This window comes from Nitrospira sp. BLG_1 (assembly GCF_047338595.1).
Lineage (GTDB): Bacteria > Nitrospirota > Nitrospiria > Nitrospirales > Nitrospiraceae > Nitrospira_D.
The window spans coordinates 344,941-441,665 of record NZ_JBLFBO010000001.1; the positions used below are offsets into that span (position 1 = coordinate 344,941).

86 protein-coding genes and 3 tRNA genes (1 of these 89 running past the window's edge) are annotated in these 96,725 nt (G+C 53.5%); 52 read left to right on the forward strand and 37 right to left on the reverse strand.

Annotated elements, in window-relative coordinates:
• From ACMTNU_RS01710 to ACMTNU_RS01730, 5 genes are all read left to right on the forward strand, one after another.
• Positions 1-1,343, forward strand: the 3' portion of a protein-coding gene (locus tag ACMTNU_RS01710; RefSeq protein ID WP_413933466.1) for a PAS domain S-box protein. It extends 1,315 nt beyond the left edge of the window; only the last 1,343 of its 2,658 coding nucleotides appear in the window; its start codon lies off the left edge, out of view; the stop codon is at positions 1,341-1,343.
• A 310-nt stretch (positions 1,344-1,653) separates the two neighbouring features.
• On the forward strand, positions 1,654-7,947 hold the full coding sequence (locus ACMTNU_RS01715; RefSeq protein ID WP_413933467.1) for a PAS domain S-box protein: 6,294 nt from the start codon (positions 1,654-1,656) through the stop codon (positions 7,945-7,947).
• Positions 7,934-8,590, forward strand: coding sequence for a response regulator (locus tag ACMTNU_RS01720; protein ID WP_413933468.1), 657 nt, complete (start codon positions 7,934-7,936; stop codon positions 8,588-8,590). Before ACMTNU_RS01715 ends, ACMTNU_RS01720 begins: the two co-directional genes overlap by 14 nt.
• A gap of 273 nt (positions 8,591-8,863) precedes the next feature.
• The gene (locus ACMTNU_RS01725; RefSeq protein ID WP_413933469.1) at positions 8,864-11,161 is read left to right on the forward strand and encodes a PAS domain S-box protein; all 2,298 of its coding nucleotides are present in this window, start codon (positions 8,864-8,866) and stop codon (positions 11,159-11,161) included.
• Positions 11,162-11,597: 436 nt separating this feature from the next.
• On the forward strand, positions 11,598-12,008 hold the full coding sequence (locus ACMTNU_RS01730; RefSeq protein ID WP_413933470.1) for a hypothetical protein: 411 nt from the start codon (positions 11,598-11,600) through the stop codon (positions 12,006-12,008).
• 11 nt (positions 12,009-12,019) lie between these two features.
• Here the strand turns inward: ACMTNU_RS01730 and priA are convergent, their stop codons facing one another.
• The gene (gene priA, locus ACMTNU_RS01735) at positions 12,020-14,266 is read right to left on the reverse strand and encodes a primosomal protein N' (protein WP_413933471.1); all 2,247 of its coding nucleotides are present in this window, start codon (positions 14,264-14,266) and stop codon (positions 12,020-12,022) included.
• A 124-nt stretch (positions 14,267-14,390) separates the two neighbouring features.
• On the reverse strand, positions 14,391-15,959 hold the full coding sequence (locus tag ACMTNU_RS01740) for an OmpA family protein (protein WP_413933472.1): 1,569 nt from the start codon (positions 15,957-15,959) through the stop codon (positions 14,391-14,393).
• 580 nt (positions 15,960-16,539) lie between these two features.
• Between ACMTNU_RS01740 and ACMTNU_RS01745 the strand changes: the two genes are divergently transcribed.
• From ACMTNU_RS01745 to ACMTNU_RS01825, 17 genes are all read left to right on the forward strand, one after another.
• On the forward strand, positions 16,540-16,923 hold the full coding sequence (locus ACMTNU_RS01745; protein WP_413933473.1) for an NADH-quinone oxidoreductase subunit A: 384 nt from the start codon (positions 16,540-16,542) through the stop codon (positions 16,921-16,923).
• A 7-nt stretch (positions 16,924-16,930) separates the two neighbouring features.
• Positions 16,931-17,458 carry an NADH-quinone oxidoreductase subunit B gene (locus ACMTNU_RS01750; RefSeq protein WP_413933474.1) on the forward strand — a complete coding sequence of 176 codons (528 nt, stop codon included), beginning with the start codon at positions 16,931-16,933 and terminating at the stop codon, positions 17,456-17,458.
• 9 nt (positions 17,459-17,467) lie between these two features.
• Positions 17,468-17,965: an NADH-quinone oxidoreductase subunit C gene (locus ACMTNU_RS01755; protein ID WP_413933475.1), complete on the forward strand. Its 498-nt coding sequence runs from the start codon at positions 17,468-17,470 to the stop codon at positions 17,963-17,965.
• A gap of 116 nt (positions 17,966-18,081) precedes the next feature.
• The gene (gene nuoD / locus ACMTNU_RS01760) at positions 18,082-19,224 is read left to right on the forward strand and encodes an NADH dehydrogenase (quinone) subunit D (protein WP_413933551.1); all 1,143 of its coding nucleotides are present in this window, start codon (positions 18,082-18,084) and stop codon (positions 19,222-19,224) included.
• Positions 19,225-19,301: 77 nt separating this feature from the next.
• On the forward strand, positions 19,302-21,995 hold the full coding sequence (locus ACMTNU_RS01765; RefSeq protein ID WP_413933476.1) for a molybdopterin-dependent oxidoreductase: 2,694 nt from the start codon (positions 19,302-19,304) through the stop codon (positions 21,993-21,995).
• 39 nt (positions 21,996-22,034) lie between these two features.
• Positions 22,035-22,625 (forward strand): NuoI/complex I 23 kDa subunit family protein, encoded by a 591-nt coding sequence (locus ACMTNU_RS01770; protein ID WP_413933477.1) that lies wholly within the window; start codon positions 22,035-22,037, stop codon positions 22,623-22,625.
• 9 nt (positions 22,626-22,634) lie between these two features.
• Positions 22,635-23,162, forward strand: a complete 528-nt coding sequence (locus ACMTNU_RS01775; protein WP_413933478.1) for an NADH-quinone oxidoreductase subunit J — start codon at positions 22,635-22,637, stop codon at positions 23,160-23,162.
• Positions 23,159-23,461 (forward strand): NADH-quinone oxidoreductase subunit NuoK, encoded by a 303-nt coding sequence (gene nuoK / locus ACMTNU_RS01780; RefSeq protein ID WP_090744441.1) that lies wholly within the window; start codon positions 23,159-23,161, stop codon positions 23,459-23,461. Before ACMTNU_RS01775 ends, nuoK begins: the two co-directional genes overlap by 4 nt.
• Before the next feature lie 135 nt (positions 23,462-23,596).
• Complete coding sequence (nuoL, locus tag ACMTNU_RS01785; protein WP_413933479.1) at positions 23,597-25,573, forward strand: NADH-quinone oxidoreductase subunit L; 1,977 nt, start codon at positions 23,597-23,599, stop codon at positions 25,571-25,573.
• Positions 25,574-25,598: 25 nt separating this feature from the next.
• Positions 25,599-27,155, forward strand: coding sequence for a complex I subunit 4 family protein (locus ACMTNU_RS01790; protein WP_413933480.1), 1,557 nt, complete (start codon positions 25,599-25,601; stop codon positions 27,153-27,155).
• Between the two features lie 11 nt (positions 27,156-27,166).
• Positions 27,167-28,876, forward strand: coding sequence for a complex I subunit 4 family protein (locus tag ACMTNU_RS01795; protein ID WP_413933481.1), 1,710 nt, complete (start codon positions 27,167-27,169; stop codon positions 28,874-28,876).
• Entirely contained in the window at positions 28,873-30,369 is a 1,497-nt protein-coding gene (locus tag ACMTNU_RS01800; protein WP_413933482.1) for an NADH-quinone oxidoreductase subunit N, read from the forward strand. Before ACMTNU_RS01795 ends, ACMTNU_RS01800 begins: the two co-directional genes overlap by 4 nt.
• 169 nt (positions 30,370-30,538) lie before the next feature.
• Positions 30,539-31,978, forward strand: a complete 1,440-nt coding sequence (locus tag ACMTNU_RS01805) for a sensor histidine kinase (protein WP_413933483.1) — start codon at positions 30,539-30,541, stop codon at positions 31,976-31,978.
• Positions 31,975-32,430 (forward strand): response regulator, encoded by a 456-nt coding sequence (locus ACMTNU_RS01810; RefSeq protein WP_413933484.1) that lies wholly within the window; start codon positions 31,975-31,977, stop codon positions 32,428-32,430. Before ACMTNU_RS01805 ends, ACMTNU_RS01810 begins: the two co-directional genes overlap by 4 nt.
• A 7-nt stretch (positions 32,431-32,437) precedes the next feature.
• Positions 32,438-34,069, forward strand: a complete 1,632-nt coding sequence (locus tag ACMTNU_RS01815) for a response regulator (RefSeq protein WP_413933485.1) — start codon at positions 32,438-32,440, stop codon at positions 34,067-34,069.
• A gap of 51 nt (positions 34,070-34,120) precedes the next feature.
• A complete protein-coding gene (locus ACMTNU_RS01820) occupies positions 34,121-34,972 on the forward strand; it encodes a phosphodiester glycosidase family protein (RefSeq protein WP_413933486.1) in 852 nt (283 codons plus the stop codon).
• On the forward strand, positions 34,969-35,286 hold the full coding sequence (locus ACMTNU_RS01825) for a hypothetical protein (protein WP_413933487.1): 318 nt from the start codon (positions 34,969-34,971) through the stop codon (positions 35,284-35,286). The genes ACMTNU_RS01820 and ACMTNU_RS01825 overlap by 4 nt, the downstream gene beginning before the upstream one ends.
• A 27-nt stretch (positions 35,287-35,313) precedes the next feature.
• Here the strand turns inward: ACMTNU_RS01825 and pyrE are convergent, their stop codons facing one another.
• Both pyrE and ACMTNU_RS01835 read right to left on the reverse strand, forming a co-directional pair.
• On the reverse strand, positions 35,314-35,892 hold the full coding sequence (gene pyrE, locus ACMTNU_RS01830; RefSeq protein ID WP_413933488.1) for an orotate phosphoribosyltransferase: 579 nt from the start codon (positions 35,890-35,892) through the stop codon (positions 35,314-35,316).
• Positions 35,893-36,054: 162 nt separating this feature from the next.
• Positions 36,055-36,654, reverse strand: coding sequence for a DUF1566 domain-containing protein (locus ACMTNU_RS01835; protein ID WP_413933489.1), 600 nt, complete (start codon positions 36,652-36,654; stop codon positions 36,055-36,057).
• 402 nt (positions 36,655-37,056) lie between these two features.
• Between ACMTNU_RS01835 and amoC the strand changes: the two genes are divergently transcribed.
• Both amoC and ACMTNU_RS01845 read left to right on the forward strand, forming a co-directional pair.
• Entirely contained in the window at positions 37,057-37,869 is an 813-nt protein-coding gene (amoC, locus tag ACMTNU_RS01840) for a bacterial ammonia monooxygenase, subunit AmoC (RefSeq protein WP_413933490.1), read from the forward strand.
• Positions 37,870-38,066: 197 nt separating this feature from the next.
• Positions 38,067-38,450: a hypothetical protein gene (locus ACMTNU_RS01845; RefSeq protein ID WP_413933491.1), complete on the forward strand. Its 384-nt coding sequence runs from the start codon at positions 38,067-38,069 to the stop codon at positions 38,448-38,450.
• Positions 38,451-38,678: 228 nt separating this feature from the next.
• Here ACMTNU_RS01845 and ACMTNU_RS01850 read toward each other — a convergent pair whose 3' ends face one another.
• Complete coding sequence (locus ACMTNU_RS01850; protein WP_413933553.1) at positions 38,679-38,903, reverse strand: hypothetical protein; 225 nt, start codon at positions 38,901-38,903, stop codon at positions 38,679-38,681.
• Positions 38,848-39,159, reverse strand: coding sequence for an RNA recognition motif domain-containing protein (locus ACMTNU_RS01855; protein WP_413933492.1), 312 nt, complete (start codon positions 39,157-39,159; stop codon positions 38,848-38,850). Before ACMTNU_RS01855 ends, ACMTNU_RS01850 begins: the two co-directional genes overlap by 56 nt.
• A 979-nt stretch (positions 39,160-40,138) precedes the next feature.
• On the opposite strand from ACMTNU_RS01855, the gene ACMTNU_RS01860 reads away from it, so the two are divergent.
• From ACMTNU_RS01860 to ACMTNU_RS01870, 3 genes are all read left to right on the forward strand, one after another.
• Positions 40,139-41,989 (forward strand): VRR-NUC domain-containing protein, encoded by a 1,851-nt coding sequence (locus ACMTNU_RS01860; protein ID WP_413933493.1) that lies wholly within the window; start codon positions 40,139-40,141, stop codon positions 41,987-41,989.
• An 877-nt stretch (positions 41,990-42,866) separates the two neighbouring features.
• The gene (locus tag ACMTNU_RS01865) at positions 42,867-43,628 is read left to right on the forward strand and encodes a recombinase family protein (protein ID WP_413933494.1); all 762 of its coding nucleotides are present in this window, start codon (positions 42,867-42,869) and stop codon (positions 43,626-43,628) included.
• Between the two features lie 17 nt (positions 43,629-43,645).
• On the forward strand, positions 43,646-44,398 hold the full coding sequence (locus ACMTNU_RS01870; protein ID WP_413933552.1) for a zinc ribbon domain-containing protein: 753 nt from the start codon (positions 43,646-43,648) through the stop codon (positions 44,396-44,398).
• Here ACMTNU_RS01870 and ACMTNU_RS01875 read toward each other — a convergent pair.
• From ACMTNU_RS01875 to ACMTNU_RS01885, 3 genes are all read right to left on the reverse strand, one after another.
• Positions 44,358-44,435: transfer RNA gene (locus tag ACMTNU_RS01875), tRNA-Glu, on the reverse strand. The genes ACMTNU_RS01870 and ACMTNU_RS01875 overlap by 41 nt on opposite strands.
• Positions 44,436-44,587: 152 nt before the next feature.
• On the reverse strand, positions 44,588-45,148 hold the full coding sequence (gene rfbC / locus ACMTNU_RS01880) for a dTDP-4-dehydrorhamnose 3,5-epimerase (RefSeq protein ID WP_413933495.1): 561 nt from the start codon (positions 45,146-45,148) through the stop codon (positions 44,588-44,590).
• Positions 45,149-45,156: 8 nt separating this feature from the next.
• Positions 45,157-45,585: a hypothetical protein gene (locus ACMTNU_RS01885; protein ID WP_413933496.1), complete on the reverse strand. Its 429-nt coding sequence runs from the start codon at positions 45,583-45,585 to the stop codon at positions 45,157-45,159.
• A 91-nt stretch (positions 45,586-45,676) separates the two neighbouring features.
• Between ACMTNU_RS01885 and ACMTNU_RS01890 the strand changes: the two genes are divergently transcribed.
• Complete coding sequence (locus ACMTNU_RS01890) at positions 45,677-45,952, forward strand: MoaD/ThiS family protein (RefSeq protein ID WP_086425782.1); 276 nt, start codon at positions 45,677-45,679, stop codon at positions 45,950-45,952.
• Between the two features lie 137 nt (positions 45,953-46,089).
• Here ACMTNU_RS01890 and ACMTNU_RS01895 read toward each other — a convergent pair whose 3' ends face one another.
• A complete protein-coding gene (locus ACMTNU_RS01895; protein ID WP_090744510.1) occupies positions 46,090-46,377 on the reverse strand; it encodes an HU family DNA-binding protein in 288 nt (95 codons plus the stop codon).
• Between the two features lie 291 nt (positions 46,378-46,668).
• Here ACMTNU_RS01895 and ACMTNU_RS01900 point away from each other — a divergent pair, with 291 nt between their 5' ends.
• From ACMTNU_RS01900 to ACMTNU_RS01915, 4 genes are all read left to right on the forward strand, one after another.
• Positions 46,669-47,229, forward strand: coding sequence for a hypothetical protein (locus tag ACMTNU_RS01900; protein ID WP_413933497.1), 561 nt, complete (start codon positions 46,669-46,671; stop codon positions 47,227-47,229).
• Between the two features lies 1 nt (position 47,230).
• Positions 47,231-47,866 (forward strand): YkgJ family cysteine cluster protein, encoded by a 636-nt coding sequence (locus ACMTNU_RS01905; protein WP_413933498.1) that lies wholly within the window; start codon positions 47,231-47,233, stop codon positions 47,864-47,866.
• 47 nt (positions 47,867-47,913) lie between these two features.
• Positions 47,914-47,990: transfer RNA gene (locus ACMTNU_RS01910), tRNA-Arg, on the forward strand.
• 42 nt (positions 47,991-48,032) lie between these two features.
• Positions 48,033-48,108, forward strand: a tRNA-Lys gene (locus ACMTNU_RS01915).
• A 141-nt stretch (positions 48,109-48,249) separates the two neighbouring features.
• Here ACMTNU_RS01915 and ACMTNU_RS01920 read toward each other — a convergent pair.
• Both ACMTNU_RS01920 and ACMTNU_RS01925 read right to left on the reverse strand, forming a co-directional pair.
• On the reverse strand, positions 48,250-49,365 hold the full coding sequence (locus tag ACMTNU_RS01920; protein ID WP_413933499.1) for a hypothetical protein: 1,116 nt from the start codon (positions 49,363-49,365) through the stop codon (positions 48,250-48,252).
• A gap of 219 nt (positions 49,366-49,584) precedes the next feature.
• Positions 49,585-50,958 carry a cytochrome P450 gene (locus ACMTNU_RS01925; protein ID WP_413933500.1) on the reverse strand — a complete coding sequence of 458 codons (1,374 nt, stop codon included), beginning with the start codon at positions 50,956-50,958 and terminating at the stop codon, positions 49,585-49,587.
• Between the two features lie 586 nt (positions 50,959-51,544).
• Between ACMTNU_RS01925 and ACMTNU_RS01930 the strand changes: the two genes are divergently transcribed.
• On the forward strand, positions 51,545-52,015 hold the full coding sequence (locus ACMTNU_RS01930; protein ID WP_413933501.1) for a hypothetical protein: 471 nt from the start codon (positions 51,545-51,547) through the stop codon (positions 52,013-52,015).
• A gap of 428 nt (positions 52,016-52,443) precedes the next feature.
• Positions 52,444-53,784: a YihY/virulence factor BrkB family protein gene (locus ACMTNU_RS01935; protein ID WP_413933502.1), complete on the forward strand. Its 1,341-nt coding sequence runs from the start codon at positions 52,444-52,446 to the stop codon at positions 53,782-53,784.
• A gap of 92 nt (positions 53,785-53,876) precedes the next feature.
• On the opposite strand, the gene ACMTNU_RS01940 is transcribed toward ACMTNU_RS01935, so the two are convergent.
• From ACMTNU_RS01940 to ACMTNU_RS01950, 3 genes are all read right to left on the reverse strand, one after another.
• On the reverse strand, positions 53,877-54,353 hold the full coding sequence (locus tag ACMTNU_RS01940; RefSeq protein ID WP_413933503.1) for a c-type cytochrome: 477 nt from the start codon (positions 54,351-54,353) through the stop codon (positions 53,877-53,879).
• 101 nt (positions 54,354-54,454) lie between these two features.
• Entirely contained in the window at positions 54,455-54,973 is a 519-nt protein-coding gene (locus tag ACMTNU_RS01945; protein WP_413933504.1) for a DUF1264 domain-containing protein, read from the reverse strand.
• Positions 54,974-55,133: 160 nt separating this feature from the next.
• Complete coding sequence (locus ACMTNU_RS01950; protein ID WP_413933505.1) at positions 55,134-55,898, reverse strand: stage 0 sporulation family protein; 765 nt, start codon at positions 55,896-55,898, stop codon at positions 55,134-55,136.
• A gap of 188 nt (positions 55,899-56,086) precedes the next feature.
• On the opposite strand from ACMTNU_RS01950, the gene ACMTNU_RS01955 reads away from it, so the two are divergent.
• Positions 56,087-56,365, forward strand: a complete 279-nt coding sequence (locus ACMTNU_RS01955) for an ImmA/IrrE family metallo-endopeptidase (protein ID WP_413933506.1) — start codon at positions 56,087-56,089, stop codon at positions 56,363-56,365.
• 12 nt (positions 56,366-56,377) lie between these two features.
• Here ACMTNU_RS01955 and ACMTNU_RS01960 read toward each other — a convergent pair whose 3' ends face one another.
• Both ACMTNU_RS01960 and ACMTNU_RS01965 read right to left on the reverse strand, forming a co-directional pair.
• Positions 56,378-56,824, reverse strand: coding sequence for an EVE domain-containing protein (locus ACMTNU_RS01960; RefSeq protein WP_413933507.1), 447 nt, complete (start codon positions 56,822-56,824; stop codon positions 56,378-56,380).
• A gap of 119 nt (positions 56,825-56,943) precedes the next feature.
• Positions 56,944-57,330 (reverse strand): hypothetical protein, encoded by a 387-nt coding sequence (locus ACMTNU_RS01965; RefSeq protein WP_413933508.1) that lies wholly within the window; start codon positions 57,328-57,330, stop codon positions 56,944-56,946.
• Between the two features lie 584 nt (positions 57,331-57,914).
• On the opposite strand from ACMTNU_RS01965, the gene ACMTNU_RS01970 reads away from it, so the two are divergent.
• Both ACMTNU_RS01970 and thrH read left to right on the forward strand, forming a co-directional pair.
• Positions 57,915-58,598, forward strand: coding sequence for a YkgJ family cysteine cluster protein (locus tag ACMTNU_RS01970; RefSeq protein WP_413933509.1), 684 nt, complete (start codon positions 57,915-57,917; stop codon positions 58,596-58,598).
• A gap of 41 nt (positions 58,599-58,639) precedes the next feature.
• Complete coding sequence (thrH, locus tag ACMTNU_RS01975) at positions 58,640-59,260, forward strand: bifunctional phosphoserine phosphatase/homoserine phosphotransferase ThrH (RefSeq protein ID WP_413933510.1); 621 nt, start codon at positions 58,640-58,642, stop codon at positions 59,258-59,260.
• Positions 59,261-59,408: 148 nt separating this feature from the next.
• On the opposite strand, the gene ACMTNU_RS01980 is transcribed toward thrH, so the two are convergent.
• The 15 genes from ACMTNU_RS01980 to rpmH all read right to left on the reverse strand — a co-directional run bounded on the left by ACMTNU_RS01980 (position 59,409) and on the right by rpmH (position 73,078).
• Positions 59,409-61,136 (reverse strand): alginate export family protein, encoded by a 1,728-nt coding sequence (locus tag ACMTNU_RS01980; RefSeq protein WP_413933511.1) that lies wholly within the window; start codon positions 61,134-61,136, stop codon positions 59,409-59,411.
• Between the two features lie 233 nt (positions 61,137-61,369).
• Positions 61,370-61,669: a twin-arginine translocase TatA/TatE family subunit gene (tatA, locus tag ACMTNU_RS01985; RefSeq protein ID WP_413933512.1), complete on the reverse strand. Its 300-nt coding sequence runs from the start codon at positions 61,667-61,669 to the stop codon at positions 61,370-61,372.
• 66 nt (positions 61,670-61,735) lie between these two features.
• A complete protein-coding gene (gene tatA, locus ACMTNU_RS01990; RefSeq protein WP_413933513.1) occupies positions 61,736-62,020 on the reverse strand; it encodes a twin-arginine translocase TatA/TatE family subunit in 285 nt (94 codons plus the stop codon).
• A gap of 124 nt (positions 62,021-62,144) precedes the next feature.
• Positions 62,145-63,233, reverse strand: a complete 1,089-nt coding sequence (gene mnmA, locus ACMTNU_RS01995; protein WP_413933514.1) for a tRNA 2-thiouridine(34) synthase MnmA — start codon at positions 63,231-63,233, stop codon at positions 62,145-62,147.
• 270 nt (positions 63,234-63,503) lie between these two features.
• The gene (locus ACMTNU_RS02000; protein ID WP_413933515.1) at positions 63,504-63,947 is read right to left on the reverse strand and encodes a bactofilin family protein; all 444 of its coding nucleotides are present in this window, start codon (positions 63,945-63,947) and stop codon (positions 63,504-63,506) included.
• Positions 63,948-64,068: 121 nt separating this feature from the next.
• Positions 64,069-64,560, reverse strand: coding sequence for a bactofilin family protein (locus ACMTNU_RS02005; protein WP_413933516.1), 492 nt, complete (start codon positions 64,558-64,560; stop codon positions 64,069-64,071).
• 161 nt (positions 64,561-64,721) lie between these two features.
• Positions 64,722-65,570 carry a ParB/RepB/Spo0J family partition protein gene (locus tag ACMTNU_RS02010; protein WP_413933517.1) on the reverse strand — a complete coding sequence of 283 codons (849 nt, stop codon included), beginning with the start codon at positions 65,568-65,570 and terminating at the stop codon, positions 64,722-64,724.
• Positions 65,548-66,324, reverse strand: a complete 777-nt coding sequence (locus ACMTNU_RS02015) for a ParA family protein (protein ID WP_413933518.1) — start codon at positions 66,322-66,324, stop codon at positions 65,548-65,550. Before ACMTNU_RS02015 ends, ACMTNU_RS02010 begins: the two co-directional genes overlap by 23 nt.
• Positions 66,325-66,344: 20 nt before the next feature.
• Positions 66,345-67,028 carry a 16S rRNA (guanine(527)-N(7))-methyltransferase RsmG gene (gene rsmG / locus ACMTNU_RS02020; RefSeq protein WP_413933519.1) on the reverse strand — a complete coding sequence of 228 codons (684 nt, stop codon included), beginning with the start codon at positions 67,026-67,028 and terminating at the stop codon, positions 66,345-66,347.
• A 47-nt stretch (positions 67,029-67,075) separates the two neighbouring features.
• Positions 67,076-68,974, reverse strand: coding sequence for a tRNA uridine-5-carboxymethylaminomethyl(34) synthesis enzyme MnmG (mnmG, locus tag ACMTNU_RS02025; RefSeq protein WP_413933520.1), 1,899 nt, complete (start codon positions 68,972-68,974; stop codon positions 67,076-67,078).
• Between the two features lie 9 nt (positions 68,975-68,983).
• Positions 68,984-70,429 carry a tRNA uridine-5-carboxymethylaminomethyl(34) synthesis GTPase MnmE gene (mnmE, locus tag ACMTNU_RS02030; protein ID WP_413933521.1) on the reverse strand — a complete coding sequence of 482 codons (1,446 nt, stop codon included), beginning with the start codon at positions 70,427-70,429 and terminating at the stop codon, positions 68,984-68,986.
• Between the two features lie 50 nt (positions 70,430-70,479).
• Entirely contained in the window at positions 70,480-72,177 is a 1,698-nt protein-coding gene (yidC, locus tag ACMTNU_RS02035; protein ID WP_413933522.1) for a membrane protein insertase YidC, read from the reverse strand.
• Positions 72,178-72,218: 41 nt separating this feature from the next.
• Positions 72,219-72,428, reverse strand: a complete 210-nt coding sequence (yidD, locus tag ACMTNU_RS02040) for a membrane protein insertion efficiency factor YidD (RefSeq protein ID WP_413933523.1) — start codon at positions 72,426-72,428, stop codon at positions 72,219-72,221.
• 7 nt (positions 72,429-72,435) lie between these two features.
• Positions 72,436-72,828 (reverse strand): ribonuclease P protein component, encoded by a 393-nt coding sequence (rnpA, locus tag ACMTNU_RS02045; RefSeq protein WP_413933524.1) that lies wholly within the window; start codon positions 72,826-72,828, stop codon positions 72,436-72,438.
• Positions 72,829-72,940: 112 nt separating this feature from the next.
• Complete coding sequence (gene rpmH, locus ACMTNU_RS02050; protein WP_080886085.1) at positions 72,941-73,078, reverse strand: 50S ribosomal protein L34; 138 nt, start codon at positions 73,076-73,078, stop codon at positions 72,941-72,943.
• Positions 73,079-73,497: 419 nt separating this feature from the next.
• Between rpmH and ACMTNU_RS02055 the strand changes: the two genes are divergently transcribed.
• From ACMTNU_RS02055 to ACMTNU_RS02100, 10 genes are all read left to right on the forward strand, one after another.
• Positions 73,498-74,109: a hypothetical protein gene (locus ACMTNU_RS02055; RefSeq protein ID WP_413933525.1), complete on the forward strand. Its 612-nt coding sequence runs from the start codon at positions 73,498-73,500 to the stop codon at positions 74,107-74,109.
• Positions 74,110-74,116: 7 nt separating this feature from the next.
• A complete protein-coding gene (locus ACMTNU_RS02060) occupies positions 74,117-75,250 on the forward strand; it encodes a L,D-transpeptidase family protein (protein ID WP_413933526.1) in 1,134 nt (377 codons plus the stop codon).
• A gap of 10 nt (positions 75,251-75,260) precedes the next feature.
• Entirely contained in the window at positions 75,261-75,899 is a 639-nt protein-coding gene (locus tag ACMTNU_RS02065; protein ID WP_413933527.1) for a L,D-transpeptidase family protein, read from the forward strand.
• A 26-nt stretch (positions 75,900-75,925) separates the two neighbouring features.
• Positions 75,926-76,564 carry a hypothetical protein gene (locus ACMTNU_RS02070; RefSeq protein ID WP_413933528.1) on the forward strand — a complete coding sequence of 213 codons (639 nt, stop codon included), beginning with the start codon at positions 75,926-75,928 and terminating at the stop codon, positions 76,562-76,564.
• A gap of 104 nt (positions 76,565-76,668) precedes the next feature.
• The gene (locus ACMTNU_RS02075; protein ID WP_413933529.1) at positions 76,669-78,366 is read left to right on the forward strand and encodes a glucose-6-phosphate isomerase; all 1,698 of its coding nucleotides are present in this window, start codon (positions 76,669-76,671) and stop codon (positions 78,364-78,366) included.
• 1 nt (position 78,367) lies between these two features.
• A complete protein-coding gene (gene pgl, locus ACMTNU_RS02080) occupies positions 78,368-79,132 on the forward strand; it encodes a 6-phosphogluconolactonase (RefSeq protein WP_413933530.1) in 765 nt (254 codons plus the stop codon).
• A gap of 8 nt (positions 79,133-79,140) precedes the next feature.
• Positions 79,141-80,202, forward strand: coding sequence for a glucokinase (gene glk, locus ACMTNU_RS02085; RefSeq protein WP_413933531.1), 1,062 nt, complete (start codon positions 79,141-79,143; stop codon positions 80,200-80,202).
• Positions 80,199-80,897 (forward strand): ribose-5-phosphate isomerase RpiA, encoded by a 699-nt coding sequence (rpiA, locus tag ACMTNU_RS02090; protein ID WP_413933532.1) that lies wholly within the window; start codon positions 80,199-80,201, stop codon positions 80,895-80,897. Before glk ends, rpiA begins: the two co-directional genes overlap by 4 nt.
• A 142-nt stretch (positions 80,898-81,039) precedes the next feature.
• Positions 81,040-83,625, forward strand: a complete 2,586-nt coding sequence (locus ACMTNU_RS02095) for a M1 family metallopeptidase (protein ID WP_413933533.1) — start codon at positions 81,040-81,042, stop codon at positions 83,623-83,625.
• Positions 83,622-83,891 carry a VOC family protein gene (locus tag ACMTNU_RS02100; RefSeq protein ID WP_413933534.1) on the forward strand — a complete coding sequence of 90 codons (270 nt, stop codon included), beginning with the start codon at positions 83,622-83,624 and terminating at the stop codon, positions 83,889-83,891. The genes ACMTNU_RS02095 and ACMTNU_RS02100 overlap by 4 nt, the downstream gene beginning before the upstream one ends.
• 181 nt (positions 83,892-84,072) lie before the next feature.
• Here the strand turns inward: ACMTNU_RS02100 and ACMTNU_RS02105 are convergent, their stop codons facing one another.
• Both ACMTNU_RS02105 and ACMTNU_RS02110 read right to left on the reverse strand, forming a co-directional pair.
• On the reverse strand, positions 84,073-86,742 hold the full coding sequence (locus ACMTNU_RS02105) for an ABC transporter permease (protein WP_413933535.1): 2,670 nt from the start codon (positions 86,740-86,742) through the stop codon (positions 84,073-84,075).
• On the reverse strand, positions 86,739-87,515 hold the full coding sequence (locus tag ACMTNU_RS02110) for an ABC transporter ATP-binding protein (RefSeq protein WP_413933536.1): 777 nt from the start codon (positions 87,513-87,515) through the stop codon (positions 86,739-86,741). The genes ACMTNU_RS02105 and ACMTNU_RS02110 overlap by 4 nt, the downstream gene beginning before the upstream one ends.
• A gap of 85 nt (positions 87,516-87,600) precedes the next feature.
• Between ACMTNU_RS02110 and ACMTNU_RS02115 the strand changes: the two genes are divergently transcribed.
• Positions 87,601-88,263, forward strand: a complete 663-nt coding sequence (locus ACMTNU_RS02115; RefSeq protein ID WP_413933537.1) for an arylesterase — start codon at positions 87,601-87,603, stop codon at positions 88,261-88,263.
• A gap of 87 nt (positions 88,264-88,350) precedes the next feature.
• On the opposite strand, the gene ACMTNU_RS02120 is transcribed toward ACMTNU_RS02115, so the two are convergent.
• From ACMTNU_RS02120 to ACMTNU_RS02130, 3 genes are all read right to left on the reverse strand, one after another.
• Positions 88,351-88,533 (reverse strand): hypothetical protein, encoded by a 183-nt coding sequence (locus tag ACMTNU_RS02120; RefSeq protein ID WP_413933538.1) that lies wholly within the window; start codon positions 88,531-88,533, stop codon positions 88,351-88,353.
• 121 nt (positions 88,534-88,654) lie between these two features.
• Entirely contained in the window at positions 88,655-89,557 is a 903-nt protein-coding gene (locus tag ACMTNU_RS02125; protein WP_413933539.1) for a hypothetical protein, read from the reverse strand.
• A gap of 132 nt (positions 89,558-89,689) precedes the next feature.
• Positions 89,690-90,694, reverse strand: a complete 1,005-nt coding sequence (locus ACMTNU_RS02130; RefSeq protein WP_413933540.1) for a ChaN family lipoprotein — start codon at positions 90,692-90,694, stop codon at positions 89,690-89,692.
• 127 nt (positions 90,695-90,821) lie between these two features.
• On the opposite strand from ACMTNU_RS02130, the gene ACMTNU_RS02135 reads away from it, so the two are divergent.
• The 4 genes from ACMTNU_RS02135 to ACMTNU_RS02150 all read left to right on the forward strand — a co-directional run bounded on the left by ACMTNU_RS02135 (position 90,822) and on the right by ACMTNU_RS02150 (position 96,561).
• Complete coding sequence (locus tag ACMTNU_RS02135; protein WP_413933541.1) at positions 90,822-92,132, forward strand: hypothetical protein; 1,311 nt, start codon at positions 90,822-90,824, stop codon at positions 92,130-92,132.
• 138 nt (positions 92,133-92,270) lie between these two features.
• Positions 92,271-93,212, forward strand: a complete 942-nt coding sequence (locus ACMTNU_RS02140) for an AAA family ATPase (RefSeq protein ID WP_413933542.1) — start codon at positions 92,271-92,273, stop codon at positions 93,210-93,212.
• 42 nt (positions 93,213-93,254) lie between these two features.
• A complete protein-coding gene (locus ACMTNU_RS02145) occupies positions 93,255-94,373 on the forward strand; it encodes a DUF58 domain-containing protein (RefSeq protein WP_413933543.1) in 1,119 nt (372 codons plus the stop codon).
• Positions 94,363-96,561, forward strand: coding sequence for a DUF3488 and DUF4129 domain-containing transglutaminase family protein (locus tag ACMTNU_RS02150; RefSeq protein ID WP_413933544.1), 2,199 nt, complete (start codon positions 94,363-94,365; stop codon positions 96,559-96,561). The genes ACMTNU_RS02145 and ACMTNU_RS02150 overlap by 11 nt, the downstream gene beginning before the upstream one ends.
• Positions 96,562-96,725 lie beyond the last annotated feature (164 nt).

The window sequence follows — 96,725 nt, forward strand, 5'->3', positions numbered from 1 at the left end:
TGGTAGAGGTCAATGATGCAGCCAGCCAGCTGTTGGGTCATCGCACGGAGGAAAGTGAAGGCCAGATTCTTTCAGAACTCCAGGTTTGGGGGTCGGCTGAGGAGCAAGTCCGGTTTCGCGAGAGATTGAAACAGGTTGGTCCGGTCCGCGATCTGGAAGTGAACCTTCGGGCCAGGAACGGCGATGTACGCCGCTTCCTCCTGTCGTCGGAACTCATTGAGTTGAACGGGAGGCCTTGCCGGGTGACGGTCGCGGATGATGTCACCGATCGGAAGCGGGCCGAGGATGAGTTGCGCCGATCACATGCCTTGTTGCGGCAGGTCATCGACGGCTCGCCGAATTTCATCTTTGCCAAGGATCGCGAAGGACGTTTTACGATGGCTAATAAAGCGATCGCCGATTGTTATGGCACAACGGTAGACGATCTGATCGGACAGACAGACGCTGATTTTAATCCCCATTGGGATGAAGTGGAGTTTTCTCGCGAGAAGGATCTCCAAGTCATGACATCTCTTCAGGAATGCTTCATTGCTGAGGAAAAGTTCACGGATTGGTCTGGAAAGACGCGCTGGTTGCAGACCATCAAGCGGCCGATCGTTGATGACCAGGGGCGGTTTCATATGGTGCTTGGAGCGGCGACAGACATCACCGAGCGGAAGCGGATGGAAGAGATGCTGCTGCAACACGAACAAGATCTGAATGCCGCGCTTCAAGAGCGGGAACGGATCAGCCAGGACCTGCACGACGATGTGCTTCAATCAGTCTACGCGGCTGGGCTTGGGTTAGAAGCCTGTAAGTCGATGATGAAGCGGCAGCCGGAGTTGACCGCAGATCATCTCATGGCGACATTGGAACAGGCCATTAGGCAACTCAATCAGGTCATCGAGAAGATCAGAAATTTCATCTCAGGGCTGGAGTCTTGCGCTATACAAGGCGTTGATTTTATAGCGGACTTACGAGCCATGATCCAGGCGATGTGCGAGGCATCGTCCATTCAATGCAGGGTGCGGATCGATGACAGGGTCGGGCAGTATTTCTCACCGGAACTGGCACTCGACCTCATCAATATTGTGCGGGAAGCGTTGAGTAATGCCCTCCGTCATAGCCATGCGACACATATTACCGTGTCACTGCGTCAGCTGCTTGGATCGGTCCGGCTGACGGTGACGGACAATGGTATCGGATTCAATCCAAAGTCGGTTCAGGCTGGTGGTCATGGCTTAGAAAATATGGCGACACGAGCGCACAAGGCCGGCGGGGTATTTGCCGTACGGTCGGAGTCTCGCCGCGGAACCAGGGTTCTCCTTGATCTTCCAATAGATTCAACGGACTATTCCAAATAATCCAATCAGTTAGAGCATCATGTCACAGTGGCCACATGGGTTGGAGTCCAGATCTGGTTCCATGCGATCCGCATGGTTCCTGCCCGGGTTCCTTCAAAAGCTTCAGGCCATTTGGATCTAGACTTTCACCCGTGGCCGTAGGAGACTAGCTCCCGCTTGGTTCCTGGTGATTAGGAACCAATAGCCTTGGGCTGAGAGCCGTCGGTTTTTCCGGTACATGCGCCATTGTGCCCCAGTATTGCGCCGTGAAGTAGTTGCCGGAACAAGTCGAACGGGACTTGCGAAAGAGTGCTGAGGGAGGAGTCCCATCATGAATTCGACCAGTCACCTGGCTGAATTGGATTTGCTGCGCAGGCAAGTTGCCGACCTTTCACGGGAGCTGACGGAGCGGGATCAGGCCCTCCAGGATTTCACACGACAGCGAGACGACGAATTACAAGATTTGCGCGAGCGCTCGGACATGCTGCGCGCGATCGTTGCCGGAACGGCTGCGGAGACCGGAGAAGACTTCTTCTCAACCCTCGTCTGTCATCTGAGTTCAGTATTGGGTGTGCAGTACGCCGTCGTTGGGGAGATCCAACACGGTCCGGTCAAGAAAATCCGTACCCTTGCCGTCTCAGCCGACGGCAATCTCGTCGACAACTTCGAATATCCACTGGTGAATACTCCTTGCGAGATAGCGCTTGGTGAGTCCTTTGCCTGTTTTGAACGGGACGTCAGGACGGTGTTCCCACTCTTTGGGCGTTTGGCCCAGTTGGGCGTTGACGGATACTGTGGAGTCCCACTCAGGGCAAAAGGCGGAGCGGTGATGGGGCTCCTCGTTCTGATGGATACCAAGCCGTTGCGCAACACCGATCGACTGCGATCGCTGATGGCGGTGTTTGCCTCGCGGGCAGGCGCTGAGCTCCAACGGCGGTACGCCGAAACAAAAATCCAGCAACAGCAGCGTCAGCTCTTGGAAGCTCAAGCACGTGCGCACCTGGGTAGCTGGGACTGGGATTTCGATAGTGGAACGGTGCGCTGGTCGGAGGAGCAATTTCTGATCTTTGGCTATGAGCCCGACCACATGGTTGTCAGCTATGACACATTTGTGGCTTCCCTTCACCACCTGGATCGGGCGCGTGTGCAGAGCGCAATCGATGCTGCACTGAAGGGCGGCACAACCTACGACGTCGAATGCCGCATCGTCCGTCCTGACCGTACGATTCGTGCAATCCATTGCCGTGGAGAAGTCTGTCGGGATGGCGATGGCCGTCCTGTCTCCATGTCGAACAGCGTGTTGGATATCACGGATCATCGACATATTGAGGAGGAACTCCGGCTTTCCCGAGAACGACTCCACCAAGCTCTTCGGGCATCTGGCACCGGGTTATGGAACTGGAACACTGAAACGAATGCAGTGATCTTTTCCGAGGAGTGGAAGCGACTGGTAGGTTATAGCGGGATAGAACTTCCGGATGCATGGGAGACGTGGACGAGCCTGTTGCATCCTGACGATCGTGAGAGTGCCGTCGCCTATGCTATGCAGTATCGAGCCAGACCCGACGGAGACTATCGACAGGAGTTTCGCCTGCGGCACAAGGATGGCACGTATCGATGGATTGAGGCGCGTGCCTCCTTTGTGACAGAGGCCAATGGTCGGAGGATCCATCTCCTCGGATCCCATATCGACATAACCGATCGCAAACGGATGGAGGAGTCCGTACGGGAGAGCGAGGAACGGTACCGGATGTTGATCGAGCTTTCCCCATCCGGTGTCTTTGTGTTTTGTGACGGGCGAATAGTCTACCTGAATCGAACCGGTGCTCTCCTCATGGGTGCGCAGGATCCACAGGACATTCTTGACCGGCCGACGTTTGAGTTCATCCACCCAGATTATCATCAAGAGGTTCGTGACAGTGTTACACGATTGCTCGGAGGAGGTGTATCCGTCCATAGCGCCGAGCGAATGTATGTGCGGTTGGATGGCACGACGATCCCGGTTCAAGTCGAAGCTGGGCGGATCATGTGGAACGGTAAGCAGGCGATTCTTGGAATGTTCTCCGATATCACGGAACGGAAGCACGCAGAAGAAGCGCTGGCTAATCTTAATGCAACTTTAGAACGCCAGGTGAACGATCGGACAGAGGCGCTGCGCCGGAGCGAAGAACGTTTCCGGCAATTTTTCGATCATGCGCCGAATGTGACCTGCCTGAAAAGTCATGATGGGCGGTATTTGTATACCAACCGGCAGTTCGATGAGGTATTCGGGTTTGCGTCCGGTATGGCCTTGGGGAGAACCGATGATGAATTGTTTTCTTCGGAACAAGCTGCTCAGTTTCAAACACATGATCGAGAGGTGTTGGCCAGCGGCCGGGGACAGGAGTTCGAGGAGGTTACACAACAGCGGGATGGACTGCGTACCAGCATTGTTGCGAAATTCCCAGTGATCGATGTTTCAGGGCAGCTCTCGGCCATCGGTGTCATCGCCACGGATATCACCGAGCGAAAACGAATCCAAGAGCAACTGAGACTCTACAAAGAGATCTTTGCCCATTCGATCGATGGCATTGCAGTTATTGATCTTCAAGGGCGGTATCTACAACAAAACAGTACACACGAACGGATTCTTGGTTATTCCACAGACGACCTGGAAGGGAAGACTCCCGCTATTCATTTAGGTGAAGACTCGTTTGCATCCATCGGGCGAGCCCTTGCTGTTACTGGGAGCTATCGCGGGGAAGTGAAAAGCCGAACACGGGAGGGCACGTCGCTCACGCTGGATCTCACGGCATTTACCGTGAAGGACACTTTGGGTCAACCGGTTTGCTATGTCGGAATCAAACGCGATGTGACCGAGCGCAATCATGCACAAGAAGCCTTGAGGGAAAGTGAGGCTCGGTGGCAGCAGTTTGCTGAGTCGGTGGGGGCAGCATTCTGGATCGCGGACGTGACGCCGGATGAGCGGCAGGTGGTGTACGTCAATGCGGCGTTTACTTTTATCTGGGGCATCGAGCGCGAAGAACTCTATCAAGACTGGTCGCTGTGGCTCGATTCAATCCACCCAGATGACCGTCTGCGGGTAAAAACAAGCCATGACCGATTTATCGGTGGCGGGATGACCGCAGTGTTCCACTGTGAGTACCGGATCGTGGGGCGAGATGGTCATATCCGGTGGATTTCCGATCGCCGCGTTCGAATGGCTGGGAAGGAAAATCGCGTTGCGGGGATTGCAGAAGATATCACCCACCACAAGCAGCAGTTGGCGTTGATGGCCCAAACAGAGGCGATCGGGAAAATCGGGGGGTGGCAGTTTGATTTTCTCACAGGCCGGTTGTGGTGGAGCGATGAGACGTACCGACTACACGAAACCACGTCAGAGTTATTCAGCCCGACGGTTGAAACGGCGTTGAATTTCTACACGCCCGACAGCCGTCCCATCATGGCCGAGGCATGGAGAAAAGGGGTGGAACAGGGGCTGTCCTGGGATCTCGAGCTGGAACTCATTTCGGTGAAGGGACGACGAATTGCAGTGCGGGCAACCGGCCAGGTGGATGCCCTGGAAGGACGGGCAGTTCGAGCCTACGGTACATTCCAAGACATCACAGAGCACAAACTGGCGGAAGAAGCACTTCGGCGAGCACATGATGACTTAGAACGTAAAGTCGTCGAGCGCACTGAGGAATTGCAGGCGAGTCAAGAGCGCTATGCACGCGCCACCGCGATCGGCAAGGTGGGGGTGTGGGAATTGGATGTCCTCAACGGGCAGTACCATGCAGATACCAATCTGAAGGAGCTGTTTGGCTATGGCGCCAACGAACTCTCCACGGATCCCTTTGCCTGGTTGAGGCTGGTCCATCCTGAGGACCAGCCGATCGCGATGAGGAACTGGGAATTGGTCCAGAGCGGAGCTGTTGAGGCCTCTCATTACGAGTTACGCCACATCAGGAAAGACGGCTCGATCGTCTGGGGTGACATCCGAGCGCGTGCCGTCCGAGATCCGAAGGGACGATTGACACACTTGATCGGGGCCACCGTCGATATTACTGAACGCAAGCATGCGGAACAAACATTGTCCGAAAGCGAGACACGGTTCCGCACGCTGGTTGCGAATATTCCAGGAGCGATCTATCGCTGCGCCGTGGACAGGGAGTGGACGATGTCCTATCTCAGTGATGCGATTGAGAGCATCGTTGGGTATCCGGCCTCGGAGTTCATCGCCAACCACACCCGCTCCTACGCCAGTGTGATTCACCCAGATGATCGCCAGCTAGTGGAGGAGGTGACCTGGAGGAGCTTGCAGGAGCACCGTCCCTATGTCATCGAGTACCGTCTCATCCATGCGAATGGCACTGTTCGGTGGGTGTATGAAAAAGGGCAAGGGGTGTTCAGCTCGAATGGCGAGGTGCGTTGCCTCGATGGCGCGATCTTCGATGTCACGGAGCGGAAGCAAGCGGAACAAGCGTTACGTGAAAGCGAAGAACGATTTTCCAAAGCCTTCCGTACGAGCCCTCATCCAATAGGGATTACGGAGGTCGTAACGGGTCGTTGCGTCGAGGTGAACGATGCTTGTCTGGAGGCGTTCGGTTTTCGTCGGGAGGAGGTGATCGGAAATACCACATTCCTGTTAGGTATCTGGCCAAAGCTCGAGGATAGAGCGCGGGTCATCGAGCGGTTAAAAGCTGGACAGCCGATGCGCAACATGGAGTTTGCGTTAAAGACCAAATCGGGTGCGTTGCGCTATTTTCTGGCCTCCGCTGATCTCGCGGAGCTGAACGGAGTGCTCTGCGTGGTGACTGTCGCGAACGACATCACGGACCGCAGGTTAGCCGAGGAAGCACTGCGCCTCAGCGAAGAACGTTTTGCCAAGGCGTTCCAAGCCAGCCCTCATCCGGTCGTTATCAGCGAGCTGGATTCTGGTCTGGTTGTAGACGCGAATGAAGCTGCGTGGCAGCTCTTCGGATATCGGAAAGATGAAGTTGTGGGACTGACGACGTTGCAGATCGGGCTCTGGCCTTCCGCCGAGGAACGGGCTCGTTATCTCGACTTGTTGAAGCGCCAAGGATGCATCCGAAATATGGAAGTGCAACTCCGGAGCAAGAGCGGCGATGTCCATCAGTGTCTCTTGTCGTCGGAGCTGATCGAGTTGAACGGCAAGCAATGTAGTGTGACCGTTGGTGACGATATTACAGAGAGTCGACGCTTGGAAAAGGCGCTGCGGTTGACTCAGTTCTCTGTGGATCAGGCCGTAGAGGCCATTCTGTGGTTAGACCCGCAGGCTCAAATGTTCAATGTGAATGAGACGGCATGCCGAATGCTGCAGTATTCGCGAGAGGAACTGCTGGGTATGACGGTCCACGACATTGACCCCAATTTCCCCGTGGAACGGTGGACGAATCATTGGAGCTACTTAAAGGAACGGAGATCGCTGACCTTCGAGGCAAGGTTTTGGTCTAGAAGCGGAGCCGTCCTGGAGACGGATGTGAGTGTCAATTATTTGCTACACGAAGGCAAGGAATACGCCTGCATGATCTTGCGGGATATTGGGGAGCGTAAGCGGGCAGAGGCTGAACTCCGCCGCTCTCATATGTTTCTTCGACAGGTTATTGATACCGATCCGAACTTCATCTTTGCCAAGGACCATGCCGGATATTACACGATGGCGAACAAAGCGGTCGCTGACTGTTATGGCACCACGGTGGAGAGCCTGATCGGCAAATCGGATGCTGATTTCAATAGGAACGTGGAGGAGGTGGAGTTCTTTCGCGAGAAGGATCTTGAAGTATTGGATTCTCTGGAGGAGCGTTTTATTCCGGAAGAAAAAATCACGGATGCGGCGGGAAACACACGTTGGTTACAGACTGTCAAGCGGCCGATTTTCGATGACGAGGGGCAGGTCCATATGGTGCTGGGAGCGGCAACCGATATCACGGAGCGCAAGCGGATGGAGGAGATGCTGCTCCAACGAGAACGAGATCTGCACGCAGCGCTTCAAGAGCGGGAACGGATCAGCCAGGATCTACACGATGGTATTCTCCAGTCATTGTATGCGGTAGGGCTTGGGTTAGAGGCGTGCAAACCGATGATTCGGCAACAGCCTGATCAGAATGCGGGCAAACTCACGTCGATGCTCAACCAGGGGATCGGCCAGCTCAACCACGTGATGGGAGAGGTCAGAAACTTCATTGCGGGATTGGAGTCTCACGTCATCCAAGGTGGAGATTTTCCGACGGCTCTTCGAAACATGATCCGAACCATGTGCAGTTCAGCAGCGGCCAAGTGTGTGGTTCGAATCGAAGGCATGGCCGCCCGACAACTGTCCACGGAACAGGCGCTCCATATCATCAACATCGTCCGCGAAGGATTGAGTAATACGCTGCGTCACAGCGGCGCCAGCCAGATCACGGTGTCGCTCTATTCGCTCCGTCGTTGTGTGCGGCTTGCTATTCAGGATGATGGGGTCGGATTTGACGCCAGCTTGATACAGGGAGTCGGTCATGGATTGGGCAATATGGCTGCACGGGCTAGGAAGGTCCGCGGCCAGTTTGCCCTTCACTCGAAGCCAAACGAAGGTACGAGAATTGTTCTCGATTTGCCAAAGGACACGACCTATGCTCATGACTAAGACACAAACCATCCGAGTGTTGCTCGTCGACGATCACGAAGTGATTCGTGTAGGGCTCAGGACGGTACTGGGCCAGAACCAAGGCGTCAGCGTTATCGGAGAAGCCGGTACCATGGGAGACGCGATTCTGCAGTCCCAGAAGTTGAAGCCCGACATCATTTTGATGGATGTCCGCCTTCCCGACGGGTCCGGTGTCGATGCTTGTCGTGAAATTCTTGGGATGCTTCCCAGCACCAGAGTCATTTTCCTGACCTCGTACGCTGACGATGATTCTGTACTGGCAGCCGTCCTTGCTGGCGCACAGGGCTATGTGCTCAAGGAAATCGATTCAGGGGCTTTGCTCGAGGCCATCCGGTCGGTTGCAAGAGGTCAATCAATCCTGGATTCGACGGTCACCGAGCGGGCGCTACGATGGCTGAGAGGGCTGCACGACCTCCCGGCCACGCCGGGTACGGATCAACTGTCATCTCAAGAAGAACGAGTGGTGGCGCTGGTCGCCGAAGGCAAGACCAATAAGGAAATTGCCGTGGCCCTCGGACTCAGCGACAAAACGGTGAAGAACTATCTGGCGAACGTCTTTCAGAAACTTCGTATCACGCGACGTGCGCAGGCTGCGGCCTTTTTTGTGAAACGGCAAGGATAGACTCCTCACATTCGGCTCTAGCTCAGTAGAGGCAAAATTTGTCTCCCGCAACCCCATCGTCCTTTAGTGTTCATCAGTCAATTTCTGTACGATTACCCTGCTGTATTCGGATTCATAACTAAAAAGGGGCGTCGAGACTCCAGTGTATGTTGGGGAAGGGGTCTCATCGCCGTTTCTTGTTGTGGTCCCCAGTTCTTTCCGAGTGTGCGGACGGCAATAGCGGCTTGCTAGACACTGCTGTGTTGTTCTGGCCTACCGGGAGGTGGTCTTCTGATGGCAGCCGGTCTTTTCCTGGGAATCTTGCTTCTCCTGAGTCTCTCCCTCTGGCGTGTTCTTCGACTCCAGCGTGAGAATCGCCTGAAAGCCCAGGTCATTGAGGCGACGACGTGTGGTGTCCTCGTAACCGATGCCACGCTCCCGCATCATCCTATCCGCCAGGTGAATGGAGCCTTCCTTGCATTGACCGGCTATGCGGAACATGAAGTCCTGGGTCAAACCACTACGATTCTAAGTGGACCCGATACCGATCGTGCATCCATGGAAAAGCTCGAGTTGGCCCTTCAGGATGGGTGGGCTTGCCGAGCCTGTGTCCGCCATCATCGAAAGGACGGCACGTCATTTTGGAATGAGGTGACGCTTTCTCCGATCAAGGACCGGGCTGGGCGACTGATCACGGTCATTTGGATCATGCGAGATATCTCACATGTTCGAGCGTTGGAAACCGATCGTAGCGGGAGACCGTCACCCACCGTGTTGTGCGAGTCTGTCTCGGAAGGAATGGTGGTGACGACGGACGGAGATGTTGTGTACGTGAACATGGCTGGGTTAAGAATCCTCGGAGCGAGTTCCGAATATCAAGTGCTCGGCCATACATTCTTGGACTTCGTTCATCGGGATTTCCAAGAACGTGTTCGAGAACAGCTCACCCAAACATCACCTGATTCAGAGCATCGATGGGAAACCAGAGTCCTGCATCGAGATGGACGTACCGTTGCTATCGAAGTATCGACGACTCCGATCGTGTGGGAGGCGCAGGAATCGCTTCTGATCTGTTTTTCAGACCGGTTGTATGCGAATCGCACGGGAGACAATATCGCCCAAGGTTTCCATGATCTCCGCCCTTCAGAGCCCATGATGGATATGAACAGTTGGGCCTGGGACGTCTCGCACGATACAGAACTATGGTCGGCCGAACAGTACCGGATTTTGGGATACGAGCCAGGGTCAGTGCCGCCCACCTATGAGACCTTCAAAAAAGCGGTTCATCCGGGGGATCGTGATCGCGTTCTCACCTTGTTCGAAGAGACGTTTACCTCCGACCGGCCATACGATATCGACTGTCGGATCATTCAACCGTCCGGCGTGGTACGGTTTGTCCGTTGCCGGGGCGTCCTCATGCGTGGACTCCAGGATCAGCCGATTCGGATGTCAGGAACCATCGAAGACATTACCGATTACAAGCTCATGGCGACGTTGGCGGAGGAACGAGTGCTTCAGCTCAAGGTGGTTTTGGATGCCTCTACCATTGGGATGGTCCTGGTGAGTCGGGAAGGAACGATCTCTCTTGCCAATGGGAAGATTGAACAGATGTTCGGGTATGTGTACGGGGAACTGGTCGGCCGTCCTGTTGATTCCCTATTTCAGATCCCCGATCGTGCACAGTATGCTTGTGAATCTCGGGATATCTTGTCGACTTCGGCAGACGGCCTTTCACGAACCGATGTGGAATTGTCTAGTTTGAGGAAGGATGGTTCTGTATTCCCCTCCAAGATCAGCTTGTACCCGATTGCCCTCTCCTCGGGGCCGTCACTCCTGGTTACCATTGTGGACATCACGACTTCCCGTCACGCTGATCAAACGTTCCGGGATGATCAGATGCGTTTGGATCTTGCCGTACAGGCTGGACATATCGGGATCTTTGAATATGACCATAAAGGAGATACTGTCTGGTGGTCTCCGATCCTACGGACCATCCATGGCATCGGGATGGAAGAACCGGTTTCTCTGGAGAGGTATCTGCAGCTGGTCCATCCCTCTGATCGAGAGATGGTAAAGGTGATGGCCCGATCCATCAAAAACGCCCGTGAGGATCGGATCTTCGAGGTGACCTATCGCATTGTTCGGCCAGATGAAGCCATTCGCACGATCAGTCTCTGTTACATGACCTGGTTTGACCATGAACATCTATCAGCTCAACCTCGCCAGACCGTCGGGATGCTCGTCGATGTCACGGATCGGACGGCTCCTCTGACTCATACGGCACCTCTCTCCACGATGGAATCACCTCGGTCCATCCCTCGTAGCGTCTTGCATGAGTTCAACAACCGTCTTACCGCAGTGCTTGGTTTCAGTGAGCTGGCTCTTTCGCTGATTCCCACAGACAGCAAGGCCCATCGCCATCTTCAGCAAGTGATTGCAGCCGGTCGAAACGCTCGTGAGCTGGCTCAAACCATTCGCCGCGCGTCGGATCACGCCGCTTCCTATCAAGAACCCATTCCGCCTCCACAGTCCGGATCGGATCCATCGGCCTCACAGACTGAGGTGCCGGATGTTGTTGGTCCTCATCGTTGACGATCAAGTCCAAATCGGTCAGTTGATACGTGACGCCTTGGAGGGGGCGGGGTATCATGTCGAAAGGCTCGTGACGGAAAAGCGGGACTTGAGCGCGACCGCGAACCATCCGCCGACCTTGTCCATATGGCTATCCTTATGCCGGATCAGGACGGATTGGGGCCATTATGGCGTTCCGGCGTGAGTTTCCAGATTCTCGGATCATTGCCATGACCGGAGGAATCGATGGAATCGGCGTTCCTAATTTTTGGATGTTGCAGCCATGTTAGGAGCAAGGCAGACACTTCAAAAGCCCTTTGAACTTCAGGCTCTCTTCGACGCCGTCGCTGTCGAAGTGATGAGCTAAGCAGCCCTTCAGTGCGCTCTTTTTCTTTACATTGACATCTTCCGGCAATCCCGTCAGACTCTGGCCCCGTCCCGTGTGTGGTTCATATCCATGAGACTACTGAATTGCCTTTTGGGGATCCTCGTAGCCGTTGTCGGATTCTGGCTGATCTGGGGAACCCTTGCTCCGGTCGTTGTTCTCGGGTGGGCCTTCGTTGTGGGGATCTTCCTTTGGCTGAAGCCAGAGTCGATTACCGAGATTTGGGCATGGGCGACGTTGTTGCTCGGGCTGGAAAGCTTTGCATGGCCGGTGGTGTTGATGATTCAGCTCAAGGGCCCGTCGGAATCGCTCCCTGAGGCCGAGATGGGAACAATCCTTTCAGCGGTTGTGCTGGGTCTGTTCGCTTCCGTATTTTGGATTTCGTTTTCTTATGGTCTGTTCAAACGGGCGTGGCGAACAGACCAGCCCTTGTCCGACGATGAGCCAACCAGGACGTCTATATCTCCCTCGAGGAACAGCTAAGTCGTGTAACGTTATCCGCTCTCGACCGGGTCCATATCGACGACGAATTTGATTTGCTTCTGTCGGTATTGCCTTTCCATACTCTCAACCGAATCCCGGAGACGACGTGTGAGGATATCGGGATCGGTTCCCTTTACCAGGAGACGACGGCGATGCTGGCCTCGTGGTTGTCTTCCCAGTGATGGTACGGGTCCAAGTACCACAATATTATGATGTTCTTCGGCGGATGGTGGTTGCTGAAGGGTTGCGCCCCAGCGAATGGCAGCCTCTTCGACAAGGGCCGTATTGTGTCCGGCGACAGTGAGATCAGCTAGGTGGCACAGCGGTGGATAATTGAGAAGCCGCCGCGCAGTCAATTCCTCCTCGTAGAACTGATGGGGATCTCCGAATAAGAGAGCTTGTACGGCGTGGTGGGACGGGAGGCGAGTCTGTAGGATGACTCGCCCTCCAGTGGATGCGGGGTACGCCGAGCTTGCTGCATCAACAAGGAGTTGGTATGTCCGCTCCGCAGCTCGAAAATCCGAGACATGCAAACCGGAATCTGCCTGAAGGATCCCAACCAGATGGTGCTGTGGGAGTGGCTCACGGGTGAACAGTGCTTGGGTCCCTATCAGAATGTCGTAAGATTTTGATCTGGCACGCTCCCACAGTGATCGGGCGGTGGCTGGATGGCGCAGCGTGTCACTGTCCAGGCGTACAATCGTGGTATGAGGAAACAAGCGATGCGTTTCAGTTTCGACCTGTTCGGTGCCCTCACCAACGAGGCTCATGTGGGTTGCGTGACAGAGGGGACAGTCGTCAGGCAATTGCTCTGTAACTCCGCAGTACCGACAAGTCAGACTGCCGACGTCTCGATAGTAGGGGAGTGCGACCATACAGGAAGGACAACGAGGTACCCAGCCACAGTCTCGACAGATCAGCGTTCGGGCGTACCCTCTCCTATTGAGAAATAACAGAATCTTTCCCTTGCACTCGAGTACTTCACGCATGGCAGAACGAAGGTTCTGACTCAGTAGGGTTCCTCTCCGTTCCTTAGTGAGATCAACCAGCTCGATCTTGGGCTGAAGATTCACGTCCTGCTGGATGCGTTGAATATCGGCTTCGGGATCGAAATTCGATTCCATCGATGGGTGTTCCGAAGCAAGTATTACGACGGCGCGATCTTGTTCCGCTCGTAGGCAGGCCGCGTCTCTGGCGTGATACCGAGGCTCTTTGGGTTCCTTGAGGGCTGAGTCCTCTTCTCCTTCAACCCAGATGAGCCCGACTGCATCGAGCTGAGCAAAGACAGCTGAACGGGTTCCTACGATTACAGTCGGAGTCGAGCCTTGATGATGCTTACATCGTTGAGGAGAGCTGGGCGGCTGGATGAAGACGATCTGTAGTCCGGTGAGTGGTGCGAGCACGTGTGTCAGCCAACGTGCTTTGGCCGTCTCCCCGCATACCACAATCGTTGATTTGTTGCGTGCATGCGCCTGACGAATGGCCTCCGCAAGTCGTGCGATGCGGTGTTGCCATGGAGCGTGAAGAACGATTTTCTTCGTGTGGTCGGCCTGAAAGCACTGGTGAAGATGAGTGCGCCAGGCAGGGTCTATCTCGGGGAGCTGGTCGGCGTCGATCACTGCGTGATGCAATGTCTGTTGCCCATCTGGCTCAGTCAGGGGAGTGCGCCGTCGCTTGCGAGCCGGGATACGGGTGATCCAGGAGCGTTCGATGAGGGTGTCAATCACCTGCGAGGCATGATTACGTGGGGTTGGGTGGAGCGTGGATGACAAGATTCCGGAAACCCGGTGGGCAATTCGTTGAAGAATTGGCCGCAGGGAGTCCGGGCAAGTACCCATTTCCAATGCCATACGGCCGAGTTGAGTGGCTTTCAGGCGTGTGGAGGAAGCAGGTGTTGGAGGATAGAGCAATCGAAGGCATTGGCCCCAGGGGGCCACATAGTACTGTGCAATTTTGTGAGAGAGTTTAAGCAGAGTGGGGGAGATTGTCGAACTGTGCTCATTTTCAACCAGAGCAAGAATAGTCTTTAGGGACGTAGACATCATCTCGGGTGCCAGGTGGGAGTTGATGGAAACCACGACCCCCTCCAGGACGGATCGGCCGAATGGCACCTTGACGAGGCTGCCAGTCTGAAGACGTTGCGTGATGGAGGCGGGAATGAGATAGGTGAACGTCTTGGTGATATGACGTGGAATCAGTACATCCGCAAACAGAGCCTCTGTTTGCGGCGGCGAGACCGAGACACCCTGGAGAGCCATACGGCATTCTAACAGTATGGAATCATGAAGGACACCGGATGTGTCGCCTATTGAGAGGAAGATGGGTTAGCAGCAGGGATTCGCATATCAAGAGTTATCGGGAGTCTCTCTTTTTCGCGGGATCCTATTCCGTCGAAGTTCCGTTTGCTGGTTGTTGCTGAGGAGCATCTGGTTTGTTCGGCTCTATCTGCATGGAAGGACCTCCGGTAGTGGGAGTATCAATACGGCTGCTGGTTTCAGCCTGGGAAGTCTGCAAAGAATCTTCGACAGGCAAAGTTCCAGGGGCAATTGGGCTTCTTGTATCCGAAGTAGGGAGAGTGGTGCTCGGTTGACCGGCAGTTCCATGTGTACTCAAATTGGAAGCATTCGTGTTCAAGGTGTGTCCATGAGGGGGCTCTTCAGAAACCTCGGTCTCGGCAGGATACATCACGATCTCCACTCGGCGATTCTTCTTGCGGTCCTCTTCCACCTCATTCGACGCGGTTGGCTTGCTGTCCCCGAGGGCGATGGCTGTGAGTCTGGCTGGGTCAACACCGCCTTTCTCAACAAGATAGCGAAGAACACCGTTTGCACGGACCTTGGATAATTCCCAATTGCTCGGATAACGAGCCTTAAGGGAAGGACCGATTTCGACGTTATCGGTATGACCTTCAATGCGAATCAATCGGGTATCGCCGCTGGTGCGGAGATATTCAATGAACTGATCGAGTACGGGATAATTCTCAGGCTTGATCGCGGCATCTCCTGATTCATAACGCAAGAACTTGGCCAACTCGCCTAGGTTCAGGCGGCTTTGTCCGGAGGCGTCGTGTACTTTCAGCTTGCTGGTAACCACATCGGCAGTTGGTCCAACCGGCGATGAATTGCTCTGGTCCACCGATGCATGTGTGAGTGCGACAACAGGATGAGTGGAGGTCTCAGGAATTCCGACGAATTTGAACCGATCTCCCTTGATCACACGGGTATTTGCCCTCAGAACTTTGGCAACGGCTGTGCTCGCCTCCGTGGAGAGCACTTTAAGCTGCCCGATTTTGCGGGGCGGTAGCCCAACACTATGACGGTGAATATCGAGGAGATCCCCTGTTTTCAGTCCATCCTCTCTTCCACGATCGATGTAGACAACATTGGATTGTGAAACCAATGTCATCGTGCGGTCGGCCTGAAGCTCAATAATCATCCCTTCAAGGTCGGCCACGTTCGTGGCCGTACTGGTATTAGTATCCAGGGCTGGATCTCTAAATCGCGCGACAGGATCTCCGGGGGAAACCGGTCCATAATTTACCACGATTTCCGCCGTTGTGAGGGCGTGGTCGGCAGCCGTCACCCTCACGACTGCTGAACGGTTCACCACAAACCCAAGGTATTCTCGAGTGACCGGGTGAAATACCTTTCGCACCCGTCGGTACACGGTAAAGAGATCTCCGGATGCCACATCCGCAGGGTTATCCAGTTTGAGATAAAGAGAGTCTCCCTTTCCTAAGAGCATTCGATTCCCTGATGATTGATTGTCACCGGTGATTAAATTCACGGTTCCATCGATTGGGGAGGTTTTCTCGATCATTCCACTGGCGAAAGCAAGCCCTCCGTCTAGTATTCGTACAGAATCGAGGTTTGAGACCTGGGCGAAAGCTTGATGAGAGGAGAGACTCATTCCCGAACACAGAACGAGGAAGAGGGAGATCGTGATTTTCATAAATGGAGTCCTTAATTAAGGCAAAGATCGCTTAAAAGACCATAGCAAACAACGCTCTCTTGTCAAGAATTTGAACTGAATGTGTAAGGGGGTTTGACCGACATTTCTTTCAGATGGTAACCTATTGCGCATGCGAGGTCCGTACACTCTCTCAAGTCGTTTAGTGCGTAGCAGCATGGAGTCCGAGAAGGCGGCCGACGGGTATCTCCTCATCCTTGATGAGCTTCCTACGAAGGTCCGAATCGAAACCCAAATTCATCGGCGACGAACCGTTAAGGCGTTTTCTCCCCTGACTCTAGAATGGGAGCAGGCGAGGCCTGCTCATACTGCGCAGCGCACAACTCAGAACGGTTGTAGGTGACTAATTTGTCCCATCATGGTGGTGCGCATAAATTTCTAACCTCTCAATAGTCAATCGATTTTTCACCATCCTCCTCCTCACTTAAGAGTTTGTAGGGCTTTCGGGTGATCGGGACTTAGGTCCTTTGTTCTCTTGCTATCCCAAATAATGGCGAACTAATATTTCACCCTTTGCGCCTGGAATAGTCTTTCAGGTCAATGCTTTGTAAGAGAAAATCGTATGAGCGGATCAGAGGCTCTTCTTGTATATCTGACCAAGTATTTCCCGATTTTTCTCTTTATTTTTACGGGGTTAATCTTGGGAATGCTGACGCTCTTGGTCAGCTACTTTGTACAACCCAGATACCCTGAGCCTGAAAAGTTATCGACTTATGAATGTGGAGCCGAGCCTTTCTCGGACGCCCGTATGCCGTTCCCTGTCAGGTATTACATTTTTGCGATGTTGTTCGTTATCTTCGACATCGAGGTCATTTTTCTCTATCCATGGGCGGTTGTATTTACCAAAATCGGGATAGTCGGATTGATCGAGATGCTGATCTTTATCGGGTTGTTTGTCGTGGCCTACGTGTATGCCTGGCGCAAAGGCGCTCTGGAGTGGGATTGAGGAATCTATGGGACTGATCCAGCTGGGACGTCACGATAAAGATGGGGCTCCGGACGTCATTACCGGATCTCTTGAAAAGGCCGTAAACTGGGCCAGAAAAGGCTCACTATGGCCGATGACCTTTGGGCTTGCCTGCTGTGCCATCGAAATGATGGCCGCTGTCTCCTCACGCTACGATATGGATCGCTTTGGAGCTGGAGTGTTTCGGGGGTCGCCACGGCAATCAGACTTGATGATTGTGGCAGGAACGGTTTGCCGTCGGATGGCACCGGTCATCCGAAAAATCTACGATCAAATGCCGGAGCCGAAGTACGTGATTGCGATGGGCTCTTGTGCAACGTCTGGGAATATCTACGATAGCTATTCTGTCGTACAGGGTGTCGACCGCTTTATCCCGGTTGATATTTATGTGCCTGGTTGTCCCCCAACCCCAGAAGCTCTCTTGGACGGTATCCTCAAGCTGCAGGAGCGCATCATGCAAAAACGGGTGTTTGTAGCTCAGCCTGATCAGGTGAAAGCAAATTTGAAGGTCTGACGCACGGTCATGCATCTTCTCTTACTGCGGATTCAGCATACGTTTTCGGTTGGTGTCACCAACGTCAGTGAATGGCGTGGTGATGTGTCTGTGACGGTTACTCGTGACAAGCTTCGCGAGGTCGCCCAATTCCTCCGCGATGATCCTGGGATGGATTTTGACTATATCGTCCATGTGAGCTCTGTGGATTGGCCTGATGACGAAGAGCGATTTGAGGTGGTCTGGGAGTTCTATTCGATTCGAAAACGTCAGCGGATTAGGCTGAAGACGCGGGTGCCTGAGAGTGACTGCGTGGTGGATTCTTTGACGGATCTCTGGAAGGGGGCGGACTTCATGGAGCGCGAAGTCTACGATATGATGGGGATCCGTTTCCGGAACCATCCTGATCTCCGCCGCATTCTCATGCCGGATGACTATACCGAGGGGTATCCCCTGAGAAAAGATTTTCCGTTGCGTGGCAAAGGCTGGCGAGACACATTCGATTTTTTGGATGAAGTCCCTCGATAGGATGTTCGACCGGTATGGCATTCGAAGATCAGAGAACCACGGTTTATAAGGTCAACCCGGAACACCCGGAGAGTGAGACGCTTCCGACTCTACGGACCGAGGAGCTTCTGCTCAATATGGGACCCCAGCACCCCAGTACGCACGGTGTGCTTAAGGTGATCTTGGAGTTGGAGGGGGAACGGCTGGTCAAGTCGACTCCGGTGATGGGGTATCTCCATCGTGGCGTTGAAAAGCTTGCGGAAGATGGGACCTACCATCAGTTCATTCCCCATACCGACCGACTGGACTATGTCTGTGCGATGTACAACAATTTTGCTTATTGCCGCGCCGTTGAAAAGCTCCTGAACTTACAAGTGCCGGAACGGGCGGAATACTTGCGGACGATTGTTGCTGAGGTTCAGCGTATCATCGGTCACCAATTTTGGCTGAGTGCTCAGGCGCTCGACATTGGTGCTATGACCGTCTTCTTCTATTGTTTTCGAGATCGTGAAATCTTGCTGGACTGGTTTGATGAACTGTGCGGAGCCCGTCTCACGACCAGCTGGTATCGGATCGGCGGGGTCGAGCGAGACTTGACGCCTGCGTTAATCGACAAGCTCAAGCAGTTTCTCGATTACTTCCCACCGAAGATCGATGAATACCAGGTGTTTCTTGAAAGAAATCGTATTTGGCTGGGACGCACCAAGGGAGTCGCCGTCATTTCTGCGGAAGACGCCGTTAATTTTGGATTGAGCGGACCTGTTTTGCGTGGATCCGGCGTGGACTATGACCTGCGCAAGTATGAACCCTATAGCGCGTATCCGAAGTGTGAGTTCAGCGTGCCGGTTGGGAAAAACGGCGATACCTATGACCGGTATTGGATCCGGGTGATGGAGCTGTACGAGAGCGTCAAGATCATCCGGCAATGTCTGGAACAGATGCAGGAAGGGCCCATCATGGCGGATGCTCCGAGTGTCACGTTGCCCCCGAAGGAACGGGTGTTCACGAACTTGGAAGCAATGATCCAGCAATTCAAGCTGTTCTCCCAGGGGTTCGATGCCCCGCCTGGAGAAATCTATTGCGGCACAGAAGCCCACAAAGGGGAGCTGGGTTTCCATATCGTCAGTACGGGTGGGGGTAAGCCGTATCGGTTGAAGATTCGTGCTCCGTCCTTCATCCATATGGGTGCGTTCGATCATATGGCCAGAGGCTACATGATCTCCGACGCCTGCACGATTTTTGGGACTTACGATATTGTGATGGGTGAATGCGACCGATAGCGAGCAGAGAGTGCTGAGTTGTGAGTGCTGAGTTTCAGCTCAACGCTAATAACTAAAGACTCAAAACTGGACGACACATGGGACTAAAGCCAGCGACCAATCCCGACGTTGAAGCCACAAGCATTGAACTGAGCATTGACGGTAAAACCGTCACGGCAAAGGATGGGGTGTCACTCTACGACGTCATCTCCATGACCGGGAAGATCATTCCGGCGATGTGTTATCACTACACATTCGACCCGTTCGGCTCCTGTGGGATGTGCCTCGTAATGCAGGAAGGGAAAAAAGCTCCTGTTCGCTCTTGCACGGCGAAGGCAGCGGCGGGAATGGTGATTCGTACCGAAGGAGAGGATCTTTTCCTCGCTCGCAAGAAGGCTGTTGAGAAACACCTATCCGTGCATCCTCTTGATTGTCCGGTGTGCGACGCTGACGGCCATTGTGAACTTCAAGATATGGCTTTTCAGCACGGGGTGACGAATCTCGCCAATGCCAAACAAAAGTTCATCCCCGAGGATACGCGAAGCCCGGTTCTCGACTTCAATATGAATCGGTGCATCGCGTGTGCGGAATGCATCAACGTCTGCAAGGATGTCTTGATGATCGACGCCTTGCAATTCATGAAGAAGGGGGGATTCAATCAGGTCGTTCCCAAAGGGGATCTTCCCCTCAATTGCGAATTCTGCGGGGATTGCTTGGCGGTCTGTCCTGTCGGTGCGATCACAAACAAGTTTTCCAAGTATCTGTATAAGCCCTGGCAGATGAAAAAAACGACCACCACCTGCAATTACTGCGGGGATGGCTGTCAGATGTATTTGGAAACTAAAGACGAAGAAGTCGTCCGGGTCACATCGCCACTGTCCTGGAAAAATAAGTGGGGTGATCGATCCGATACGGCCAAAGGCCACGGTGGGCTGTGTGTGCGGGGACGGTTTGGTTTTGAGTCGCTGGATAGTCAAAATCGGCTTGTGCACCCATTGGTTCGTGAAAGCGGACGCTTAGTTGAAAAGCCGTGGCTGGAGGCCATGCACGGGCTTGTTGATCGCTTTGTTGCAATCAAAGAGAAGTATGGTCCCGACGCTATTGCCGGCCTCGTGACTGCCCGATGCACCAATGAAGAGTTGTATCTGTTTCAAAAGCTCATGCGCACGGCGTTTGGGACTAACCAGCTTGATAGTAGCGCGCGCTACGGCCATATGAACTTTGTGTTGGCCTCTAAGCATGCCATCGGTGTGGGGAGAGCCTCTAATGATTGGGAGGACCTCACGAAAGCGAAGGCGATTATCGTGATTGGGTCCAACATCACGGAGACGAACCCGCTCACGGCGGTTCGTATTAAGGAAGCGGTGCGTGTCTACAGGGCCCAGGTGGTGACGTTCGATAGTGCCATTACGAATATGAGCAAGCTCGCCTCACATCCGTTCTTGATCAAGCCTGGGACAGAAGGGGCGGTGATCGATGGGCTGGTGAAAGCGGCGATCGACTTAGATGTGGTGGATGAAGCGGCTGTGGGAAAGCATCCACAAGCCTTTGAGGCGCTTAAAAAGGCGGTGGCAAGTCTGTCGATGGAACAATTGACGGCTCAGACTGGACTGTCCAGTGAGGCCTTCAGCGAAATTGCCAGACTGTTTGCCGAAGCACCGCGATCGATCGTTCTGTGTGCGGAAGGAATTGTCCGGCGACCCAACGGCTATCAGAACGTGCTCAAGTTGATGGATCTCGCCTGGATTACCGGAAAGCTCGGACAGCCGGGGTGTGGGGTCACTACGGTGACGGAAGAGCCCAATGAGCAAGGGGCTGTCGATATGGGTACGGCTTCTGAGTTCCTCCCTGGCCAGGGTCGGTATGGTGATCCAGAGGTGCGAGATCGGTTTGCCAAGGCTTGGGACGCGGTGCTTCCGTCTTCGAGCTCTGGTGCTCACCTGGTTGAAATCTTGAAGCGATGTCGGAGTGGACAGATCAAGGCCTTGTATATCCTGGGAGAAAATCCCCTAGCCACCCTTCCGGCCTCCATGGAAGTGCGGGCCGGACTAGAACGGCTTGAATTATTGGTTGTCCAAGATCCATTCTTGACGGACACGGCGAAGCTTGCACATTTTGTGTTGCCGGCCTGTACCTATGCAGAAAAGGACGGCACCTTTACAAATTTTGAAGGGCGGGTCCTTCGTGTTCGCCAAGCCATGGATCCGCGTGGAGAGAGCTTGCCCGATTGGCACATTATGACCGCTCTGGCGAATGCTATGGGATGCCAATGGGATTATCAGTCTGCAAATGATATCCAAAGCGAGATCATGAAGCTGCTCCCCGGGTATTACAATCTTGGTCAACCCCGCAAAACAGCGCCGACACTCGACACATACTTGTCCAAGGGATATACGACCAAGGTCGGCGAGCGGTATCAGGTGACTCCGGAAATCCATGCATCGACTCGCCCGTTTGCCCTATTGATGGGACAACTCCTGATGCATTCCGGGAAGCTCTCTGTTCAAGCGCCCGGTCTGATCACGATCGCTCCGAACACCGCAAAGTTGAGAATGAATGCGCGGGATCTGGAACATCTCGGTCTGCAAGAGGGTGCGAAGGTGCGCCTGACGTCGGACCGTGGTTCTCTCCAGATTGCCGTGCAGACGGATCAGTCGGTTGCCCCTGGCACCTGCTTTTTCCCCGAGCATTTTAACGAGCCCCCGGTAAAGGATTTGATGACGGTGACTGTTGACCCCACGACAGGCGTCCCGTCATTCAAGCAGATGTGGGTCAATGTTGAACCGGTCTGATTGTGACGAAAATGTCCGCCTGCTCATGACCAGGAGCTCATGATGAGCATTACTGCCTTGACGAAAAAGATCCTTCATGCGGCCCTGTTCTATGAAATCTGGGACGCGATGAAAGTGACGTTTCGGCACATGCTCCATCGACCGATGACCTTTCAGTATCCACGGGAGCACCGCACGATTCCTGACGCGCATCGAGGGGCCCTTGGGTTGTTGCGGTACGATGATGGACGAGAGCGGTGTGTCGGCTGCGATTTGTGTGAAGTCGCCTGCCCGTCGCATTGTATCAAGGTGATCAGTGCCGAAGATGTCACACGACCGCTTCAACGGTATGCCAGTGAATTCTACATTGACATTACCAAATGTGTGTTCTGTGGCTACTGTGTCGAAGCCTGTCCCGTGAATGCGTTGGCCATGACCAAGATGTATGAGTACTCAACTCATGACAAGCGGAGCCTCCTGTTCGATAAAAAGCGCCTGTACGAGATTGGCGAGCGGCATCTCGATGATGGGAAGAAATACTTGTATGCGCACAATCAAGAAAAGAACCTTGAAGAGAGCCGCGAGTATCGATACTACTTCCCGCAGTCAGTTGCGAAAGCGACACAGACACCTCCGAAGCATCTGAGTTGAACGGATAATATGATCTTGGCATTTTTCTCGTACTTTGCATTGGTGAGCATTGCCGCTGGGGTGCTTACGGTCACCCTGCGCAACCCGGTTCACTGTGCATTATCCCTGCTTGCCCTACTCATGCACGTCTCCGGTCTGTTCATCCTGTTGAATGCCGAGTTTCTATGGGCTGTCCAGGTCATTGTCTATGTCGGGGCTATCTTGGTTCTCTACCTCTTTGTACTGATGCTGATGAATCTCAAAACTGACGAGCGGTATTTTCACGCGTCGGCGCCGTACTTCGCCGGGCTGTCGTCGTTAGGGGCTCTCTATATACTCTTTCTCCTCCTCCGATCGCCGTTTGACGGGGCGAAAGGAAACGCGCCTACTGGAGCGGTATTGCAAGAGGGAGATACCTACGCGGTCGGCATCAAGATGTTCAGTGACCATCTTTTGCAGTTTGAAATCGTGGGGATCTTTCTCCTTGGGGCGATCATAGGTGCCATCGTGTTGGCGAAGACACCGAAGGCCTTGGAGGCCGAACAGGACCATCGATGATACCGCTGTCAGCCTATGTCGCTGTGAGTGCTGTTCTGTTTATGACGGGATTGCTGGGCGTACTGATTCGTCGGAACTTTATCATTGTGCTTATGTCCGTCGAAGTGATGTTGAATGCGGCGAATATCAATCTGGTCGCATTCTCGCACTACCTAGAATCGATGGCTGGACAACTTGTGGCCTTGTTTATCATCGCGATTGCCGCCGGGGAAGCGGCGATTGGACTGGCCATCATCATTGTGGTTTTTCGAAGCAAAATTTCTACGAATGTGGATGAGATGAACCTTTTGAAGTGGTAGCAGGATGTTGAGAGTGGCATCGTGTTCTGTCTTCGGTGCTCCATGCCCTCATAACTACCTCCAGCGGATGCAGTAGGACCCGGCTTCATCGGCCTTCTCGCTTAGCTGAGCATCCTGAGAAAAACGTAGGACTCTGTGTCTGACACAATCGATCTGCTGATCAAATTGATTCCCCTGTTTCCGCTGATGGCGGTCATTGCCAACGGCGTCTTTGGTCATCGATATTCACATGAGCTGGCGCATCGTTTGGCCTGGGGGTCTGTCGGTTTGTCCTTTTTGTGTACGCTCGTGGTGTTTGCAGATGTCTTGCGGACCGGCGCATCGCATGAAGTCGTCGTGTATCGATGGATTTTCGGCGGAGCGTTGACGATCAACTTCGCGTACCTGGTTGATTCGCTGACCTGTGCTTGGTTGTTGGTCGTGACGGGCGTAGGTTTTCTGATTCATGTCTATTCCGTTGGGTATATGCATGGTGAGGAGGGGTTCACCCGCTTCTTCACCTACATGAATCTTTTCATGGTCTCCATGCTGCTACTCGTCATGGGGAACAATTATCTAGTGTTGTTTATCGGCTGGGAGGGTGTAGGGCTCTGTTCCTACCTCCTCATCGGGTATTACTACGATAAGGTTTCTGCCGCTAAGGCCGCATCCAAAGCCTTCGTGGTCAATCGAATCGGTGATGCCGGCTTTCTCCTCGCCATCTTTCTCGTATTTGTCAACTTCAAGACGCTGGATTACACAAGAGTCTTTGCTCATGTTGGACAGTTGTCTCCGGAGATGGCCACGGCCATTGCGCTGTGCCTGCTCGTCGGTGCGGTCGGCAAATCTGCTCAATTGCCGCTCCATACCTGGTTGCCTGATGCCATGGAGGGACCGACACCGGTCAGCGCGCTCATTCATGCCGCGACGATGGTCACCGCAGGCGTCTACATGATCGTACGAAATCATGTCATTTTTGATCTCTCTCCGTTCGCTATGGCGGTCGTGGCAGTCGTGGGTGGAGGGACTGCCCTGTTCGCGGCAACGATCGGACTGGTGCAGACCGACATCAAACGTGTCTTGGCCTATTCAACAGTGAGCCAGCTTGGGTACATGTTTCTGGGCTGCGGGATCGGTGCCTACACGGCTTCGGTGTTTCATGTCATGACACACGCCTTCTTCAAAGCCCTCTTGTTTTTGTCCGCCGGGTCGGTCATCCATGCCCTGTCAGGGGAGCAGGATATTCAAAAAATGGGTGGATTGAGTAAGCGCATCCCGTGGACCTATCGTCTCTTTCTGATCGGCACCATTGCCATTGCAGGCCTTCCTCCGCTGGCTGGGTTCTGGAGTAAAGACGAAATCATGGCCCACGCATTCAACACGCATCACTATCTGCTCTATAGCCTGGCGGCAGCCGGTGCACTGATGACGTCTTTCTATATGTTTCGGCTGACGTATTTGACGTTCTATGGATCCTCCAGGATGGATCATCATACCGAGGAACACGTGCATGAATCTCCGATGGTGATGATCGCACCCTTGATGGTTCTTGCGTTTCTCTCAGGGGTCGGCGGGTTGGTATTGGGATTCCCTCCTGAACAGGGGTGGTTGCACGGGTTTTTAGCTCCGGTTGTTGGAACTGGGGTGGAACATGAAGCCACAGGGGGTATGACCATTCTCCTGATGGGCGTGGCCATTGCCATTGCCTTGATGGGATGGGGAATTGCGCACTTCCTCTATGCAGTGAGCCCCGTGACGGCAGACGGATGGGTTGAGAAGTTTTCCGGTTTGTATCGATTGCTTTTGAATAAATACTATATCGATGAAGTGTACGACTTCCTCGTCGTCGAGCCTCTCAAGCGCCTCGGTATGATCCTAGACTGGTTTGATCGGACGATCATCGATGGTGTGGTGCGAGGAGTGGGTCATCTCGCAGATTGGGGTGCGTCTGGATCGACTTGGGTCGAAAAGTACATCGTCTACGCGGGACTGAATGTCATCGGATATGGGAATCACCTCGCTGCTCGAGAGGGGCGAAAAATGCAAAGCGGCATGGTGCATCATTATGCTGCGATTATTGTTGCAGGGCTCTTTCTTTTGGCCCTGGTTGTTCAACTTGTGGTTCAGATGTAGGTCATAGTCGAAACTGACGGTCATCATGCTCGAAGAGCTTACTGCTGTTTTCCCAATTCTATCTTGTATCCTTTTTCTGCCCGTGGTCGGCGCCATCGTGCTCTGGTTTGTGGACGATGAAGACACGGTCCGAAGCTCTACCCTCACGATTGCGCTGGTGGAGCTTGCTCTGTCGGTTTTTGTCCTCCTCCGATTTATCCCCGAGTCGGCCGCCATGCAATTCGCCGAGCGGGTACAATGGATCCCCGCATTGGGGATCAGTTATCACCTGGCGGTCGATGGGATCAGTGTATTATTCGTTGGCCTGACGGCATTTCTGACCGTCCTGGTCGTGGTCTATTCGTGGGACACGATCCGACATCAAGTCAAACTCTACATGATGTGCCTCCTGGCGCTTGAAACGACGACCATGGGGGTATTTTTGTCGTTGGACTTGATCCTGTTCTTTGTGTTCTGGGAGCTAATGCTGATTCCCAGCTATTTTATGATCAAGCTGTGGGGTGGGGGAGCCGAACGCCATTACGCCGCACTGAAGTTCGTCATTTATACGCTCTTAGGCAGTGTGTTTATGCTCGTGGGAATCGCGCTGCTGGACATCAATTACCACCAATGGGCGTCTCTCCATCACAGTGATCATGCGTACTCGTTCGATCTGCTTGAGTTACTCACGGTCCCGATTCCCATCAGTCAACAGATCCTTATCTTTTGGTTGATGTTTCTCGGATTTGCGTTCAAGGCGCCGGTATTTCCATTCCACACCTGGCTGCCTGATGCGCTCTTAGAGGGCCCCATCGGGATGGCGGTTGTCTTGGCGGGTCTCAAGCTCGGGACCTTTGGCTTCATCCGTTTCAGCATTCCGCTGCTGCCGGATGCATCGAAGAGTGACACTGTTGTGATGGTTGTCGTCGTATTAGGGCTCTGCGCGATTCTCTATGGCGCGTGGATGGCGTTGGTTCAGGCTGATTTCAGACGCCTACTTGCCTACAGCAGCGTCAGCCATCTCGGTTTCGTCGTGGTGGGGTTATTTGCTTTGAATTATCAAGGCTTGCAAGGCAGTTTGCTGACGATGATCAATCTAGGGTTCAGCACTGCCGGCCTCTTCTTCATTGCAGGATTTCTGTATTCCCGTCAACAGACGACCCAATTGGCGGCGTTCGGAGGAATGGCAAGACAAGTGCCGCTGCTTGCGACCTTCTTTTTGATTATCGGGCTGGCGTCGATTGGACTGCCCGGCACCAACGGGTTCGTCGGCGAGTTTCTCATTCTGTTAGGTGCGTTTGAGGCCAAATGGTGGGTTGGATCGATCGCCGTACTCGGGGTGATTTTTGGTGCGGCCTATTTTCTCTGGTATTACGAACGATCGATGCTCGGTCCACTCGGTAGTGCTGTGAAGAGCACGATGAGTGATTTGCAACTGCGAGAGATGGTTATTGCGGTGTCTCTGTCTATCATGATTCTGTGGATTGGACTCTATCCCTCCCCCTTCTTGAGGATCATGAACGGATCAGTTCAAGCCCTGGTCGATCGCCTGCACCAGGAGAAGACCGCCGCACTCGATAATAGTGTGACAGAAGGAAGGTAGTAGGTTCCGTAATGGGAGAATACGCACTCCTCTATATTCTCTTTGCTCCGTTCGTGGGGGCGCTCGCGTTAATTTTTGTGTCCAATCGGCAACCGACGCTGGTGCGGGGGATTGCTGCGAGTGCAGCGTTTGTCTCGCTGGTCGCCTCGCTCTACATTTTCTATGGGTACGATCCGGTCCAAGGCGGCTTTCAGTTCGTCCAAAAGTTTGCCTGGTCGAAGGAATTGGGTATTGCGTTGTACCTGGGGGTGGACGGGATCGGGACCCCGTTGGTGTTGGCTTCGTCCATCCTCCTGTTCGCCGGGATCTTCGTGTCCTGGCACATCAAGGATCGGGCGAAGGAGTTCTATATCTGGCTGCTGATCTTGGCGGCCGCCACCATCGGCGTGTTCATGTCACTCGACCTCTTTTTCCTCTATTTTTTCTACGAAATGTCCGTCATTCCGATGTATTTGCTCTTGGGTATGTGGGGAAGTCATACCAAGAAATATTTGGAAATGACCGACCCTGAGGGGTTGAAGCAGAGAGACTCGGTCGGCTTTATTTTTAATTTCGGGTCGAACAGCAAAGAGTACGCCGCGATGAAGCTGGTCCTGTTCCTCTCCGCCTTTGCCGTGGCCGCGCTCATGGGGATCTTGCTGATTTATAAGTTTTCCGGACTGAACACCTTCGATATCTTGGTGCTTCGAGAGCAAGCCAACCTCATGAATATCCCGGTGCTCGGGACGACGCTCGACAAGATTATCTGGATCCTGGTGTTTTTTGGATTTGCATCGATTGCCCCTATCTGGCCGTTGCACTCGTGGTCACCGGTCGGCCATGCGGCGGCCCCTGCCGCAACGAGCATGCTGCATGCCGGTGTGCTGATGAAGCTCGGACACTTTTCGATTATTCGGGTGGCCTTTGAAATTCTTCCTGAGACCACCAGGGAGCTGATGCCGATCGCCGCGGTGTTGTGCATGTTCAGCATTATCTACGGCGGTTTCGTGGCGTTTTATGCAAAAGATACGAAGTATGTGATCGGATATTCGAGCTCAAGCCACATGGGGTATGTGTTCCTCGGGATGGCGGCCTTGAATTACATTAGCCTGAGCGGAGCCGTCATCTATATGTTTGCGCATGCGATGGCCACCGGGATGCTGTTCGCAATGGCCGGATGGGTCTATGACCAAACGCATACTCGTGACATTCCGTCGCTCGGAGGGCTCTCCAATAAGATGCCGTTCATTTCCGGCTGCTTTATTGTGGGGTGTATGGCGTCGATCGGCATGCCCGGTACCGTCAATTTCGTGGCGGAAATCATGATCGTCGTCGGAAGTTGGAACAAGTACCCCCTTCAAGTGATCGTGGCCATGCTGGGTATTGTGTTGACCCTTGCCTACCTCTTTAAAATGATGCGAGGGTTGTTCTATGGGCCGATGAATCAAAAATACAGCCATGCGCATGACGCGGTCGGGACGGTGGATCGATTGCCGCTCCTGATGATGATCACCATCAGCATCGGATTTGGTATTTTCCCCATGCACCTGTACGAGGTTGTCCGGTCTGGTGTGGACCCTCTGATTGCACGGATTACACACGTGGTCCCTGTCGCTGAAAGCGATGAAGGGTCAAGAAACGTGAAGGCTGCGGCCGAAATCGCGCAACCGCCTGCTATTCCAATGGTCTCACACAAGCCTATTGCGCAAGTGTCGGAAGCTTCTCGAGGAGGGCAAGAATGAATTTTGTGCTGAACCTGTCCTTCTCTGATTTGCTTCTCTTATTGCCGGAAATCTTCCTGACTTGCTGGCTTTGTGTGGTCATCACGGTGGACTTTGTGTCACCTCGACTACCCAAAGAACGGCTGGCCTATCTGAGCGTCGGTGGGCTGCTGGCGACTCTTGGTTGTTTGGCGTGGTTTGACGTGAATCAGGTGTCCGGGACGCTGTTCGGCAACATGTTTGTGCTCGACCGGATGGCGATCTTTTTCAAGATATTCATCCTCGGCTCCACGATCCTCGTCATTCTAGCGTCGATTGAGTATGTCGACCGGTTTACGCTGTTCCGTGGGGAATATTATGCGCTGGTCGTGATGTCGGCGCTTGGTATGATGTTCATGGCCTCAGCCAACGATCTGCTGTCGGTCTTCGTCAGTTTGGAGTTCTCCACGCTCGGATTTTATATCTTGGTGTCGTACCTACGGGATGATCTGGCTTCGAATGAGGCCGGTCTAAAGTTTTTTATCCTCGGTGTGTTTGCAGCCGGCCTCTTTGCCTATGGTATCAGTTTGGTGTACGGGGAAACCGGGAAACTTGTGTTTTCAGACATGGCTTCTGCTCCGGCCACACCCGGGTTGATCATCGGATTTCTGCTGATCTTTGCGGCACTGGGCTTTAAGATCGGCGCTGTCCCCTTCCATTCTTGGATTCCGGATACCTACCACGGTGCTCCGACGCCGGTCACGGCGTTCTTGTCCATTGCTCCGAAGGGTGCGGCTCTGGCCATCTTGCTCAGGATTTTCATCGTGGCCTTAGGAACGTTCAAGCCGACCTGGATCTACCTGCTCGTTGCCGTGTCCATTGTGTCCATGACCTATGGCAATATCGTGGCCATTGCACAACGAAATATCAAACGGCTCCTGGCCTATTCCGGCATTGCACAGATCGGCAATGTCCTCATCGGTCTTGCCGCCGGAACAAAAATGGGAAATGACGCGATTCTCTTCTATCTCCTGGCGTACCTCTTCGCAAATATCGGGGCGTTTGCCGTGGTCATTGCCGTGAGTCAGGCCATTGGAAGGGATGAGATCGAAGACTACCGAGGCTTAGGGCGCCGTTCGCCATTCCTTGCTTTTTCAATGTTATTGTTTCTCCTCTCCCTTGCCGGGGTCCCCCCGCTTGCCGGGTTTATCGGGAAACTCTACATCTTTATTGCGGCCATCAAAGAAGGGCTCTATACGTTGATCACCGTCGGGCTGATCAATATCGTCATTTCGATGTACTATTACCTCATCGTGGTGAAGCAAATGTACATCAATGAGCCCATTGATCCGTCTCCCATTTCGATTAGAGGACCTATGAAGGCGGTGATTTATGTCGGTCTCGCCGGGACTCTGGTGATTGGAATCTATCCTCAACCGTTTACGGATTGGGTGGTTGCGGCAACACTGATGTTCGCGAATTTTGTGACTCCTGCTGCCACAATCACACCCCCGAACCTTTTGATCGGCAGTTAGGTTTCTGCTTTTCCATCTACACAGTTCTGCTACAATTCAGCTTGAGAAACGAATCGTCTCGTCTCTCCGCAGGTGACTCTCGCGTGATCAGTGTGTCTGGTGCGGGTTGTCCAGCTCTATGGAATCAGCCACAAACCATCAGGCCCAAGCTCCCCCTCTGCATGATGACGTGGGTAAACTTCCAAGCGGTTCGACTCCAGCGATAACCGCTCCTTCTCAGCGTATCATCCGGTGGTTGCAGACGCTGACGATTGAACAACGAGTTCTGACAGGATTCAGCCTCGTCTTTGTGGGAATTCTCATCATTAGTTCGATCTCGTATCATAATACCAACGGTTTGCTGAGAAACAGTGGGCTCGACGGTCGAAGTCATGCGTTGATCCAACTGCTTGGCAGCATTGACGTTGCGATGGGTGAGGCTGAAGGTACGCATCGACGGTATCTTGTGACGGGTGAACCGGCCTATCTTGAGGCCTATAAGCGGGTGATCGCTCAGAAACCCACCTTTACGACCTATCTCAATGAATTGACCCAGGATTCGCCCGAGCAACAGCGGCGTGCCGGAGAGCTCAATCGATTGATGGAACGTCAGGCAAGCGCTGAGTCAAAGGCGATCACGCATGTTCAGGAACGCGGCATCCAATCCGTCAGGAAAATGGCATTGGAGGGAGCTGGCAGGCGCGAACTCGACGGGATTCATCAGATTATCAGTGAGATGGATGCGTATGAACGACAAGCACTGAAACGGCGGGTCATCGAATCCGCCGCAAGTACACGCCATACGATCATGTTGTTAGCCGTCGGTGCCGGTTTACAACTGGTACTGCTCGCATCGGTCTACTACCTGATTCGCCATGATATCACTGAGCGCCGCCGTGTGGCCGGTGAGCTACAACGCCGAGGAGAACTCCTTGAGGCTGCCAATAAGGAATTGGAGGCATTCAGCTATTCGGTGTCTCATGATCTTCGCGCGCCATTGCGACACATTGACGGCTATGCCGCCCTCCTGCGCAAAACCGTGGATCAATCGCTGAATGAGAAAGCCGCCCGCTACTTACAGACGATTTCCGATGCCGCAAAGCAGATGGGCCAGCTGATCGATGATCTGCTGGTGTTCTCTCGCATGGGTCGCCAAGACATGCTGCAGACGACTGTGAACATGGATCAGCTGATCAAGGGCATTCTGTCGGATCTGCGCCTTGACTTGCACGGGCGTCAGATATCATGGACAATCGCGTCACTACCTGAGGTGAAGGGCGATCCTTCCATGCTTCGACAGGTGTTCATGAATTTACTCACTAATGCACTGAAGTTTACGAGTACCAAGCCGATGGCCTCCATTGAGATTGGAGTGGGACCTCCCAGTTCTGATGAGGTGGTTGTCTATGTCCGTGACAACGGTGTGGGGTTCGATATGCAGTATGCTCCAAAATTGTTTGGGGTGTTTCAGCGGCTGCACCGGGCTGACGAATTTGAAGGAACAGGGATCGGGCTTGCCAATGTTCGTCGCATCGTTCATCGTCATGGAGGTCGGACATGGGCCGATGGGATCCCTGATAAGGGAGCCACCTTTTATGTTGCACTACCCAGAGGGGGGATCAAAGGATGACGATTGCCAAGCCGATTGTGCTCGCTGAAGATAATCCCCGTGATGCAGAACTTGCGCTGGCTGCAATGGAGGAAGAGCATATATCCGATAAAGTTGTCCTGTGTCACGACGGCGCCGAAGTGTTGGACTATTTGTACTGTCGAGGACACTTCAAGACACGCTTGAAAGGGAATCCCGCGGTGGTGTTTCTTGACCTGAAGATGCCAAAAGTTAATGGGCTGGAGGTCTTGCGCACCATCAAAGCGGACACCAACTTGCGAGCCATCCCCGTCGTGATGTTGACGTCGTCTCGAGAGGAGAGAGATTTGGCCGAGAGTTATACGCTTGGCGCCAACGCGTATGTCGTGAAGCCTGTGGAGTTTCAGCAGTTTCTATCAGCGGTCAAGGAGCTAGGGGTATTTTGGGGTGTGATCAACGAGCCTCCTCCCGAAAGAGCCTGCTCCCATCAGTAATCTTTCCATGAAGACTCCGCTACGAATAGTCCATCTTGAATCCTGTGGTGATGACGGTGAACGTATCGGCACGATATTGACGGATGGTGGGATCGCTTGTGCCATCCACCGTGTGGAGACGCAACTGTCATTTACTGCAGCTCTTACTGAAGATCAGCCGGATCTTATCCTAGCTGAATTTCATACGCCTGGCTGCGACGGGGACAGCGCGTTCACCTTGGCGCAGAAAGCGGATTCTCGCGTACCATTCATCTTTGTGTCGACATGCCTTCACGAACCGCTGATTACTGAACTATTGAATCGGGGGGTGACTGATATCATCCCCAAAGATGCATTGGGACGTTTGATTCCTGCGGTACGGCGGATCTTGAAAGAGCAACAAGAGCGGGACGCACGACGAGAAGCGGAGGAAACCCTCCGCGAGCATCAAGTGCAACTGCGCCACATTCAGAAGTTGGAAGCCGTCGGTCGTCTTGCCGGGGGACTGGCCCACGATTTTAACAATCTGCTGACTGTGATTCTTGGGCATAGCCAGGCGGTGCTCAACGAGCTTGATGTGGCTCACCCATTGAGAATGCAAATCCAAGAAATGCAACATGCTGGCGAGCGAGCGAGGGTGCTCATTCGTCAATTGCTCATGTTCAGTCGAAATCGACCGTCAGAGGCAAAGGTCATCAGCCTCAACACCCTCCTGGATGATTTTGAATCCATGCTTCGTCGAGTAATCGGTGAGGATATCCAATTGACTCTGAGATTGTGTCAGGATGATCTTCGTATCAAAATGGATTCCGCGTTGGTCGAGCAGATCGTGATGAATCTTGCCGTAAACGCGAGAGATGCCATGCCGAATGGAGGCAGGCTGACACTCGAATTACAGTCGACACACCTTGGCCGATCTCCACGGTATCACCTGATGGACTTGTCGTCCGGTGAGTATGTGAAACTGTCCGTGTCCGATACGGGTTGTGGGATGTCCCCTGAGGTGCAAGCGCAGATGTTCCAGCCGTTCTTTACGACGAAGGATGAGGAGAAGGGAACAGGATTGGGACTCTCAACCGTTTTTGATATCGTGACTCAGGGTAGCGGTGGATTGGACGTGACCACGACGATTGGTGAAGGGACATGCTTCGACGTGTACTTTCCCCGTATTATGACAGAGATTGACGCCTCAACCGACGCGATTAGGGGTACGACGCCGCTGAGAGGGCATGAAACCATTCTCTTGGTTGAGGATGATGACGCAGTGCGACTACTGATTCGGGACGAACTGCGCAAACTGGGATATCGAATCGTTGAGGCAAGAAATGGTATCGAAGCGTGCCTGGTCGCCACCCCGTATATGGGGAAGCTCCAACTGCTGCTGACGGACCTTGTGATGCCAGGCATGAGCGGGACGGAACTGGTCCGACATCTTCGTGTCATCAAACCGGAATTGAACGTTCTCTTTATTTCAGGATATGAGGACGATCTGGGAGTCGCGGCTGGCGGTACAGCCATGGCCTATCTACAGAAGCCGTTCACAACTGAGGCGTTGGCTGGGGCGATTCGGCAACTCCTTGACCGAACACCGAGGGCGCAGATACGCGCAGGATGCGGCGCCGGGGGATCGGAACAACCCCAGACGTTCAGTCCATCATGATGCATAAGTGGTACACCCGCTTCTGGTCACGGTCGCTGATGTGGTGGGCTCATGAACCGCAGCTGTCAGTGGCGATATAGTATCGTGCAATGGGTCGGACTCGCCGTTTCGGTCGTGCTGCTCCTGCCTGGCTTCTGTTTTGCCCAGCATATTTCCTGGGAACGCCTTTCCGATGGTCTCATGGTGTCCGTCTGGAAACCGATGGACTCCTGTCCCACCTTGCCAACCATGTTGGTCGTGGACCTCGATCCCGAGCGCACGAGGTTCTCCGTTCACCATTATGCTCAGGATGGGTTCACGCAGCCGCCAAAAATCTGGGAGTGGCAACAGCGAACGGGCCATCAGCTCGTGTTTAATGCAGGGTTATTTCGTGATGACTTCGCGTACCTTGGTCTGCTGTACCAAGGTGGTCGTTCAGTGGGAAGCCGACGCCACAATGTATGGCAAGGGTTGTTTGTGGCAGAGCCGGCTGTTCCTGGCCTAAAGAAGGCGCGGGTATTCGATTTGGCCTCTGACCGGTTCGATGAAGCTCAGCCCGTCTATGCAGAAGCGGCACAGGCCCTGATGTTGCTCGACCAATCTGGTAAGATCCGTGTCCGCGATTCAGGAAAGCATGCCTACCAAACGATTGTGGCTGAGACCGATAAGGGGCATATTTTGATCTTTAAGAGTCTTGGCGTGGTGCCGCTCTACGACATTGGCCGCTGCTTCAAGGAGACGCTCCCCACTGTGCGTCGGGCCATGGCGATGGATGGAGGGTCCTCCTCTGATCTGCGCATCGTGGAATCGCTGTGGGAAAGAGATCTGCATAGTCAGGAAGGAGATTCATGGAAGAGTCTGTTCAGCGGCAGCACGAATTTTCATATCCCGCTGCCGACCGTGATTGGGGTGAGTCCCAGATGATCAACTCTTGGTTAATCGCCGTTGGCACGATGGTTGCTCTCCTACTGGGAGGCTGTGCCGATGGAGCCAAGATTGTGCAGGAACATGACATGGGTGGGGTCGTCATCTATCCGTTCAAGGAAGGGCAGGGACCCATGCTCTCGGCGTTCCGAAAAGAGGGGTTAGACCTCATGAACGAGAAATGTAAAGGCAGGTCGTACTCCATCGTGCGCGAAGGGGAAGCAAAAGGCCGAACCAGGGTGGTGAGCCCCCTGGATGGAGCCCAAGAACTGGTCGAAGAGCATCGCTGGGGTATTCAGTTTGAGTGCAAATGAACCGGTGACATCGCACGTTGGCTGAGTTTAAGAGGGTTTCCTCGTTACGTCCATCAGATCCTGAATGGTTAAGAGACTCCTCAGGTGAATCCTTTCCTTCTCAATACGGGCTTTCCCGTCCTGCTCTTGGCGATCGACTATTACCAAAGCGTGATCCACTTGAAGTCCCGCATCCCGTGCCGCCCCTACCGCTTTCAGTAGTGACCCGCCACTGGTGAGGACATCATCCACGATTACGACTCGGTCGCCAGGGCGAATGCTTCCCTCGATCAACTTTCCTAACCCATGATCTTTAGCTTGTTTGCGGACGACGAACGTCCTCCATAGTTTAGGTCGGGAAGCTGCACAGGCGAAATCAGAAATGGTCACGGCGATGGGGATCGCTCCGATCTCAAGACCACCTAAACAGTCGAACTCGACTCCGACGAGGGCGTCATAGGCCAGTTGGGCAACCAGTCGACGAGCTTCCGGATGGGCCATGAGAGCCCGACAATCGACGTAGAACGGGCTGATTTCACCTGAGGCCAGCTTGAACCCATTGGTATGATCCCACTTAAAGGATCCGGTATCGTGGAAGGCTTTGGCCAGTTGTTCTCGAAGAGTCACGAGAAGGTCTCCCCATAAAAAATGTGATCGACGGCGGCATTCTACACTGACTGGCCAACCGCATATAGACCTTTTATGTCGTCCATGGAACGGGGGAGAATCGTTGTGGCTGGTTGGCTAAGATCTTCACGATGAGCGTCACAGGTTTTCTGTCCATCAAGATCAAGAGACAGGGGATGCGAGCGGGCCGCGAACGCACCAGACGGGGTAGGTATAGATCTGAAGAAAGCTGAGCACGTTCCCGAGGAAGGCATCAACGTATTTGGCGTAGGATGGCTGGTTCGCCTCGGAAACGACCGTCCAATACGATGTTGGCTGGATGTTCAGAAACGGATGGCCTGGTGGAATATTGGGGATCGGAGAGTCCACAGCAGGTCCCACCAAGCTGCGCATTTCGGCTGGTGCCGGCAACCGCCACCCTCTTTGGCCGCCGGTGACTCTTTTGGCACAGGTGAGGCGGGCTTCGTTCCAGGTGACGCTCGTGGCTTGTGGTGCGATCTCCCATATGAGACTGGTATCTTTGTCCAACACCGCTTCGTCACGGAATTCCGACAAGATCAGGAAGCGTTCCGCTGAGGGATGTGCTTCCTGCCAGTTCTTGATGATATCCGCAATCAGCGCGTCTTTTTGGCTGGTTGGCCCAGTCAGGAACTGGAATCCAGCAATGCCAAGTCCGACGATGAGGATCACCAGTAAGAATCTCGCCGCAGCCTTTGGTAGCTTCACATTCGTCTGAGGAGAAGGAGGATCTCGCAGGGCCATGGGGCACATGTTACGGTATGCCGTTGTACAGGATCAACGATGACGGTTTGTATGCTGATCGCGCATCCATGTCTGGCTGAACTTTTTGAGGTTACAGGAAAAAAGAAATGAAATCCGATTAGCGAACAAGGAAGTCCGAACTGGTAAGGAGGGACTGCTATTGACAGGGCGTGAGATTCGCTGTGTCTCAAGTCGAAAGGGGAGATGGCGACTAACTGATTGATAGTAATGATACAATTAGACGTCTGCGATGCCGGTGACAGTATTGAAATGATATCTTCTATGAGTGTAAAATCTGACTCTAGAAGAGGAGCGTAAGGGAGAGGTGTTACTACCTATACGACGTGGTAGCGGTTCGTAATGGTCGGGTGAGAATTTATTTTGCGGAAGGAGGAACATATTATGGCAGCATCAAGTGAGCGGGGCTATGACGTCTCGCAGTGGTACGATTCGAAGCCGGTGAAGATCGGCTGGTTTGCGATGTTGGCGATCGGGGTGTTTTGGGTGGTGTATCAGCGGACCTTCGGGTATTCGCACGGGTTGGATTCGATGACCCCGGAGTTTGAGTCGGTGTGGATGGGGCTGTGGCGGTTTAACATTGTGGCCAACGCCATCTTCTTTGCCGTCTCGATCGGGTGGATCTGGGTGACGCGGGATCGGAACCTGGCGAACCTGGACCCGAAGCTGGAGCTGAAGCGGTACTTTTACTGGATGGGGTGGTTGGTGTGCTACATCTGGGGCGTGTACTACGCGGGGAGCTACACGTTGGAGCAGGATGCGGCGTGGCACCAAGTGATCATCCGGGACACGAGCTTTACGGCGAGCCACATTGTGGCGTTCTACGGGACGTTCCCGCTGTACATTACGTGCGGCGTGTCGAGCTACCTGTATGCGCAGACGCGGTTGCCGCTGTATAGCCAGGCGACGTCGTTCCCGTTGGTGGCGGCGGTGGTGGGGCCGATGTTCATTCTGCCGAACGTGGGGCTCAACGAGTGGGGCCATGCGTTCTGGTTTGTGGATGAGCTGTTTGCGGCGCCGTTGCACTGGGGCTTTGTGACGTTGGGCTGGTGTGGATTGTTCGGGGCGGCAGGTGGCGTCGCGGCGCAGATCGTGAGCCGGATGTCGAATCTGGCGGACGTGATCTGGAACAACGCGCCGAAGAGCATCCTGGATCCGTTCCCGGCCCAGGTGCAGGGCGCCAAGAGCGTGTACTAAGTAGGTCGAGTAGCAGTGAGATCGAGCGGCCCGGAACTCCCCAAGGGGTTCCGGGCCGTGTCGTTTCTTGGTACGAGGAGGCTAAGGTATGACGTCGCATGCTTCTGTTAGAGGGGTGGGTATTTCTACGGGAGTTGGAGACTATATGGTTGGTTGTGGGGCGCGGAATAGATTTGTGTCGAGAGAGGAGAGGGCTGATGTCTATTGATCGAATTTGTCCGAGCTGTAGTGCTGAGAAGGTTCAACGAGTCGGTGACATTATCCGAACCGCTACGTCGAATAAGGCCATCAATGATATCCCCAAAGCATACTACCCTCCGAGAGCCCCTTGGGCCTATCTCCAGGGGTTTCTGCTTGGGATTCCAGCAAATGCCGCCGTCATGCTCAGCATGGGTCCCGCACAAGGATCAGAATCGCAGATGGCTGTAGCGGAACTTGCCTCATCGCTTGCTTTTTTAGGCGTCTGGGTGGGTTACGGGCGATTGAAGACGAAGAATTATAGTAAGAAGCTCGATGATTGGAAGGAAACAGTCGCCTCTAAATTTCTTTGTCATAAATGTAGTCATGCGTTTGAGGGATAGGCTTCTTTTCGACTGTGTTGCCGAAGGCGACCTGTTTCTCCGACCAGATTACGCCCCCTACAATGAGGCTCACTTGTAAAGAGCTGCAAGGTGCTCTGAATCCCGATATTGTGTCAGTCCAGGCGATCTCACAGTGTCTTGAGGAAGAGGTTGTTGGGTAGGTTCTGGTTTTCCGATTCCAATGAAAGGTGAATGGAACCAGCAGAATCAATCAGGCATACCTGGGAGTCAGAGGTTATTATCGGGAGCAAGTGGTGTTCCCAGTGTCGACGCTGGCCAGTGTTGTGATCCCGTTTTCCGGATGAATTCCGGCCCGCGCCGCATAATGCGATCAAGGAGCAGATTCGGAACGGTCTGGGCCGGAGATTCTTTTTGCGTTTCGATCAGCGCGAGCCGTTTACCAGCGATCGCGCTTTCCACCACGACCACCGCCGCCACCGAAACCACCACCACCAGAACGCTCCATTGGCTTCGCTTCATTGACGGTTAACGTGCGGCCACCCATGTCTGAGCCATGGAGCGCCGTGATCGCGGCTTGCGCCTCAGCGTCTGAGGACATCTCCACGAAGCCAAATCCACGCGACTGTCCCGTGAACTTATCCGCAATGATCTTTGCAGAGGCCACCGTGCCATGCGCCCCAAATGTTTCAGTCAATTGCTGCTCGGTCACCGAATACGGCAACCCACCGACGTAAAGCTTTGAACCCATCGTGGGGTCCTCCTGTAATGATGACATTGTCCATGACGCGAGAGGACTTCGCAAAAGGAAGGCGCGACCCAAGGCTGGTACTGCGTAACGGGGCTCAGGTTAGACTTCCGATCACAATCTCGGCAGGCACAACATCGGTAATAGGCCGTCTTGCGCTCGTTTCATGCGTGGCCTGACGCGATGAAACAGGTATAGTGTATCAAGATACGACAGCAATAGATAGTGTTCCTTGCTGCTCAGGCGTTCAGTCATTTGTTTTGTGGACAGCAGATCACTCAGCTTGACAGTAAATTTGGAGTGGAAGCTGCCCCTGAAGGAGTTTCCAGAGGTTTGGCTTGCATCGGCTGAAAAGGCTGGTGTCCCAAGCTAGCACGGATTGGAACCGTATGTGTGCATGGTTGAAACAACTGGAATCGCTTCAGCAATTAGTTGGTAGTACCCCTGAATCGAACAAATTCGGCCTAGAAACAAGGCATTCTGAGTGTCAGGGGGCTATGCTCGTGTAATCCCTTTAGTGATTAGAATCCTTCGGGTGAGTAAAGAGACAGCTTCTTATGGATGACTCGAATAGAGTTAAATAGAATGCCATTCTGGAAAGGCAGGCTCGAGACTGGTGGACGGCAATGCGGCTCACCGAACATAGCGAGCCCAAAGCTCGGGCGGTTCTGTCGAGAGACGCAGGAGACAGGGGAATTTCAGCATAATGGCCTCCGTACTTTCTAACACTCCGTCTAGAGGGTATGATCCTATCCTGTGTGATTTCTGTGAGATTTGTGTGCTTTAGTTTATGATTGAGTTCATTGGGCTGATTCTTCCTGTCATTTTTGTTGTTGCCGCCATCCGCTACTATAGGCGTCGTGGGTATCGCGGACCCCAGATAAACGACGCAGTACCTCCGCAACAATCGTCTGTATATCAGACTGTTCGATCTGCTGAACCATCTTCCGAGTCCTCCCCGTCAGTACCGGATACAGGGGCTGTGAGAGGGATCGGAGAAACCGGATGGTGGTTACTCAACCCCAACAGTGATGCTCCCATGACGGTTGCCGGATTGGACAAAGAACAGGCTGAGCAGCTTAAGCATCTCTTGGATCAGGGATACCTAGAGGCACCATATCAGCATACGAAGGAAGTCCTGGCATTTTTGCTCCGCACGAATGCTAGGTGGGGAGAATTAGAGGACTATATCGAAAAGGCGAAGGCGCTCTATCAGCGAGTAATTGCGGATCAGCAACAAGCATCGGCAGAGTGGAAAACAGCTGGCAACCGGGATCGGGACGATCTACTGGCTGAATTCCGACGAACGGCGATCAATTCGCTGGAGGTACGGCCATATGCCGACTTAACGGTGTTACTTGAGGATGTACCTGGCGATACGACGATTGATGACCTGCTGTTGGAGCAGTATGGGTTAGAGGCGCTCCAACTGTATCTTCGCTATGTCCGACCCCTGAATCGGGTACGTTTAGTGTCGGTGGATTCTCGAGAACGATCGGGTTTTGAACAATTGGTGAAACTGGGTCTTGCCCGGCGGGGAACCGAGATTCCCGTACAAGACATCTTGGAGATCTGCACACTCAAGCAGCTGGCCGACCTAGTGACCGATCTTTCGGCACCTCCATTTCGACGCAAGCGCACTGCCATCGACTACTTGACTACCCTCCCGGACATTGAGGCGCGTCTCGGACGGTTGGTGGCCTTTCGGGAAGTCTTTCAACTGCTAGCGTTGCCGGAGCGATTTGCGCATATCAATTTAGAGGAGCTGGCGCAGACATGGCGACACACGCACGAGGTTGCGAATCTGATGCATCGGACCTATGTTCTCGGTGGGTCGTCTGCTCAACGTCGGACGACTTTTTTGGCCATGACTAAGGGAGATCCTGTCTACTGGACCTTGCTTGCTGGGAAAGATGATATGACTTGTCCATGCTGTCAGCGAGCGGCTGAGGTCGGTTATCGACGGGAGGCCGCACCGAGACTGCCGTTACATGTAGGTTGTCGATGCTCCGTCCTTCCTATAGTCGGGACCCCGCCAAATTCTTTGAAAATGTCCAGCACTCCGCCTCAATGCAAATTACCGGCGGTCACGAAGTCTTTCTCTAGCATTGCTCCGGCTCGTACAACCACGCTACTGATTGATTGCCAGACCGAAACAATCCAGGCGCGGAAGTTGTCTCAACATGGGAAGGCACGGTTTGCTCTGCCAGATGGTTTTGAAGGGACGGTGGAAGAGGTCGCGTTACATCATTATAGGCAAACTGGATGGCATGGTGTATGGGGGGAGAATCATCTCTGGTGGATGATAATGGCACTGTTATTCTGGGATGTTTATTTTGCCGATGTGCCAGACGCGTGGGACCCGCTCATGAAGAAGTCCGGATTGCAATTAGATATGCCACGAGATTTATTCACCCCAAAGTTTTATGAGCGTCGCAAGCATTTAATCGCAGACCGGATTATTGCATTGAAGCAACTCGATGTATGTAGTGAATTGACAAGAACGTATTCTGCACATGTAGGCACCCCCTGCCGACCAATTGAACAGTGGGACAAGTTCTCGCTCAAGATACTCCAAGAAATCGTATCCCAGGTACCCAGAGAAGTGTTCCTGTCTGTACTCCAACGGTTGCTGGAAAACTTTAACCGTAACCGCGCAGGGCTACCCGATTTGTTTCTGTGGAAGGATGGTATTCAGGTATGGGCGGAGGTCAAAGGCCCGGGCGATACACTCTCTGTCGTCCAGGAAGAGTGGCTCAGTTTCTTGCATGCCCAGGGAGGTGAAACGAGGATTATTCGCATCGTAGATCAGCACAGCCCGTCACCTAAGTGACCAACACCATATGGCTGTCTATTCAGACAGAGCATTCTATATTAGAATGGAAATGGAATGGGATTTGAGAAGGGTAGACGAAAGACAGGTGGCAGAAAGGTCGGCTCTTTAAACAAAGCGACCTTTGCGATTCAGGAAGCTTGCCGACAGCAGGGACCTATGATGATCAGTCGCCTGATAGACTTAGTGAAAAGCCGAGACGGGCATATATCGATAAAGGCTATGAAGATTCTGCTCAATTATGGGTTTGGGAGGCCATCCGAAAGCATCCAATTGAGTGGAATAGATGCGGCCTCGTCCTCCCCTCATGTTGTGTTTTACTTGCCGTACAACCCGAGGCATAAACCGGCCTAGGTATCTGGACTTCGTTGGGGGTGTCCGAAGGCCCCCAGCTATTGCATGTTAGCGTTTTATCGGTGGTAAGTCCGAATGGGACAAGTAGACATTCCGTACATGATAGAGTATCATGTTGCAATGACAGCAAAGATTAAGCGAATCAATGTTGCCTCAACAGACGATTTTTTTACGGCAGAGGAAGCAGGGGATTTTCTTGAGATACGACCCGCAGTGGTTCGTAACTACTTGGCCGAAGGAAAGTTGACTACATATAAGTTCAAGTCACTGACCCTCGTGAAAATAGAGGAATTGATGGAGTGGAAAAGTACCCGAGGTAGACGGTAAAGGAGGTCCTAGTATGCTGACAATTCAAGAATGCCTCAAGTTTCTTTCTACCGGCTGTTCACTAACTAGTACCGAAGTAGAAATGCTGAGAGATGAACTCTATGCTATCGCGCAGGTGGGCCTACGGGGTCTGCCGCAATGGGGAATCTTTCCCGAGGGTCTCCGTTCGACTTCAATCTAATCGAAGGCTGTTAGGATGGGCATCAGAGTCGTTATTTATACACGAGTTTCTACGAAGGAACAGACTAAGAATCTTAGTCTGCAAACGCAGAAAAAGGCCTGCACCGAATACTGTCTCAATCATGGATATGAGGTTGACCGCATTTTTGTAGACGAAGGAGAGTCTGCGAAGACCACTGCGAGGCCGGAATTTCGAAATCTTATGGAGTATTGTCGAGTGAATAGAGGCAAATTAGAAGCGGTTGTGGTGTACAACCTCAGCCGTTTTTCTCGAAATACCGGTGATCATCTGACAATTAGGGCGCTTTTGACTAGCTATAGAATCACACTGCGTTCAGTAATAGAACCTACCGACGATACTCCGTCCGGAAAAATGATGGAAACCATGATTTCCGCTATTGCCCAATATGAGAACGATGTGAAGGCGGAGCGGACGAAGGCCGGAATGAAGGCCGCGAAAGAATGTGGCCGATGGACCTTCCAGGCACCGATTGGTTACCTGAATGCTTCAGATCCGATGGGAAAACCGACTTTGACCGTTGATCCAGTACGCGGACCGTTAATCAAAAAGGCATTCGAACTGTATGCTACCGGGGCATATTCAAGAAACGAGGTGCTCAGGAAGGTTAGTGATCTCGGACTTCTCACTCGGGGAGGAAAAAGGGTTAGCGCTCAGACCTTTAGCAAGATACTGCGCAATCGTCTGTACGCAGGCTGGATTGAGTTACCTCAGTGGGGCGAAGCCACGCGAGGTAATTTCCCCGTGCTAACGTGCTAATAAGTGAGGAGATGTTCATGCAGGTGGGATTGGTTCTAGATGGCAAGCGACCAACCGTGACACCTCACGTCCGTAATCACCCCGACTTTCCGTTACGTCGGTTCGTAGCCTGCGGTAAGTGTGGGAAGCCCCTTACGGGGTCATGGTCTAAGGGACGAGGTAAGCGTTACCCCTATTATCGCTGCCCCAACACTCGATGCAAGGGTGTAAATGGCCGCAAAGACGATGTAGAGCGGGAATTCCAGCTGCTTCTGAAGAGACTCCAGCCCAAGCCGGAATACTTGCGTCTCTTCAATGCGGTAGTACTCGACGCATGGAATAAAAAGCAGGCCGATACTCTGCTGGAACGAGTGACCGTAGAGAATCAACTAAAGGTGCTAAACGAACGGAAGGAGCAGTTGATTGAAGCGTTTGTGTATAAGGGGGCAATAGACCAACCTACATTTCAGGGGGAACTCGATAAGATAAAGGAAAAAATGGCCCTAGCCGAGATCCATCTAAATGAGGTGAAGCACGAGGAGCTTGATGCGGAATCAGTCCTGAACTTCTCGCAGTACATCCTTATCAATGCGGCCAGGCTTTGGTCCGAGGCATCATTGGATCAGAGGCAACGACTTCAGAGAGTGCTATTTCCGAATGGATTAACGTTTATGGAAGGGAGTTTTGGAACCACCAAAACGTGCTTAGCTTTCAACCTCTTAGAGAGCTTTTCCCCCTCAAATGATAGTGTGGTGTCCCCAACGGGATTTGAACCCGTGTTACTGCCTTGAAAGGGCAATGTCCTAGGCCAGGCTAGACGATGGGGACGTGACCACAAAGGTCAGGAGAGAATGGATACCACATTCCGAGCGGCGCTGTCACTAGGAGACCTAGCCTGGCTGTTATGGAGGTCTGATTCGCGAGAATTGATCTAGTCCGTCTGTTTTTTGAGGTTGCGTAGAGTGTATGCGGAGTTCTATTCAAGTGCGGGGGGTGTAGAACGGTAGCTCTCCCTCCATGGCAGCAAGGGGACGGTGGGCTTGGTCCTTTCGTGAGAGGATCGGTTGAGTCACCGGCCAGGTAATTCCTAAAGCCGGATCGTTCCAAAGGATCCCGCGATCATCCTTGGGGGAATAATAGGCGGTACATTTATAGAGAAAGCAGGCGGTATCGCTGGTAACGCAAAAGCCATGCGCGCATCCAGGGGGAATGTACATTTGCTGCAGGGTTGATCCGGATAAGACGATTCCATACCATTTGCCGAATGTGGGTGATCCTTTCCGGATATCGAGGACCACATCGTATACCGTACCTTCCAGGGCCATCACGAGTTTCCCTTGGGCATTGGGTTGTTGGAAATGCAGACCTCGTACGGTGTTGCGAATAGACCGAGAATAGTTATCCTGAACGAAGTGTTCCGTAATACCCGCGTCACGGTATCGCTGTTCGTGATAGGTTTCTGCAAACGAACCACGATGATCTCCCAAGAGGGAGGGTTCCAGTACGAGGACGCCAGGAATGTTGATAGAAGTTACATGCATGACACTGCCTACTCCGGATCAGGGTTTTGTCCGGGCAGCAGGCCGGTTGAAGGATCAAGGCTTCCTGACGTATCGGGATACAATTGCCCCAAGCGGTCTATTAACGGTAGTGCCTCAGGTGTGGTATTCATCCTAGGGGCACTGACCGGATGATCCCAGACGAGGGTGGAGATATTGGCTTCCTGGAGCAGAGACCGGATCGTAGACGCGCAGGCCTCAAGTGTGAGTTCAGTCCCCGCGCGAAGATCAAGAACGCGATCTTGAAGATTAGTCGGGGGTGGCTCCGTATGAAGGAGTCTCCAGCAGCGATCGAAAATTGTTTGGCGAAGTTCTTTGGATAGGTTGATGGTCGTCAGATCCGCAGTGCACAGTGCCGACACGAATAAGACAAACTGGAGCTCAGGCATTCCTGGATGCTCGACATCGAGAGACGGCATCCGCTCATTATCCGTACGAATCTTCAGGGAGTCAACTGTCGGTTCCGTAAGTGTGCTTTGTTGACCCGGTATAGGAGGGAAGAGAGGAAAAATGGTGACGATTGCTCTGACCGGACAACTCCAAACCATGGATGGGGAGTGTGATCTCGCCTGCGAAATCGATCAGGCGCTGTCCGTTCGACAACTGATTCAGCGGCAGGGTGTTCAATTGCGTCATTTACTGCAGCTATTACGCGAAAAAAAGGTGCTGGTCACGATCAACAAGAGAATTGCGAGCGAAGATTCGCTTGTGCACGATGGGGATGCGATTCGTCTCATCGGCCATGACGGGATGGGTGGGAGCGGGCTTGGCCCTACGCATTTGTAGAAGGAGAAAGCGTAAGTGACGAGGGGGATCGAAACCGAACCTGTTTCGATCCCCCTCATAAAACAAGGCTGTATGCAGCGGATGATCAAACTGGCTGCTGATCAAGCACTGCAGCAACGCCAGGACAGGAGCCTGTATTATTTCTTGCCGAGAATCGCGTCCTTAGCTGCCTTCGCCACCCTGAATTTCACCACGCGCTTTGCGGGGATCTTGATCTCTGCGCCGGTTTGAGGGTTCCGCCCGATCCGTGCCTTGCGGTTGGCCAGCTTGAGTTTACCGATACCGGGTACGGTGAAGACATTTTTCGCCTCACGATACGCTAAGGCCGCCAGATCATCAAGAATCTGGACTGCCCCTTTCTTTGTGATGCCAGCTTTCCCGGCGATGTAATCAGCAATCTGGGACTTGGTCATTGATTTTGCCATTCGTAAACCTCCTTGAGGGTAAGGAATGAAAGAAATTATGGTTCGTGTGACGCGACTCGCACAGAAACATTCCGCCAGAGAGTTGGGAGCGCCCGAATGTCCGCTCGTGCTCGCCTTATGAAAGTCGGCGAGAGTGTAGCCAAGAGTCGAAAGAGTGTCAACGAGAAAAAGCGCGACTGGCGCGAAGAAATGCGTACGCGGCCCTTGCGGATCCTGCAAATGGAAGGGTACAGTAGGGCTAGATGGACTTCAGGGTCAGCGTAAACGGCTCTTGACCGTGGATCAGGTGAGATGGGTAAAGACCTTCCTATAATATCCGTAGGTACATCAAGCTCATCTTCGGAGCAGCCTGATAACTTTCTTTATTCCCGAGTCTTCTGTCAAAAAGAAAACTCACCTCCCCTCGGCCTGTTGCTGGAGTTTCTCAGGTCTCGTGGGCAGGTTCCGGTCCTTCCGAGCAACCTGGAGGAGGGCCTGCTTCAGGAGTGGGCCTGGGTTCAAGTGGCGTTGGGCTATCAGCGGGATCGGAAACCGATCCAGGTCTTTTGTGTACGCGATCGTGGAAGTTACCGAGATGTCTATGACCAGGAGAAGCAGCAATTTCTGGATGTCCTCACGGCCTATGCCGACGTAGAGGCGCAATTGGCGTTGGAGTATGTGAACCGATGCCGATTTATTTTGACGACGCGCATGGTCGAAGACGATGTGACGGATGAAGGCTATGATTTCAATGGCTGGATTCTTGAGTTCTACCAAGAACAGTGCAATGGGATCGTACAGATTGACCGACAGGGGTTCTATTCTCCCAAGGGGGAATTAATCGTCGATCTGTCGAGTTCGTCCGAGAGTTGATGTGACGCAGGCGCCGAGCTGGCAATCTCTCCCGTTATTCGAACAAACGGCACGATGGTTTGAACGGGCACACGCGGCTCTGCTCGGCGAATTGCCATGTCGTCAGGGCTGTTCCCATTGTTGTGTGGGGATTTTCCCCGTCACGGTTCTTGATCAGCAAGTCATCCAGTTGGGGTTGAGTACGCTATCCGACTCTCATCGGAACCGAATCGTGGAGACTGCGGCAGCTCAGATCACCGACCTGACGGCCGCGGTACCCCAGCTGCTCACGAATCGGTTTGTCGATCACTGGTCGGAGCAGGAATGCGAACAGGTGATCGACCAGTGTTCTACCTGGCCCTGTCCTGCGTTAGAAAGTGATGGAGGGTGTGCGATCTATCAGTTTCGGCCGCTCGTGTGTCGATCTATGGGAATTCCTTCGGAGGATGATGACCATGTCAATGGCGCCTGTGCAGTGCAAACGTCGATTCCATTGATTCGACTCTCGAAAGCCCTTCGTGAGGAGGAGGATCGTCTGGCTGTGCTGGAAGCGGACGAACTTGAGGCCTTGCGCCACCAGCAAGGAGAGGAAGGAGAAGAAATGCTCCTCCCCTTTGCCTTCATACTAGAAGCATCGTCGCAGGCAATCTCGGCCTAGACAGCATATTTCTCGCTATGCTAAGGTAACCACCCTTGGTTATGGGAGCGCCTGTAGCTCAGCTGGATAGAGCATCAGCCTCCGGAGCTGAGGGCCACAGGTTCAAATCCTGTCAGGCGCACCAAACCGCTTCTTGTAATCGGCATCGACAATTCAATACCCGGTGGGGCCGTTAGCTCAGTTGGTAGAGCAGCTGACTCTTAATCAGCGGGCCGTAGGTTCGACCCCTACACGGCCCACCATTTCACATCAACTAGCTCTGCATCCGTCTACTGTCTCCTTGGTAGTGGAGGGGAATGCGTTGCATTTTTGGCATTTGCCAGAGATGTTCTCCTGATAGACGGTCCCAATGTTCACGGCGTTTACAGTGAGGCCTTCTCTATCTATTCAATTGTTTTGGCAAGAGTGCCGGCGATAATCTCATTTCCTTCCCGAGTTAAGTGGGCCTGAATGTCGAAGTAATGTTCTTTGGGAATCTTTAAACGTGAAAGATCAACAAAGCAACTGAGATTAGATCCTGCTCGTATAATGTAGGGATATACTTCCGTTATACTTTCAATATCATGCAATGTAGTCTTAGGATTTAATCTCTCGGTAAAGAACGATGAGGGTTGTAAAATACAATAAAAATTGGCGCCTCTGCTCTTTACTAACTGTTCAGCTGCTCTCCAATTATTAATTATAAAATCACTAACTGCTTCAGCCGTCACGTGGTTAGTGCAATCCGAGTGTGAGTCCGACTGATGTACTCGACGTGATTTAATTTGTTCATAGAGCGCGTAGATTGATGTTTCCCTGACAAATGCCGTAAGTCCAAACAAGAGAGAATGTCGCCCGTACGGAGTATATGAAGTAACTGACAAGGCATCATTGATCTGCTGTTCTCGAGCATGTGCCCCTACCATACCTGGATAGCATCCATACACCGCATCGTTGTATCCATCATAAAATACAACTGAATCTCCCTTTTGTATTTCACTTAAATTAGAAATCAGCCTATTTAAAGATTGTCTATTTGTCCATGCGAGCTCCGCATAATTGATAGAATTCAAGCCCGTCCTTTTTGTAAATAACGATGGAATGGCCCCATCATCTCGTACTCCATATCCCCACATGGTGGAGCCACCAAAGAAATGGATTGTGTGTGCGGTATTAGATTTAACTGGGCTCCCTGTAACTCTCAACCCTTTCCCGGTTATATTGATATACCTCCCATGAAACTCCTTTGATTGCCAGCCGACATGCGATTTATAGGGGATATTGGCTGTCCCTTGATATTCAGTAAAAAACTCCAACTGTTCTGGATCAAGGGATGGAAGATCCTTTGGGGTCGAAGATGCCTCCAGTTGTGCCTTGGCTGTAAAAACGTACGCACACAACTCTGCTAGTCCTGCCATCATCATGGTGATTAACAAGATAATTGATACCGTACCTACGTTCTTTTTTATGGTCATAATTGATTTGAGCGATGATTTCCACTGTGGAATAGTTCCATTCACGCGGAGTCCCTCTTTCTTGTAACGGGGAATAATCCCATCAAGGAGTCCTTCTGCTGTCTGCTGCTATTGCTTTGCATGTATCGCCCTTGCTTCATCATATCGGTATACATTGCCCGCGGGCGGATAAAACCTTCTAGTGCGCGTTTGCTTTCCCGCATACTCGGGAGTATGAGCTCGCTCTGTGTGTGGAGCCGACACGGGTGCTCTATGTGCGACGGCCTAGGTGACCAGCACATGCCGAGGCTGAAGAGTCATCTTGATGCCTCCTTTCGGCCGCAAGGTCACCATAAGGTAAGGTTCTACCTTGTCTTGTGCCAATTGCAGATCATAGTGTCGGCCAATCAAGGCTAGCAGGAGTGGTCCTTCAACAGACGCGAAATGAAGTCCTACGCAGGTGCGTGGTCCTGCACCAAACGGCATGTAGGCGTAGCGAGAACCTGGGCGCTTGTCATCCAGCCATCGCTCCGGCCGAAATTGCTCAGGGTCCGTCCAAAAATCTGGATGCCTATGGAGATTGTATGAGCCGACCAAGACGAAGGCGCCTTCCGGCAGGGACAGCCCACCGACCGTCGTATTCACCGCGGCTTTGCGGTGAACCGCCGGTGCCGGTGGATAGAGACGGAGTGATTCCTCGAAGATGGCGCGCGTATAGGGAAGCCGCTCAAGATCCTCGGCGTTGGGGGGGCGTCCCTGGAGCACTCGGTCCACTTCCTCATGAAAACGTGCTTTCGTCTCGGCGTGAGTCGCCAAGAGATACCATGTCCAGGAGAGAGCATTGGCGGTCGTCTCGTGGCCCGCAGCAAAAATGGTCAACGCTTCATCCCGCAGCTCTTGATCGGTCAGGCCCTCACCGGTTTCGTCGTCTCGTGCCTGAAGCAGCAGATCCAGGAGGTCATCATGGTGTGCGCCGCTCCGGCGCCGTTCCGCGAGTAGGCCATACATCAGCCTGTCCATGAACCGCATCACGGAATGAAATTCACGGTTGCGGGCAGTCGGCACCCACAGGGGGAGGGACAGGGGATTACTGAACGAGTCGAAGGCATACTTGATACTGACTTGGAGGGCATGACTGATTCGATCGGTGTGTTGGGTCATGCTGGCGGTGAACATCGTTTGTGAAATGACTTCGAGGGCCAGCTGCATCATTTCCGCAGCAATGTCGATGGTGTCTCCTTCCTGGTCTTTCCACGAAACCAATCGTTGCTCGCCGACCTGGGCCATGCGATCGGCCATCGCGGCCATCCGAGAGCGGTGAAAGATCGGCTGGATGATGCGGCGATGCCGTTTCCACACTTCACCAGAACTGGTTACCAAGCCATTGCCCAGGACTAGGGCAAGGCCATGTGGTTTTCGAGGATTGTAGACCTTCACAAAACGATCCGACTGTTTGACCAGGATTTCTTCGGCGAGGTCAGGATGACTGAACAGATAGAATGTCTTCGGACCAAGCCGGAAGCGGATCGCATCCCCGTGCTGCCGCCACCAGGCCGAGAGGGACTCCAGAGGACGCTGCCTAAACGCACCAAGGTGACCCAGCAACGGTACTGCTCCGGGAACATCGACTAAGGTGAAGGAGGAAACAGAGTCCGACATGAGAGCAGGGACCGTATCACAGTGGGCGAGAGGCATCAAACAGGTATGGATTAACTCGGACCTTTGATCTGGCTGGCCCAAGAACAACTGCTTATGAATTTGTGTGATCTACCGCAAATGCAGTGAGATGGAGTTAAAACCTATTGTGGTCATCACGAGTGTCTGCATTGAATAGCTCATCGTGATGCGATGCCCCAATTGGAATTCGATGATTGAGGGGCAATGTCGCGCACTGCTCGCCTCTCTTGCTGGCAGGTTTTTAACATCCTCACACCACTCCATGTCCCTATTTGGGGGCTGTTCGTCGAGAAAGAGTCAGTTTGGTGCACGCACCAATGCTTTCCAGGCTCATCCGCAGTTCATTTTTAAAGACAGGAAAGTCCTCTGCTACAGAACTCGCCAGTGCTGAGTTTTGCCTTCGGTGAGACGAGTTATGCTACGTACATACTGCCGGGTAGGGTTTGCTCCGAGAAGCCCCAACCGTACGTCAACAATGGATTCGCTTGTAGTCGTCCTATATCGTACGTTACGATGTCGAAATAAGCATCGCTAAATTGAATTGATGATACACGGATAGGAGGATGTCATGAGGCATACGCACATATTGACGGCCTTGGCGATCTTCGCCGTAACCGGAATAGTCAGCCAATCTCCAAACCTTGCCCAGGCGTGGCAGGGGAATGACATTGCGCATCTCAGTGGGATCATGAAGAGTGCTGCTGTTGCAAGTGTTGAGCAGCAGTCGTTGATTCACAAGGTGGGAGCTGACAGCTATTCCGGTGGTTATTCAGGGATGTCAGGAGCCGACATGAAATCTGGCACGGCACCATCGTCTCAAGGGGGCGTATCAGGTACTCAACCCCGTTCGACGGGGGACTATAAGTTCAGTGCACCCGGTAACGACAGTCGATATGGCTCCGGCCCTTCCAACCCCTCAGACAACTACTTTAAGAAGGAATCGTCTGGATCCTCGACTGGACCTTACGGTGGGTCCATCTATGGTGGGCTCCCGTCGACGCCGAGTGCAGATCCGATGATCAAGGATTTGAGTCGGTAAACCGTCAATAACGGCAGAGGGGGATATGGATGGAGGAGCGAGGAGCTTCCTGAGACCTGAGGTCACTCCAGTTTTGCGGGTCCTCTACTTACCCAGATAGGCTTGAGAGCCTCAGCTACTTCTGATGCGGCTGGTAAGGGCGGACCTACTTCTCTCATGATGGTTTTCTTGGCCAGAGCACGTGTAGCGTGCTGAAGGAGATCTTACTCCGCATCCTCCTCGCAGCCTGCTACCTTGGCCGTCATGAATTTGTGTGTCACTCCGTCCGGTAGCTCTTCAGTTACAGTCAGGACCGTGATTTGAACTTGCCGTGTACAGGCCCCTTGGGAAACGCATCTTAGGATGGTATCCTGAGCTCTCGGTGTCTATTCGTCTTCACCCGTTATACCCGCATGATAGGAGTGCCCTGCTCAGGGGAAGCAGTATCTATGGCCGATTCTACACGCACCCCCCCATTTGAAAAGCAGGATCTTTGGGCGAAGGATCTGACAACCATGTCTGGGGTTCGGCGCCTGAGCACTCAAGTGCTCAGGCTGGCTACCGCGGTCGGGATGGAATTCCGTCATCGCTTGCTCGATGCTCGGGCGGCCGGGCTGGTCTATGCGACGTTGTTGTCGTTGGTCCCATTTCTCGCCGTCATGTTCTCGGTGCTCAAGGCCTTTGATGTCCACCACGTCATCGAACCTCTCCTGGCTCAGGTGTTGGAACCGCTGGGCCCAAAGAGTCACGAGATCACGGCCACGCTCGTGGGATTCGTGGATAATATCAAGATCGGTGTGCTCGGCGTCGTCGGCATCGGCGGTCTCTTCTACACGACCTACTCACTTATCGACAAAATTGAACAGGCGTTGAATGCGATCTGGCAGGTGAAGCAGGGGCGTACCTGGGAACGAAAGTTTGCCGACTATTTAAGTGCGGTCCTGGTGGGGCCGGTGCTCGTCATGAGCGCGTTCGGGATGGTGGCGTCGCTTCAGAGTCACAGTCTGGTCCAGCGACTTGTGGGCATGGAACCGTTCGGGACGCTGCTGGTGTGGGCCGGCGAAGTGATTCCTTTATTGATGCTCTGCGTGGTGTTCACGTTCTTTTATAAGGTGATTCCCAATACCCACGTCCATATCCGCTCGGCTGCTGTCGGTGGTGTCTCGGCAGCCACCCTCTGGATCATGGCAGAGGAGATCTTTGCCAAATTTGTTGCAGCCTCAGCCAACTACAGCGCGATCTATTCAAGTTTTGCCGTGCTCATTCTGTTTCTACTGTGGCTGTATACCGGATGGATGATTGTGTTGATCGGGGCGCAGTTCTCCTTTTTTCATCAATTTCCGACGGCTTATTTGTCTCGTCTGCTGTGGGAACAGGGGACCTACGTCTTTCGTGAACAACTGGCTCTCAAAGTTTTACGAGTCCTGGGACATCACTACCTGAAAGGCGATCGTCCGTTGAAACTACCCGAGCTTTCGAGCGAATTGAACATGCCTTTATCGCTGGTTGAGGAGGAGGTCGAACGTCTTGTGGCCAATGGATTCGTGGGTCGTCTTCAGGAGCCGGAAGGGTTCAGCCTTCTTAAAGCACCGGATCTGATTTTCGTGAAAGAGGTGCTCAACTCGGTTCGCAATGGCACTCCGCCATGGATCGTCCCTCACCTGGAGGCCAGTGATCCGGTGTCGGCGCTCTTGCGCCGTCGTGATCAGGCAGTGGAGCGCGCGCTGGCCGGGGAAACGATAGAATCACTCCTACATGATCGCTCGCCGTTTCAGTCGACTGAGTCGTAACGAGCTGCGGAAGAGTCTTCTTCCCTGCGGTGGACTTAAGAAACCGTTCTGTTCCCGGTTGTCAAATCAAGTCTGAAAGGGGATCCTGCGGTCTAGGGCTGGTGCTCAGATACCGCTGTAGCCTTGTGTTGACCGAATGAGCGCACGTAGAGCAGAACCTGCCAGGCTTCCTCTTCGGTCAGGATCAGTGGGATAAATGGCGCCATTGCCGTGCCCTTGCTGCCGTTTTTCAAGATCCAGAGAAGCTCACCATCGGTTCTAGCCGTCTGCCATTCCTTGTCGGTGAAATTGCGAGGCAAAGGACCCTTGAGCGTTCCCGGCTCTATGTCCGCTCCTAGTCCCTTGCCGTCTCTTCCATGGCAGGTGGCACAGAACGCCTTACCCTCAAACAGCCTTTTCCCTTTGTCAATCGTCTCCTCCGTAGCCGGTAGCGGATTCTTCCATGTCCTTACCTGTTGGAGCTGGTCCACTGGCACTCGGGGTTTCAGGATTGCTTCATCAGCCCCAAAGGCGGACATGGCTGGCAAGCCCAGGACCGACAGTAGCGCAAGCAGTAGATATGCATTCATGTCCATTTCTCTCGTTTTCTCATCTGGCAGGATCATCGGCTCAACGATAGGGGTCGGCCCAATCCGCGGAGGATCAAGCCGACCCGCTGGAGATGATGAGTCTATTTATCTGAATATCCAGGGAATTTGTGTCCCAAGGACTGCGGGAAACTCACAGTTCCATCAGGGAATTCCTGCCCATGCTGCCACAGTTGGTACACGATACCGTCTGTCCCTGCAGCTATTTCTACGACCTTGGCGGCCTGGTCAGCAGGCATATCCAGTACTTGAACTCGCCCGGTCGCGACCTCCACCTTATGGTCGTGGAAATGCCGGTGCCATTGAATGGCCGGGAGCTTTCGTGTGAGGTCCTTAGCGATGAAGTACTCGACCGCGACCAGCGGAGCCTTTGGATCGGTGGATTCGAAGAGCAGACATTGGAGGATCTTATCGGAAATACCCTTGCAGTAATGATGGAACGGGCCACCTGGAGTTCCATCTGCCATCATATGAGGCGCCTGGACATGAATGTCGTATCCGACTGCGGGACCGGCTGGTTCCCCGCTCACGGCTTTTTGTGTGGCAAGGCTACTACATCCGATGGCAACCAGTGCAAATGCGGCTAAGAGCCCTTGTCTCATTGGAATACCCCCTCGTCGGTTTGAGGAGCCTTCTCCTAGCCCATCTAGGGAAAGAACAACCTCAGTATTCGATAGGGCATTAGATAGCACATGACTGAAAAGGATTCGAAGAACTTTAGGAAAAAAGAGCTGCCAAACGTGAGGGAAGGTTTGGTGCGAATTACGATGGCAGGACCGGAGAAGAAGGCGAGTTCGATTTGGTTGGAGTAATGAGTTGTTGGGCTTGAGACGGAATCTTTCCCTGGGCATCCATCATCTCAAACATCAAACAACACTTCAGTCTCCCGCAGACGCCGAGCAGGCGTGGATCATCGATCGGCAGGTCCATTTTCTTGGCCTGCTTGGCAGTGACTGGTTTCACGTCGGTGAGAAATGATGCACAACATAAAACCAGACCACAGGTATCGATTCCACCCAGCCGCCGAGCTTCTTCACGGACCCCGACCTGGCGCATTTCAATTCGACCGCCAAACCGCCGTGCGAGGTCACGCACGAGCTCTCGAAAATCGATGCGTTCATCCGCCGTATAGACAAAGGTGAGCTGTCGGCGGTCTATGGCTCCATAGACCTCGACTAGTTTAAGGCGGACGTTCAGATCGGCAGCTTTCGCTTTGCAATAGCCGGCAGCCTCCTCAGAGAGGCGCTCCAGTCGAGCAATCAACTCGGCTTCCTCGGAGTCCGGCTTGCGCAAGATGGATTTCATGGCTCGCATGGGTGGAGTAAACGGGGCTGAGTAGGGCGTCGTGTAGACGATACCGTAGGTCACCTCACCGTCGGCCTCGAGTAAGACGGGATCACCGTGCGAGAAGGGCAGCCCATTGGATCCCAACTTTTTGACTTCGCCACGGTTCCGAATCTTGACGCCAACAAGGGAGACCCATGTCGGCCAGGGAGTCAACACATCATAGTCCACAGGGGATTCCATGCGTTGATCATACACAATTGCCGTGCGTGGGGGAAAGGGTCGACGCTGTGGAGGGGATAAAAGTTCCAACAGCGGCGTTTCCTCTATGGATATCGTAACATATGAATATTATAGAAGAAAAACACCAACACTCGAGCGATCTGCTTGTGGTAGGCTAATCTACCAGTGTGAGGAAGAGGGAGTGGACCATGGGGACCATGTTGAAAGAGCGAAAGAAGATGCTCCGAATTCCCAATCAGGTGGTCTTGCCGTTTGGCTATCGCATCTCGGTTCGGCAGTTATCGGATGCGGAGATGGACAAGCGTGACCCCAACGCCGACGGGATTTGGGACGATGACACGAAGACCATTTATGTACGAAAACGGCTTCCCGTGACCCGCCGCCGCTATATTCTTGCCCACGAGCTCGGTCATGCGTGGTTGGACTGGCAACATCGGTATATGGACGATGGGAAAGCGAGTATCTAAGATCCTCACCCGTCATCTTCCGGCCAGATGCAGAATGTGTTTCCATTCGCCCGACGTGACAGGCTGAACGGAGAGCCGAGAACCTTTCCGCAAGAGAACCATGTCCTTGAGTTGAGGGTCTTTCCGCAACTCGTCCAATGTTAACGGTTTAGGAAAGGTTCTGACATATCTGATGTCGACCATGTCCCATCTTGGTTCGGTGGGTTTGCTTGCCGGGTCGTAGTGCTTGTCCTTCTTATCGAATTGTGTTGAATCCGGATAGGCGGTCCTGACGACTGCTGCAATACCGACGACTGCCGGGGGATCAGCGTTACTATGGTAAAACAGAACGTGATCATCGACCGCCATCATGCGCATAAAATTGCGAGCTTGATAATTACGCACCCCATCCCAACAGGTCCTCTGGCCGGGGGCTTGTGCGAGGTCGTCAATCGAGAACGTCGTGGGCTCGGATTTCATCAGCCAATACCTTCTAGGAACCATTCCTATCGCTCCCTTCACATGAGCCTCTACATGGGTGTGTTCACTCCGGTAGTGCCCTAGACCTGAACTACGGACCGACTCCGTGCCCTGAAGGCTCAATGTTCTTCTCCTGAATTAGTATTGATAAAATCGATCAGCGCACGATAGGTCAGTTCCCTCACGATTGCCTTTCTCGGACTCTGGCCGTCAAGATTGGCCTCCAGCCAGACTCGGTCCGAGATTGGCGAGAGGCCCTCGTTACAGAGATTCCACATGTCGTGGAGAAAGCCATCAGGCAATCCGACTTGAACGCCTTCCGATTCAATGCGGTCGTCCAGCAAGGCCAAGAGGTCAGAAATGGCCTGGTCAGGCCGGTACGGTGCAGTCGTAAAGCCAAACTGTTCTTGTGAGCGTGCTTCTTGAGTCGCCTGATCGACGAGATCCTGCATGTATTCTTTGAGCAGCCCGATGACATGACCGGAAAAAGTTTTCGGCGACTCCATGCGTCATTATCGAGCTTCTATGAAGAAGGAGCAAGCTGATGGACTAGAATCGTGGGGTGAGCGAAGTATGGGCTGAGTAGGATAACTTCATTTGAGGCCGGAAGCAGGGAGTAGTGATTGGGCGGGGGTACACCTCGCTGCCTCGATATGAGCGACGATCTCTCATTGGCTATCTCATGGACGGCAGGGTCAGTGTACCCGCGCATTGTAAACTGTACTCCTTTTCGTCCGGCACGCAAGACCCAAAGATGGCCTTATATGGAAGTCCATTTGGGGTACGGTGTATGAACCGGTAGGATCTGCTGTGCATGATGGGGAAGATCCACTGGTTTTAGATAAGGAGTCTTATGCGCACAATGACCTGATGGACTGCTGAACTCGAGCTCTTGATTCGTCCCACAGACGCATATTACTGTTGATGCCCAAGTAAGCGGAGGAGCGGATCTTCTTTCACATCGGTTGCATCGATGAATTCTCAACTCAGTGAGCGATTCGAGATTGCTCTGAACACATCTGCAGGCCAAATTACCACGGCCGTTGACGTGCCGACCGGGTTCGTTCCTGTTACGTCTATTGTGCCTCTCATGAGACGTCTAGGAGAGGAGGCGCAAGCCCTGGAAGTTGCGCGGGTGGGTGAGGAGGGGAAGGTACCGTCGTGCCAAAAGGGCTGTGCAGCTTGCTGTCGAATGTTGGTACCCCTGTCTGCGCCGGAAGCGTTTTCGGTACGAGAGTGGGTTCGTTCTCGCCCTGTCGAACAACAGTCTCGGATCATGGCCCGCTTTGCTGAGACAAAAGTGCGCTTACTCTCCACGGGGATCTGGCAACAACTCTCGGAGCTGTGCGAGGCGTCTGATCACTGCAGCGACGAAATCATAGATGAAGTGAACCATAGGTATTATGCGCTGAGGCTGGCCTGTCCGTTTTTAGAGGAAGAAGTCTGCACCATCTATGATGAGCGCCCCGCTGCCTGCCGTGAATTGTTGGTGACGTCTCCTGCCGACCGTTGTGAGGATCTACTCGCGAACCCAGTGGACACCATTTTCGCACCGTTGCGGATCAGTACGGTTCTGGGATTATTGTGGCAGGACTTGACCAACACCTCAACCCGGTTGATTCCACTTCCGCTGGTTCTGGATTGGGTAGAAGGACATGCAGGATCGACCGATCGAATGTGGAAGGGTACTCAGCTTTTTGATCAAACATTGGATAAGGTCTGGCGATTCTTGAGCCAGTCATTTTCAGGTGATCGCGGAGCAGGTGGCGGCTGATCCTGTCAGACGTTGGAGCCCTCTGTGAGAGGAGAGAAGGTATGCAGAAGCCCGTTGTCGTGTGTTTAGACTTGGAAGGTGTGCTCGTTCCTGAGATTTGGATCAATGTTGCGGTGAAGACGGGGATTGAGGAGTTGAAGGTGACCACCCGGGAGATGCCAGACTATGACCAACTCATGAAGCAACGATTGGGGATTCTCGATCGGCATGAATTGACAATCCACGACATCCAAGAGGAAATCGCCAAGATGGGTCCGTTAGACGGGGCAATGGATTTTCTGGTCTGGCTGCGTGAACGGGGCCAGGTGATTATTTTGTCCGACACCTTCTATCAGTTTGCCCAACCCCTGATGCGACAGCTTGGGTTTCCAACTCTCTTCTGCAATCAACTGGAAATCGGCCCTAGTGGCCGAATCGTGAACTACCACATGCGGATGCAGAATCCCAAGAAGCACGCAGTCGCCTCCCTGAAGGCTTTGAATTTCTTTACCGTGGCTGCGGGGGATTCATACAACGATCTTGGGATGTTAGGTGAAGCTGACAAAGGGTTTTTCTACAGGCCGCCGGACAATTTGCCAAAAGAATTTCCGGCCTTCCCAGTGACCCAGAGTTACGGTGAACTTCAGGACTGGTTTGTCAGGGTCGGCTGTTTCTCAGCGTGAGGCGTGCCAGCTCAGTGAAGGACGTGGTGCGAGCTGTGGGCTCGACGACAAGGATTTCTCGTATCCTGCCACCGATTGGCGTGCCCGTCGGTCTCGCTTCCTAATGTGTTGGAGCGTCCAATGAGCGTCAGGACGTCTCGTCACTCCATCAGAAGTTGATCCAAAGCTGGGCGTAGGCCCAGTCTTGACCGACTGCGCGTCGTCCGAGATTTTGCGAAATGTATGAACCAGGAAAGAGGTGACCGTACCCCGCCTGAAAGGCCACCATGCCGTGCATGAAGAAGTGTGTCCAGGCAACGTCCACCTCGTCACCGATATGGGTCTTGGTATTGCCCGGTTGCGAAAAGACATAGACGCCTTGACTGGCTCGGTACCAGTTGTCTTTCGCATTGGCGAGATGGAGGTTGGTGTACCATATTTCGATATGATCATCGGGGGACAGACGTGCCTGGAAGTTTCCTGAGAAACTCATCATATTCTTCCATCCCATGACATCCATGTATCCCATATGGATGTGGTTCGTGGGGAAAAAGTTTTCAAAGGTATTCGCTGTCTTACAAGCTCCGTAGGCCCCGTTCGATAACGTGCAATTCGCGCGACCGTCGCCGGACGCATAATCAAAATTAAAAGCGATGCGAGGTTTGCCGGGCAAATTAAAAGCCGTGTATCCGATCCAGTTTCTGGTGGCCCAGGCGTTGATGTGGAGACATTTCCCCTCTCCACCGGGATCGCCACAGAGACTACTGGCACTGTTGGCGGTGTCCCCCAGCTGACCGAATTGGTAGACCACTTCACTCGAGAAATCAAAGTAGCCTTTTTTCATCGCGACTCGGTTTCCGATGACATGGCGGGTTTGATTGCCATGCTTGGGAGTGCCGAGTCCTTGGAAGGAGACATCACCCCCTCCGAGATTGTTTTTGTAATAGATATAGAACGGTTCGATCAGAAAGCCCGGGACAGCCTTGATTTGATTGTAAAAGATAATAAAATCGGCGTCACCGGCTGCATTTCTCGCCTGACCAGTGCCGCCGATATTCGGTCCGCCGCTTCCGAGGGTGGCCCCCTGTAAGAGATCGGTTTCGGCTGTGCGAAACCAGCCGAGGTGCGTATCTATAATGCTGGTTGAATACTGAAGCATCACCCCGTCAAACGACCACCCGGTATTGGCCCAATCAAAGTGACCGAAGAGGCTTTGATCTCCGAAGACAAGGTATTGCCGGCCTGCTTTAAGTCCTAGGCCTTGGACGCCTGCAAAGTTGCGGATCAACATGTACCCGGCTCGGATCCCAAGGGTACAGGCAGGTCGTACATTTGCGGGGGTGGAGCCGACAAGGGTGGAACCGCAGGTATGGATGGCGGGATCTCCGTTATTTCCTGCACCATTCGCACCGACGGGCGTTCCATTCCCGCCCCATGTTCTCGAGTCGATGAACTCAAGGTAGAAATTGACGTCCGGTGAAAGATCATACCCGATACCTAATCGAGTCATTTGCTGGACGAACTGGTCGTTTGCCTTTCCAGGAAGATTGTTGGCAACGAGTCCTGGTGTGTTACATTGGCCAGCGGCTCCAATACCTCCACCAAAGCAGACATTGGTCCGATACTCGGGTCTCACACGCATGTCGGCTCGCATCCAGAGGTTTTTCAGATTGAAATTGCGACCGATCCTTGGATCGAATGGCTCATAGGCCTCTTTTTGGGGAATTCCTCGTCCGATGACGATGGGGTTCGTGATTTTTTCTCCTTCCGGGAGTTGGAAGGCTGCCTGTACTGTAGAGTGACCTGCGATGAGACTGACGACTGTCAGGAATTGGAGAAAAACTTTCTTCCGATGACCGAACTGCTTCGGTGTTCCCATGCCATACAGTATGTCCATCGTGTCTCTAGACAGGCAGATACCATCCGGTGCTCTCATCGTCAGGTGGATTTGGTTGCGGTCTCAAAAGCCCAAGGGAGTTGCATACGAACCCGAGGGGGAGAACAGCTGGGCCAGGGTGTCCAACCATCGTCATGAAGATCTTGATGAGTGCGAAGCTACGAGATGTCGGTGTGGCGGCTGCCTTTCTCCTTTATGTGGGTGATCAGGGGGGGTGTGATCCTATGTTTGTGTCATGCAGGACCGGACTTAGGCAATGATGATGGACCCGCCTCTCCCGACTTGGGTTCCGCTGTGAGTTCTTCTTCGGCTTCTTTGAGAGAGGCTTGAAGGTCTTGCTCTACCATTTTGACTTCCTGCTGTATCAGGTTGAGTTCCGGCTCGACGGATTTGCGAAGGTCATCAGCCGTATCTTTAAAACCCTTGATGGCTTTACCAACTTGGCGACCGACTTCCGGCAGTTCTTTGGGTCCAAACAGGAGAAAGGCGATGATCAAAATGATGAGGATCTCGCCTGCGCCCAGTCCAAACATGATTGGCTATTGCGGTTATCGTCTGACGGCGCCCCGTCATTTATTCATCCACCGAGGGGTGGGTTGTTAGCCTTGTTTCACCTGAGTGGGTTGGGTGGTCGCGGGCCTGGGCGATGGAGTTGGTTCAGCCTGAGTACCGACCTGAGCGGCAGAGCTTGCCTGAGGCTCGCCCTGTGAAGGCTGTTCTCCTGGTGTGATATCGATTGCGTCGGCTTCATGAACCGATTTCTTAAAACCTTTGATGGCTTTGCCAAGGCCTTCCCCTAGTTGGGGCAGTTTCCCTGCACCGAAGATGATCAGCACAATAATCAGGATCAGGAGTAGTTCCATCCAACCAAATGAACCGAACATGATGCCCTCTGACTAATTAAGACCACTGTGTCTGTCGATGACATGACAGAGTGGTACGATTGCACACCCGAACCTCCAGAGGCTATCTGAAGATTCAGGGACAAGTCAAGAAGCACGGCTTCATTTACGATGGTGGGAAGGGTTGGATGATACCGCCACCAAGAACGTCGTCCCCACTATAGAACACTGCCGACTGTCCGGGGCTTAACCCCCGTTGCGGGTGGTGGAACTGGACATGCAGTGCTGACGAGTCTCGCACTGTGAGTGTCGCGAGAGTAGCAGGCGTTGCATAGCGAATCTTCACATGAACGTCGGCACTGTGGGAGGGGAAATCGGGAGCAAACATATTAAGGTCCGCGACGGTGCATTCTGAGTGAAGTCGTTCGCTGTGTCCGAGCACCACTGTATTGGTTGCGGGCTGCACCTGATGAACGTAGAGACGCTGGCCTGTGGCGATACCAAGGCCTCGACGCTGGCCGGGTGTATAGAATGCGATACCGTCATGCTGCCCCAGGGGACGGCCCTCCTGGTCAGTAAACAATCCTTGTTTCCGGGAATGTGGCGCTTCTTGCTCGAGAAAGGTCCGATAATCACCCTGGCTCACGAAGCAGATCTCCTGGCTTTCCTTGAGTTCCTCGACTGGCAGGCTCAGTGCCTCGGCTTCTTTCCAGACGGCGGCCTTCTCCAGACCTCCTAATGGAAAGAGGAGGCGAGGGAGCCATTCAGCTCGGAGACGATAGAGGAAATATGTTTGATCTTTTCGAGGATCGACGGACCGTGAAAGGACGGAGAATCCTCTGTGGTCATGCAATCGCGCATAATGCCCGGTTGCCACATAGTCGACTCTGCGTTGTAGCGCGAGGTCAACGAGGGTATGAATCTTCACCCGTTCATTACAACGCACACAGGGATTGGGTGTCGTGCCGGTGGTATAGCCTTGGATGAAGTCGTCAATGACGGCGTGACGAAAGGTGTGTCGGGTATCAACGACCTCGTGCGGGATGCCGAGAAGCTTCGCGACATGCCGTGCGATCCCAACCTTGCAGCAGCCGCGTTCTTGCCACTTCTTTGATGTGGCGACGGAGTCGTCTTCGTGTTCCCACACCTGAAGAGTGATGCCATGGACGTCATAACCTTGTCGTACGAGCAATGCTGCGGCGACAGAGCTATCAACTCCACCGCTCATACCCAGTAGAACAGACTTCCGAGCCATAGGAACGGTATTGTACCGAGTGTCTAGGGGAAAGGGCTAGTCGCTTTATCGGGGAGTGCTTCGACTCCAATTTGCTCCTGGCCGAGGTGACTGTTTCTGTTGGGCGTCGTCCGGTTGTCGATGATACACAGGGCCATGCGGCTGCCGAACGGTGAAACGGGAAACGAAGACGGGAAAGGCGTATGTGGTTCTTTCCCACGAAAGAGGTACGATGATTCAGGACATGTGTAGCCCACGCAGGTTCGTTACGAAGCGGTTGAATATTGCGGGCTAGAGGCTGGTTGAACGGGTCTTCCCCCGGTAGGTAGTGGTGTCATGAGTGTTCTTGGACGAGGAGTGCTCCTCCACCCATTTATGGGCCCCCATATCGCACATGCCATGAAAGTGAGCGCCATCTTCGATAGAAATGCCCGGTGTACGGATATCGCCAATGAGGATACCTGGTTTCTGGATTTGAATTTTTGCCGTTGCTGAGATTGTGGCATTGACTTTGCCGCTGGTGATAAGAATCCCGGCCGAGATCACCCCTTTCACGACGGCTTGCTCCCCGATGATGAGGGTCCCACTGGTGGTGATTTCTCCTTCCACCCGACCGTCAATTCGTATGGTTCCGTCAAAATTCAGGATGCCCCGAAAATCGACTCCCTTACTGAGAAAGGTAAAGTTGTCGTTGGGAGGGGTGTCGGTTGCCTGTTTTTCTCCGATGGCCCACATGAGCGCTCTCTGCTCCTTGTGACAAGACCAATGTGAAGGGAGTGGTGAACGTGGTACATGGGCCAGGATCCTTTGACCTGGCAGCCGCGTGTCCCTCGCTCACCGCTCCGACACTATTCCGCTAGACGGTCAGCCGGCGCACGGGTGGCTCGGTGCTGGTCCCAACAGAATGAAGCGGTAGATCTTTGTGAACGGGACGGGCTTGTTGTTCCATCTCCAACGTTCCGTTGAATGAGACGCCTTCTTCCATGGAAAGCATTGGAGTTGTGACTCCACCGTTGATCACTGCAGGCGCTCGCAATTTCATCTTTTCTCGCGCAGTGATATCCCCGGTGATCTTGCCCTTACAGACGATAGTTCCGGCCGTGACTTTGGCATTAAGAACGGCGTCTTCGCCTACGAGTAAGATGCCGTCCGTATGAATTTCCCCCTCGAGGGTTCCATCAATACGCACGGTTCCGTTATACGTGATGGTTCCTTTGAAAACGACTCCTTTACCGACGAATGCACTGACGTCATGGCCCGTGTCAGGCCTGGGCGTATCGAGCGCCGAGCTCATGGCATCTAAGTCGTTGTCATCCGTGCGTCTACCATCTTGCTTATCTTTCCACATACGATCCCCTCCTCTCACAATGTGGCTGGCCTCTGACAGAACAAACGGCACGGTGCCGTTATGTTCCATATCGGTCGGTTTGGGGGAGATATTTAGTGGGTGATCAGGGGTGAGCGAAATATTGAGATATAGGAGGGGAGAGGAAGGCTTGGAGGCAAGTATCAACCCAAGAGGGTTTCGACGACCCCGTCTAGTTCGTCCGAGGAGAAGTAGTGGATTACGAGTTTCCCGCCCTGACCGTGGGGGTGGAGGGTCACTTTGGTGCCAAGACGCTTTTGTAATCTGTCTTCAAGATCGCTCCATTGTGTGGTTCGAGGGGGCCGCGCGACGGGCTGTTTCGCGACGATGGATTGTTCGACCAGTTTCTCGGTTTGGCGAACAGACAAATTTCCAGCTGTCACCAGTTTTGCAACCCGCAGCTGGGCCTCCGGGGTGGAGAGGCTGAGAAGGGCTTTGGCGTGACCGGTGGAAAGAGTTCCTCCTTCCACAAGTCCTTGGAGATCCAGGGGGAGATGGGTTAAACGGATAAAGTTGGCCACGGAAGACCGATCCCGGCCTACCTTGGCGGCGACGGCTTCTTGGGTCAGACCGAACTCTTTCATCATTCGAGAATAGGCGCGGGCTGTCTCCATCGGGTTTAAATCTTCACGTTGGAGATTTTCGACCAGAGCAAGGAGTAAGGCTTCCTGATCCGTACAATTCTTGAGCACGGCGGGAATGACGGTAAGTCCGGCCTCTTTTGAGGCCCGCCAGCGTCGTTCTCCAGCAATTAACTCATAGACGCCATCGCCCTTCCGGCGGACTATAATGGGCTGAATAACGCCGCTCTCCTTAATGGATTCCGTCAGTTCAGTAAGCTCTTGCTGCAGGAAAGTCTGCCGCGGTTGATAGCGGTTCGGCACAATCTGGTCGATCGGAATCCGTTGGACATCGGCCGTGTCTTCGGTCCTGCTCAGCCTGACGGGTGGCAATAGCGCGTCGAGCCCTTTACCGAGAGCCTTTTTCTCCATGCGCAATAAACTCCTTAGCTAATGATACGTAAGACTGCGATCCGGATGATGCCATGTTGTAGAGGATTCCCGGCCGACCGTAACTAGGTGCTTCTGCAAGTGCAACATTACGAGGGATCACGGACTGGTATACCTTGTGTGTAAAATGAGACCGTACTTGGTCTGCTACCTGCCGAGAAAGACTGATTCGCGAATCAAACATCGTGAGAGCAATACCCTCAATCTCTAGGCCCGGATTGTACGATTGACGGACAAGCTCGATGCTTCCAACGAGTCTGGTCAGGCCTTCCATCGCGTAGTATTCGCATTGAACAGGTATGAGCACAGAGTTGGCTGCCGTGAGCGCATTAATGGTCAGAATGCCAAGTGCCGGTGGGCAATCAAGAAGGATAAAATCGTATTGGTCTCGTATTTCAGCAATCAGTGATCGAAGATGGCCTTCACGGCCTTCGATATTTGCGAGTTCCACCTCAGCACCCGCGAGATCGGCATTAGCCGGTAAGAGGTTGAGTCCAGAAATAGTTGTTTCTATTATGGATTCGTGAATCGTACTGTTTTTGACGAGACAGCTGTAGGTGCTCCTTTTCAAGGTTCTCTGGTCTATGCCAAGGCCACTTGTTGCATTTCCTTGTGGATCTATATCAATCAACAATACAGCTTTTCCCTCAAGGGCAACCGCTGTTGAAAGATTAATGGCAGTGGTTGTTTTTCCTACCCCGCCTTTCTGATTGGCAACAGCTATAACTCTTCCCACCAAAAGACTCCTAGGCAAAATTATGTTCCACGTGGAACAACGTGAGGGGACAACTCGTCACGATATGAAAATATGGTGATAGTTCGAGGCCCATAGGCATAGGGCAATTCGAACGTATAGTCGTCTACAAAATACCAATCGCTTGGCAGCAACGTTCTATCAAACGGCCTGGCAGAATAAATAATCGCCTTGCCTCCTTCAACCAGTAAGCTCCGTGCTTTCTTAAAAATCAGTGATGGGTTGAGCGCCCGAGTTGTCAGATAGTCATACGTCATCGTGACAGGACGTGTGCTATTGAATCGTTCAATGGTTCCCTGAAAAACATCAACGCATGTTAGCCGTAAGAGGCCGACAATAAAATGCAGAAAGGCTGATTTCTTGTGGGCTGGTTCAACCAGTGTTATGCAAAGATCTGGTCTAACGATTTTTAAAGGAATTCCTGGAAAACCTGCCCCAGCACCAATGTCAAGAATATGAGCGTTAGTTCCAATATTTACAGCTTTCAGGGCAGCTAAAGAGTCGATGAAGTGTTTGACAATCACTTCCTCGTCTTTAATAATTGCAGTGAGATTGAATGATTGATTCCAAATATTTAATTGCTTCAAGTACAGAAGGAATTGTTGTGCTTGATCTGGTTCAATCGGGACACCAATTTGTCTTGAGCTTTCATGGAGTAAGTGTTCAAGTGCCCCAAGTTGTTCCACGTGGAACAATTACGCTGATACAGAGAGGAGGTCAATAGAAAAGGTGCCTATCGAGCACTTTCGGGGTGTTGAGCGTTGTAATGAATTTGCCGCCTTCCCTTTTCAATTGCCACAAGCAGAAGGGAAATTGCGGCTGGAGTCACTCCAGAAATTCGTGAAGCCTGTCCCACAGTCTCCGGTCTGACACGATTGAATTTTTCACGGACTTCACGTGAAAATCCAGGGACCATGTCGTAATCAAATGAACTGGGAATCAATTTTTTCTCAAGTTTCTTAAACTTTTCAACTTGCCGAACTTGTCTCTGTATATATCCCTCATATTTGATTTGAAGTTCGACTTCCTCGGCAATGTCGTCCTCAACTGGTTGTAGATCAAAAATATTCATAAGCTCACGATAACAAGCTTCTTGCCTGCGAAGTAACTGCGCCATTGATTGGACTGAAGAGGCATTCTCAAGGTACGTGCCCCTAGTCCGAAAGCTAATCTGTTCTGTAAATTGAGGTCTCGAACCACGCAGATTTGAAATCTCCGACTCGATCAATTCTCTCTTGCGAATCAATCTTTCATACGGATATCGCGGAATAAGTCCTAACTCATACCCGATATCCATAAGGCGGAGGTCTGCATTCCCATGGCGGAGCAACAATCGATATTCGGCCCTCGAGGTGAACATCCGGTATGGCTCATAGGCATCCTTGGTGATGAGATCATCGACGAGTACACCTATGTAGGCCTGCGAGCGATCCAATATAAATGGCGGACGTTCCCTGATTTTGAGAACTGCATTGATCCCAGCTACTAAACCTTGAGCAGCAGCTTCTTCATATCCGGACGTCCCATTGATCTGACCTGCGTGATAAAGTCCTGTCACCAATTTAGTTTCAAGCGTTCGGTAGAGTTGCCGAGGAGGAAAGTAATCGTATTCTATGGCATAGCCAGGCTTAAGTATTTTAGCGTGTTCTAATCCAGGGATTGTTTTCAGGATTGCGGCTTGAACATCGACGGGCAGACTTGTTGAGATCCCGTTTGGGTAGAACTCGGTAGAGTCTAGGCCTTCTGGCTCAATGAAAATCTGGTGCCGTTCTTTATCGGCAAAGCGAACCACCTTGTCTTCAATGGAGGGACAATAGCGAGGCCCGGTGGATTCAATCACACCACTGTACAGAGGGGACCGATCTAAATTTTGTCGAATGAGTTCGTGTGTGGCCTGCCCCGTATAGGTCAAATGGCAAAGAATCTGCTGAGTGGTGATGCTCTGCGTGCGATAGGAAAATGGAGGAGGGGGGATGTCGCCAGGTTGGGGAACCATCACGGAGAAGTCGATGGTCTCCTTATCCAAGCGGGGAGGTGTTCCAGTCTTCAGCCGGCCCACCTCAAACCCTAAATCGCGCATGCAATCAGAAAGGTGCTCGGCGGAGGCTTCGCCCGCCCGACCGGCCGGGAAGTGTTGTAAACCGATATGGATAAGTCCCTTAAGAAAAGTACCTGATGTTAGAACAACGGCTCTCGAGTAAATGGTCTCGCCGGATCCGGTAACAATTCCGGTCACGGTTCCGCCGTGCACCAGCAATCGATCGACGACACCTTCGGACATCGTCAGCAAGGATTCGGATTTGAGGGTGTGTTGCATCACCTGTCGATACAGAGATTTATCACACTGGGCTCGTAAGGCCCGGACGGCCGGTCCTTTGCTCGTATTGATGAATCGAAACTGGATACCGGACTGATCGGTATTACGCCCCATCTCACCGCCAAGTGCATCGATTTCCTTGACAAGGTGTCCCTTCGCAATTCCACCGATCGCTGGATTGCACGACATCTGAGCGATGCGAGAAAGGTCCATCGTCAAGAGTAAAGTCATGGCCCCCATGCGTGCGGAAGCAAGAGCAGCCTCGCAACCCGCATGTCCACCTCCTACCACGATTACGTCGAAGGTCTGTGCCATGTCGGTTACCTATTTGCCGATACAAAACTGTGAGAAAATCTGTTCCAGTACATCATCCGACGTCAAAGTCCCAATAATCCCTCCCAACGCATCAGCCGCATCGTGGAGATCAACGGCCAGAAGTTCAGCTTGCCCTCCGCTCTCGATGGAAGACAAAGCATCCATAATCGCAGTGGTTGCCTGCTCCAATGCAGCACGATGACGGACATTCGTGATAACCACCCCTTCATAGGCCTCAAAGGATCCAGTGAGAAAGCGAGAGGTAATGGTTGTCTTCAGCTCGTCCAGGCCCTCGCCAGTTCTCGTAGAAATTGGAAGAATGCGCTGGCATAAACGGTGGGCCAACTCTTCAGACAGGGGTTGCAGCGTACATGGAGCCAGCACATCGATTTTGTTTAGAACAATGAGCTGTTTAGGGTCGACAAGCGGGAAAGGAAAATCAGAAACCCCGGACTTCTGAACCGAAACAGCGTCAATCACATAAAGCGTGAGGTCTGCTTCTGCCTGGGCGGTCTTGGATCGTTTGATACCCTCCTGTTCAACGACATCAACGGTGTCACGCAAACCAGCGGTATCTACTAATGTGATAGAAAGTCCATTCCACATCACGGCTTCTTCAATGAGGTCCCGCGTTGTTCCCGGGACATCAGTAACTATCGCGCGATCGTCATGAATAAGGCTGTTGAGTAAGCTAGATTTCCCTACATTGGGTGGGCCAGCGAGTACTACTCGTATCCCTTCGCGCAAAGCCCGACCGGTTTGGGCGGTATCCAATATCTCTCTGATCTGACGCGCAATATTCTGGAGGGCAGTTCGGAGCTCACCGCGAGTGACGAAAGAAATGTCTTCGTCTGAAAAATCGATTCCAGCCTCGACCCGTGCCGTCAGCGATAAAAGGGCGGTGCGTAGGTCCTGTACATACCGTCCTAAATCTCCACGGAGTTGCCGTTGGGCGATCGTAAGCGCAAAATCAGACTTTGCTTTGATGGTATCTAAGACAGCCTCTGCTTGAGATAGATCCAGGCGCCCATTCAAGAAAGCGCGCTTCGTGAATTCACCAGGTTGCGCCAATCGGGCCCCAACTGCAACGCAGGATTCACAGACGCGGCGGAGTACCGTCGAGCTTCCATGGCAATGGAACTCCACCACATCTTCCCCCGTAAACGAGTGTGGGCCTTTCATATAGACCACCAAGCCTTCGTCAATAATGTGTTCCCTGGCCGTTGGTGGCCATGAATCACCGGCTGACTCAGGATGAGGGGCAGAGACAATATCGGCAAGATGCAGCGTATGTGTGGGATGGGTATCGAGAGATCCGTTTGTGCGCAGCCTCACAAGTTTGGAGGCGATGGCTGTTGCATTCTGGCCGCTAATGCGGATGATCCCAATGCCACCCTCACCCATCGGGGTTGCAATGGCACAAATTGTGTCCTCAGGCGCTCCGTCGATAGGCACGATCCACCATAGTCGTGACGCCTAATCGTATGAGGCCGGCCCAGGAAACGTCATTTTTGCTTGCTCGGCTCATCCGTCGTCAGAGCCACTGATCGATTTTTCAGAAAGAACCGGTCCGTGACAAACTGCTGGGCGATGGACAAGACGTTGTTGGTCAGCCAGTACAAGACTAAACCAGCAGGAAAGTTAATGAACAGGAACGTCATGACCACGGGCAGCATCAACATCATCTTCGCCTGGGCGGGATCCATCGTGGTGGGCTGAATCTTCTGCATCACCATCATACTGATCCCCATGATAATGGGCAGAATGTAATAGGGATCCTGAACGGACAGATCAGTGATCCAGAGGCCCAGGGGTGCTTGCCGAAGGTCGATCGTCATATAGAGAATATTGAACAGGGACACGAACACCGGCATTTGAAGGACCATCGGTAGACAGCCCCCCACAGGATTAACCTTATGATCGCGATACAGCTTGATCAGCTCACGATTCAACCGGTCACGATCATCCTTGAACTTCTCTTGGAGTGCAGCCACCTTCGGTTGGATCGTCTGCATCTGCTTCATGGATGAGTAGCTCTTGTACTGCAAGGGGATGAATAACAGCTTGATGGCAACCGTCAATAGGATGATGGTGACACCGTAATTGTGGGTGTACTCGTTGATGGAACGAAGTACGGAAAAGATCGGTTTGGCGACGGCCCTCACCATGTCCCAGCTACCGAACAGAAACCATCCGAAGTCAATCGTATCTTCAAGGCGGATATGTAGGTTTTTAAGTGTGTCGAATTCCTTCGGCCCCGCAAATAACTGTAATGTAACCGGTGCACCAGATGGATCGACACCCATGCGGACACCGGTAGAAACCAGTTTTTCACCCTGCTTCTTCGGCCAAGCGGAGGTACCCCCTTTCGGAATCAGCGCAGACATGAAGTACTTGTCCTGCAAGGCAGTCCAAGCCAGTGTGCCTTTACGCTCCGTGTCGGATTCCGGGGCGTCTGTGTCCAGCTTGTCGTCGATCAACGACACCGTCCCGACAGAACCGATGAATCCCTCGCCCCACTCCACCACGCCAAAATTGGTCCCCAATTCCACTTTCAAAGGCCCTGTCAGTCCTTTGGACGTCAAGCTGATATCCACAATATAGCTGTCGGCATGAAAGGTGAATTGCTTCTCAAGGTGTATGTCGGAACCGGGGTTGCCGTAGTGGAATGTGATGTGGCCGATTGGGTGTTCGTGGTCTAAGGTCGTAAAATCCTGCTCTACCTTGTAAACGCTTTCCCTTAATTCCTTTGCAAGTGTCGCGTCGTCTGTTGTGACGGTGAGAGGGTCGGCAAATTTTCCTCCCTGTCGAACGAGCTGGACAAAAGATTTTCCATCAGAGCTGCTGCGATAGCGTTTAAGCTCCCAGCTTGTCAGCACGGCTCCTCTAGACGTGAACTTGGCACGATAGAGCTCAGTCTCTACCTCAACCGATGCCGCAGCGACGGACTCCATGCGAGTAGATGGCACCTTTGGATTATCACTACGGGATGTACCAGGTGACTCCGGGGTTTTCCCAGCCGCAGGAGTTGTCGGCTGGCTTCCGGAACTGGTGCCTGAAACAGAGGCTGCTTCATCAGAGACTGATACTGCGGAATCCGAGACGGTTGGAGGCGGTAGCAGGCCCAATCCTTTGAGCGCATACTCATATCCGAAGACAATCGCGGCTGAGAGGATTAAAAAGACAACGAGGCGCTTTTCCATGTGGAGAATATACTTTCGTTATTAAAATGAGGCTTGTATCACTACCTGACTGGATCTTCCCCTCCAGGGTGGAAAGGGTGACACTTCAATAGCCGGACACAGGCTAGCCAGAATCCATGCCATGCGCCGTATTTGGTGATCGCATCCGAAGCATAGTGCGAGCATGACGGATAAAATCGACAAGTCGGACCATACATGGGTGAGATCACCAGACGGTATCCCTGTAGCATCCATAGGAAAACTTGTTTCATGTCTATCTCAATCAGGGCGAAGAAGGCTCATGCGTGCGAGTGCTGCCTTCCAGGCTTGGAGTAAATCGGTTCGAGACGACGAGAGAACGTCCCTTTTGGGGAAAACAAGGATCCCACTTCCAGAAACCAATCCCGAATGAGAATCTCTCACCAACTCGCGGAACACACGCTTCGCACGATTGCGTCTGACGGCATTCCCAAATCGTCTGCCAACGATAATTCCAACCCGACTCGGTATATGGTCCATCTTGCAGGCCAGAAGGTTGAAAAGCGCCGTCGAAATTCGTCGTCCATGATCCTTGACAGCTTGGATATCTCGGTGACTCCTCAAAAAAATATCAACATGCTTGTATGCCTTGGGTATTACCGGGCAAGGGGGTGTGCTTTTGTCGTGTCTCATCCGCTCATGACCCCAGGGAAGACTGTAACTGGTAGGTGGGCGTACGCTCAACTAGAACGCAAGAGATTGGGGAGCGACACGAAGAACACCTGCACGACCCGAGACGATAGGCCTAGACAGTCAACCGAGCGCGTCCTTTCGCGCGTCGACGGGCCAGAACCTTACGACCGTTTTTTGTACTCATGCGCTTTCGAAACCCATGCTCACGCTTTTTCTTTAAGTTGGACGGCTGTTGAAATGTAAACGACATGGTTCCCCTTTCCTTCCAAACCGCAACGAATCAACATCAAATGAACGCTAGATTATAGGGGAGGCAGAGAGGCCTGTCAATTTCATGGGCCTACGGCTGGCGATAGATAGTAAGGACCCCATAGTTATCCTGTCCGATCTGTTTATATTGAGGCGGTTTTGCGTTCACTCACCAGAATGCCACAAGATCAAACTAGTCGGTACGATACTGTCAATGTAAGTATAGGAAATCAAAGGAGTCATGATTCGTAAACAATGGTGATCAGTGGCACCGGGCTTGCTCGTTCGTTTTGGTGTGTTAGTATGCCCAAAATCAGAGGTCTGATACGCTGGCCGAATCTACCTAACATCTGACTTATCAAGGAAGACTTGGGATAAACTTAGCTTTCGCAAGCAAATCCATTAAGGAGGACCCATAGCATGGCGAGAAGAGTAGCCCTTGTATCAATAGCCCTCACTCTATCACTGACGGCGGGGTGTGCGGACCCACCAACCCAACAGCTCCAAGAGGCTGAAAAGGCATTGAAAGAAGCACAGGAGAGCGGGGCGGCCACGTATTCTGCGGAAGAATACGCCAAGCTTGAGGGGACACTGGCGGCCATGAGGAAAGAAGTCTCCGATCAAGAAGGAAAGTTCGGATTGTTTCGGGACTACGGCAAAGCACAGCAACTGTCTGCTTCGGCTAAGGCAGAGAGTGACCGAATAAAGACCGCGTCAGTTCAAAAGAAGGAAGAGGCTAAAGCAGCAGCATTGCAGGCTCAACAGGTTGCAGAAGAGGCTGTGAGAGCCACCCAAGATCTCGTTGCCAAGGCACCGGTTGGGAAGGATCGGGCGGCGGTAGAAGCGATCAGGAACGATGTTGAAGGGTTGAAGTCCTTGCTCAAACAGGTTCAGGCCTCCATCGATAAAGAAGATTTTCCGGCGGCACAAACACAGGCCAAGGCCATTCATGATATGAGCCAAGCTGTTTCAGCTGAAATACAAAACGCCCTCGCCAAAGTGGGGAAAGGTAAGCCGGGACGGAGGAAATAATCACAGCATGCGGGGCACTCAGACATATCGGTTACTTGCCGCACTACTCTGTATGGCCGGCTTCGTCGGTTGCGTGCAAGCTGTTCCTCCCGATCTGATTGCCGCTGTTGAAGCCATCGACCACGATCTCATTGCCCTGCGTGCTCCCGAAACCGCGCCCGAAGAATATGGCCAGTTCGTTCGACAATGGGCATTGCTAAAAGCCCGTGCGCAACTTGACGATGACGTAATTCGTTGGCCCTGGGAATCAAGCGAGATTGAAAGCGATCTCCGCTGGCTCTACATCATGGGCGAGCGTACCGTGTCGCAACTCCACGATCGGCAGGTCACGCAACAGCATGCCATGCAGGCAAAAGTCACGCATCTGGAGGACCAGCTTCGAAGCGTCGCAGTCCAGGTTGAGGCGATTGACGGACGCATTCTGCTCGGACAAAAAGGCGTTCAGACGGATCTTCTAGTCAAACAGGCGCGAGCGTTCCTTGATCAAAAAGACTACCCGAGAGCCATGCAGGCAGCTGAGAAAGCCGACCACGCCCTCAAAGCGCAAGCATCCTTACTCAGTCAAGAATTAGGGCGGTACGCTGATGAGAGTCGGATCATCTACTGGCAGACCTTGGCCAAACAGACGGTTGATTGGTCGCGCACGCATCAGGCGATTGCCATTGTGGTGAGCAAGGCCGAGCGAGAACTGAGTGTCTATAAGGGTGGTCGGAAAGTGTTATCATATCCAGTTCGCTTAGGATTCAATGGCATGCTGGAGAAACAGTTTCAGGGAGACGGGGCGACTCCGGAAGGGCGCTATCGTGTGACCGAGAGACGGGGGCCAGGCCAGACGCAGTTCTACCGAGCATTGGCTCTAGACTACCCTAATGGCGAAGATCGGCGGCGCTTCCAGCTTGCAAAGCGGTCGGGGAAAATTTCTCCGTTCAAAGGTATTGGCGGTCAGATCGAAATTCATGGCGCAGACAATGAACGGCTGGCGCAGACTCTCGGGTGTGTGATGCTCGATAACTCCAGTATGGCGGTTCTCTATGAGAGCGTCCCGGTTGGAACACCGGTCACCATTGTCGGTGCATTAACCAAACAAAATGCAGTCGCATCGGCATTGGCGCAACTCGACCGTAGCAAAGAAGAAATCTGAGCGGAGACCAATGGGACGAATCCTTCTCGCAACGTTCGCAGTCATTCTCATCATCCTCCTGGCGATGAATGCTCCGACGACCACCTCTCCCACATCCGGTATAAGTCATGAGATTCAGCCGGCACCAGCTGAAGAGAAAGCCTCCCTTCGTACGCTACAGGCCAGGTATAAGGCGCTTTCTAAACAGCTGGCCCAACTCACGCCTAACCAGCCTTATATTTTGGTAGATACAGCTCGAAACCGACTCTATGTGAAGCGTCAGGATGAAATCGTTCTTCATGCCATTGCATCGACTGGGAGCGGGACGATTCTTGACAAGCCCGGTGAAGGCAACAATCAATGGGTGTTTGACACGCCGCGAGGGGAATTTCTCGTCAAGTCCAAATTGACCAATCCCACATGGATCAAGCCGGATTGGGCATTCGTCGAAGAGGGGCTCGCCGTTCCACAAAATGCTGCGGACCGTGCCGAACAGGGAGTACTCGGTGACTATGCGCTCGGGTTCGGTAAAGGGTACTTCATCCATGGGACGCTCTATACCAGGCTATTGGGAAAGAACGTGACGCATGGGTGTATTCGGCTCAACGACAACGATCTGAAAGGTGTCTACAAACTCGCTCGAGTGGGGACACCGATCATGATCTTTTAATCCACTGAAACGCGCAGACATTGACGATGCACTTCTGCGCCATTCTTCTCCTGCTCGCATTTGCCACACCAGGGTGGGGAAAGGAACCCGAAGCCTTTCCCGATCTGAATCCCAATAACCTGCATGAACTCAAAGAAGCGACACGTGTTCTGGAAGAAGAGCTCAAACTCGCGGCCCGTCCGCAGACCTATCTTCTCATTGATTTGAGGGCAAGTACGATTCTCATTAAAGGTCGCGGAATCGACCTTCACCAAATCCCCATCGTGACATGGTCGGCAGGACCGCAAGAGGCCCTAAAAGGGGTCCATCGCTTGATAGCACGGCCACCAGTCATGAGGAGAAAGATTGAACCGGGTGCAGCTGTCGAGCAGGAACCGATTTCTGTCGCGGACATGCCGACCGACTACGTCCTGACATTTACGCCGTCTCTGAGCCTGACTGTGGTTCCATCTGTGGCTAACGATGGTCTTCTCCGGAGTGCTGTCCTGCTCGGGAAAGTCGGATGGCACAGTATGAAGGGTTGGGTGGCTCAGCTTTTCAGAGACCAACCTGCAGAGCCTTCATCCTATCTGCGGCTGACCCTCACAGCCGACCATGCTCAATCGTTGGCATGGTCTCTCGTCGATGGAATGGCGGTTGTCATTCGCCGTTCTTCAGATAAATAGGAATACATAGCATGTCGGTCAGGTTGTCTTTTTATTGATGATTCCATAAGATACAAAAACGAATCGCCCCGATCTCAGCAACATCCTGTTGAACTAGGAGGTCGATGTCTATGCGCCCCAGCGACAAGCTGCCGCCGTTGTTCCGCGCAACCGTCCAGCCGGTCCTTGAAGCACTGAACCGTGATCAGGTGATCGAACGAATCTGGTCGAAAGACCATCGGCTCTGGAAACCGGATCCCAAGGAAATTACTGATCGGTTGGGGTGGTTGACGGTCCAGGACCAGATGCGCCAACAGCTCGAGCTCCTACAGCGCTGTGTGGCGGATGCAAAACAACACAGTATAAAGGATGTCGTGCTACTGGGGATGGGTGGGAGTAGCCTAGGACCGGAGGTTTTTCGTACGGTGTTCGGACCTCAGAAAGGAGCCCCACGACTATGGGTGCTTGATTCGACGATTCCGGGGTGGATACGCCAAGTCACCAAGGCTATCTCTCCGGCACGGACGCTCTTTCTAGTCGCAAGTAAATCCGGGGGAACCATCGAAGTTATGTCGCTCTTCGCACACTTTTGGAAACTGATGACGAAGGCGAAGGGGAATCAGGGAGGGAGCCAGTTTGTTGCGATTACTGACCCAGGCACGGGTTTGGAAAAGATGGCGAAAGACTACGGGTTTGGTGAGATTTTCTCCAACCCCGGCGATATCGGTGGACGCTATTCCGTTCTGTCCCTCTTTGGGTTGGTTCCGGCGGCCCTCCTTGGGGTGAATATCCCCAAACTCCTGGACCGGGCTGCCGGTATGGCTGAACGATGCCGGTTGTCGACAGACATGCAGGCCAATCCCGGCGCGTATCTGGGTGCCGCGATGGGCAGCCTTGCGAAGACTGGCCGTGATAAGGTGACGGTCATTGCGTCACCGTCTCTGACCACTTTCGGTCTCTGGGTTGAACAGCTCCTCGCAGAAAGTACAGGCAAGGAAGGGACGGGCCTCATTCCCATCGCACAGGAACCGGTTCTGAAACCGAATGCGTATGGAGCCGATCGATTCTTTGTGTACCTCAAGTTGAGCAGAGAGAAGAACGCAGCGCTCGATCAAGCCGTACAGGCACTGGTGAAGGCTGATCAGCCGGTTCTGCAATTTAATCTTCGCGATTGTTATGATCTGGGCGCTGAGTTTTTCCGATGGGAGTTTGCCACGGCGGTGGCGGGCCATGTCCTGGGTATTCACCCGTTCGACCAGCCGAATGTCCAGGAAAGCAAAGACAACACGAATCGAGTGCTTGAGACTTTCCAATCGACAGGGAGGTTGCTGGCTCAACCCAACCATCAGCCGAAGGAGGTGGCGAAGGCGTTGTCGGGGCTTCTTCAACCAGGGACATACCTGTCGATGCTTGGATACACCACTCCAACCCGTCCTCTCGAAGCAGCTGTCGGTCGGCTCCGCCGCGCGCTCATGTCTACATACTCCGTGGCCACGACATTTGGCTACGGACCGCGCTATCTCCACTCAACAGGACAACTCCACAAGGGAGGACCGAATACCGGTGTGTTCCTGGAATTAGTGGATCGCATGGTTCCCGATCTGCCTATTCCTGGGAGACCATTTTCATTTGGAACCTTGGCGAATGCCCAGGCGAGCGGAGATCTCGAATCACTCCGTACGCACCATCGGCAGGCCCTACGGGTTCAATTGGGAAGAAACCCCGTGACCGTCGTCAATGCTATCGCGGCAGCGGTGACGGGGACTCGTCGGTCTGGTCGGCGAACAGGAACGAGGAAACCTTACCGGAAAACGCGTCGTTGATATGGCAGCCATTCCGGACATCCGCGTTGCGGGCTCCGTTCAGAATTGGGCACACCAGGCTGCTGCGTTCATTGCCTCCGTCAGTGAACGGGCCATTCTGGCCAATGGGCGGTTCATCATGGCCCTTTCCGGAGGCTCGACCCCGAAGACACTCTATCAAACCCTTGCATCGCCAGAGTGGAAGACCAGGTTTGATTGGAAGAAGATCCATTTCCTATTCGGTGATGAACGCTGCGTCCCTCCAGACCATCAGGACAGTAATTTCAACATGGCGCAGGCCTCGCTTTTCCACCCGTTGGCTATTCCGCCAAATCACATATTCAGGATGAAGGGCGAGGGTGAAGACCCTTCACCTGTCGCTCGGGAGTACGAGCAGACCATCCGCCAACTAACTGAGACTCAACCGCCTACAATGCCTCGGATCGACCTCGTTCTGCTGGGTCTGGGTGACGATGGGCATACAGCCTCGCTCTTTCCTGGGACATCTGCCTTGCAGGAGACAACGAAGATCGTCACTGTCGGCCAAGCCCCCACGGGGATCCGATCCCGCCTGACGTTGACTCTAGGTGTGTTGAATCAGGCAGCTATGGTACTGTTCCTCGTGACCGGCAAGGGGAAAGCCGACATGATCCGTCGGATTCTCGAACCGACATCGGAAGCGGATCGGTCTCTGCCCGCTGCTCAGATCACTCCCGAATCCGGGCAGCTTGTCTGGATGCTGGACCAAGCGGCTGCAGCAGGGCTGACAAGGCAACGGCCACAGTAAGGAGACGTATGATTCTCGCGGGAGATATTGGGGGAACAAAGACCAACCTTGCGCTCTATGAGTGGACGAACGAGCGTGTGGACCCGATTCGCCTGGAGAGTTTTCACAGTGCCGACTATACCTCGCTGGAGGATATCCTGTCGGAATTCCTGAGCCCACCGGCACCATCAGTGGCAGTGGGCTCGGACCAATCCAATGCCAGCGAGAAAGAGGGGCTACAGACCGCTTCAGAGGTGAAGGTCACAGCCGCGTGCTTCGGCATTGCGGGACCGGTCATCGACAACCATTGCGAGACGACCAACCTCCCCTGGGTCGTGGATGGACTCACGATCGCAGATCGATTTGCAGTTCCTCGCGTGCAGTTGCTCAATGATTTGGAAGCCACGGCGTATGGCATTCTGTCACTGCGTCCAGATGAGTTGGAAGTATTGAATGCCGGGAATCCACCTAAAAAACGACAGGCGCTTGCCCTGATTGCGGCTGGGACAGGATTGGGCGAGGCCATTCTGTTTTGGGACGGTAAATCATATCGCCCTATGCCGTCAGAAGGAGGACATGCGGATTTCGGGCCGAACAATGATCAGGAAATCGAGCTTCTTCGGTATCTGCGGAGCCAATATCTCCATGTCAGCTATGAGCGAATTTTGTCCGGGCCGGGTCTCCACGCGATTTATGAGTTCTTGCGTGATACGAAGAAGAATGAGCCGACATGGCTCATGGAAAAAATTAAGGCCGGTAATCCAGCGGCGGAAATTGCCCAAGCCGGTCTCCAAGGTCAAGCGGAAATTGCCACGCAGGCATTGGAACTCTTTGCGTCAATTTATGGAGCAGAATCCGGAAACCTTGCCTTGAAGGCGCTCTCGCTGGATGGGGTGTACGTGGGGGGTGGGATAGCGCCGAAACTCATTACAAAACTCAAAGACGGGACCTTTATGAAAGGATTCCTGAACAAAGGACGTTATAAAAAATTGCTGAGTAAGATGCCGGTCAAAGTGATCATGAATCAGCAAACGGCTCTGCTCGGTGCAGCGTCCGTAGCCGGTGCCCTGTCGCTCAAGCAAGCATCATGATCTCAGACGATCTCGACCAACTCAAAAAAACGGCTGCAACCGAGGCAGCGCAATTCATCCGCAACGGGATGGTGGTTGGACTCGGAACCGGCTCCACGGCCAAACATATGATCCGAGCCTTGGGGGAGAAGGTTCGGGCTGGTATGACCCTGAGAGGGGTTCCGACGTCTCAAGAAACCGCGGCGCTTGCCAAGCAAGCCGGTATTCCCCTTCTCGAAGCAGACAACCGATGGGAGATTGACGTTGCCATCGACGGGGCCGATCAGGTCGATCCACAGTTCAATCTCATCAAGGGCGGCGGCGGGGCCCTCTTAAAGGAAAAAATCGTGGCCTCCTCAGCCAAACAATTCATCGTAGTCGTGGACCACACAAAACAAGTCCCGATCCTGGGTGGGTCTTTTCCCCTGCCAATCGAAGTCATTCCCTTCGGGTGGGGAAGTACCGCAAGAGAGATCGAATCGCTCACCAAGAGCCGAGTTGTCTTGCGCGAGCGGAACGGAGGTCCCTTTCTCACCGAAGCCGGCCACTTCATTGTCGATGTCCATCTCGATCGGATCACCCAGCCGGGCGAACTCGAAACGGCCCTCAATTTGATCCCTGGCGTCGTTGAAACAGGTCTCTTTGTCGGGCGGACGGATGTGCTGATCATCGGCACACCCCAAGGTGTTCGCACGGTGCATGCGCCTAGGAAATAGCCTGTCGCTCAGCCGGCGTAACTTTCTTCTGATTTTCCGTCGATACACTCGCTTTCTTCTGACCATCCCGATAGCGTATACATTTCCTTCAGCAGCAATAACCCATGCCATGACAAGGTCCGGACTCAAAGGTGAAGACATCATGTCTGATGCGACGCTCACGATCGACCCCTATCGACTGCCACGCCATGTAGTTCCGACTCGGTATGAGCTCCGGCTCGAACCGGATCTCACAACCGCGATATTTACTGGTCAGGTGACGATCACCCTCACGGTACACCAGACAACACAAGCGATCATCTTGAATGCTGTCGATCTCGTCGTTGATACCGCGCGGCTGGAAGGACAGGATGGGCATCGAATTGAAGCGACCACCGAATTGGACCATTCTCTCCAACGGGCCACACTCTCACTTGGAAGGCCCATTTCACAAGGTGCTTGGAAGCTCTACCTCTCGTTCCATGGGAAACTGAACGACCAGCTCCGTGGATTCTATCGCAGTACCTACAAGGACCAGTCAGGAACAGTGCAGACGTTGGTCGCCACGCAGTTCGAGGCGACTGATGCGCGTAGGGCCTTCCCATGTTGGGATGAGCCTGATTTCAAAGCGGTCTTTGCCACAACGTTGCTGATTGATCCACAGCTCACGGCTGTGTCGAATACCACGATCATTTCCGAGTCGATGGAGAATAACAAGAAGGTCGTCCGATTTGCCGATAGCATTACCATGTCGACCTATCTGGTGGCCTTCATCGTGGGACGGCTTGAAACGACGAAACCTGCTTATGTTGGGAAGGCGCCGATTCGACTCTGGACGATTCCTGGCAAGCAGCAGCTCACCCCTTTCGGGCAAGATATCGCGACAGCGTCGCTCAAGTTTTTTGAAGACTACTACGGGATCTCTTACCCCGGAGATAAGCTGGATCTCCTCGCAATCCCGGACTTTGCATCAGGGGCCATGGAAAACCTTGGCGCGATTACGTTTCGGGAAACTGCGTTACTTGTAGATCAACGTACGGGAACACATGCCGAGCTTGAACGAGTGGCCGACGTGGTGGCGCATGAAAACGCCCACATGTGGTTCGGCGATCTTGTCACCATGTCTTGGTGGAACGGGCTGTGGCTCAATGAAGCCTTTGCGACCTTCATGGAAATGCTGGCGGTCGATGATTGGAAACCGGAATGGAAGCGATGGGAGAGTTTCAGTGTTGCACGAGCCGCCGCGTTCTCAGTCGACGGGTTGGTGAGTACGAGACCGATCGAGTACCCAGTGCGTGCCCCTAAGGATGCAGATGCGATGTTTGACATCTTGACGTATGAAAAAGGGGCATCGGTTCTTCGGATGTTGGAGCAGCATATCGGACCCACCGTATTTCGTGATGGGGTGCGACAGTATCTCCGCACCCATGCCTATGGCAATGCGGATACGAAGGATCTGTGGACGTCGCTGGGCGCGGTGGCTCATCAACCGGTTCCTGAGCTGATGGACGGGTGGATCTTTCAGCCCGGTTTCCCATTAGTGACGGCTGAAGTGCAGGGGAATCAACTGAGGCTCTCGCAGCAACGATTCACCTATCTGTCGCAGGAGTCGACCACGCAACAACTCTGGCAGATCCCGATTCAGATTCGTTTCACTATCAGAGAACGTCCGGAACATCACAAGCTGTTGTTAACGGAACGGGAAACAAATATCGACCTCCCGGCTGGCGTCACCTCGATTTTTGTCAACGAAGGAGGACATGGCTTTTATCGGGTCCGCCACCAAGGGGCGCTCCTACAGCAACTCCTTGATCAAGGCCTTGAGCGTTTGGCAGCCATTGAACGATTTGCCCTGGTCAGTGATGCCTGGGCCACCACTATCGCCGGGGTGACACCACTGCCGGAGTACCTCCGGATTACCACCCATTTTAAAAGTGAACGAGACAAGAATGTCTGGGCGGTCCTGCTGGACTCCTTCTCATTTTTGAACCGACTGATTTCGCCGGGCGATCGACCCGCACTCGAAGCATTTGTGTGCGGCTGTGTGAGGCAGGCCGTAGACGAGTTAGGGTGGGACCCTAGGTCTGACGAATCGGATCTTGTTCGACAATTGCGTGGCGATCTCCTCGGTGCTCTTGGGAAGCAGGGCAACGACGCGGCAACGCAGCACGAGGCAGCAGATCGGTATCAGCGCTATCGCAAGGACCCAACGACCGTCGATTCCAATATCGTGCCGGCGCTCGTCGCCATCCTGGCCCATACGGGAGACGAGGCACGCTACGATGAATTCTCAGAACGCTATCGAACGGCCGCCACTCCACAAGAGGAACGCCGGTATCTGTTCTCATTGGCAGCATTTTGCCTGCCATCCGCAGCTACGCGCACATTGGAGAAGACGATCAACGGAGAGATCCGCACCCAAGATGCGCCCTTCATCGTCGGGGCATTGATGTCGAATGTGTACAGCCGTGAACAAGCCTGGGATTTTGTAAAGGCCAATTGGGATCAGATGGACCGACTTTTTCCGAAACAAGGCCTCAGAAGGATGTGTGGCGGCATCGTCGGTCTGGCAACTCCGGAGCTTGAGGAAGACGTGCGCAGCTTCTTTACCTCTCGCAAGGTCGACCTGGGTGGAAAAACGCTGGAGCAATACTTGGAGCAACTTCGTGTGGCCGTCTTGTTCCGTGAACGGGATGGTGCCACACTGCGGGTGTCTCTTCAGCGTCAACAATCAGGAGTCTCATCATGATCAAGCATATCGCGTTTACCATGTATCCCATGGCCGATATGGCGCGAGCCCGTCGGTTTTATGAAGACACGCTCGGTCTTCGGTTGATGCGGCGTGAGGCGAGTGAGTTTGAGTGGGTCGAATACGATCTCGACGGTGGAACCTTCGTCCTCACGGACCTCAAGCAAGAGGGGCACCCAGCGCCGAAACCGGAGGGAGTATCGCCTTCGAAGTCCAGAATGTCGATCAGATGGTGGAATAATTACGCGCGAAGGGTGTGCGCGTAAAGCTCGAGCCGCTCTCGACCCCAGTGTGTCGCCTCGCAGGCATTCTCGACTCTGAAGGTAATGCAGTTACGCTGCATCAGGTGATGCAAGTCTGGTAGGGTCTTCGGCGGAGCCGGCATACAGACGAGGAGGTGTCGATTCACGTAGAGCGAATATGTGACCAGTGGTCTGTTACCTGTTATCACTCATGCCGCAGGACGGCCAGCGGAGGTTGTCCGAGGATTCGGTAGGTACTGAAAAAACCGACCAGCACGGTCAGTATCATGGTGGCGGCGCAGCCCGATGCCAGAACGCCTAGTTGAAGGCTCCAGGAAAGATCGAACACCGTCTCAAGGACCACCCAGGAGAGAACACTCGCCAGTACCGTCCCCAATAGCCCACCCAATGCACCCAGTAGAGCATATTCAACGGCAAACGACTGAGCAATCACCATTCTGGTTGCTCCCAAGGCTTTGAGAATGACCGATTCATATAAGCGTCGATAGCGAGTCGCCGCCAATGCTGCCGCCATCACGAAGCAACCGGACAGGACACAGAACAGGGCCACTGCGCGAATGGCCAAAGAGAGTCGGTCGAGCACCCGCGCGAAACTGTTGAGCATGTCGCCCATGTTAATTGCGGTCACGTTCGGAAAGGTCGTGACGACCGCCTGCTGTACGGCAACCTCTTCGGAGGGTGATACATGGACTGTCGCCACATAGGTATGTGGGGCTCCATCCAGGGATCCAGGGGAAAAGATCATGTAGAAATTCGTCGAGAAGTTTCCCCACTCCACCTTTCGGATGCTCCCGACCTCTCCCGTCACAGGGACCCCTTGGATATCCACCTCCATCGTATCTCCGACCATGAGACCAAGTTGTGCCGCGGCCTCTTCCTCGATCGAAATCAGCGGCTTGGTGAAGCTCTGGCCAGGTTTCCACCACTCGCCCGCGACAACCTTGTTATCTTTCGGAAGCTCCTGCAGGAACGTCAGGACATACTCGCGCGTGAGGTACCATTTTTTTCGCTGTTCCTTTTTAGCCTCAGACCTTTCTTTCTGTTCTTCAGCCTCGGATAACGCTTCGAGCCTGATGGGTTGGCCCTTGATCGAGGCGAGCCGTGATCGAACCAGTGGTGTCAAGCGAGGAGCCTGGTCGTTGGTCTGTTGATGCATCAGACGGAGAAACTCTTCGGTCTGATCGGGCTGAATATCGATGAAAAAAAATGTGGGCGCATCGGTGGGCCGGTTCTCGCCGACCTGCGCGAGGAGTGACCGTTCAACCAGTGACACGGTCGTGACGACCATCACTCCGATCCCGATGGCAATGGTGATGCTGACCGCTTGGCTTCCGGGTCTCAGCACATTCCCCAGCGCTTGGCGAAAAATGAGCAGGTCTGGCCTGGGCCATCTCGTGAGGGCACGGAGCAGGACGCAGGCTGCAAGCCCCAATAGCAACACAGCACCGGTAAAGGCTGCAATGAAAAGCGCTCCCACTTTCCAGGAGCCGGCTTGCCACATTGACAAGAGCGCCAAGCCAAGCCCGATCCCGATCGACGTGATGGCCTTCCCCCGATCAACCTCTCGCCAGGTGTTCCACCATTGGCGCATGTTCTGACTTATCGCAGGAGCCATGGGGACGATCTCACGTCGAAAAATTCGAGCCGGCTTCACTTCACGAATAGTCAATAGCGGCCACAAGGTAAACAGCAGTGTGGACAACAGGCCTAAGGCCAACCCCTTCACCAAAGGCACAAGTGAAATGCCCATGCCCCCTTCGGCCAATCCCAGTTGATCCAGGAGATCCGAGACCATCAAGGCGGCAATTATCCATGGAAGCCCTTGCTGGAGTAAGATTCCGATGGCCAGACCGATCATACTACCGGCGAGACCGAGCATCATGGCCTGAAGGGCATAGGTCCAGATGATCGTCGGAGAATCAGCCCCGATCGTCTTGAGGACGGCAATGGTCGTCAGCTTTTCTCGGACAAAGGCATGCACGGAAGTTGCTACGCCCAACCCGCCGATGAACAACGCGGTCAGCCCAATCAGGCCGAGATAGCGGGTCAGCTGATCCAAGAATTGTTTCAGTTGCGGTTGGGCGTCCTTATAGCCCGACACGCGGGCGGCATCCGACTCCAGCCGCCCCCGTAGTTCATACAAAAGCGGATCAGCGGAAAGATCGGACGGGATCTTGACCAGATACCGCTCACGTACGCGACTGCCCACCTTGACTAGCTCAGCTGCATGAAGACCTTCTCGAGACATCAACACTCGGGGGCCGAGGCTGAAGGCATTGGCCATACGATCCGGTTCAGTTCTGACCATCGCAACAATCCCGAAGAATCCCTGACCAATCTTGAGACAGTCTCCAATCCGGAGCCCCATCTTGATCAAGAGCGATTCTTGGACGACCACACCAAAAGTGGCCTGGTCTTGACACCGGCCTGATTGTTGGCCGAGAAGCTCCGCCAGTTTGCCCTGGGGTTCCAAGCGAACCGTGCCATAGAGCGGATATTCTGGCCCCACAGCCTTAAGTTCCACAATTTGTGTCGGCTGTCCGCTTGTGGAGGAGTCGGTCCTGGCCACCATCGCAATCAACTCACTGACATGTGTGAGCGATATCCCACGTGGACTCAATGACTCCAAAATCGCCTGCCCTTGAGGACTGATGGGGCGAGACAGTCGGATCTCAAGGTCGCCCCCTAGAAGGCCCCGCGCTTCCTGGTTAACGGTCTTCTCCACTTCCGCTCCGAAGAGGGACACTCCGGTCAACGCACCGACGCCAATGGCGATGCAGACTAAGAAATAGACAAAGTGCCGCCAAGCCGAGCGTGTCTCGCGCCATGCCATGTTGAACGTGAAGGGAGTCATGAGCGGAATCTTGAGGAGAGCGCGGAGGTTGGATGCTCGGCAGTGTAGCCTGGATTATTGTTGACCGTGTCGTGAGCGGGCCTATCAGTGGCCTCGCCAGACGGCGGTAAGGTATCGGACTCCACCTGTCCATCGCGAAGAGACAGCACCCGTTGCATCGATGTGGCGAGTGCGACATCGTGGGTCACGAGGACCAAGGTCGTACCATGATCGCGGTGCAGCGACAGCAGCAATTCAACGATCTGTGCCCCGGTGGCACTGTCGAGATTACCCGTCGGCTCATCGGCCAGGAGTATCGGTGGTCGACAGGCAAAGGCCCGTGCGACTGCGACACGCTGTTGTTCTCCTCCCGATAATTGGACCGGATAGTGCCCCATGCGGTCGGATAATCCGACGGAGGAGAGCAACTCTGCCGCCCGATCTCCGGCTCGTTTCTCCCCGTTCAATTCCAAGGGTACCGCGACATTCTCAACGGCCGTGAGGGTAGGGATCAGGTGAAACGATTGGAAAATATATCCAATGTTTTCACGCCGAAATTGTGCCATTCGGCTCTCGGTCATGGTCGTGATGTCGGTTCCATCCAGAGTAATCGTGCCGGACGTCGGTTGATCGAGTCCGGCCATCAGTCCCAATAGCGTCGACTTCCCACTCCCGGACGGTCCCACAATAGCCACCGACTGCTGAGCTGGAATGATAAAACTAATGTGGTCGAGAATCCTGACAGCCTGCCCGGCTGCAACTAAGACCATCGACACCTGTTGTACTGAAATCATGCCAACCCTCTATTTCTGCAGAGGAGACGATAATCAGACTGATAGTATACTGTCTGAGATGTAGGTGCGAGTGATGAGATAAGTTATGCCGCTCCGAAGGATTTGTCTTCTAATCACGTTCGCTATCGTCACCGTGTTCTGGCACCTTACACCAGGAGGGGCTTCTCCCTCCACGCCGGATACCAGACCACGTATCGTGGCTTTCGGAGACAGTCTGACGGCGGGAATTGGGGTACCAGCCGAAGAATCGTATCCGGCTCAATTACAACGGAGCCTTGATGCGCTCGGGTATTCCTATCGGGTCGTCAATGCGGGGGTGAGCGGCGACACGACAGCCGGGGGTCTGCGTCGTGTGCCGTGGATCCTCACGAACAAACCAGACGTGGTCATTCTTGAGTTAGGTGCAAACGATGGACTGAGAGGACTCAGCGTTGATCAAACCCGACACAACTTGCGCGAGATCATTCAGCGGTTGCAAGAGGCCGGTGTGGGGGTCGTCTTGGCTGGAATGAAATTACCGCCGAATTATGGCCAGGACTACCTCGCACGGTTTGAAGGGATCTATCCATCACTGGCCAAGGAATACCGGCTTCCGTTGATTCCCTTCTTTCTCGAGGGAGTGGGTGGATCTTCATCCCTCAATCAGGCTGATGGGATTCATCCGACCGCCAAGGGCTACGCGTTGGTTGTGGAACAGGTACTCAAGATACTCGGCCCGTTACTCAAATTGCCGGAGAGCCAGAAGTGAGACAAACCCTGCCACACCAAGCAGACAAATCTTCCCCCTCTCCGAGTAGACGGGGAAAGACTGTCACGAGGTCGATCGATCGGGATCTTAGGACTTCTTGAAAAACGTGTCGTAGACGCCGTAGATGAGCACGATCGCGATCAGCACATAATACAGGCCGGTGATCCCGCTATAATCCGGGGGCCCTTCCGACACGTTTGCCATCGCCGGCAATGCCTGGACCAGTAAGGCCCCGGTGAAGAGTCCGGTTCGTGAAAATAACTGCATCATCTCTTCCCCTTTCTAAATCCACGGAAGACAAAAAGTGGGCGCATTTTACTGGACATCGACTGCATGGTGCAAGAGGCAGCCCCAGAGAGGCAGAAAGGCACGGAGAAGAGAGAATAACCCGTTATGGGTGAGGGGTCGTCTTGGCTACGGATTGAAGCTCGTCGGCAACTTCCTTAAAAGACGTGGCCACCTTGTCAAAGTGTGACCCTTTCTCCAGAATTTCACGGGCTGCCATACGAATCTGCTCATCATATTGTGCCACCTCGTTCGTCAATTCTCCCAGTTTCGTGAGGGTGGCCCGATAGGTGTTGACTTCGCGCTCAAGATCACGTGAGGTCGTCTGGGTTGCTTTAAGTTCTGCCACCGAGGCCTGGAGTTGTTGTGTGAGGCGTCCTGCATACGCCTTGCGATCTCGTAGTTCAGCCTCTAGGGTCGCTAACACATCCTCTGTTTCCCGGCGTCGATCCTCCAGGCTCTTGATCGCAAGGATCCATGCGGAAACTTCTCCTGCTTCAATGACAGGCGAAGGAGGCAGCGGCTGTTCTTTTTCAATGGCCTTCATTGCTAGTTGCAACCATTCCACAAATTTCAGGATGTCACTCAGTTTAATATCGGCAACGGACGACTGCAAGGTCAAAGGTGACGGCTTGTTGGAATGCTTGGCCTGTGGGCGTGATGGCGATTCCTTCTGGATGCTCGACGTGACGGACTCTTGAGCAGCGCTCCACCGATGATACTCCAGCAAAACAGCGATAGAGTGGCGGCACAAGGGCTCTTCTGGTACGGAGCAGGAGCATGAGGAAAGGAGGTACCCGTCTCTCAGGTTGACCTGTTGCTCGTAGAGACCGGCGTTGCCGATGACGGTTGACGAGATCTGAGAATCGCTTGCGTCGGCGATGCGGACCCTCTTTTCCGTCACGTATTGGCAGGCAACGTGATAGGCGGCAGCTTCCGACACAGCCTGAATCATTTGTGGAACTAATAGAGTGAGTCGTTCAGCGCTGCAGGGAATTCTGTTTGTCATGGGGGGGATCCTTGATGCACCTCTGAAGGCCATGATGTGGTCAGTTTGACGACCGACCTGGAAAGTGTCAATTAGTCTTTAGTAGCGTGTCCCTTTACCGTAGGGCAGCAGGCGACAGATGGGGAAATGTGACTACTTGCAAGGCTTGGTGGGGTTTGCCTTTCCCATCGGGGTGAGCCACAGATAGTCTGCGATGGGATCGTCCAGAAGGGCTCGAACGTCTTCGGCTCGGCTTGGTTCGAAAGACATCATGTAGACGGTTGTTTGCGCGACCTCACCGGACAGCCGTCTCGCCACGCGCTTCGGGACAGGGAGGCCATATTGGATGTGTCCGCTCCCTGTATAGCTCAAGATGATGCGACGCAACCCGTCTGCAGCACGACGGATTTCTTCCTGTCTCTGGACCAGGGTCTTGGCCATACCCTCATCACGGACCATCGACGCCTCATACATCGTTCGATAGTGTTCCTCTGTTCCGCCATGACACCGCCGTAATTGATCGATGATCTTGGTGTGGTACGCGGGATCATCGACAATCTCTTCTTGAGCCATGCCTGATGCGGCCCACTCGGGTTCATGTCTCACCGGCTCCAGTCCCAATTTTAGGATGCGGCGGATCAGTGGTTTCGGCGGATTCATGGCACGGACAGGCAGCTGCCGCTCGCGAGCAAACGTGACGAGCGGCCCATAATCGCTAAACTCCCCCCCCCAGTTTTGCTTCCAACGTACCTCTTCCAAAAACTCGTCCGACATCGACTGGATGCCGGAGACGTAGGAGTCCAAGGCTTCTTGACCGTCCCACCCAAACATTTCCATGCCGATAGTGGGGTAAATCCGATCTGCGAGCAGCTGGTTCAAGACTTTTAAGGCGGCTTCGATATGGTAGGGGTTGTGGTGTTCTTCGCCCAGATAGATAATCTCTGCCTGCTCCAGAGTCTTGATCCATTCAGGAAAGGCGACGACGAGGCCTGTTCGGGTATCGATGATATGCCAGGGCTGCCATGTCACGGCTGGTTCGACTGTCGGTGAGTCGAGCTGTGGCATGGCACCGCTCGCGGAAGCAATGAGGAGCCAGAGCACGAGACTCAGAGCCAGGACAATCCCCCTACATCGACGCAGGGCCAGCCACGCATGCATAGGGCACTCCTACCATACTGCGGCTCAGGCGAACAAGCCGCCTTGACGGCAAAGTTGGTGGCCCACTATGCTGGTCCATCGGAAGAAATGTGTGCGTCCTCACTGTCAACGACCTGTTGCTTTCCCCATGAACTCCGCTGACCCATTCGAGTCATTTCGCCGTCACATGAGTCGGCAGGCTCACCGTGTTCCTAAACAGTGGGATGCTTCACGGGGGTTGCTCGAAAAACGTGCGTTCACCTCGACGGTCGATCGCCTCATCTCTGCCATTAAAGAACAGCCTCTTCCGGACAATGTGAAAGCGATCTTACTCCAATTGTTTGAGGGGGAACGACCGCAGCGAGTGCAAGATCTCGACGGAGAGTATCTCAAACAGGTGACGGGTTTTCCACCTGCCAAAGCCATGCGGGCGCTCACCATTGCATTTGGTTTGGTGCCTGCGCCAACCTCGAAATGGCCGATGAGCTCTCTCTCGAGTGAGGCAATAGAAGGATTAGTGCGTGGCCTTACCAATCCGTTTGATCTCCTCATGAATACTGATGTGGCCTCTGTGCTCGATATTGGCACGGGGGACCTATCGTTCGCCGAAGAACTCGCCGACCAGTATGGGCCCCAGCTCCATCAGCGCGATCGGCCGCTTATTCTCCATGGGGTGGATCGGCTCGATCCGCAATCACAGTTAGGAGGCCCCCTTCACGCCGATTCAGGAAGACTGCACAGGTTACGACAGAGACAGGGGCTCTCCTTTGCCTTTTTCGGCCATCAGGACGTATTCAACCTGAATGAGCTCGATGGGCGTGACCTCCTCGCGCCGCGTTATACCGTGGCCACCTGTTGGGCTCCGGCCACGCCGACGTTTGCATACGAGCCGAGTCGGCTCTCGCCTGCGGTCATTCACGAGGAGCTGCAACGGACCAAGGGCACCTTCCGCCTGACGCGCTTTGGGAAAGAACCGGCGTTGGAAGTTCTGCACGGGACTCGTGCCCTGCTTTTTCCACCCTGGAAGTTTGATGTCATTGGCCCGCTGGCGTTGCTGCAGCTGCTTGCCCGGCGGGGTTCTCTCGTAGTACTGGGTTCAGTGGACGACCAGGTGTTTTGGGAAATCCTGGCCCAGTTGCTGGATGATCCACGCTACCGTCCCCAGGACGAACCGTTTCATGCGGCAAACCTTCCTGCGATCTTTGGCGGGATCTACGATCAGCTCACGAACCTGCCGATTGGTGCGTCGGTGGAGCTCGCCGACCTAGGAGCTCTTCGGCATCAGTTGCCTTCAGCTGATCTGTCAGATTCTACAAATCACTCGACCGGACACTTTCGCTACGTTCGCGTCAGCCGTGGTGCCACCTTCCCAGGCATGCCCGCCAGCAGCACTGCACGAAAATTCTCCGCCATGACCGAGGAAGTGCCGCCCTGGCTGGTCACGTTGGTTCCGGCGTAGGGAAGTCGATTCAGCATTGGCGTGGCGGCATGGACGTGCGAAACACGCGATTCATTGACCGTCTTCAGGCCCTTTGCTAGACTTCGATCGTGTCCGATCACCACGCACTTCTCCAGTATCCCAGACCCTAATTCCATCATGACTTCTACGGAGACCATCCGGGCCATTCAGGAGAACATTGCTCGGGTGATCAAAGGGAAACCCCATGTCATCGAGATGTGCCTCGTCGCGCTGCTCGCCCGGGGGCATCTCCTTCTTGAAGATGTTCCGGGAGTGGGAAAAACCACACTCGCCCATAGCCTCGCGCGATCGCTGGACTGTTCGTTTAAACGGATTCAGTTTACAAGCGATCTGTTGCCGTCCGACATTGTTGGGGTGTCGATCTTCAATCGGCAAAAGCAGGCATTCGAGTTCATCCCGGGACCCATTTTTGCAAACATTGTTCTGGCGGATGAAATCAATCGCACGACGCCGAAGACGCAGAGCAGTCTTTTGGAGGCGATGAGTGAGGCGCAGATTTCATTCGACAATAAGACCTATCCGCTCAACCCGCCTTTTATGGTCATTGCGACACAAAACCCGGCAGAGTATCACGGGACCTTTCCACTTCCCGAATCGCAACTCGATCGCTTCCTGATGAGGTTGCGCATCGGCTATCCGGCACCGGAAGAAGAGAAGAAAGTTCTGGAACGAGCATCGTCCCTGCATCCGGCGGAGGAGCTGCTCCCGCTGTTGACCGCACCGGAAGTGGTCCAGCTTCAAGACCAGGTCGACAAGATCTTTATGGAGGAAAGTCTGACCGAGTATCTTCTGAGTATTGTCCAGAGTACCAGGCAGTCCGATCTCCTATCTCTCGGGGTGAGTACAAGGGGAGCGCTGGCATTAAGCCGTGCTGCAAAAGCACTGGCGCTCGTGCGCGGACGGACCTACTGTCTGCCCGATGATATTAAAGAGCTCGCGCCGATCGTGCTGTCCCACCGCATCATGGTGGCGCGCCAGACTGGTCTCCATCAACGAAGTTTTGAACAAGCCGAACGCATCATCCGCGATTTAGTCGACACGATTCCTGTGCCAGTCTAGTTCGTTTCTGAACTCCTGTTGCCCTCTCAGTGTTGGTGGGATATGCCGTTTCAGTTGCCGACGTTCGCCCATCGAGTCTTCCGGTATCGCTCCACACGGATCACGTCAGAAGGGTTGCAATTCCTGATCTTCGTACTGGCGATCGGTATTGCGGCCATCAATACGGGTAATAACCTGTTTTATCTGCTCCTGGCCATGATGCTGAGCCTCATTCTGGTATCAGGCATAGCGGCGGAGTACTGTCTGCGACGACTTGAAGTCCGACGGCATCTGCCGGACCTCCTCTTCGTCAACACCCCGGTTACCACTTCGCTCGTGGTCAAGAACCGAAAGTCGCGTTTGACCAGTTTTTCGCTGACTCTGAGTGATGTTGGAGGCAATCCATTTCTCTCCCCGAATATGGAGCTTCACTCCCTTCCCCCAGGGGTCAGTCGAGTGCTCTCCTACCAATTGACCCCGATATGCCGTGGGAAGCTGCGTTTGAATGGTGTACGAATCAGCACTGAGTTTCCCTTCGGACTCTTCACGAAACGAGCGTTCTACCCGATGGAGGACACTCTCGTGGTATGTCCGGAGCTCCAGCCGGTGAATGACCGTCTTCTGCGTGGTCTCTTTGCCGCGGGGTATGAACAGGCCGTCCATCGACGGGGGCACGGCAGCGATCTGTACAATCTTCGCCTCTACCAGGCAGGAGATGATTCCCGGAGTATTCATTGGCCGACGACGGCACGGACTTCTCAACTGACCATTCGAGAGACTGAGGCAGAGGAACAGCGTCGAGCGATCATCTGTGTGCCAACGAGTGTGCCGATGAGTCATGACACCTCGTTTGAGCGTGCAGTCTCGTTAGCTGCATCGCTGGTTCAGCATTTGACGCGCCACAGCTACTCCATCCAATTGCGTCTAGGATCAGAGCGTTCATCGTTTGGTCAGGGAGAAGCGCATCGCCTTGACCTACTCCGCATGCTGGGCCTCTGCGAACGAATCACCCCCACCGCAGAGTCCATGCAGCAAGACCAAGAGGCAGATGCGCATTCCGAGGTTGACGGAGGAGGAACGGTGGTTGTCATACAAGCCTGGTCTGATTCCGTAGGAGAGACCGAACTCCCTTGGATCCGGATCGATGGGGCACTCATCCCTGGAGCCGCCCATGTTGCTTAGTCAGGCCCTCCATCTGACCTCCATACTGCTGGCGTCTGCGTCCTTCATTGGATTGACGGTGGGGGCTGGGCTGCCGGAGTGGCTGGCCGCAGTGACCGGTGCGACGCTGATCGCAGTACTCCTGCGGAACATGGGAATGAAGCCGGTCGATCGACTCACCACACAGATCCCTGTTTCAGCCGTTGGATGGAATCTGATTGTGCTCGGAGGCTTTGTGGGCTTTTGGATCGATCTCTTATGGATTTCCGGTGAGCTGCTTCCTGCCGGACTACACTTTTTGATGATTCTGATGGTTATCAAGCTCTTCAACCTCCGACTCCGACGCGACTATCTGCATCTCTATGCGATCAGTCTTGTCGCCATGCTCGCCTCGGGATCGCTCACGACGGATCTGTGGTTCTTTCCGATTTTTTCAATCTACCTTCTGGCCGGGGTCTGGACCCTGCTTCTGTTTCAGTTGACCAAGACGTCGGAGGTTAGTGCGGATGTCTCGATGTCTCTACCTATTCGAGATGAGAATCATGAAGAAAGCCACAGGGTCTCGCCCCGATTATTTTGGATGGCGAATGGGCTGGCTTTGGGGGCATTTCTTATCACTGTGGTGATTTTCTTCATCATTCCGCGGGTCAACGCGGGGATTTATCAGAAGGGGTTTGGGCAAAATCTTCGCCTGTCCGGGTTTTCCGATAAGGTGAACCTAGGCGCGATTGGATCAATCAAGCGGGACCCCAGCATCGTGATGCGAGTCGAGTTGCCCAGGAGCCCGCTGCATGACGCCAGACCACTCTATATTCGAGGGGTGTCTTTCGATCAGTACGATGGCAAGGTGTGGACGAATCAACTGACCTATCGACGGAGTCTCATCGAGGAAAGTCCCGGCACGTTCACGTTTCGCGGAAAACGAACGGTCTCGCGGTCCCAGCTTGGTGAGGCAATGCACCAGAAGATTCTTCTCGAGCCACTGGATACGCCGGTGTTGTTTGCCGCGCCGTTCATCGAAAGCGTAACGGGGGTATTCCCCAGTCTTTTCTTTGACGCAACCGGTGCGGTTTATCTACCATTCCCCAGTTCGTCCCGAATCGAATACACCGTCGTCTCTCGTGCCACCGTGTTGGTACCGGCGGATCTCGGGTCCGAACCCGGATCTTATCCAGAATGGGTGGTCAGGCAGTATTTGCAACTTCCCCTTCAGTCGGATCGTATCACCGCATTGGCCGGAGAAGTGACGCAGAAACATTACCGGCCATATGAAAAGGCTACCGCGATTCAGGCCTATTTGACCCGTCATTATCGATACAGTCTGGATGCCCCGCTTGCCCAGCTGCGTCAACCGCTAGAAGAATTTCTTTTTGCGAGAAAGACAGGGTACTGCGAGCACTATGCGACGGCAATGGTCATCATGCTCCGAACCGTTGGGGTTCCCGCCCGCCTGGTGACAGGGTTCATGGCCACGGAATGGAACGAATATGGAAATTACTACGTTGTCCGACAACAGGATGCCCATGCGTGGGTCGAAGTGTATCTACCGCATTCCGGGTGGATCAAGATGGATCCAACTCCCACTGAAGAGAATCCGGCGGCTGGAGGCTCGGTATGGAAAGTTCTTGGGCCCATCGTGGATAACATCAAGCTCCAATGGAACCGATTGTTCGTCCAGTATAGTGCGGCAGATCAACTGGCCGTTGTCCGGGAATTAAAAGCCGAAGGGATGTCGGTCCGGAACAAGGCGCTGGATTCCATGACGCTCATTTTCGGTGCCTTCCTGGCGGTTCTTAGCGGGATCGTGACCCGCGACGTGTCTCAGGTCAGGATCGGGTTTCTAGGGGAGTTGCTGGGCATCGCAGTGATAAGTCTCGCTATCTTTTTCTGGTTGCGTCGGAGGCGGCCGTGGGTGGCCTGGAGCCTCTGGAAAAAGGGTCAGGGTCACGAGCTGGTCATCGCGCAATACTACCGGCGCATGCGCACCTACCTGACCGGGCAGGGTTTTTCAAATTCTACGGCTGTCGCGCCACTTGAGCTGGTCGAGATCACTCGCGCACGGTGGAGGGAGGCCCATACGGCTGTGGCGTCGATTACGGAGGTGTATTGTCGGACCAGGTTTGGTCATGTGCCACTCACCCCAGAGGATCTGAAGCATACGGAAGACCAGCTCCGCCAGCTGTTGGAACTACGAAAACCACAGGCATGACGCTCTGATTCTCACCAGATTCAGATCGCTATCCCATTCGCATGGGGATGACAAAATCAAAACAGGTGGACTGAAAGGCCCATCAGGCAAGATATTCAGGCAAGATATATTGGAGCGGGAAAAGGGATTTGAACCCTCGACCCTCGCCTTGGCAAGGCGATGCT

What these genes read in the sequence shown, in the direction of transcription:
- ACMTNU_RS01890 (WP_086425782.1), top strand. Translation starts at nt 45,677, where the DNA reads ATGGTGACGATTGCTCTGACCGGACAACTCCAAACCATGGATGGGGAG.
- rpiA (WP_413933532.1), top strand. Translation starts at nt 80,199, where the DNA reads ATGATCTCAGACGATCTCGACCAACTCAAAAAAACGGCTGCAACCGAG.
- ACMTNU_RS02000 (WP_413933515.1), bottom strand. Translation starts at nt 63,947, where the DNA reads ATGTGGGCCATCGGAGAAAAACAGGCAACCGACACCCCTCCCAACGAC.
- ACMTNU_RS01740 (WP_413933472.1), bottom strand. Translation starts at nt 15,959, where the DNA reads ATGAAAATCACGATCTCCCTCTTCCTCGTTCTGTGTTCGGGAATGAGT.
- ACMTNU_RS02010 (WP_413933517.1), bottom strand. Translation starts at nt 65,570, where the DNA reads ATGGAGAAAAAGGCTCTCGGTAAAGGGCTCGACGCGCTATTGCCACCC.
- ACMTNU_RS02135 (WP_413933541.1), top strand. Translation starts at nt 90,822, where the DNA reads ATGAACTCCGCTGACCCATTCGAGTCATTTCGCCGTCACATGAGTCGG.
- glk (WP_413933531.1), top strand. Translation starts at nt 79,141, where the DNA reads ATGATTCTCGCGGGAGATATTGGGGGAACAAAGACCAACCTTGCGCTC.
- ACMTNU_RS02110 (WP_413933536.1), bottom strand. Translation starts at nt 87,515, where the DNA reads ATGATTTCAGTACAACAGGTGTCGATGGTCTTAGTTGCAGCCGGGCAG.
- ACMTNU_RS01845 (WP_413933491.1), top strand. Translation starts at nt 38,067, where the DNA reads ATGTCTATTGATCGAATTTGTCCGAGCTGTAGTGCTGAGAAGGTTCAA.
- ACMTNU_RS01790 (WP_413933480.1), top strand. Translation starts at nt 25,599, where the DNA reads ATGCTCGAAGAGCTTACTGCTGTTTTCCCAATTCTATCTTGTATCCTT.
- ACMTNU_RS02125 (WP_413933539.1), bottom strand. Translation starts at nt 89,557, where the DNA reads ATGACAAACAGAATTCCCTGCAGCGCTGAACGACTCACTCTATTAGTT.
- rnpA (WP_413933524.1), bottom strand. Translation starts at nt 72,828, where the DNA reads ATGAGACACGACAAAAGCACACCCCCTTGCCCGGTAATACCCAAGGCA.
- ACMTNU_RS02145 (WP_413933543.1), top strand. Translation starts at nt 93,255, where the DNA reads ATGCCGTTTCAGTTGCCGACGTTCGCCCATCGAGTCTTCCGGTATCGC.
- ACMTNU_RS02150 (WP_413933544.1), top strand. Translation starts at nt 94,363, where the DNA reads ATGTTGCTTAGTCAGGCCCTCCATCTGACCTCCATACTGCTGGCGTCT.
- ACMTNU_RS01770 (WP_413933477.1), top strand. Translation starts at nt 22,035, where the DNA reads ATGATGAGCATTACTGCCTTGACGAAAAAGATCCTTCATGCGGCCCTG.
- thrH (WP_413933510.1), top strand. Translation starts at nt 58,640, where the DNA reads ATGCAGAAGCCCGTTGTCGTGTGTTTAGACTTGGAAGGTGTGCTCGTT.
- rpmH (WP_080886085.1), bottom strand. Translation starts at nt 73,078, where the DNA reads ATGTCGTTTACATTTCAACAGCCGTCCAACTTAAAGAAAAAGCGTGAG.
- ACMTNU_RS01885 (WP_413933496.1), bottom strand. Translation starts at nt 45,585, where the DNA reads ATGCCGTCTCTCGATGTCGAGCATCCAGGAATGCCTGAGCTCCAGTTT.
- ACMTNU_RS02120 (WP_413933538.1), bottom strand. Translation starts at nt 88,533, where the DNA reads ATGATGCAGTTATTTTCACGAACCGGACTCTTCACCGGGGCCTTACTG.
- ACMTNU_RS02100 (WP_413933534.1), top strand. Translation starts at nt 83,622, where the DNA reads ATGATCAAGCATATCGCGTTTACCATGTATCCCATGGCCGATATGGCG.
- ACMTNU_RS01980 (WP_413933511.1), bottom strand. Translation starts at nt 61,136, where the DNA reads ATGGACATACTGTATGGCATGGGAACACCGAAGCAGTTCGGTCATCGG.
- ACMTNU_RS01925 (WP_413933500.1), bottom strand. Translation starts at nt 50,958, where the DNA reads ATGTCGGACTCTGTTTCCTCCTTCACCTTAGTCGATGTTCCCGGAGCA.
- ACMTNU_RS02105 (WP_413933535.1), bottom strand. Translation starts at nt 86,742, where the DNA reads ATGACTCCCTTCACGTTCAACATGGCATGGCGCGAGACACGCTCGGCT.
- ACMTNU_RS01795 (WP_413933481.1), top strand. Translation starts at nt 27,167, where the DNA reads ATGGGAGAATACGCACTCCTCTATATTCTCTTTGCTCCGTTCGTGGGG.
- ACMTNU_RS01815 (WP_413933485.1), top strand. Translation starts at nt 32,438, where the DNA reads ATGAAGACTCCGCTACGAATAGTCCATCTTGAATCCTGTGGTGATGAC.
- ACMTNU_RS01835 (WP_413933489.1), bottom strand. Translation starts at nt 36,654, where the DNA reads ATGGCCCTGCGAGATCCTCCTTCTCCTCAGACGAATGTGAAGCTACCA.
- ACMTNU_RS01870 (WP_413933552.1), top strand. Translation starts at nt 43,646, where the DNA reads ATGCAGGTGGGATTGGTTCTAGATGGCAAGCGACCAACCGTGACACCT.
- yidD (WP_413933523.1), bottom strand. Translation starts at nt 72,428, where the DNA reads ATGAAACAAGTTTTCCTATGGATGCTACAGGGATACCGTCTGGTGATC.
- ACMTNU_RS01855 (WP_413933492.1), bottom strand. Translation starts at nt 39,159, where the DNA reads ATGGGTTCAAAGCTTTACGTCGGTGGGTTGCCGTATTCGGTGACCGAG.
- ACMTNU_RS01960 (WP_413933507.1), bottom strand. Translation starts at nt 56,824, where the DNA reads ATGAAATCCGAGCCCACGACGTTCTCGATTGACGACCTCGCACAAGCC.
- nuoK (WP_090744441.1), top strand. Translation starts at nt 23,159, where the DNA reads ATGATACCGCTGTCAGCCTATGTCGCTGTGAGTGCTGTTCTGTTTATG.
- ACMTNU_RS02075 (WP_413933529.1), top strand. Translation starts at nt 76,669, where the DNA reads ATGTCTATGCGCCCCAGCGACAAGCTGCCGCCGTTGTTCCGCGCAACC.
- amoC (WP_413933490.1), top strand. Translation starts at nt 37,057, where the DNA reads ATGGCAGCATCAAGTGAGCGGGGCTATGACGTCTCGCAGTGGTACGAT.
- ACMTNU_RS01900 (WP_413933497.1), top strand. Translation starts at nt 46,669, where the DNA reads ATGGGTAAAGACCTTCCTATAATATCCGTAGGTACATCAAGCTCATCT.
- ACMTNU_RS01970 (WP_413933509.1), top strand. Translation starts at nt 57,915, where the DNA reads ATGAGACGTCTAGGAGAGGAGGCGCAAGCCCTGGAAGTTGCGCGGGTG.
- pgl (WP_413933530.1), top strand. Translation starts at nt 78,368, where the DNA reads ATGGCAGCCATTCCGGACATCCGCGTTGCGGGCTCCGTTCAGAATTGG.
- ACMTNU_RS02055 (WP_413933525.1), top strand. Translation starts at nt 73,498, where the DNA reads ATGGCGAGAAGAGTAGCCCTTGTATCAATAGCCCTCACTCTATCACTG.
- ACMTNU_RS02065 (WP_413933527.1), top strand. Translation starts at nt 75,261, where the DNA reads ATGGGACGAATCCTTCTCGCAACGTTCGCAGTCATTCTCATCATCCTC.
- ACMTNU_RS01775 (WP_413933478.1), top strand. Translation starts at nt 22,635, where the DNA reads ATGATCTTGGCATTTTTCTCGTACTTTGCATTGGTGAGCATTGCCGCT.
- ACMTNU_RS01750 (WP_413933474.1), top strand. Translation starts at nt 16,931, where the DNA reads ATGGGACTGATCCAGCTGGGACGTCACGATAAAGATGGGGCTCCGGAC.
- ACMTNU_RS02140 (WP_413933542.1), top strand. Translation starts at nt 92,271, where the DNA reads ATGACTTCTACGGAGACCATCCGGGCCATTCAGGAGAACATTGCTCGG.
- mnmG (WP_413933520.1), bottom strand. Translation starts at nt 68,974, where the DNA reads ATGGCACAGACCTTCGACGTAATCGTGGTAGGAGGTGGACATGCGGGT.
- ACMTNU_RS01930 (WP_413933501.1), top strand. Translation starts at nt 51,545, where the DNA reads ATGAGGCATACGCACATATTGACGGCCTTGGCGATCTTCGCCGTAACC.
- ACMTNU_RS01715 (WP_413933467.1), top strand. Translation starts at nt 1,654, where the DNA reads ATGAATTCGACCAGTCACCTGGCTGAATTGGATTTGCTGCGCAGGCAA.
- tatA (WP_413933512.1), bottom strand. Translation starts at nt 61,669, where the DNA reads ATGTTTGGACTGGGCGCAGGCGAGATCCTCATCATTTTGATCATCGCC.
- ACMTNU_RS01820 (WP_413933486.1), top strand. Translation starts at nt 34,121, where the DNA reads ATGAACCGCAGCTGTCAGTGGCGATATAGTATCGTGCAATGGGTCGGA.
- ACMTNU_RS02115 (WP_413933537.1), top strand. Translation starts at nt 87,601, where the DNA reads ATGCCGCTCCGAAGGATTTGTCTTCTAATCACGTTCGCTATCGTCACC.
- ACMTNU_RS01800 (WP_413933482.1), top strand. Translation starts at nt 28,873, where the DNA reads ATGAATTTTGTGCTGAACCTGTCCTTCTCTGATTTGCTTCTCTTATTG.
- ACMTNU_RS01720 (WP_413933468.1), top strand. Translation starts at nt 7,934, where the DNA reads ATGCTCATGACTAAGACACAAACCATCCGAGTGTTGCTCGTCGACGAT.
- mnmA (WP_413933514.1), bottom strand. Translation starts at nt 63,233, where the DNA reads ATGGCTCGGAAGTCTGTTCTACTGGGTATGAGCGGTGGAGTTGATAGC.
- ACMTNU_RS01865 (WP_413933494.1), top strand. Translation starts at nt 42,867, where the DNA reads ATGGGCATCAGAGTCGTTATTTATACACGAGTTTCTACGAAGGAACAG.
- ACMTNU_RS02005 (WP_413933516.1), bottom strand. Translation starts at nt 64,560, where the DNA reads ATGTGGAAAGATAAGCAAGATGGTAGACGCACGGATGACAACGACTTA.
- ACMTNU_RS01725 (WP_413933469.1), top strand. Translation starts at nt 8,864, where the DNA reads ATGGCAGCCGGTCTTTTCCTGGGAATCTTGCTTCTCCTGAGTCTCTCC.
- ACMTNU_RS01955 (WP_413933506.1), top strand. Translation starts at nt 56,087, where the DNA reads ATGGGGACCATGTTGAAAGAGCGAAAGAAGATGCTCCGAATTCCCAAT.
- ACMTNU_RS01945 (WP_413933504.1), bottom strand. Translation starts at nt 54,973, where the DNA reads ATGAGACAAGGGCTCTTAGCCGCATTTGCACTGGTTGCCATCGGATGT.
- ACMTNU_RS01810 (WP_413933484.1), top strand. Translation starts at nt 31,975, where the DNA reads ATGACGATTGCCAAGCCGATTGTGCTCGCTGAAGATAATCCCCGTGAT.
- ACMTNU_RS02070 (WP_413933528.1), top strand. Translation starts at nt 75,926, where the DNA reads ATGCACTTCTGCGCCATTCTTCTCCTGCTCGCATTTGCCACACCAGGG.
- nuoD (WP_413933551.1), top strand. Translation starts at nt 18,082, where the DNA reads ATGGGACCCCAGCACCCCAGTACGCACGGTGTGCTTAAGGTGATCTTG.
- ACMTNU_RS01765 (WP_413933476.1), top strand. Translation starts at nt 19,302, where the DNA reads ATGGGACTAAAGCCAGCGACCAATCCCGACGTTGAAGCCACAAGCATT.
- tatA (WP_413933513.1), bottom strand. Translation starts at nt 62,020, where the DNA reads ATGTTCGGTTCATTTGGTTGGATGGAACTACTCCTGATCCTGATTATT.
- ACMTNU_RS02095 (WP_413933533.1), top strand. Translation starts at nt 81,040, where the DNA reads ATGTCTGATGCGACGCTCACGATCGACCCCTATCGACTGCCACGCCAT.
- ACMTNU_RS01940 (WP_413933503.1), bottom strand. Translation starts at nt 54,353, where the DNA reads ATGAATGCATATCTACTGCTTGCGCTACTGTCGGTCCTGGGCTTGCCA.
- ACMTNU_RS01895 (WP_090744510.1), bottom strand. Translation starts at nt 46,377, where the DNA reads ATGGCAAAATCAATGACCAAGTCCCAGATTGCTGATTACATCGCCGGG.
- rfbC (WP_413933495.1), bottom strand. Translation starts at nt 45,148, where the DNA reads ATGCATGTAACTTCTATCAACATTCCTGGCGTCCTCGTACTGGAACCC.
- ACMTNU_RS02060 (WP_413933526.1), top strand. Translation starts at nt 74,117, where the DNA reads ATGCGGGGCACTCAGACATATCGGTTACTTGCCGCACTACTCTGTATG.
- ACMTNU_RS01935 (WP_413933502.1), top strand. Translation starts at nt 52,444, where the DNA reads ATGGCCGATTCTACACGCACCCCCCCATTTGAAAAGCAGGATCTTTGG.
- ACMTNU_RS01755 (WP_413933475.1), top strand. Translation starts at nt 17,468, where the DNA reads ATGCATCTTCTCTTACTGCGGATTCAGCATACGTTTTCGGTTGGTGTC.
- ACMTNU_RS01745 (WP_413933473.1), top strand. Translation starts at nt 16,540, where the DNA reads ATGAGCGGATCAGAGGCTCTTCTTGTATATCTGACCAAGTATTTCCCG.
- ACMTNU_RS01965 (WP_413933508.1), bottom strand. Translation starts at nt 57,330, where the DNA reads ATGGAGTCGCCGAAAACTTTTTCCGGTCATGTCATCGGGCTGCTCAAA.
- ACMTNU_RS01730 (WP_413933470.1), top strand. Translation starts at nt 11,598, where the DNA reads ATGAGACTACTGAATTGCCTTTTGGGGATCCTCGTAGCCGTTGTCGGA.
- ACMTNU_RS02130 (WP_413933540.1), bottom strand. Translation starts at nt 90,694, where the DNA reads ATGCATGCGTGGCTGGCCCTGCGTCGATGTAGGGGGATTGTCCTGGCT.
- ACMTNU_RS01950 (WP_413933505.1), bottom strand. Translation starts at nt 55,898, where the DNA reads ATGGAATCCCCTGTGGACTATGATGTGTTGACTCCCTGGCCGACATGG.
- yidC (WP_413933522.1), bottom strand. Translation starts at nt 72,177, where the DNA reads ATGGAAAAGCGCCTCGTTGTCTTTTTAATCCTCTCAGCCGCGATTGTC.
- priA (WP_413933471.1), bottom strand. Translation starts at nt 14,266, where the DNA reads ATGGCTCTCCAGGGTGTCTCGGTCTCGCCGCCGCAAACAGAGGCTCTG.
- ACMTNU_RS01825 (WP_413933487.1), top strand. Translation starts at nt 34,969, where the DNA reads ATGATCAACTCTTGGTTAATCGCCGTTGGCACGATGGTTGCTCTCCTA.